This window comes from Pseudoflavitalea rhizosphaerae (genome assembly GCF_003991355.1).
GTDB lineage: Bacteria > Bacteroidota > Bacteroidia > Chitinophagales > Chitinophagaceae > Pseudobacter > Pseudobacter rhizosphaerae.
Window position 1 is genome coordinate 57672 of sequence record NZ_RCSU01000016.1, and the last position, 86589, is coordinate 144260.

Annotated in this window: 63 protein-coding genes (1 of these 63 cut by a window edge); 20 read left to right on the forward strand and 43 right to left on the reverse strand. The window is 47.2% G+C overall.

What is annotated here, in order from left to right; all coding sequences use genetic code 11:
* The 5 genes from D9Y29_RS22710 to D9Y29_RS22725 form a co-directional block, all read right to left on the reverse strand.
* On the reverse strand, positions 1-623 hold the 5' portion of the coding sequence (locus D9Y29_RS22710) for a hypothetical protein (RefSeq protein WP_127132531.1). The gene continues 493 nt to the left of window position 1, outside the view; only the first 623 of its 1116 coding nucleotides appear in the window; the start codon lies at positions 621-623; its stop codon lies off the left edge, out of view.
* Positions 624-1075: 452 nt separating this feature from the next.
* Entirely contained in the window at positions 1076-1240 is a 165-nt protein-coding gene (locus tag D9Y29_RS26575) for a hypothetical protein (RefSeq protein WP_158644154.1), read from the reverse strand.
* Between the two features lie 44 nt (positions 1241-1284).
* On the reverse strand, positions 1285-1863 hold the full coding sequence (locus D9Y29_RS22715; RefSeq protein WP_127132532.1) for a DUF6934 family protein: 579 nt from the start codon (positions 1861-1863) through the stop codon (positions 1285-1287).
* Positions 1864-1917: 54 nt separating this feature from the next.
* On the reverse strand, positions 1918-2292 hold the full coding sequence (locus D9Y29_RS22720) for a DUF1634 domain-containing protein (RefSeq protein WP_127132533.1): 375 nt from the start codon (positions 2290-2292) through the stop codon (positions 1918-1920).
* Position 2293: 1 nt separating this feature from the next.
* Complete coding sequence (locus tag D9Y29_RS22725; RefSeq protein ID WP_277601138.1) at positions 2294-3130, reverse strand: sulfite exporter TauE/SafE family protein; 837 nt, start codon at positions 3128-3130, stop codon at positions 2294-2296.
* On the opposite strand from D9Y29_RS22725, the gene D9Y29_RS26950 reads away from it, so the two are divergent.
* Complete coding sequence (locus D9Y29_RS26950; RefSeq protein WP_277601140.1) at positions 3108-3230, forward strand: hypothetical protein; 123 nt, start codon at positions 3108-3110, stop codon at positions 3228-3230. The two genes, D9Y29_RS22725 and D9Y29_RS26950, sit on opposite strands and share 23 nt — an antisense overlap.
* Before the next feature lie 23 nt (positions 3231-3253).
* Here D9Y29_RS26950 and D9Y29_RS22730 read toward each other — a convergent pair whose 3' ends face one another.
* From D9Y29_RS22730 to D9Y29_RS26955, 12 genes are all read right to left on the reverse strand, one after another.
* Positions 3254-5839, reverse strand: coding sequence for a sodium:solute symporter family protein (locus D9Y29_RS22730; RefSeq protein ID WP_127132535.1), 2586 nt, complete (start codon positions 5837-5839; stop codon positions 3254-3256).
* A 27-nt stretch (positions 5840-5866) separates the two neighbouring features.
* On the reverse strand, positions 5867-7351 hold the full coding sequence (locus tag D9Y29_RS22735) for a PKD domain-containing protein (RefSeq protein ID WP_127132536.1): 1485 nt from the start codon (positions 7349-7351) through the stop codon (positions 5867-5869).
* Between the two features lie 35 nt (positions 7352-7386).
* Entirely contained in the window at positions 7387-8325 is a 939-nt protein-coding gene (locus tag D9Y29_RS22740) for a dihydrodipicolinate synthase family protein (RefSeq protein WP_127132537.1), read from the reverse strand.
* 10 nt (positions 8326-8335) lie between these two features.
* Positions 8336-9505 carry a sialidase family protein gene (locus D9Y29_RS22745; protein WP_127132538.1) on the reverse strand — a complete coding sequence of 390 codons (1170 nt, stop codon included), beginning with the start codon at positions 9503-9505 and terminating at the stop codon, positions 8336-8338.
* Positions 9506-9507: 2 nt separating this feature from the next.
* Positions 9508-10692, reverse strand: a complete 1185-nt coding sequence (locus D9Y29_RS22750; protein ID WP_127132539.1) for a sialidase family protein — start codon at positions 10690-10692, stop codon at positions 9508-9510.
* A 22-nt stretch (positions 10693-10714) separates the two neighbouring features.
* Positions 10715-12151 (reverse strand): RagB/SusD family nutrient uptake outer membrane protein, encoded by a 1437-nt coding sequence (locus D9Y29_RS22755; RefSeq protein WP_127132540.1) that lies wholly within the window; start codon positions 12149-12151, stop codon positions 10715-10717.
* 30 nt (positions 12152-12181) lie between these two features.
* Complete coding sequence (locus tag D9Y29_RS22760; protein WP_127132541.1) at positions 12182-15421, reverse strand: SusC/RagA family TonB-linked outer membrane protein; 3240 nt, start codon at positions 15419-15421, stop codon at positions 12182-12184.
* A 337-nt stretch (positions 15422-15758) separates the two neighbouring features.
* Positions 15759-16454, reverse strand: coding sequence for a FadR/GntR family transcriptional regulator (locus D9Y29_RS22765; protein WP_127132542.1), 696 nt, complete (start codon positions 16452-16454; stop codon positions 15759-15761).
* A gap of 47 nt (positions 16455-16501) precedes the next feature.
* Positions 16502-17755, reverse strand: a complete 1254-nt coding sequence (locus D9Y29_RS22770; RefSeq protein ID WP_127132543.1) for a S41 family peptidase — start codon at positions 17753-17755, stop codon at positions 16502-16504.
* Between the two features lie 31 nt (positions 17756-17786).
* A complete protein-coding gene (locus D9Y29_RS22775; protein WP_127132544.1) occupies positions 17787-18419 on the reverse strand; it encodes a Rossmann-fold NAD(P)-binding domain-containing protein in 633 nt (210 codons plus the stop codon).
* Between the two features lie 161 nt (positions 18420-18580).
* On the reverse strand, positions 18581-19111 hold the full coding sequence (locus D9Y29_RS22780; protein WP_127132545.1) for a DUF4199 domain-containing protein: 531 nt from the start codon (positions 19109-19111) through the stop codon (positions 18581-18583).
* Between the two features lie 124 nt (positions 19112-19235).
* On the reverse strand, positions 19236-19706 hold the full coding sequence (locus D9Y29_RS26955) for a response regulator transcription factor (RefSeq protein ID WP_127132546.1): 471 nt from the start codon (positions 19704-19706) through the stop codon (positions 19236-19238).
* A gap of 246 nt (positions 19707-19952) precedes the next feature.
* Between D9Y29_RS26955 and D9Y29_RS22790 the strand changes: the two genes are divergently transcribed.
* Positions 19953-21788 (forward strand): ATP-binding response regulator, encoded by a 1836-nt coding sequence (locus D9Y29_RS22790; protein ID WP_127132547.1) that lies wholly within the window; start codon positions 19953-19955, stop codon positions 21786-21788.
* Here the strand turns inward: D9Y29_RS22790 and D9Y29_RS22795 are convergent.
* Positions 21775-22908 carry a terpene synthase family protein gene (locus D9Y29_RS22795; protein ID WP_127132548.1) on the reverse strand — a complete coding sequence of 378 codons (1134 nt, stop codon included), beginning with the start codon at positions 22906-22908 and terminating at the stop codon, positions 21775-21777. The genes D9Y29_RS22790 and D9Y29_RS22795 overlap by 14 nt on opposite strands.
* A gap of 388 nt (positions 22909-23296) precedes the next feature.
* Here D9Y29_RS22795 and D9Y29_RS22800 point away from each other — a divergent pair, with 388 nt between their 5' ends.
* Positions 23297-24829, forward strand: coding sequence for a S10 family peptidase (locus tag D9Y29_RS22800; RefSeq protein WP_127132549.1), 1533 nt, complete (start codon positions 23297-23299; stop codon positions 24827-24829).
* A gap of 57 nt (positions 24830-24886) precedes the next feature.
* Here D9Y29_RS22800 and D9Y29_RS22805 read toward each other — a convergent pair whose 3' ends face one another.
* Positions 24887-25717, reverse strand: coding sequence for a hypothetical protein (locus D9Y29_RS22805; RefSeq protein WP_127132550.1), 831 nt, complete (start codon positions 25715-25717; stop codon positions 24887-24889).
* A gap of 135 nt (positions 25718-25852) precedes the next feature.
* Here D9Y29_RS22805 and D9Y29_RS22810 point away from each other — a divergent pair, with 135 nt between their 5' ends.
* Positions 25853-26542 carry a hypothetical protein gene (locus D9Y29_RS22810; protein WP_127132551.1) on the forward strand — a complete coding sequence of 230 codons (690 nt, stop codon included), beginning with the start codon at positions 25853-25855 and terminating at the stop codon, positions 26540-26542.
* A gap of 74 nt (positions 26543-26616) precedes the next feature.
* Here the strand turns inward: D9Y29_RS22810 and D9Y29_RS22815 are convergent, their stop codons facing one another.
* Positions 26617-27318, reverse strand: coding sequence for a response regulator transcription factor (locus tag D9Y29_RS22815; RefSeq protein WP_127132552.1), 702 nt, complete (start codon positions 27316-27318; stop codon positions 26617-26619).
* Positions 27319-27699: 381 nt separating this feature from the next.
* Here D9Y29_RS22815 and D9Y29_RS22820 point away from each other — a divergent pair, with 381 nt between their 5' ends.
* Both D9Y29_RS22820 and D9Y29_RS22825 read left to right on the forward strand, forming a co-directional pair.
* Positions 27700-28584: a helix-turn-helix domain-containing protein gene (locus D9Y29_RS22820; protein ID WP_127132553.1), complete on the forward strand. Its 885-nt coding sequence runs from the start codon at positions 27700-27702 to the stop codon at positions 28582-28584.
* 55 nt (positions 28585-28639) lie between these two features.
* Positions 28640-29329 (forward strand): SIP domain-containing protein, encoded by a 690-nt coding sequence (locus tag D9Y29_RS22825; protein ID WP_127132554.1) that lies wholly within the window; start codon positions 28640-28642, stop codon positions 29327-29329.
* Positions 29330-29355: 26 nt separating this feature from the next.
* Here the strand turns inward: D9Y29_RS22825 and D9Y29_RS22830 are convergent, their stop codons facing one another.
* The 5 genes from D9Y29_RS22830 to D9Y29_RS22850 all read right to left on the reverse strand — a co-directional run bounded on the left by D9Y29_RS22830 (position 29356) and on the right by D9Y29_RS22850 (position 34623).
* Positions 29356-31386: a T9SS type B sorting domain-containing protein gene (locus D9Y29_RS22830; protein ID WP_127132555.1), complete on the reverse strand. Its 2031-nt coding sequence runs from the start codon at positions 31384-31386 to the stop codon at positions 29356-29358.
* A gap of 66 nt (positions 31387-31452) precedes the next feature.
* Positions 31453-32250: an aminoglycoside 6-adenylyltransferase gene (locus tag D9Y29_RS22835; protein WP_127132556.1), complete on the reverse strand. Its 798-nt coding sequence runs from the start codon at positions 32248-32250 to the stop codon at positions 31453-31455.
* Between the two features lie 117 nt (positions 32251-32367).
* Entirely contained in the window at positions 32368-33006 is a 639-nt protein-coding gene (locus tag D9Y29_RS22840) for a hypothetical protein (RefSeq protein ID WP_127132557.1), read from the reverse strand.
* A gap of 43 nt (positions 33007-33049) precedes the next feature.
* Positions 33050-33667: an alpha/beta hydrolase gene (locus tag D9Y29_RS22845; RefSeq protein WP_127132558.1), complete on the reverse strand. Its 618-nt coding sequence runs from the start codon at positions 33665-33667 to the stop codon at positions 33050-33052.
* 2 nt (positions 33668-33669) lie between these two features.
* Positions 33670-34623, reverse strand: coding sequence for a ring-cleaving dioxygenase (locus tag D9Y29_RS22850; protein WP_127132559.1), 954 nt, complete (start codon positions 34621-34623; stop codon positions 33670-33672).
* An 85-nt stretch (positions 34624-34708) separates the two neighbouring features.
* Between D9Y29_RS22850 and D9Y29_RS22855 the strand changes: the two genes are divergently transcribed.
* Positions 34709-36511 (forward strand): patatin-like phospholipase family protein, encoded by a 1803-nt coding sequence (locus D9Y29_RS22855; RefSeq protein ID WP_127132560.1) that lies wholly within the window; start codon positions 34709-34711, stop codon positions 36509-36511.
* Here the strand turns inward: D9Y29_RS22855 and D9Y29_RS22860 are convergent.
* The 7 genes from D9Y29_RS22860 to D9Y29_RS22890 all read right to left on the reverse strand — a co-directional run bounded on the left by D9Y29_RS22860 (position 36501) and on the right by D9Y29_RS22890 (position 51145).
* Entirely contained in the window at positions 36501-38804 is a 2304-nt protein-coding gene (locus D9Y29_RS22860; RefSeq protein WP_127132561.1) for an aminotransferase class III-fold pyridoxal phosphate-dependent enzyme, read from the reverse strand. The two genes, D9Y29_RS22855 and D9Y29_RS22860, sit on opposite strands and share 11 nt — an antisense overlap.
* A 3-nt stretch (positions 38805-38807) precedes the next feature.
* Positions 38808-40754 carry an MGH1-like glycoside hydrolase domain-containing protein gene (locus D9Y29_RS22865; protein ID WP_127132562.1) on the reverse strand — a complete coding sequence of 649 codons (1947 nt, stop codon included), beginning with the start codon at positions 40752-40754 and terminating at the stop codon, positions 38808-38810.
* On the reverse strand, positions 40754-43873 hold the full coding sequence (locus D9Y29_RS22870; RefSeq protein ID WP_127132563.1) for a glycoside hydrolase family 2 TIM barrel-domain containing protein: 3120 nt from the start codon (positions 43871-43873) through the stop codon (positions 40754-40756). The genes D9Y29_RS22865 and D9Y29_RS22870 overlap by 1 nt, the downstream gene beginning before the upstream one ends.
* An 84-nt stretch (positions 43874-43957) precedes the next feature.
* Positions 43958-45493 (reverse strand): RagB/SusD family nutrient uptake outer membrane protein, encoded by a 1536-nt coding sequence (locus D9Y29_RS22875; RefSeq protein WP_127132564.1) that lies wholly within the window; start codon positions 45491-45493, stop codon positions 43958-43960.
* Positions 45494-45517: 24 nt separating this feature from the next.
* Positions 45518-48604 carry a SusC/RagA family TonB-linked outer membrane protein gene (locus tag D9Y29_RS22880; RefSeq protein WP_127132565.1) on the reverse strand — a complete coding sequence of 1029 codons (3087 nt, stop codon included), beginning with the start codon at positions 48602-48604 and terminating at the stop codon, positions 45518-45520.
* A 174-nt stretch (positions 48605-48778) separates the two neighbouring features.
* Positions 48779-50518: a tetratricopeptide repeat protein gene (locus D9Y29_RS22885; RefSeq protein WP_127132566.1), complete on the reverse strand. Its 1740-nt coding sequence runs from the start codon at positions 50516-50518 to the stop codon at positions 48779-48781.
* Between the two features lie 351 nt (positions 50519-50869).
* Complete coding sequence (locus D9Y29_RS22890) at positions 50870-51145, reverse strand: hypothetical protein (RefSeq protein WP_127132567.1); 276 nt, start codon at positions 51143-51145, stop codon at positions 50870-50872.
* A gap of 372 nt (positions 51146-51517) precedes the next feature.
* Between D9Y29_RS22890 and D9Y29_RS22895 the strand changes: the two genes are divergently transcribed.
* The 3 genes from D9Y29_RS22895 (at position 51518) to D9Y29_RS22905 (ending at position 54296) form a co-directional block, all read left to right on the forward strand.
* Positions 51518-52006, forward strand: a complete 489-nt coding sequence (locus D9Y29_RS22895) for an asparaginase domain-containing protein (protein WP_127132568.1) — start codon at positions 51518-51520, stop codon at positions 52004-52006.
* Between the two features lie 375 nt (positions 52007-52381).
* Positions 52382-53890 (forward strand): FMN-binding glutamate synthase family protein, encoded by a 1509-nt coding sequence (locus D9Y29_RS22900; protein ID WP_241238020.1) that lies wholly within the window; start codon positions 52382-52384, stop codon positions 53888-53890.
* A gap of 13 nt (positions 53891-53903) precedes the next feature.
* Complete coding sequence (locus D9Y29_RS22905; RefSeq protein ID WP_127132570.1) at positions 53904-54296, forward strand: GreA/GreB family elongation factor; 393 nt, start codon at positions 53904-53906, stop codon at positions 54294-54296.
* A gap of 179 nt (positions 54297-54475) precedes the next feature.
* Here the strand turns inward: D9Y29_RS22905 and D9Y29_RS22910 are convergent, their stop codons facing one another.
* From D9Y29_RS22910 to D9Y29_RS22920, 3 genes are all read right to left on the reverse strand, one after another.
* On the reverse strand, positions 54476-57220 hold the full coding sequence (locus tag D9Y29_RS22910) for a CHAT domain-containing protein (protein WP_127132571.1): 2745 nt from the start codon (positions 57218-57220) through the stop codon (positions 54476-54478).
* Positions 57221-57256: 36 nt separating this feature from the next.
* Entirely contained in the window at positions 57257-59254 is a 1998-nt protein-coding gene (locus D9Y29_RS22915) for a PKD domain-containing protein (RefSeq protein ID WP_127132572.1), read from the reverse strand.
* 121 nt (positions 59255-59375) lie between these two features.
* Complete coding sequence (locus D9Y29_RS22920) at positions 59376-60323, reverse strand: hypothetical protein (RefSeq protein WP_127132573.1); 948 nt, start codon at positions 60321-60323, stop codon at positions 59376-59378.
* 117 nt (positions 60324-60440) lie between these two features.
* Here D9Y29_RS22920 and D9Y29_RS22925 point away from each other — a divergent pair, with 117 nt between their 5' ends.
* The 6 genes from D9Y29_RS22925 (at position 60441) to D9Y29_RS22950 (ending at position 64671) form a co-directional block, all read left to right on the forward strand.
* Positions 60441-61001: an RNA polymerase sigma factor gene (locus tag D9Y29_RS22925; protein ID WP_127132574.1), complete on the forward strand. Its 561-nt coding sequence runs from the start codon at positions 60441-60443 to the stop codon at positions 60999-61001.
* A gap of 1 nt (position 61002) precedes the next feature.
* A complete protein-coding gene (locus D9Y29_RS22930) occupies positions 61003-61761 on the forward strand; it encodes a tetratricopeptide repeat protein (RefSeq protein WP_127132575.1) in 759 nt (252 codons plus the stop codon).
* Positions 61762-61942: 181 nt separating this feature from the next.
* Positions 61943-62380: a CBS domain-containing protein gene (locus D9Y29_RS22935; RefSeq protein ID WP_127132576.1), complete on the forward strand. Its 438-nt coding sequence runs from the start codon at positions 61943-61945 to the stop codon at positions 62378-62380.
* Between the two features lie 97 nt (positions 62381-62477).
* Positions 62478-62717, forward strand: a complete 240-nt coding sequence (locus tag D9Y29_RS22940) for a hypothetical protein (RefSeq protein WP_127132577.1) — start codon at positions 62478-62480, stop codon at positions 62715-62717.
* Between the two features lie 72 nt (positions 62718-62789).
* Positions 62790-62918, forward strand: coding sequence for a hypothetical protein (locus tag D9Y29_RS26960; protein ID WP_277601139.1), 129 nt, complete (start codon positions 62790-62792; stop codon positions 62916-62918).
* Positions 62919-62946: 28 nt separating this feature from the next.
* Positions 62947-64671: an amidohydrolase gene (locus D9Y29_RS22950; protein WP_127132578.1), complete on the forward strand. Its 1725-nt coding sequence runs from the start codon at positions 62947-62949 to the stop codon at positions 64669-64671.
* A gap of 2 nt (positions 64672-64673) precedes the next feature.
* Here D9Y29_RS22950 and D9Y29_RS22955 read toward each other — a convergent pair whose 3' ends face one another.
* Both D9Y29_RS22955 and D9Y29_RS22960 read right to left on the reverse strand, forming a co-directional pair.
* A complete protein-coding gene (locus D9Y29_RS22955; RefSeq protein WP_127132579.1) occupies positions 64674-65780 on the reverse strand; it encodes a TlpA family protein disulfide reductase in 1107 nt (368 codons plus the stop codon).
* 163 nt (positions 65781-65943) lie between these two features.
* Positions 65944-68076 carry an endonuclease MutS2 gene (locus D9Y29_RS22960; protein WP_127132580.1) on the reverse strand — a complete coding sequence of 711 codons (2133 nt, stop codon included), beginning with the start codon at positions 68074-68076 and terminating at the stop codon, positions 65944-65946.
* Between the two features lie 436 nt (positions 68077-68512).
* Between D9Y29_RS22960 and msrA the strand changes: the two genes are divergently transcribed.
* Entirely contained in the window at positions 68513-69178 is a 666-nt protein-coding gene (gene msrA, locus D9Y29_RS22965) for a peptide-methionine (S)-S-oxide reductase MsrA (RefSeq protein ID WP_127132581.1), read from the forward strand.
* A 3-nt stretch (positions 69179-69181) separates the two neighbouring features.
* Here the strand turns inward: msrA and D9Y29_RS22970 are convergent, their stop codons facing one another.
* Both D9Y29_RS22970 and D9Y29_RS22975 read right to left on the reverse strand, forming a co-directional pair.
* On the reverse strand, positions 69182-69616 hold the full coding sequence (locus D9Y29_RS22970; RefSeq protein ID WP_127132582.1) for an FKBP-type peptidyl-prolyl cis-trans isomerase: 435 nt from the start codon (positions 69614-69616) through the stop codon (positions 69182-69184).
* Between the two features lie 33 nt (positions 69617-69649).
* Positions 69650-71275, reverse strand: coding sequence for an ABC transporter substrate-binding protein (locus D9Y29_RS22975; RefSeq protein ID WP_127132583.1), 1626 nt, complete (start codon positions 71273-71275; stop codon positions 69650-69652).
* A gap of 55 nt (positions 71276-71330) precedes the next feature.
* Between D9Y29_RS22975 and D9Y29_RS22980 the strand changes: the two genes are divergently transcribed.
* The 3 genes from D9Y29_RS22980 (at position 71331) to D9Y29_RS22990 (ending at position 78781) form a co-directional block, all read left to right on the forward strand.
* Positions 71331-73016: a M1 family metallopeptidase gene (locus D9Y29_RS22980; protein ID WP_127132584.1), complete on the forward strand. Its 1686-nt coding sequence runs from the start codon at positions 71331-71333 to the stop codon at positions 73014-73016.
* Positions 73017-73088: 72 nt separating this feature from the next.
* Positions 73089-74258: a DmpA family aminopeptidase gene (locus tag D9Y29_RS22985; RefSeq protein ID WP_127132585.1), complete on the forward strand. Its 1170-nt coding sequence runs from the start codon at positions 73089-73091 to the stop codon at positions 74256-74258.
* A 308-nt stretch (positions 74259-74566) separates the two neighbouring features.
* Positions 74567-78781, forward strand: coding sequence for a hypothetical protein (locus D9Y29_RS22990; RefSeq protein WP_164735520.1), 4215 nt, complete (start codon positions 74567-74569; stop codon positions 78779-78781).
* A 430-nt stretch (positions 78782-79211) separates the two neighbouring features.
* Here D9Y29_RS22990 and D9Y29_RS22995 read toward each other — a convergent pair whose 3' ends face one another.
* The 4 genes from D9Y29_RS22995 to D9Y29_RS23010 form a co-directional block, all read right to left on the reverse strand.
* Complete coding sequence (locus D9Y29_RS22995) at positions 79212-79658, reverse strand: hypothetical protein (protein WP_127132587.1); 447 nt, start codon at positions 79656-79658, stop codon at positions 79212-79214.
* Positions 79658-84196 carry a DUF6443 domain-containing protein gene (locus D9Y29_RS23000; protein WP_206513855.1) on the reverse strand — a complete coding sequence of 1513 codons (4539 nt, stop codon included), beginning with the start codon at positions 84194-84196 and terminating at the stop codon, positions 79658-79660. The genes D9Y29_RS22995 and D9Y29_RS23000 overlap by 1 nt, the downstream gene beginning before the upstream one ends.
* Before the next feature lie 52 nt (positions 84197-84248).
* Complete coding sequence (locus tag D9Y29_RS23005) at positions 84249-85487, reverse strand: discoidin domain-containing protein (RefSeq protein ID WP_164735521.1); 1239 nt, start codon at positions 85485-85487, stop codon at positions 84249-84251.
* Between the two features lie 328 nt (positions 85488-85815).
* Positions 85816-86487 (reverse strand): C40 family peptidase, encoded by a 672-nt coding sequence (locus tag D9Y29_RS23010; RefSeq protein ID WP_127132589.1) that lies wholly within the window; start codon positions 86485-86487, stop codon positions 85816-85818.
* Positions 86488-86589 lie beyond the last annotated feature (102 nt).

Sequence of the window (86589 nt, forward strand, 5' to 3'; positions counted from 1 at the left end):
AGAGGTATGTTTTGCTGCACTGCATCTGCCGGGCTTTGTGTAGGAAAAACTTCCACCAGCGTGAAATCAAATCGCAGGTTATTGAATAATTGATAAGGAGAAGGTGGCAACCAGGTGAACAAGGGCCTGGTGCTTTCTGCATGCTCGTTATTAGCCGGCATTACAAGCATTGGAGGGCTCAAAGGTTCTATCTCAAATGTTTCACATGCTTCTGCCAGCACTCCTTCCGGTACTCCTTTTATGCTGCCGATGAGCGTATAGCAAACATTGAAGATCCCGACAGGCAGAAATCCATCAGGATTAGGATCTACAGCAAACATGGCGGAACCTGAATTGTACGTAACAGGTAACACATCCTTCACCTGAACCTGTCTACCCCCTTCCGGCAGGATGAAAGTTCTGGTGGTACCTGTTAACACCTGCTGGTTACTGGCAACATCAGTCATTACCATTTCAATACGCACAGACAATGATTCCCTGGTACCATTCATCAACGCCAGGTTCCACAACTGTGGTTTAATAGTTAAACCTAAAGGCGGCACCTGCAATTGAATAACCACCTGGGAATAACTGCATAGTAATGCGAAGAACATTACATAGGTAAGGCAATAAAGTTTTTTCATGAGCCAAACAGAATTGGTCAGGTAATAATAGATGTGGGCTGGTCTTGTAAATAGTATTCAGTAGCAAGCATCATAACAAGAGATACACAATCCCTGTGTTATTGATACAGTACCTCATGACTTCTGAACAACAAATTGGAAAAAGCCGTAGCGGCCGTATAAAGCGAAGAATATATAGGATAATTTCGCCGTATTGCTCTCGAATTGGGCTGCAAGAACAATTAATAAGACTTTGTTGGTTTAAGGGTCACAAGTTTTCAAGTGCAAATAAAAGATATATTCTTACTATTCAGTACACTCGCAAAATATTTTTTCAAACATAGGGGTTTTTACCTATTCAGCGTAATTATGATTGGGTATATTCTTAATTCTATTCAAAGCATTTTAGTCAGCTATCCATAAAAAAGACCCGCCATGCGGCGGGCCTTCATCAAAATATTATGGAAAAGTTATCAGGCTTCTTTCAATAGCTTCATAAACAATGCAGCCTGCTCCTTGGTTTTAATTACCTGGTGGAGTGATGAATGCGCTACAACGGCTTTGGGCTCAGATTTCTTACCCTCCTGCTTCGCTTTTTTTGTCAGCGCGGCTACCTTACGGGCTATTGTTTGTTTCATACCAAAAAATATGTGGGTTGAATCAAATGTACGGCTTTTTTCAATTATTGTGTATTCCCGCCTCTTTGTTTCAGGTTAAAGATGAAGTAATTGTACATATGGTCCTGGCTCATCTGTTCACCTTTCCTGATCCGGAAGGGATAAGGCATAATATCCTCAAAATCAAAGGGATTATCATACTGAGTCTTGCCAAATCGAGTGATGCGGACATAATATTTTACACCAAACATCCTGAAATACTTGTCCAGAAAGTTAAAGTTCCTTTGCAGCGCCCTGAAATAGAAATACGCCCTGGCATTGTCTGAGCCATCGATGCCCAGGTAATGGTCGGGATTGTTCTTGAGGTATGCGTAAGCAGAAAATAGAATAGTGGAAAACACTTTCGAATAATCGGAATGGGAAAGCTCAGCTTTATCGTTGATCTTACCTTTTGCATTCAGCGGGCCGAAACTGATATTGTAAACGTTCGGCAGCAGTACATGACATTGGTTGCTGATCTTCACGCTGAGTGAAATATCCCTTCCATTATCCAGTTTGGAATTGAAATAACTGTATCGCAGGTCCTCAGAGATATTCTCTATTTCGTACAGCTCATCAAAATCAATCTTCGGTGAAACAGCCATTAGTTTTATCCTTTTCAGTAAAAATAAAAATAATCGGCGGACCTGTCTAATAACTTATAGCAGGCTTGCGATGATCACTCCTAACACAAACAGCGTAATCCCTGTATATAGTACATCTTTTTCTTTGATGAATCCGATAATGGAAAAAATGATCCGTGCAATGGGTGTTGCAATCAACACAAGTACGCCCACCTGGATGATGGCCCTGCCGCTTCCCATCCATGCATATTCGAATATCATGGTAAGATTGGTGAATTGCTCCGGCTCGCCGCTGAAGCTGCGGAACGCCGGCTGTTCATGACCGTGACGCGCCAGGTAAATAGCACCTCCCACTATCACGATGGCTGCACTGAGCAACACACCATAACGCAACAGGTTGCCCATAGCAGTTTCTATATTCCTGTCTGAATAACCAACTAATGCTTTCATATTACAGTCGATTGGTGATGCCATTGTAGATCATCTGGATGGCCAGGAAGAGCACTACAATTGCAAAGAAAATTTTCAACCATTTCGTTTTTGCTTTCACCAGGAGTTTCGATCCTGCAAATGCGCCTGCCAGCACACCGAGTAATACAGGCATGCTCAGGCCGGGATCGATATAACCCCTGCGCAGATAGATGCCGGCGCTGGCCGCTGCCGTTACGCCGATCATGAAATTACTGGTTGTGGTACTTACTTTGAAAGGTATCTTCATGATCCTGTCCATGGCAATGACCTTCAGCGCTCCGGAACCAATACCCAGCAGCCCCGAGATCATACCTGCAATATTCATCATGAAAAATCCGCCGGCCACATTGCGAACAGTATAAGGCTGCGGCCCTGCGGCAGTTGGAAAACTGTTGTTGAGCCTGAGGGCTGCTGCATATTTTCCTGAAGGAGCTGTGTCTATTTGTTCATCATGTTTCGAAAAAGATGTAATGGCGGAAAAGATGAGGATGGCGCCAAAAACGATCGCGATCCAATGAGTAGGCACATAAGTGGCGAGGAATGCGCCGATGATGGCCCCGATAGTAGTGGCTACTTCCAGGAACATACCCAGCCTGATATTGGTGATGCCTTCCTTCACATATGCCGCTGCTGCGCCGGAAGAAGTGGCAATCACACTCACCAGGGATGTACCGATCGCATAATGGATATCCACTTTGAAAACCAGTGTGAGCAGGGGAATCAATACCACACCACCTCCCAGGCCGGTAAGTGATCCTACCAGTCCGGCTGCCATAGAACAGGCAAATAGAATAATGGAAAAGAGTAAAATAGTCACAGGCTATCCGGAAAGGATCAAATATAGGGAATATATGATGGGCGGGAACCTATTTCATTTGTACATGCAGGTGATCATCATGACGGATGGCGCGGCATGATTTTTTCTTAAAGCGGTAATTCGCTATGCTGCCCGCATCGGTTGTTTTTTATCCGGCGCTATCAGGCTTACTATATATGCAGTGGTCACGCAAAGCAATACTGCTGCTGCAGGATACAGGAAGAAATTGATCACACCGGAATCCTGGATGAAATACAATGCTATCGCGCTTACTACAAAACCTGCCATTACTCCCCTGCTGTTGATCTTCGGAAAGAAAATACCAGCCAGGAACATCCCTGCCAGACAGCCGCCAAACAGCCCGATGATCTTCAGGTACTGGTCCCAGATACTGGTATTGTTCAGGAACACCATATAGATTGCGATCAGGCAGCCCAATGCACCCAACACAACTGTAATGTATCGGGCAAAAATGAACTGTTGCTTATCGGTGCTGGCTGGCTTGAAATGTTTATAGAAATCCGTAGTGACCACAGTGGCGATCGAGTTCATGCTGCTGCTGATGGTGCTCATCGTAGCCGCAAATAATCCGGCAATCACCAATCCGGCAAGTCCTGTAGGCAGCTCCTGCGAAATGTACCAGGGGAATACATCGTCCACTCTTCCATTTGGATTCAATGATGCAGGATTATGTCTGAAATATACCCAGAGCGCAGTGCCTACCATGAAGAAGATCAGTGATGCCGGGATCACCAGCACAGCATTGGTGTAGATCGATTTCCTTGCTTCCTTTTCCGATGAGGTAGTGAGATAGCGCTGCACTACCACCTGGTCTGAAGAATAAGTGACCAGTTGCGTGAGGAAACCGCCTACCAGCACCACCCAAAGTACAGGTTGCGTAATATCGGATTCCAGGATCGCCATGCGGAATTTGTTTTCGGAAGCGGCTTCGCTGAAGAGCTGTCCGAATCCACCATCGAGAGAATTGGCAATGAAGACAAGGCAGCAGAAGGCTCCGCCCAGCAATACGCCCACCTGCATCACTTCGGTCCAGACCACGGCTTCAATACCACCGGCCACACTGTAAGCAGTAGTGATGAGGCTCACGCCAATGATACAGGCGAAAATATTGATGCCCGTTACAGCACTCAAAACCAGCGCAGGCAGATAGATCACGATGCCGAGCCTGCTGATCTGGAAGATCACGAAAGTGAGACTACCGGTGATCTTCACTGCCGGACTGAAACGAACCTGCAGGTACTCGTAAACACTGGTAAGTTTCAGTTTTCTGAAATAGGGTAAATAGAAATATACAACGATGGGCGCTACTGCAACGATCATCAGGTTATTCAGCAGGTACACCCAATCGGTAGCGTACGCTTTTGCAGGGATGGCAATAAAGGTCAGCGCACTCAGTTTGGAACCGAAGATGCTGAGGCCGGCAGCCCACCAGGGGATCTTGCCTCCACCGAGAAAAAAATCGCTTGTATTGCTTTCCATTTTTCTCGATACAAAAACACTAATTCCGATCACCAGCATAAAGTAGATGGCTACTACGCCCCAATCGATCCAACTGAATTTTCCGGGCGGATGAACAGGCGTTCCCATCAGTACTTTAGGAGTACGCACTGCCGGCCTCACTTCTCCGGATGGCAGAACCAGGCTGCCATTCCAGACCACCGCCGGAGTGGTCACGGGCGCCCAGGTACTGCTGTTCGGATCTGCTGCAGCAGTGGGTCTTTTTTCCGTTAATACGGTATCTGCCTGCGCCCATGTATTGGTGATGGTATTATAACTCCAAACAATATCCGAAAAACCGGGATGATTGTCTTTCAGTTCTGCATTCTTATCTGCGAGTTTTCCATGATCGCCACCGGCAATGAGCAGGTGTGATTGACCGGATGCAAAAGCAGGACTCGGCGCGGCTACAGCAGGTTCGGGCAGATCGGCCAGTTGCTGCCACCCTTTATCCGGACTGTATTTCCAGGCATCCTTCAGGTAGGTACGTTTTACCTGCTGATCAGCATCGTCCCTGTACAAATGTGCGCCGCTGAATACAAAGAGCTCATTGTTGAGCGTGCCGGTTACCGCGAGAATCCGGGATGGTCCGGGAAATTCTTTTTCGGTTATCCATTTCTGTTGATCCTTCTGTTCGCTTAGATCAAGGCTCCAGCAAACATTTGATGCTTCAGCGGATTGAGGGTTCTCAGTTCCCCCGAATACATAAGCTTTATTACCGATGAGCACACCACTGCCGTTGGCCAGCGGATGTGGCAAAGACGGAAGTTTTTCCGTTTCTATTTTTCCATTAATGTATCTGACCAGGAAAGATTCCGCGTGATGCCCTGCGGCATCACTTCCGCCGATACAGACCATCGCATCCTTCCAGGTGAGCGATACGCCATAACCAAGTGGCATCGGCAGTTTGCCGGCTTCTTTCCATTGTCCTCCGGGTTTGTCAAGCGCAAACACTTTATCGTACCAGACTTTTACAGAACCTGTCCAGGGAGCGCCTCCATCGGGAAAATTGGCGCCACCGGCTACCAGCAGTACATTATTGCTCACTCCGGCAAAGGCACCGGCAAATCCAAAACCGTCGGGTAAGGATGGAAGCAGTTTCCAATCCATATATGATGCGCCCTGTTCCTGCGCTTTAGTAGTTTTCATCAGCATTCCTAACATCAATACAATTACAAGAAACTGTTTCATCCGCGTGAGGTTATTACCGGTCCGGGTTTATAAATTGAACAATGCCGATACTTCAGCATCCGTGAAAGCTCTTTTATATATGATCAGGTCATCGATCATTCCAGTATAATAATTGCTCATGCTCGTCAATCCTTCCTGTGCGCCGATCTTGAACAATTGTCCTGCACCGGTAACTGTTTTCACTGCACTGGTGGTCATTTCTTTTACTTTCACTCCATCAATATACACTTTTGTAAGCAGCCCATCGCGTACACAAACGATATGGTGCCATACATCGTCGTTCACTTTTCCTTCAGTGGCCATACTAATAATGGCTGAGCCGGGATTTTCAGTATTGAAACGAAGGAACTGCGTAGTGGCATTGTCGTTCATCCGCAACCAGCTCTGGTTATCGCCGGATCCATTCTTTCCACTCTCCTGCCAGATCATCATCCTGGCTGTTCCTCCTGATTTCATCCAGACACTGATGGAAAAATTATTGGCGCTGAGATCGAAATTGGAGCTGGGCGTACTCAGCCAGGCCGATCCGTTGAAATAACCGGCATTGCCTGCAACGCCTTTCCTGTCTGCATTTGCAAAGCCCACTGCGCCAGTCTGAGTAATGGCTGCATTGCCGGGCCCCACTTCAGCGTAACTGTTATTGAATGGGAAGAAACCGACCAGGTCTGTTCCGGGAACAACCAGGATGTATGCTTCTTTTTCTGCGGTGGAATTCTTGCTGGTATTGTTGGCCACCAGTTTCACCTTGTACCTGCCAGGTGTAGTGTATTTTATTTTCGGGTGTTGATCGGTTGAACTTGCAGGAGTTCCTCCTTCGAAGGTCCAGGTCCAACCGGTAACAGTACCCAGGCTCTCATCTTCAAATTGTATTTCTCCGCCAGCATAAGTAGCAGTGTTCACTGCTCCAAACTCAGCAGTAACAGCAGTGATATCGATGATAGTGATCATCTTCTCCACCGTTTTCTCACCACTGTATTCGGGATTGGTAGTTGCCAGTTTCACTGTGTAGATACCGGGCACATCAAATTTGATGGACGGGCTCTGTTCTGCGGATGTGATGGGTGTTCCTGTTTCCGGCGTGAAGGTCCAGCTCCAGGTAGAAGGAATGCCAGTGGTCTTATCTGTAAAAGTGATGGTCTCCCCTTGCAGTGCAGTGGTTTTACTGGCAGTGAAGTCCACTACCAGCTGGTTGTACCCCACTTTTATGAATCCGGTTTTTTTGGTAGTTGCGGAATTGGCAGCATTGCTGATCTCGAGCATTACCTCGTAGGTACCGGGCTGCATATATTTTACAGCAGGACCGCTGAGATCGGAGGTAGCAGGATCACCGCCCTGGAATGTCCATTTCCACCTGGAAGCAGGACCAGTGGAGAGATCGGAGAAATTGACCGTTTCCCCGGCCAGCACTTCCTGCTTGTCTGATGTGAAATCAGGTGTGATACCCATATCCTTGTCCTTTTTACAGGAACCGAGCACAGCAATGATGGCAATCAGTACCAAAATTCTTTTCATACAAGTAATCGTTTTGGTTTATTTGGCGGCAGTGATCAATGCACTGCCGGTTGCGGGTTGTTGGTTGTACATTTTTCGAGTGTATCGAAGAATCGGATTTCATTCAGCATTTCCTGCAGGTGTGCATATTCTTTTTCAGTGAGGGCCACTAATGGCAGTCTGCATGAACCCAGATCATATCCCATCATTTTTGTGATGGCGCGTTGCGCAGGAATAGGCGAATACTTTACAAAGCGGCGGATCATTTCAACCGACTGCAATTGCAGGTCCCTGGCCTCTTCCAGCTTCCCTGCCCTGAACGCTTCCATCATGCGGAGATAGAGCGGCGCGGCAAAAGTATAAGTGCTTCCGATGGCTCCTTTCGCACCTACCATCAGGGCGCCGAGCAGCATTTCATCATATCCGTACAGCACATCGAATTTTCCATTTTTGTAGTTCAGGCAAGCCTGGAATTCATGTTGTGTATGCGCAGTGTATTTGATGCCTGCGAGATTAGGAATAGCTTCTTCACCCAGGCGCAGGAATTCCACCATATCCATGGCCACACCGGTGAGAGCAGGCAAATGATAATAATAGAATGGAAGCGATGGCGCTGCAGCAGCGATAGCAGCCATACTGTTGACCAATTGCTGAACATTGCCAGGTTTGAAGTAAAATGCAGCAACGGATGAAATAGCATCTGCACCTGCCTGAGCCGCATGGGCAGCCAGTTTCCGGCATTCAGCAATAGAAGTATGGCCTACATGCACCCAAACTTTGATCCGCTTGTTGGCAGCCGCGATGTATGCTTCCGCCACCTGCATCCTTTCTTCCACGGTGAGGTTGGGTCCTTCTCCATTGGTGCCGCACACGAATACGCCACTGATACCTTCATGCACCAGTTTATCCACCAGCTCAGGAACGATCTGGAGATTCAATGATCCGTCTTCTCTGAATGTGCCGAATGTGGCTGCAATTAATCCCTCTGTTTTCATCGAGTGTATTTTATTTTTTTAACCTGTCTTTTCCGTTGCTGAGCCAATCGATATTGAAGCTCTGTAACACCAGGGTGTATTTGAAATCCTTGCCTGGTGAATTATTGGTTTCGTATAAACAGTAAATGGTTCCGTCTGGTCCTACAGCCAGATCCGAGTAACCGGACGCCCCGGGATTCAGCACACGTTCAACGGGAAATGTTTTTCCTTCGTCGTAGCTGAGTTTGGCAGTGAGATTCCGGCGCGGCGTTTTTTCGATATGTTCGCTATCGGGGTTCACAAACACGATCCTGTTTTTCCCTTTTCCATCTTTCACTTCCGACACACGCACGATGCTGGCCATGCAGGGTATCTCAAATAGGTCCTGATGGTAAACCGGTCTGCTCCAGTTGCTGCTCCCATTTTCGCTGTATGAAATAGACTTGCGATGAGGGTTTCCGGGATTGCGCATCATCAGCATCACAGCACCATCATTGAGCTGAACGGCCATGGATTCATTGGGATTCTTTACATCTTCTGAACTATCGGCTACCATCGAGCCACGCTTCCAGGTTACGCCATTGTCATCGCTGTACACGGTTACCACAGCGCTGGGATGGTGCACACGTTTGGGTGTGGTGGCGGATTTTGCCAGCCATACGGGCGCCAGTAATCTTCCATTTTTCAACTGGATACCATGACCGGGTCCCGGCGCCACTACATTCCAGTTGTAGGCAGGTCTGTATCCGTCAAATACATTGGTGATGTCTGTTGGATCGCTCCAGGTAAGGCCATCATCGATTGACTTTGTATAGTAAGCGCGCGCATAATCACGGGCAAACAGTAAGTGTACCGTTCCATCCTCCCCAACAATGGGCGTTGGATTATTGGTGGGCTGTCCTTTCTTTCTGGGAGCGATCACCTGGATGGGATGCCAGGTTTTGCCATTATCGGTACTACGACGCAGCAGCAGGTCCATATCCGCCCAGTCGCTGCTTGTGCCGATGCGTGCTTCTGTGAAAGCCATCAGGGTTCCTTTCTTACTCATCACCAGTGCGGGAATGCGCATGGATGCATACTCACCTCCAGGTTCGAATACGGGTACGGGTGGGTTATTTTCGGTTGCACCTATCTGTGATCCATGTTTACAACCGGCAAAAACAACTACCAGTAAAAAAGGAATAACGATCTTTTTCAACATGCTTATTGTTTTATGAATTCATCAAATGCCACCTGCCTGAATGCAATGCCCTGGTAGGGCGTGCTGGTTCCGCCTTCATACAAAATCCCGATATGCGAATCACTGAGCATCACCAGGTCTGAATAAGCACTGGGACCGGCATGCACGCGATAATATTTAGTCCAGGTAGCGCCATTATCGGCACTCCATTTAATGGTCATGTTCACACGGCTAGTGCTGGCGGGATTGGAAAAGAAAACGCTGAAAGCATTGTTCACTTTTCCAGAAGTGAGGCTGCCCTGACAAACGGGTTCTACCAGCGCATAATCTGTTTTCATATCTGTGAAGGATTCTCCTCCATCGCTTGAAACGGCCACCCAGCGGGCTGTTCCGCCCGAGGCGCGCATATTGAGCAGGAGCTTACCATCTGAAAGTTCGGTAATGGTGCTTTCATTGGCTTTGTCTTTCGGACTGATGCCGCCGATCCTCCAGGTAGCGCCTTTATCATCAGAGAGGAGAACATGGGAATACCCTCGTCCACCATTGGCCTTTTTCTCGATGTAATCGCAGGGAATCACCATCCTGCCGGCGTGGGCACCGGACTGGAGCTGGATACCATGACAAGGCCCCGTTGCATACCAGCCCCATTCAGGGCGTTTAACCGTACTGGTTATTTCCTGTGCCGTGGTCCAGTTAGCGCCGTTATCATCGGACTGAGTTACATAAACCCTGCGTGTATCTATAGATGTTCCATCGCCGATCTCACCGATATGATCATCGCCATGGTTCCAGGTCATGAGCATCACAATGCGTCCTGTTGCCTGGTCTACCACGGGAGCAGGATTGCCGCAGGTATTGCCGCCATCGTCCCATACTTTGATGAGCGGCCCCCAGGTTTTTCCCCCATCAGTGGAACGTTTCACCACCAGGTCTATATCACCCTCATCAGCACACGAATTCTTCCTGGCTTCTGCAAAGGCGAGCACCGTTCCATCTTTGGCTTTGATGATAGCGGGAATCCGGTAGCAGCGGTAACCATCGGAACGCTCTTTGAAAATGTATAGCGAATCTGTTGGTAAAGAGTTACCGGGTTTGGGAGCTGATACATCAGGGCCAAGGTTATTCTCTTTGGCGGTACAGCTCAGGATGCTGATCATAATGGTAACAATACCTTGCAATCGTAGTATGGAAGAGAATGTTTTTTTCATTCTTTCTGTTTTTGATGGAGGATCAGTTATTGTAACCCTCGGTTTGTTCGAGAAGGGGGTTCAGGTCGATCTGGGTTTTGCGGATCGGAAAGAAAAGTGGAATGGTTTTTCCAACAAGCTTGGGCACTTCCGTGTAGGCATCGATAGTTCCTCCATAATGGAAACGCACAATATCATGCCAGCGTTTCAACTCGAAGAACAATTCACGGAAACGTTCATTGAAGATCTCTTTTTCCACTGCATCTTTTCCTCTTCCTCCGGCATACACACCAGTTCCTGCGCGGTTCCTGATCTTTTCCAGTTCCGTAATAGCTTCTTCCGGTCGGTTCAGTGCGGCGAGTATTTCGGCTTTGGTGAGCAGGAGATCACCCAGACGGTACATGATTATATCATTATCATAATAGCGATCATCTGTATGCAAGGTGCCGCGGAATTTGTTATCGAATACACCTATGGTAGCTCCGCCATTGTCCAGCGCGCGGATCACAGACCATGCTTTTCTTTTATCGTTGGCAGCGTAGGCTGCTTCAATTTTAGGACTGGGAGAATAGACGCTCCTGGCGCCGTTCTTTGCAAAGGCCAGCAGGTCCTTGTTAGCCGCGCTGCTCACAAAAATATCGCGGGGTTTGAGGCGGCTGCCGTACTGATCGGAACGTTCATCGCGCTGGAAATGCAGCGCCCAGCTGATTTCTGGATTCTTCTTTTTATCTGTGGCGAATATATCCTGGAAATTCGTTTGCAGGGAAAGGCCGGTCATGGCAGCATCAACAGCACCGAGGGCAGCGTTCAGGTCGGCATCGCCACCATTGTACACTTTTGCCTTCCAGAGCAAAACATCTGCTTTGATGGCCTGCGCAACATTCTTTGAGATGCGGTTCTTGTTGGGGTAACTGGCATCCGGAAACAGAGCGATGGCTTTTTCGAGATCATCGAGGACCTGGCTCAGAACAGCTGCCTCTGCATCGCGCGCAGGAAAAGGAACATTATCAGATTCCGTGGGCTGCAATACGATGGGTACCTTGCCCCAGTTCTTCGTCAGTAAAAAATAGATATATGCACGCATCGTATAGGCTTCTGCGATAGTTCTGTCTTTTTTGGCCTGGTTGCCGAAAGGGATACCAGGACCATATTTCAACACCAGGTTGGTATGATGCACCAGGTTGTAATGATTGGTCCAGAGCGGTGCATTGAGGTTGGTGAGATTCTGTTCGTAAGCCTCGGAGGCGGACCCTTCCAGTCCGGGGATGAAAGCATCGCCGCGGTCTTCGAAGAAATAAGTACTGTTCATGAGACCACGGAAATCCGAGTAGATGCCCGTGAGGTAACCGGTTACATCACCTTCTGCCTTCCAGTAGACAGCATTGGTGATCTCAGAAACCGGTGTCACTTCCAGTTGTTTGGTACAACCCGTGATGAGCGATGAAGTGATGATGGCGGCAATCAGCAATTTTATTTTCATAATGAACCGATGATAAGTTTTGACAATCGATTAAAGTCCCAGTTTGGCTCCGAAGCTGAACTGCCTCGGTCTTGGGTAAGAACCCTGATCGGCTCCGATATAGATCTCAGGCATCAGGCCGGTATAAGTGGTGAGATAACCGATATTGTAAACACCTGCAAAGATGTCGATGCTGTTAATATAGGCCTTGCGCAACGCAGGCATTCTGAGTGAATAATTGAAACTCACTTCGCGGAAAGCGAGGAAATCGCCTTTCGAATAATACAATGAATTGTTGGTGGAGTAACCGGAGCCGGTGCCCAGGCTGTTTCCTCCACGCAGGTGGTTCCTGTAATTGTAGTCGGCGTCACTTTGTACAGTGTAACGGGGGATCTCAGCGATATCACCCTGGTTCTGCCAGACCTTACTGCCAAGCACATCCGATAATGCCATATTGTTGTTGCGTGCACTGGCCATCAGCCTGCCACGGAAAGAGTTGTCGATCACGTGTCCGATGGCAAAGTCCATCACAAAGCGCATGGTAAGTTTTTTGTACGTAAGCGTATTCACCATACCACCTGTTTTATCCGGACGGATATATCCCATGAACACCATATCGTTGTTATCGATCCTTCCGTTTCCATCAACATCCTGCCAGATGGCGTCTCCGCCAACTTTCAGCCTGCCTGCAGCTTCCACATCGTAAGGCGCGTTCTTGGCGTCTTCATCGGTGGCATACACACCAATGAGGTGGTAAGCCCAGCGACCGCCGAAACGCTCTCCTTCCGCCAGTCCGCCCACACGCACATACTGACCGGATACTGGATCGTAGATGGTATTGCCTCCGATCCTGTTCTTGTCTTCCGCTGTGGCTGGCAGTTTCAGCACGGTAGAGCGGATAAACGAATAGTTGGCATTGAGAGTCCAGCTGAAATTACGTGTACGGATGGGCGTTGCTTCGATCTCGATATCGATACCACGGTTGCGGATGGACCCGTAATTGCTCTTGATGGTAGCAAAGCCAGTGGAGCCGTCGAGTGGTTTATCGAAGATCCTGTCGCTGGTAACTTTGTTGTAGAAATCGATATTAATACCAAGCCGGTTATTGAAGAGTCCGATCTCAACGCCAGCATCGAAGGAAGTAGTGGTTTCCCACACCAGTGTATTGTTGGCAAGGACCGTATTGAGGATACCTACTTCACCTCCGTAAGTATAACCGGCCGCGTAGCCGCCCTGCGAATCCAGCGGATCGATCTCATTATTTCCTGTTTGTCCCCAGCTGCTGCGCAGTTTGAATTTCTGAACAAATGGTTCGATGGGCGCCCAGAATTTCTCGTTGTGCATATTCCATCCTGCAGACAAGCCGGGATAAAGGCCCCATTTATTTTCCTGTGAAAATTTGCTGCTGCCATCGCGGCGAAGGCTGGCGGCAACCATGTAACGTTTATTGTAATCATAGGTGGCCCTGCCGAAATAGCTCATCATGATGTCTGTTCTCTCACGGGACGTGATGCGCTGTGTTTCCGGTGCAGTGGCGTTCAATGTTTTGATATAGTCAGTGGGGGCGCCTCTACCGCTGCCGCTCATACGATATTCATATCGGTTGATATAACTGGCGCCGAATACGGCATTCAGGTTGTGCTTACCAAAGGATTTGTCGTAATTCAATAATCCATCCAGCTGGCTCTGACGGTCATAGTTATGCGCGGCAGTTACTTCCCTGTTCGGGTTCACTTCATTGAAAGCTTCGAATCTTCCTTCGATACCTTCTGTAGTGAACCAGTAGAAAGACGGCATGAAAGAAAGACCTGGTATGATATTCACGGTAGCTCCGAGATTATAGGTGGCGCGATTCACCTGGTTCTTATTGTATTGATCACGATAATACACTTCGTGGTTCCTGTTGCGGAAAGAGCCAACGCCCTCACCGGGAGCGGGTTTTCCGTCTTCATAGGTCAACCGGTAAGTGAAGGGCATGGTCACGGAACGGCTGAGCACATTCTGGTAATTGCCGATACCGCTTGACTGTCGGAGCTGGTAATTGAAATTGGCATTCAAAGTAACAGCTTCACTGAGCTTGTAGGTGCCATTGAAGAGCGCACTGTAGTTCTTGTACCAGGTACCGAGTACGATCCCTTTCTGATCGAGATGACCGAGACCAAGATAGTAAGTGGCTTTATCTGTACCACCCCCGATATTGAAATCGAAATCACGTCTGTAGGTATTCTGGAATGTTACGTCCTGGTAATTGGTTTCTTTGAAGATGAGTTTTTTTCCGGTAACGGGATCGTCCATTGTTTCCCATCCCTGGTTATCGATAAGGTCCGATACATAGTCTGCACCGTAGTTTTGGATGTATGTGTCCAGGAACTCAAGCGTGCCTTTCGAATTGCGTGCATTGCCGGTTGACATTCCGTAACGGCCGCCGGTGAGGAAGAATTCCGGGTTGGTCTTATTGAACTGCTGGATATTCCGGCGGGTTACATACACGTAATCACGTGCGCTGGTGAAATCATATTCTTTTCCCTGTGTTTCTATTCCATTAGTGTATTTGAAATTGATGATGGGTTTACCACGACGGCCGGATTTTGTTTTGATGATGATCACGCCGTTGGCGGCTCTTGCACCATAGATGGCTGTACTGGCCGCATCTTTTAGAACCTGCATTGATTCAATGTCATCAGGATTTATATCGCTGATATTCCGCATTTGTCCAACTATTCCATCTACAATGAAAAGAGGAGCATCGCCTTCAGGAGAAGTGGAGCTACCGCCGCGGATGAAGATCTGTGGATTGGAGCCGGGCTGTCCGTCGGAGATCTGCAAAGAGAGACCGGCCACTTTACCCTGTAATTGCAGCAGCGGGTTTTGCCCGGGCGCATTCTCGAATTCCTCCTTGCCCACCTTGGTAACGGAAGTGGTTACAGTAGCCCGGTTCTGACGGCCATAACCGATGATCACCACTTCATCCATACTGTTTTGTGAAGGTTCCATGGAAATCTGCACAATGGCATTTCCACCGAGCGAATACTCCATTTTCTTATAACCGGCGGAGCTGAGAAGCAGCGTGGCTTTGAGATCGGGAACTGAAATGGTGAACTGACCATTGGCATCGGTGCTGGTCATTTTATTGGAACCTTTCACGGTGATGGTTACGCCGGGAAGTGGTTCAACATCCTTAGAGGAGATGACCGTGCCTTTTACAACTGGTTGCTGGTTTTGGGCTAACAGCAACTTTGAAGTGCACAGGCTGCAAAGCAGCAGTACAAAGGAAAGGGAAAGCAGTTTCATATATGGCAACTTTCGTTTATTAGTAGTTATGTACTACATATTACTAAATCAAAGTAAGGGAAAATTTTTATGTAGGACAAATTAAATTTTGATGAACCGGGGAATTTTTATCGGGCTGGTTCTATAATGGTGAATTGCCTGCAGAGGGAGACCGGAAATCCCTGTACAAGAAGCTGGCGGCCGCCTATAACGTTTTCTGAAGCGGATGTGATTTGTGCAGTTGTGAGCTTCCTGTGTTTTGCGAGTGAGTTTTTTTTTCCAGGCATTGAAAGCGAGAACTGCCGGCAGGAGGGCCAATGCAGCAAAAAAAAATTTGGACCTCTGTTTTGTATTCTTATCATTCCAGCTCCTTTAACCTGTCGAAATGTGGCTTTAGGTGCTCATACATTCCTTTTTTGAAATCTTCTTTTGTGCCCTTTTTCAGGATCTGCACAAGGTCAAGGTGATTCACTTTCCCGGCGATCTTTTTCTTTTCTAACGTTACAACATAACCGAAAATAGGAAGCAGCATGCTCTGGAATCGTTTGAGGGTATTGTTTCCGGTCATTTCATAGAGCTTACCGTGGAATTCAATCTCGGATTTGATGCGGAATTGTTTGCCGGAATCGTATTTCTCGGATTTGGCGATGGCTTCCAGTTCTTCCACATCCTTTTCTGTTTTGCGCAGGAAAAGGAGGTCCGCCAGGCCCATTTCCAACACAAGACGTAGCTCGAAAATATCCTGCAATGTGTCTTTATCGATAATGAGCGGGTCCAGCACTTTCTCGAAGGCGCCAAGAATATCTGGCTTGGTGAGCACCATTCCCCGCTTCTTTTTGGATTCGATCATTCCCAGCATACGCAGGCGGCTCAAGGCTTCGCGAAGCACATTACGACTCACGCCCAATGCCTCTGCCAGTTCAGCTTCTGTAGGCAATGCATCACCGGGAAGAAATGGCTTGTTCTTCAAATACTCGCGCAATTTCACTTCCACTACATCAGCCATAGTTGCAGGAACGATCTTCTCTAATCCATTATGAACATTGGATGCCATTCAATAATTGTTTGGTGGCGAATTTAGTCTTTTTGTCCCACATAACATTATTGGCCTCCTATGATCTCCAATACCTGCTCCATCCAGTTTTGGTCCGCTTTCAACTTTATATCAGGTTGCAGACCTGCATCCTCGTAGGGTAAAAAATGTCCTTCGTCCTTCATATCTGTGGGATACAGCGCTGTTCCGGACCCATAGAGATATTTTGTATTGCCATAGTTATTACCGTAAGTAAGGGTCCCGTGAGTGTCCATTCCCACAGTTGTTACACTGCCTGCCCGCTTCAAAGTGATTGCAACGGCTTCCGCATTACTGTATGTGCCATTGTTGATAAGCAGGTAGATCTTTGCTCTGCGTGAGAATTTATTCAACAATTTCACATACTTCATGGAGTTTCTAAAACCTCCTCCCCCATTATTTCGCAAGTCTACTACAAGTATTTTGGCAGTTAATGAGTCCCTGATATGGTCATAAAAATCATCTGAAGCTTTGAGGGTTTTAGTGTTTGTGGCAAAAGAACCCAGACGCAGGTATTGAACACCGTTAGTCAGCCATTTCAGGCTGAATAGCGGTTCATTGGCAGGCAGATTGATATGATCTTTCTTTGCCGGGTCTTTTTTCCAGGGGACCTTAACTAGCCTGCCATCGATCATTTTCTCATTCCGGTAAAGCATAAAATTTTTAGTGAGCAGGTTTGCATGAATAGCCCGGAACATGGCCGGCCGGAACTCCGATAAAATAAAGGCAAGCTGCCCTGCTTCCCAATGAGGCATCTTTGAAAACAGAACTACAGCGAGGAGACTATCGGCCTTCGCTGTTCGGAAAACTCCAACTTTCATCAGTTTCTCATACCAGTAAATACCTTCCACGCTGTCAGCAGGCCTTGCTGCAAGCACCTCCTCCAGTGAATCCCGCGAAACATTGACGCGCGGAAAATCTTTGTACGCGGGCATTTCCAGGAGCTGCTGCAGAAAAACACTGTCCTGCAATTGAGCATACCTGAATTCCCTGACAGGCAACTGGTATAAGAAAAGATGATTGTCCTTCAACGGCAATACCAGCTTCGTCTGCAATAAAAAACAATCGAAGGGATTGGTGACGTTGGCTGCTTCTGTACGAAGCGCAGCCAGCATATCATAGTATTTCACTTTTTCATTTCCACTGATCTGCTGCCTGAAGGAAGGCGTCTGTTTCAGGAAATCATGGAGCGAGTCCAGTGAAGCACTGCAGCCGTTTACAACTTGTGCTTTTGCTACTGACAGTATCAGGCATCCGAATATAAGGGCCAGGAATTTTCTCATGTAAGGTTTGTTATTGCTTTAAAATAGCCAATTAATTCATTTTGAGAAAATCCAGCATTTGCCTGCTGCTTTCATCGATGGTCAATAAGACAGCTTCATGCTGTACCCTGGCGGAAGCCTGGGCATTGTCCAGTTCCGATTTAGTTTTTTTCGAAAGCTGGTCTTTCGTAACGATGGTGGAAAAAGGGACCATGCCGGTTCTTACATCCAACAGAATAAGCTGTGTGGTGGCAAAGGCCTTGAGGTCCGGGTTGGAAAACAGCTTATACCTGGAATAGATATCGCTGGCAATACTGTACACCACCACCAGGTCGGATTGAAGGCGTACGGCAGCTTCGCGGAGCTGCGTGAAGGAAGGGGATTTCGACACAACGATCTCCGGGACCACAGATACTTTTTGCACACGCGGGCTCTGGCGGAGTTTTGCTGTAAAACTGTCGAGGTAGCTTTGCTGGGTTTTCAGGTAATCCTCATCGTTCCAGAAATAGCGGCGGTTGACGTTGCTTTTATTATCCAGGCGGATAACTGCTACCCGCAATTGCTGCGGGAGTTTGTAATTACCATCAAGCAGGCGCTGAATATTCTCTTCAGAAATGGAAGCGCTTTTGTCGTTGAACAGGGATTGCGTGATGAGCGTATCAGCGGTACCGTAAGTATCTTCCATTCGGGAAGCATTATATCGGGCGGTTCCGCAGGAAAAAATAAAAAACAGGACGGGAAGAGTAAGAGTGAATTTCATGGTGGAAAAAGTTTAGCCCGCAATATATAAAGTGGTTGATATTATTGCGGGCCAGGAAATTCCCAATTAACAATCCTTTTTTAGGATCAGGTCACAGTTGGTTTTGATTTCCGTTTCAGGACCAGGGCGCTGATCAACGCCACCACCAGGCCAACAGGCACTATTTCGCTATAGGTGAGCAGTATCACAAAGAGGGGATTCTTGTACCATTCTGCATAACGGGCCATACTCTGAGCCTGCTCCTGCAATTGTGCCGGCGTGGCTCCACTGTCCGCAGCCCTTTTCATAGCACATTTTGTATATACCTCAATGAAATCGGGCACAAACAAATAGTATTCTACCAGCCATACGGCCACGTAAATAGAAGAAGCCACCAGGGTAATGTACAATCCCACTTTGAATGCCTTGGCAAAACTGATCAGGCCCCCGTTGTATTTATCGCGATAGCTTTTCACGCCCACGAAAATGAAAGCAAAGGCGATCAGCATAGTGGTGTAGCCCACAAGGTCGTTGCCTTTGAAATCCGGGTTGGAGTACATCATAGAGGTTGCCACTATCATCATGGCAGTAACGATAGCGCCGGCTATCAATCCGAAACTGAGCACAATTTTCTTCATGCGGAAGTCGATTTTTTGATTGTTGGAAATGTGAAACGAAATTGGAGGATTCCATTTTTCCATCGTTCATACTTTCGGGTGATTTTCAGTACAGACGCGGAATTAGTACCAAATAGTGAGAGCTTCAGGCTATCATCTGTAAGCGTTTTGCTTTTTCAACGGCTTGCGTTCTCCGTTTCACATCCAGTTTTTCAAACAGACGGGAATTATGTGTTTTGACAGTATTGAGCGAAACAAATAAACGATCTGCGATCTCCTGGTTGCTGAGCCCTTCGGCCATTCCCTGTAATACTTCCAGCTCACGCTTGCTTAAGCCGAGTGCATCGATCGCAGACTGGTTCAGGGGAGAAGCGGCAATCAGCGGCGACACCGCAGAAATTATTTCCGGCTCTTTTTTCCTGGGCGAGGATAGCTTTCCGGCCAGCCAGATTCCGAGCAGGGTGAACAAAATGGCAATGGCGCCAATATAGATTTCCAATGAATTGTTGAGTATAAGCAGTTTTAATTCAAGCCATTTCAACAGGAAAAGCAGGGCGGCCAGGGAGGCGCCATACAATAAGGTGAGTTTGTTTTGTTTCAGCAGACGAAGTAACATCCTGGTTTCAATTAGCCTCAAGGGGCAGGATAAAATTAAAGATTTTTCCTGCTGCAGCCACAGGATAGTATTGTTTCAGGAAATACCTATATTTGGTTGCTCAGAAAGTAAAGAATACCGTAGTGCCTGGCAAACCAAAATCCACCAGGTATAAAACTAAAGCAAAGGTGCCTCTGATTAAATAGCAACGCCAATATGCCTTCCCGGGGCATAAGTTTACTATTTATTAACCATTAACTTAACGGTATGCTTACATCTCTCATTAACCCTGTCATTTCCTTTTTCAATAAAGTAAGAATGGCTTTCGGCAATAGCTGGAGATGGTGGCTGCGTGTTTGCTCCAGTGGAAGCTCCCATATTATTGACGAACAGGAAAAAGAAAGATATACGAAAATCAACCAGTTTGGGATACTGATGACTGTTATACTCAGCTTTTTCATTCCGGTATTCCATTATTTCGCACTTCCCAAACCAGATTTCCGAATCACCATTGGTATCGCAGTTTATGCAGCGCTGAATTTTATTGCCTGGAGGCTCAATAGAAAATGGCAGAAGCCTCTCCATGCAGCCTGGTTATTGTATCTCACCACTTGTGTGGCCATTGGTTATTTCGGATTGATGATGGGGCATTATATCAATCTGCAATTCATGGTCTTCTTTATGCTGGCCATCGCCTTCCAGATCTTCCCGAACGGTAAATCACGCTACCTGGCCATTGGCCTTGCCGTTCTGGTACTGGCGGTTCTCCAATGGGGTTACTTGAACTTCCCTCCATTCGTTTACCTGGACCCGATCGCGGATGCAACCTATATCAAAGTCATCCACCTGCTGGCAATGTACAGTGTTCTCGTTGTTGTACTGCTTACTTCCTGGACCTACGTGGTGAGTAAAGACAAGAGCCATAAACTGCAAAAGTCCAACCGGCATATCAAGACTTATATGGCGCATGTTACGCATGAAGTGCGTTCACCCATCAACGCCATCGGCCTGCTCACCAAAAGGATGCACCGGGAGATCATGAACAACCCCAGGTATGCAGAGCTGGAAGCCTATGCACAGATGCTTAATATGGCCAGCCTCAACGCACAACAGGTGATCTCCAATGTACTTACCCTGTCTGAGATCGAGGCCGGCAAGCCAGAGCCCATCATTATAGAAACTTTCAACGTAAAACAATTCTTTACCAAACTGATCAGCGTCAGCAGTGTTCTTGGACAGAAAAAACAGATCCGCATCAACCTGCTCTTTGACCAGGTTCCATCGCTGATCTCTTCTGATCCGCATAAGATCAGTCATATCGTGAACAACCTGCTCTCCAATGCCATCAAGTTCGGCAACAGGAAAAGCACCGTCACTATTACTGTCAATTGCGATGAGCGTAACGGCAAATGGACTATCGATGTCAAGAACCAGGGCAAGCCCATCCCCCCTGAAAAAATGAATTCGCTGTACGACCCATTCGTGCGTGGCCTTAATGGCACACTGGTGCCTGAAAGCAGCGGACTGGGACTTTTCATCACACGTAACAAAGTGAATGCACTAGGTGGCGAAATCATTGCCGATTGCAAAGATGGATTCACCATTTTCACTGTTACGCTTCCGATGCAGCTGGGTAAGCTGCGTGAAGTAGACAATAAGGAAGAGGAAGAAATGATCCAGACCAATTTCAAAGGCGCGCGTGTTGTGGTTGCTGAAGATGACGCCCTCAATGCAAGGGCGCTCTCCATCAGTCTTGAAACATTAGGCTGCCGCGTGGAAATAGCAGAAAATGGAAAAGAGTTGCTAGAGAGGGCCCAGTCTATGCCAGACCTCATCATCATGGATTATCATATGCCGTTGATGAACGGCGAAACAGCTATCCGTTTACTTAAAGGCAATGAGCACCTGCGCACCATCCCGGTAGTGGTTACTACCGGTGATGTGTTCACAGATTCGCTGGACAAACTCATGGCTGCCGGCGCTGAAGATTTTATTCTCAAACCAATAGAAAGCCTGCCGCTGGCCAAAGTACTGAGCAGGTACCTCGGTGCGGCCAGGATCTTTTCCATCAATCCACCACAGGAAAATATCAACCTAGGCTAACAGGCTTATTAACTTCCTGCAAGCGGGTTTCGGTCCAGATAGACTGTTCCCGCTTGTATCTTTTTGTATAGACCTGCCACATCCAGGATGCCTGAACGATCTTTTCCAAAGTTCCCATATGGGTGGTAAGCGTGTCTGTTTCTTCCGATGCAGGCAGGCTTTGGATCTTGTTATGTATGCGGTCTTTTAACGCGAGGAAATCAGTCAGCACATTCTTTACTATGGAAGCTGCATAATGAATGATCTCCGTAAAGCTCATCTCGGGATTGTTCATTGCCACTGCCATCACCAGGTTGGGATCTGCATTGCGGTCGATCACTTCTTTCTCGAAAGAAAAAAGATCATTGGTGAGGCATCCGAATAAAGCAACCACCCTGTGGACCCTGCGCAGGTGCGCATCCAGCTTAACTTCCGCCAGCCAGTTCCAGTCAAGGAATTTGTTATCACTGTATTCTGCCAGGGAAATGATATGTGGCATACCGCTGGTATGCTTACGCATGCTGATATACTCTTCTACCGTTGGCATATAACCGAGAGCTGCTGCCGAATTATCACGATGTGTTACTTCAATATGATAGAGATAGAGTTTGAGGAATTCCATGAACCAGGACAGTGGGGAAATATCCCTTATTTCTGAAAGCATTTCAACATTGGCCAGTTCCACGCCAAGCGCTTCCGGTATTGTTAATAATTCTTCATCCAGCGAAGTAATACGGGCAATCAGTTCGCGGGCTTCGCGTTGCTGTTCCGTAGAGAGATACTTGTAGATCTCGCGCCCCATAGTGTCGTTGAGGTAATAATCTGTTGCGAGATTCTTCACCAGGGCGGTTGCGCGCTGAAAATCGGCATCGGGAAAAAGGAAAAGTGCGCTGGTAACATAGTGCCTGGCATTGGGCAGCCAGATACTGAAGCGTTCACCGAATTCCTTTACCACATCAACCAGCTTCTCCGTTTGTGGATGAGGGTTATACTGGCGGCAGTAATCTGCCAGATCGAAATCATCCGGATTGAAAAGTTCACGGAGTGAGAATGCTTCGGACTTCACCATCCCGGCATAGTCGCGCTGCACTCTGATCAGGGCAATACGGGTTGCTACCTGAACGGAATGTTCATGTTTCATAAAACAAGGTTTAATGATTAATAGTATGTATCAGTCAATACAATCCTTGCATCGCAATGCGAAGCAATATGCATACATAGGAAACATAGCTATTGATGGATCAGGAACTGTTCTACAGGGAATGGATTGCAAAAATTGCAGAGGGAGAGAGTAAGCTATCCTGACAAATTTCAATATAAAACGGGAAAAATGAACAGTATCCGCTGAGTTTATCTTTTTTTCTACAGAGTTGTCTTTTACCATAAACGAAGTGTCTCATATGAAATGGTCATATCGCTTTCAGCAACCGTAAATACCTGAATCAAACCGCTGAACGGTGCCCCTTTGTGATTTTTACCTTTATTCCTTAGATTGCCACATTCCAGAACCAACCAAACGGAGAATACATATGAAAAAATCTGCTCTGATCCTGATTTCCATTTTTGCCATTGTGCAGGGAAATGCACAAACCAAACCCACCTCCAAAGAAGTACCGGTGGTGAAAGAAGAAAAACCCGGCGCCTCAGCACGCATACTCAATCCCGATCATTTTGTTGTTACAGAAAATGCTGTAACGGTTAAGGGCACACGAATCCCATACCGAACCACCACAGGCACCATGCCTGTATGGGATGATGACGGCAAAGTGATCGCAGGCGTTTTCTATACTTATTATGAACGAAGCGATGTTAAGGATAAAACATCAAGACCGCTAGTGATCTCTTTCAACGGTGGCCCCGGCTCTGCTTCAGTATGGATGCATATTGCGTATACAGGTCCCCGTTTGCTCAATATCGATGATGAAGGATACCCCGTTCAGCCTTATGGTTACAAAGAGAACCCCTACTCCATCCTGGACGTTGCGGATATCGTGTATGTGGACCCGGTGAATACAGGATTTTCCAGAATAGTGGACAAGAATACGCCCACCACCAAATTCTTCGGCACCAGGGCAGACATCAAATACCTCGGTGAATGGATCAATACATTTGTAAATCGCAGTAACCGCTGGGCAAGCCCCAAATACCTGATCGGCGAAAGTTATGGCACCACAAGGGTATCCGGACTGGCCCTGGAACTGCAGAACGCGCACTGGATGTACCTCAACGGCGTGATCCTGGTATCCCCCACAGATCTGGATATCGAGCGTTCAGGCCCTGTCAGCGGCGCCAACAGGCTGCCCTATTTTGCCGCCACCGCCTGGTACCATAAAAAACTGGAACCAGCCCTTCAGCAGAAAGACCTTACAGACATGCTTCCGGAAGTGGAAGAATTTACTGTGAACGAACTGCTCCCCGCTCTCGCAAAAGGTGGATTCATAGAAGAAGCGAAAAAGAAAGAACTGGCCAAAAAGATCGCACGCTATTCCGGCATCCCGGAAAACGTGATCTACCGCAATAACCTGGTACTGTCTGTGAACCAGTTCTGGAAAGAACTGCTGCGCGATAAAGGCTACACTGTAGGGCGGCTGGACAGTCGCTATCTAGGCGTAGATCGCAGCGATGGCAATGAATCTCCCGACTTCAATGCAGAGCTCACCAGCTGGCTGCACTCCTTCACGCCTCCGATCAATATGTACCTGAGAGAAGAACTGAAATACAAGACAGACCTCAAATACAATATGTTCGGGCCGGTTCATCCCTGGGACAGAACGCAGGACCGTACCGGCGAAAACCTCCGCCAGGCAATGGCGCAGAACCCCTGGCTCAAAGTAATGATCCAGAGCGGTTATTACGACGGCGCCTGTGATTATTTCAATGCCAAATACAGTATGTGGAATATCGATCCCAGCGGTAAACTAAAGAACAGGCTCAGCTTTGTTGGGTATCGCAGCGGTCATATGATGTACCTGCGCAAAGCAGACCTGGAAACTTCGAATGAGGATATACGTAAGTTCATCAAAGCCTCACTTCCCAAACCCGGTGAACCGGCAAAATATTAAGGGCTCAGCGCATGGCCAGTCGCTCGCCATCCCGGCGGGTGACTGACTGCTCTTTGCCTAGTAATAAGTGTACAGGTAATCAGGTTCTGTGAAAACAGGAAAACCAAGCACTGTCATCAGGCTGCTCTCCGGGTAGCAGTTTGCATTATACTTGTATTTCAGTCCTGATGTGATGTCTGCTCCGGTACCTGTATGGTCCTGCCAGCGCTGGTCTGTATAATTATTGTTGCCCCAGTAACGGAAGATGCCGTAAGCATCATCCAGGTAGAACATGTAAGGAGCCAGATCTTTGAAAGGGTTCTTTCGATCGTCCCTTTTATAGGTGTAGGTGGATTCCTTTGTGAAAGCGCTGCCATCATACCAGTATTCTTCACCTCCTGTGATATTGTTATTGGCATCGGTTTGCAGGTCCCAGTAGAAAAAGATTTCCGCAGGCGTATTGTAGCGTTCCAGTTTCACGAGTTTATCATTATGATACCGGAGCCTGATGCCAAAGCCATCGTCGTTCTTCAGGTGCATGGAATCCACTCTTCCTGCAGCATCGTAACGGAAAATGACCGTATCATAAACATCTCCTGTTTCATTGAAGAGCAATTCCCCTTCGTTGATCTTTCCTCCCGAATAGAACAGGTTGATGGTCCTGTATTCCGTAAGCGGTTCGTTGACCTTGATGGAATTGATGGTGCCATCGGTATTCCAGGTGGCTTCCACGTAAGAATCTGCTTCGGCGGTGAACTGGACTCTTTTGATCTTCTGAACAATTTCATTGCAGTTGACGCTGCCGGATCCGGGATCACCGGTACCATCGGTGGTATCGATACTTTTTTCTTTCGAGCAGGAAGATAAGGCTACCAGGGCGGATAAGATCAATACTGAAAGGGATCGCATAATGATGGGGTTTATAATCGGGCCGTAAAATAGAGAAAAAATGGAAAAACGGACTCTTCTATTGTTAAGCAAGATGTAAAAAGGACTAACCCTTTCCGGGCTGCTCTTCCTCTTCTTACCTTTAAGATAAAAAATATGAAAGCCCTGATCTTATTCGCAATCATGCTTCCTGCCATTGGTTATGCACAGAGCAGGAGCCTTGCCCAGTTCGTGACCTGGCAGCCGAATCCAGGCATGGAAAAGCAATTCGAAGAAGGATACAAGCGGCACCTGGACTGGCATGCAAAAGCCGGTGACACCTGGAACTGGTACGGATGGTTCTTTATTTCCGGGCCACGCGCAGGACAGTTCATGGATGCCACTATCGATCATGCCTGGGGCGATTTCGATAATCCGGTGGATCCCGCCGGAGACCATGCAGACAATGAGCAGAACACCGTCCCCTATGCCAGTTTCATTGGAGCTGCCAAACTCAATGCTGTAACATCCCTCAGCCGTCCCGGCAAATATGGCCTTCGGTCGAAATACATGAAGATGATCACCCTTCAGGTGCTGAATGAATACTCAGCCACCTGGCGCATCCGCAACCTGCGCAACAGGGTGGAAGATAAAAAAGGGATCAATTTTTTCGTTACTTATAAAACGATCGATGGCGGCAGGATGGACCACTGGTATATCCTGATCGGGGCAGACAGCTGGGCCGACTTTGAAGCCTGTGTGGATGCAGGTGATAAGCTATTGGATTCCGGCGTTTTCAAATCAATGACCTCGGAAACCCTTCTCTACCGTCACGATCTCAGCCGCTTCCCTGAAGAAAAACGATAAATCAATTTCTGTACAAATGGAAAAAGCCTGTAAAGCGTAAGCTCTGCAGGCTTTATGCTGATGAAAGACATCTCTTAGTGGAAGGCGGAAGCCATATGGTGACTGGCATCCTCTTCAGGTGAATGAATACGGATGATCTTACGCGAAATAGCGTACTTCAACAATCCCACAGTTGTGCGAACGCCCAGTTTCTCCTTCATATCCTGACGGATCTTTTCAATACTTCGCACACTCAGGAAGAGATGGTCAGCAATTTCTTTATTGCTCTTTTCTTCCCATAGCAGTTGCAGTACTTCACGTTCACGATCGTTCAAAGGAATTTCTGCAGCCCCGCTTTTTTTGAAATTGTTCTGTTTGTTCCAGTACATCGCTTCGGTGAACAACCGGCTGCGGAAGATCCGCTGCTCTGAAAGGGCAACAATGGCCTGGATCAGTTCTTCGGGTTCATCTGTTTTACTGAGGATACCCGCAACGCCTGCATCCAGGAGACTACTCAGCAGCTCCATGTCTGTACACATACTCAGTACCAGTATCCTGATATCGGGATACTCGGACTGGATGATCTTGACAGCATCATTGCCGAAAAGTTTGGGCATGAACAAGTCCATGATGAGGATATCAACATGCTCCTGTTTCAGCTTTTCCAATAAATCCGGGATGTCTGGTGATTGTACTACTACCTGAACGTTTTCCTGGGAGGATAAAAAATTGTTGAGCGTTTTCCGGAATAAGGTGTGATCATCAACAATAGCAACATTTGTTAACTTGGATAGCATAAGGTTATAGTTATAAGGTTTTACAGCCGCAAAAACATTTCGGTTACACAAGGCAGTTTTAAAACCTGTCAGTAACGAAGAATAAATTTAAGGAAAATTTCTGCATGAAATTCAGGGGAAAAAGCCCTTCCAATGAGGTTTTTACACTGTTCGTTGTAAATAAACGCTTTAGTGCATGCGAGAATTTTTATTAAGTTAAAATCCTATTAATCTAACCTAAGTGTTCCTGCTTATTTTGGCAGGGGATTTTCCGTAACGCCCGCAAAGAAAGCACATCCTGCTGGAAATTACTGTTTGCGAAGACCTTGTTCCGCAATTCGCAATGCAATTACAGACGGACTGCTGAATTTTGCAGAACTTGCATCCGCCACAATTTATGTTATGGGACGAAGAAAGAAGAAACAGGAAAATATTCCCCTGCACACCGCCGAGCTTGCTGATTCTGCCGGGTTCCGGCTGGAATATTTCGATCTGAGTTCCGAGTTCGATTCCTCTGCTGCACTGGAAGCGCACCGGGACGATCACTATGTATTCTATGTGCAGACCCAGGGGCATACCGAAGTGATACTCGACTTTGAAACCCTGCAACTGGATGGCATCGTAGCGGGTTATATCAGGCCCGGGCAGATCCATCATTATGTTAGAAGATACAGCGCCGGTTATTTCCTGGCCGCCGACCCTTCCGTACTCGACCAGCATTCCCGCACTGTTCTCGAATACGAACCAGCCTGCCGCCAGATAGTGAACCTCCGGGAAAACGATCCCATCCTCCAGTGCATGCACCTGCTGCTCTCCACCTGCCGCGAACCTGTTCTTCACCCGGCTCAGTTGAATGCACAACTGTCTCTCGTAAAGGCTTTCACCAACCTGCTGGCTGCAGCACTAACGCAGCAGCATAGCCGCAATACTAAACCACAGAGCCGTGCAGATAATATTTTAGTGGAATTCAGGAAACTGGTGAAACAACATTTCCTCATGGCCAAAAGTGCCGGACAATACGCATTGATGCTGAACATTTCCACCTCTTATCTCAATGAAGTAGTGAAACAACAGACAGGTTTCACCGCCAGCTACTGGATCCAGCAGGAAGTTCTGCTGGAAGCCAAGCGCCTGCTGGTGCATACTGATCTCAGCGCAAAGGAGATTGCTTACAGAACTGGTTACGATGATCCCACTTATTTCAGCAGGCTCTTCAAAAAAGTATCCGGCTGCTCTCCGCTCTACTTCCGTGCAAAGCACCACGAATTGTCCAATCAAAACCCATGATCGTCTATTCCCCGGGCCTGCCATTGTTTGTTGCTTTGCATAAAACAAGAAACAAGTGGAACAAGCAACAGGAATAAAGTACAAGCTCACCGGACTGCTGGAATCTGCTCTGGCAAAGCGTGGCACTGTACTGTACATTTTGCGGCATTATGCAGGCATGTACGAAGTGAGAGTGCATCTTCCGGATACGAAGATGGAAAACTGGAATAAACCCCAACATATCAAATGCAAGGTGGCTGCGGGCCGCTACCGGGATTATACGCCGGCGGTCTGGGACCCCATCACCAAAAGCTGCTCACTCTTCATAGACACATCGCATGAAGGCCCGGGAAGCGAGTGGGCAAGATCATTGAGGTCAGGCGATCCGCTGACCTATCTCGGCATCGACTCCTATGGCAAAGCGCCGGTAGATACAGCAGAACAGGTCTACTTCGGGGATCCCAGCGCCATCGGGCATTTCTTTGCATTGATGCAACTCACCAACGGGCCTGGAAAGATATCCGGCAGTATCATCGTGCAACATGAGCAGCACCGGGAAGCATTCGAAGCATCTTTCCCCAGCCTGAGCATCGATACCGTTTGCAGTACAGAAGCGCTTGCAGCCAGCTCTCCGCTGATCTACGATGCGCCTGACAAACAGTTCTACCTGGCAGGCAATTCCATGATGGTGCACTCCCTCCGAAAACTGCTGAAGCAGCAGGGTGTTGCAGCACATAAGGTCCATGCACAGGGTTTCTGGAAATAATGGAAAAAAGAAAACAGGGATAATGCTTACCGGATAAGTACTGTGGAGCCTTTTTTGAAAACCTGCCGGCCGCTGTCTTTATCGGTATACTTCAACGTCCACACATAAGCTCCGGACGGCTGTGGTGTTCCGCGAAGTGTTCCGTCCCATTTCTTCGTCCAGTCCGTGGTACGGAATATCAACTGTCCATAACGGTTATAAACGCTGAATTCGAGATTGGTAGCTTTCCAGGCATTGAGCGGGTAGAGATAATCGTTATTGAAATCATTGTTCGGAGTGAAGGCATTGGGCACAGCGATATAACAGGTATACACAACCTGTAATTTTTTCGTCATCGTATCTTTACAGCCTAAATCGTTGGTGACTACAAGCTGCACGATATGGAATTTGGACCTGCCGATGGTTACCTTCGGATAGCGCTGTGGCAGCGGGTTGGGTGAATTGCTGCGGAAGCCATTATCGAAATCCCATTCCCAGCTCTGTATCTTTCCGATACTGGCATCTTTGAATTCAGCGGCATCTTCCGGACAGAGCACATCCGGCAAATTGAAGCGGGCGTCCAGTTCATTGTCCAGGTTAATAATGGTATCTTTCGCAGCCGTACAGAATCCATTAGACACCATGAGGTTGATCTTTTTCAGACCGAAGGTCTTGAAGATATACCTCGGATTTTGTTGATCGCTGATATCCCGGTCGTTGAAGTTCCATCGCCAGGCTTTCACATCATTTCTGGAAGTATAGGTAAAATCCACTGTATCTGCTTTGCAGCCCCAGCGAATGGCATAATTAAAATCGGCATTCACTGTATCCTTGAGGATAAAGTCTACGCGGGAGCCTGCAGGAGTGGCCTGCCGGCATTCATCTTCGAGCGTGTTTCCATCCGTACCCTGCACTAACTCCAACGTATAGGTGCCACCTGTCTGAATGGGGCCTGCAAATTCCACTTTGATGGTGGAACTTACGCCATTCACGCAATTGCCGGAGGCCCTGACCACATTCACTGCTGTGGGACCTGTGACGCGGAAGTCGCTGCCATTGGCGGCTATAGAGCCACACCACATCGGCTTCTGGAATACCAGCTCTACAAAGCCCGGAGCACAGGCAGAAGGCCGGATACTGTCCATCGGAGTATAAGGCACGGGCAATACGTTGAATGGAATATTGGCGCCTACAGGCACTGCCTTATTACATTCATCCAGGAGCGTATTATTATCTGTTCCCGTTTTCACATTCACGGTATAGTTACCAGGGGGCAGTGCTCCGCTCATGTTGAGCATTACGGTATCCATATCGAAACTGTTATTGCAGCGTGAGCTAACGGCGGAGAGTATCCGTAATCCAGGAGGCAAGGGAGAAATGGTGAAATCCGATCCGTCTCCTGCAAGGCTGCTGCACAATAATTTCTTATCGAGCCTGATGGTAACCGTTATACCGCCGCATCCGGCCCATGCTTTATCAGGCTGGGGAGGATTGGGATCTGTGATAACAGCCGTACCATTTTTGAATTCAAGATCATAACCACTTTGTGAATCGGTGAAATGGCTTACGAGCAGCAGGTATTGTCTGCCTGCCACCAGGTTGGGCATGGCGGTGAAAGTAGGCTTTCCGTCATTTCCCCGTGAACCACAAACCATAAAAGGTGCGCCGCCATTTCTGGTGCCGGTATTACCGCTGGTGCCGGACCAGTTACCGGCCACTACCAGGCTTTTGTCTGTATACACATCATTTGGATCGCGACCGGTGATATCGAACAATTGCCAGTCGTAATCATCTCCTGCATTATTTGGCCGGATCTCAAAGCCCAGCGTGCCGCTGACATAACAGGTGAACTTATACCAGAAAGGATTTTTATCGGAGTAGCCGAGGCCATCATTTTCACAATTGGGAACGGGGATCGAGCGGGTTTCGCAGATGGGAACAGTTGATTGTTTAAACACCATGCTTCCGCAGACAGGAAAAGCAGTGGAAGGGAGTTGTCCCCTCGTGGTACAGTTTTGTCCCTGCAGGTGGATGGTGGTTAGCAAAGTCAATACCAGCGCCAGTATTCTCATATGCATTGTTGCTTGACTTCCCGGGAAGTAAAATCGTTGCAGAAGCTGTCAACTTAAATTCTTCAAGAAGGATCAGTTATTGATCCTTTGCGGCAGTTCAGCAATTTCATCATAGTATTCAAGTACTTTATTCTCCGTTCCGGTCTGCAATTGAACGTTGCTGTCGTACAAGTTGCTGCGGAGATCGCGGTACATTTCAATACATGTATGGATGGCTTTGAGGATGGATACCCTGTCGTGCGTAGCCAGCGTGCATTTCAGTTGTTGCAGGGTGGATTCCGGCAGGTACTTTTCCAGTTTGCGCACACCGCGAGGTAATTGTCCCTGACTGATAAGGAGCAGTGGCCCCAGCACCATATTGCGGATAGCCGAAAGAAAATCGATGGCTTCAAAGTACTCTCCACGCCCCAGTTTGGTAAGGCCATAATGGACCCAAATCCAAAACCTGTCTTCAATCCATTGATAGCCGGGGCGGGGCCATTCAGCAATAGTCACCTGCAGGCTCTGGTCTAACTGTCCAAATACATCCGATAAGATCACGGGATCCTCCACCCGGAACGCAAATTCTTCCAGTGTGAGGAATTTTAGATCTACATGTAACAAGGGATCGTCATACAAACAGATCAACAGGCGGGGCTCTCCTACATGCTCCCCGGTAAAGGCAGACAGGAGATTCCCGAACTTCTTCGCCCAGGTCATCATGCGTTGTTCATCGCCACCCACTTTGTTTTTTGTGACCAGCACCAGGTCAAGGTCAGAAAACTCATCCAGCTCATTGCTCAGCCATGAACCGGCAGCCGCCAGGCCGATGGCTCCAGGGTCTTCTGCTACAATGGCCGCAGCACGTTCAGCAAACAGGCGTTGTATCATAACGGATGCAATTGGTCTGTATCTAAGATACCCAATTATAGCGGGATGAGAGTCAAAAATAAAAGAAGGAATTATCACCAGGTTTGGCCAGCGCCCTGGAAATTTTGATGTATGCTTTTATCTGAAAACAAAAAATAGAAAGATCAAAGTCCTCACCAGTCCGATATTGAACACGATCCATCCCTGGTTTACAGTCCAGTTATCATATAATGGCATTTTGGAACCATCTTTCATGGTACGTTTGGCGGTGATCATCAGCGCCCCCATCAGCATACCGACAATAGCGAAAATTATCGCCAGCAGATAGGTAATTACCAGGGTGTTTGTACTGATCCTTTCCTTACCATCGATCTCTTCTTTGTTGAAAACAGAAAGAACAGCCAGCCCGTCCGTTTTCACATTTCTTTGCTGTAGTAATCTTTTTGCCAATGTCTGGTCCAGATGATTCCAGTCTTCCGGCATTTGCAAAACCTCCAGCAACTCTTCATCAGAAAACTGGAAAAGATAATAATCCGAAGGAAGATCATCTATCTGTTTTTCCATTTCTTTATTCACCAGTGATTCCACTTTTCCAAAATCCTGCTGCCTCACTTTCACAACATACTTCGGTTCTGAATCTTCACCCAGATAGATATTGTCGAGTGGGGCTCTCAAGCGCTCCGCATCGAAAACAATATTGTTCGCATCCAGTAATGCTGCAAATTCCTCAGCTTCTTCTTTCGTGTAAAATTTGGACCAGGTAAGGAATGATGACATGGGATCGGTTTTTGGACTACCCTAATTTACATTTTCCCTTCGATTATTTGAACATGAGTTTTTTCACTTGTTCTATTTCATCTTCACTGATAGTATGTCCCATCCCCTTGTAGATCTTATCGGTTACAGCTGCATTCATGGAGCGCAGGATGGCCGCGGATGCCAGTACCCGGCTGGCAGGCACATGGGGATCAGGATCACTGCTGCCAATGAAAATCGGTGTCTGGTTGAAATCACCGCCATAATTACTGGTATCGATATCGGCTCCGATCAGTCCACCCGTAAAAGCGATCACTCCTCCGTAGCGGTTGGCGCGGCGTGCTGTATACTCCAGGGTAAGACAGGCGCCCTGCGAGAAACCGAGAAAATAAAGATTCTCTTTTTTGATGCCGGCGCTCACGATATCAATCACCACTTCATCCAATACCTGGATAGCGGAGCTGAGCCAGGGCTCATTCTCTTCCACGGGCGCCATGAACGAATAAGGATACCAGGTATGATTGGTAGCCTGCGGCGCCAATTGTGCAAATTCCTGTACCGGAAGATATTCAGCCATCGACAGTATGCCGGATGCATCCGCTCCCCTGCCATGGATCATGATAATAGCCGAAGCCGCTTCAGACAAAGGTTTGCCAGCGGTGACCACTTGTTTTGTATGCATAATTATTTATATTGATCGATATGAAGTGATACAGGTGGCAGTTCATTTTCCAGTTTGCTGCGACGCCCCTCATATTGCGGAGGCAGTTTCAGCATTTCACCGAGATGGGCAGGATCCTCGTCCACATCGAAGCCGGGACCTGAAGTGGCCACTTCAAACAACACACCGCCGGGCTCACGGAAATAGATACTCGTAAAATAATTTCGGTCAAGGATCGGCGTTGGATTAAGGGAACGGTCCATTATTTTTTTCTGAACGGCGGTTTGCGATTCCCTGTCGGGCGTTGCAAATGCGATATGGTGCACGGTACCGCTGCCGCCCAAACCACGAAGGCTGTCCGGTGTACAGAGGATGTCTACATAATTACCGGGAGCATTGCTGGCTGCAAAACGGAAACGGTTGCCTCTTTCAGCGATCAACTGATGGTCCATTTGCTCCGTGAGCAGTCCGGCTGTACGCTCATAGCCCTCTTCCCAGATCTCCACGCTGTAAAAGCCTTTGATGGCATGTTCCGGCGGAATCTGTCCATAGGAGAATCCTGGCCTCTTATCCGTATCATTGAACACCAGCTCCAGTCCCAGGCCATCACTGTCTTCAAAATAGATCACGGTCTCCATATTGAAGCGGTCTTCGGCAGGCTTGTAGTTCACGTTGAATTTCTTCAGTCTTTCTTCCCAGTAACCAATAGACGAAGCTGGAACAGAGAATGTAGTGGTATTGAGCATTCCCTTGCCATGACGGCCTCTCGCCAATCCTGTATAGGGAAAGAAAGTGAGGATACTGCCGGGGTTACCAGCCTCATCGCCATAATAGAAATGATACACATCAGGGGCATCGAAATTGATCGTTTTCTTTACCAGTCGCAGCCCAAGTATACCTGTATAGAAGTCCACATTTTTCTGGGAGTCGGAAGCGATAGCTGTTACGTGATGAATGCCTGTGATCAGTTGTGCCATATCGGTGAATTTGAGGTGATCAAATATCCTTGTTTTTAAGCAAATATTTTCTGTAACTTTTCGGGCTGAATCCAAACCATTTTCTATGAATCCCTCCACGAGTCAGCCCCTGGAGCTGAGGGTCATCGACGGATGCACAACCATTGAGCCTGAAACACCACTTCAATCCATTGCGCTCACCTTTTCTGGTGGCGGGTTCCGCGCAGCCAGCTTTTCACTGGGCGTACTCTCCTACCTTCACCGGATACCATTTCAAAACAAGTCTTTACTTCAAAAGGTTCGCTTCATCACCAGCACCTCCGGCGGATCCATTACCAATGCGGGATATGTAAGCAGCCTGTACACCAATCCACAGCACAGTTTTCCATCTTTCTACCAGGAGCTTCGTGAAAAAATGGAAGGCGAACAATTGCTGCAGGAAGCTTTCGGGATATTGCGGGACAAAAAAAACTGGACTGATTCCGGTGAATTCCTGGACGAAAAAGGCAGCAAAGTTATCATCAAAAAGAAGCGCAATCTCATCAATGCTTTCGCGAAAGCATACGACAAAATGCTTTTCCATCATGTAACACTGGGAGAGATAGCCGATGCCAACCATGAGAAAGTAAAACCACACCTGGAAAAAGTCTGTTTCAATACCACTGAGTTCAACAATGGGATCAATTTCTATTTCCAGATCAATGCGCACCGGCATCATGTACTTCGTAACGGTAACGGGTACCTGAAATTTTCCAATAATAATACAGCAGGCCGTCTCAAGCTGAGCGATGTAGTGGCTGCTTCCAGCTGCTTTCCCAGCGGTTTCGAGCCTATTCTCTACCCCAACGATTTTGTACATGCAGGAAATACCAATGTGAATGAAATGCTGCAAGGTCTGGAATACGAACACAATAATCCACTGGATATTGCGTCTGTTAAGAACAAAACCTTTGCATTGATGGATGGCGGCATCTGCGACAATATGGGATTACGGGCCGTTCAGATGGAAGACAGCCGTCGCCTCAACGGCAAGGCAGGAAACAGGAAAACAGAACATCACCCTTTCGACCTGATCCTCTCCTGCGATGTCAGCAGCTACTTCAATGATCCCTACCAGGAACCCAATGGTAGTTCCGGGAATGTATTGAGATTCCTCACTATCCAGCGACTGATCAATATCTGCAAATATTCCAATATCCTGCTGCTGGCCTGCATTGCTTCTATCCTGCTGAATATTGCCCCCATTGCAGGCTACCTGCTGCTGATACCTTCTTTTATTTTATCACTGCTCTACTGGACCGGTTACGCCAAACTGAAAAAAGCACAAAAGGAAAATAAAGGATCGATGGCAGTGGCATTCCGCTACCTGGATTATTTCCTGCGGCTGCCCCTGAACAAACTGTTGCCGATGGTGAACGAAAGATTGAAAAGCTCGCTGATGCTGGTGAGCGACCTCTTCCTGAAACAGATCAGGAGAGGACAATACGAGCATTTATTGTCCAAGCCCATTATGAAGAACCGGGCATTGGTCTGCCTGATCTATGAATTCAGCAGCGCGCATGAAGTCAGGAGATTGAAGAACCTGGAAGATGCAGACGCCGGCTGGTGGGATAGCATGAAGCCTGAACTGATGCCTTCGAAGGCCGTTCAGCAATTGGTGGATGAAGCCAGAATGATGGGCACCACTCTCTGGTTTGATGAAGAGCAAAAAGAGAAAAAAGATAAAGTGATCGCAGCCGGGCAACTCACGGCCTGCTACAACCTGATCAAACATATCTGCCGCCTGGAAAGCCTGCACGAACGTTACAAACTGGATACAGACCTGCAGGAACTAAAACAGGGGCTGCTGAACGACTGGAAACGCTTTCAGCAAAACCCCTGCTTTATGATCGATAACCTCAATGCATAGCCGATAATACAGCATCGAGCTGCTGCACCATCTGCAAGGCATTTTCACGGGTGAATACCAGTGGTGGTTTTATTTTCAGCACATTGTGCAAAGGACCATCGGTACTAAGAAGAAAACCTCTTGCTTTCATCGCCTGCACTACCTGGTCGATCTCGGGAACAGCCGGTTCCTTGGTTGTTCTGTCCTTCACCAACTCAGCCCCCACGAACAATCCATGTCCGCGCACATCCCCAATGACCTGGTGTTTAAGCATCAGGTCTTTCAGTAACTGCAACAGGTAATCGCCTGTATCCTTCGCCTGCTGTTGCATTGCTTCATCCTTTATTACATTTAGAACTGCAGAACCGGTGACCATGCTCACCGGATTGCCGCCGAAAGTATTGAAGTATTCCATTCCATTATCGAAAGCATTGGCAATCTCTTCCGTAACCACAACTGCCGCCAGCGGGTGCCCGTTACCGATAGGTTTGCCCAGCACCACGATATCCGGTTCCACTTCCTGCAACTGGAAACCCCAGAATTGCTCTCCTACCCTGCCGAATCCCACCTGTACTTCATCAGCAATACAAACGCCGCCCGCAGCTTTCACGTATGCGTATACGGATTGCAGGTAGTTATCAGGCAGGGGGATCTGTCCGCCTACACCCAGTAAGGTTTCGCAGATGAATGCAGCCGGGGCCTTATGTTGCTGTTTCAATTCAGCAATGATGCGCTGCACATCCGCTGCATATTTTTCACCTGCTTTGGGATCGCCGTACTGGTATTGCCCGCGGTAAAGATCCGGCGAGATGGCTTTGTGCACCCAGGGCTGCTGCCCGGCCCCACCTTTGCCATCGAATTTATAGGGGCTGATCTGGATAGCCACAGTGGAAGTACCATGGTAGGCATGGTCCAGCACTATCACATCTTCCTGTTTCGTAAAATGACGGCTCATGCGGATGGCCAGGTCATTGGCCTCACTGCCGGAGTTGGTGAAATAACAGACCTTCAGCCTGGAAGGCAATGTGGCGGTGAGCGCAGCGGCATATTCTTCCAGCCCATCGTGTAGGTAACGCGTATTGGTATTGAGCCTCGCGATCTGTTGCTGCATACGGCGCACAACCACAGGATGGCAGTGCCCTACGTGGCTTACATTGTTCACACAATCGATATAAGTTCCTCCTTTGTCGTCATACAGATATTGCAATGCGCCGCGTGTGATCTTCAGCGGTTGATCATAACTGATACAAAGATTGCGTCCGATATATTTTTTCCTTTCGGCCAGCAGTTCTGAATAATCATTTTCGGAAATAATGGACGCAAATCCACAGGCTTTTCTGAATGCTTCCTGCGCTTTTACAGGATTGCATTGGATCAGGTATTCGAGTAATTCCCAGGCGGACTTTTCCGTAACGAAATGATGTTCATTGGTGCTGCCATTGGCCGTATTCATGGCCGATTCAGCAACGCTGATGCACAACCGGGCAGCGATAAGCCAGTACAACAGGTCAGTTTCCTGTTCAGTAAGCGGGTAAGCTTTGTGGTAGCCGCCCACCACCAGTGATGCTGCATGCAATGGGTCCTTCGCATCAAACATGGCATAAGTGCAGGCTACAGCCAGGTTATTGATCAGGGCAGTATACACCATATCGCCAAAATCGATGAGGCCGGAAATCTTTCCATTGGTCACCAGGAGATTGTAATCATTGGCATCATTGTGCACATAAGCATGCCTCAGGGAACTCAGTACAGGTTGCACTTCTGTATCGAATTGCAGGAGAAAATAACCTGCAATCCGCTTTTGATGCGGGTCATTGATGTATTTCAATTTCCTGTTGGCATCGGGCGCCATGCTGATATCCCAGGTATAACGCCGGTGCATAGCCGGGTGTGAAAAGGTGCTGAGATGGCGGTCCATCGTTCCCAGGAAATTCCCGAGATCAGCATAAAGACTGCCCGGACGGACTGTTGATGCCGCCCAAAAATTTCCTTCCAGGAAGTTGAGCAGGCGGAGATAGTATCGTTTTCCATCGATCAGCACCGGCACCATTTTCAACTGTTCATCGATAGCCGGATAATGCTGCTGCAATCTCGACCCCACCGAGGTAAGCGCCAGGTGTTCCGTGATCTTTACCTGCGCCCGCAGGAATGCCGCACCATGCTGATCTGTTCCTACTTTGAAAACGTACCGTTTTCCATCATTGGCGGTGATGAGATAATTCCATTCATCATATCCACTCAGATCTGTTGCCTTACCGGCAATCCCGAAATACTGCTTTACGAGCAGGTTCACTGCGTCTGTAGAAAATCTCATGTGTTATCTGGACTTTAATAATAGTAAAAGATGTGCGGCCGACCAGCTGAAATTCTTTGCATTCAGCCCTTTCCCGGTCAGGGGGTGATAGTTCTCGCAAATGGGCGCGTCCGACAAAATACCTTCTCCGTTCTTCAATAATTTATATACCAGCTGAGCAGCAAGTTCATGATAGCCGTACTGCTTCAATCCATCGATCCCATAGTTGAACTGGTCAAGCCATACAGGTCCGCGCCAGTATCCATTCATCGGATCGAAAGCGGGATGGCTGGCGTTCAGCGTAGGTAATGGAACAAGTGTATTGAAGATTGTTTCGTTTTGCATTTTCTGTTTCACAGCAGCAGCCTGCTGTTTGCTGCTGATGCCCGCCCATAGCGGGATCCACCCTTCAGGGCCGTCTACGGAAATATAACCGGACTTGTCCATTCTTTGATCATAGTAGAAACCTCGGGTAGCATCATAGAATGCTTTATTGATCAGAGGTTTCAGCGCAGCCGCTTCCCGCTTCCATTGCTTTGCAGCAGTTTTGTTACCAAGTTCAAGGGCAATATCTGCGAGGTATAATTTTTCACGAAAGAGGTAGGCATTGAGATCAACACTTTCCTGGTTGAGGCTCCAGGCCGTTGTATTGTTTTGCAACATCACGGCGCTGTCGAAGCGCACAGCATTGTCCATTCCACTTTCCCAGGCTGCAGCAATGCGGGTTCCGTCAGTTGAACCGTATTCGCAAAGTCCGTTTTTATTGTGATCCCGATTGGCATACCACCAGCGATGATAACGGACCAGTTTATCATACATCTCCTGGAGAAAGGCTTTGTCGGGGGCCTGTTTGTACACTTCATATACGCCCCAGGCAGCGAGCGGCGGCTTGGTATCGCGGAGATTGTTTTCCGATTTGTTGCTGTAAATACAATCAGGCACCATTCCTTCATCATCCTGGTAATCGAACATGCAGCGGATATTATCCATTGCAATCCGAGGATCGATCAAAGACAGTCCCACTGCCTGCTTCCAGCTATCCCAGCTCCACACGCCATAGAAACCCTGGTAATTGACGGAGGGAAAAACACCATCGTGCAACAGGTCTTTTGAAGCGCTTCGCCAGTTGGTGATCAGGGTAACGATGGCTTTTACCGCCAGTCTTTTTTCCTGATCATTCAGACCAGGACTGCCAATAAAATAGTTGTTCAGATAAGTATTCCAGCGTTGTTTATTTTTTTGGAAAGCTGTGTCAAAATCAGGAAATGCAGATTCCGGTGTATGATTGACAGATGGATAGAATGCCTCTACCCTGTTCCAGGAAATTGTGGCGCCCTTTCCGATGGTTATCGGTTGTGCAATGGCGGTATAACTACTGTCCCGGCGAATAATATTGCATTGCAATGCTTCCGGTAAATGCAAGCGGAACATTTGTTGTGCTTTTGTAAAACTGACCTGCACAGTATTTCCTTCTCCCTTCAGTTCAATATCCTTACCAAATGCCAATCCTTCATACACAGGTGTGATGCTGCGTTGCTGATCAGACAGATTGGTGATGCTTGTATTGATCATTGCTTCGCGATTGGAAACAAAGATGAGCTGTATCCTTATTTTCAGATCTTCTTTTTCCAGTATTTGCTCCAGCATACCCGGGTAATAATGCAAACTGGCTTTTGCAGTGGAGAGGTCCAGTTGTTTGCCTTCTTCCAGTAATAGCAATCTGGCGAAACCATTACCCAGCCATTTACCATCCATATCCATCAGCAAGGGGCCGGTAAAGCCACCATAATCAGCTTTGTCAGCTGGCAATGCGTAAGCATGCCAGGCGCCGAGATCGCTGAATACGGAAGGTCCGATAGCCCGGGGCTTCAGCACGGTATTACGCAGATCAAGCACATCCGGGAACTGGTCCCGTTGTGCCTGAGCACTGATCGTTGTTATCAGTAAAAAGTATAATACACTTCTGTACATTATTTTGCTTTTTCATTCAGTTTATCAGAGGGCCGGATGGGTCGTAACGTAAAAGTGTATCCGTAATCCATATATGGCAACATATAAGCGGCATGTGTTCTGGCGCCCCAGCTGTTATCGCCGCCTACACCCATTTGTTTGTAATCGATATTCCACCAGATCAGCGGATCATTGCTCATACTGCCACCATGGTTGTTCTCTTTTGCATTTCTGTCGAATTCCAGTTTTTGCATATCGAAATGCAATACACCGGTACTGATAGTGGGCGCACCGATGGCCATGAGACCGAGTCCTTCCTTATTCTGCATTCCCATCCAGCGAACATCCGTTCTGTAGCCACTTTCCTGTGCACGGGGATATGGATGGAAGAGGGAATCTGCCGGCATGCTGTACAGATCGATACCCGCAGCGGTTTTGCGATCATCGTAATTATCAAAGGGTCCGCGTCCGAACCAGGTCACTTTGTTGAAACCGGGTTGCAACAGAACACGCATACCAAATCTCGGCATTTCCGGCAGATTATTGTTGCCGGCTTTCATTTGCACCTTCACTTGCACATCCCCGTCTGCACTCACCAGGTATTGCACTTTATAATTCGCATGTATCGCGGGAAAAAAGTGAACAGTAGTGATGATGGTTTCGTATTCATTTCGCTTTTCTACATTGAAAGAATCCAGTCTCGCACCCTGTAAAGGATCCTGCCATACCGCGCAACGGATCTGCATGCTATTACCGATATCAGTGTCTGTGGGAGCACGCCAGAAATGCGGTAAAAGTGCATCTTTCAGCATTTCCGTACCAGCAAACTGGTATTGTGTCAGCCAGCCTGTTCGCTGATCGAAGCCTGCTTTGAATATTCCATTACCGATCTCTAACAGCCCATTGGCCTCTTGCCGACCCAGTGCCTGTGTATACTTTTTTTCCTGTTTTGCAGCAACAAATTTGGGCAGTTTGAATTGTTCCCAGGCTGCAATATGTCCGGCAGGAAGCATTGCTGAAGCTCTATTTGTTCTTGCTTCCACAGTGAGGAAATATTCTGTATTGGGTTGACGGGTGAAGCCGGGAATTGCCAGTTCAATATCGCCTGAATGATGCGGCTTGATATCCTGAATTGGCGCTGAACCGGAAGCCACCACCTGCCCCTCAGCCTTGATGAACCAGAACAGCGTATAAGCATTCAGGTTGGTAAAATCTGTCCGGTTGGTAAGTTGAATGGAATTGGCGCTTAAACCAACAGTGCTGAAACTAACAGGCTGGTACACTTTTTTCAATTCATATGCCTGCGGATGCGGATGACGTGCTGCATCGAACAAACCATCGGCACAAAAGCTTGTATCGCTGGTGGCGCCTACATTTCCCATATCGCGGCCATATGCCCAGAAGGATCGACCAGCTGCATCCTTCTTTTCAAAAGTCTGATCGGAGAAATCCCAGATGAATCCTCCCTGTAATTGCTGGTTGCTATAGATCAGGTCCCAGTAGGCTTTCAGGTTCCCCCCACCATTGCCCATCATATGCGCATACTCACAGAGGATGAAGGGCCGGCTACGCCATTCTTTCACATATTCCTGCAACACATGGATACCGCGGTACATAGGGGTGATGATATCGGTGTAAGGATTGTCGCGGGCCTCATCGTATTCAACCGGACGGGTATCATCATTTGCTTTCAGGAACTGGTAGGTAGCGATGAAATTCTCGCCGAAGCGGCTTTCATTACCAAGGCTCCAGGTGATGATGCTGGTGAAATTTTTGTCGCGTTCAAACATGCGGCGGGTCCTGTCGAGATACGCGGCTTTCCATTCAGGTTTATCGGAGAGCGTTTTCAATTCGTGGAAGTCCATGCCATCGCATTCGATATTGGCTTCATCCACCAGGTAGATGCCGTATTGATCGCAGAGCTGGTACCATTCTTCACGATTGGGATAATGGCTGTTTCGGACTGCATTGATATTGAAAGCCTTCATCACTTTGATATCACGCAGCATGCTTTCCTTATTGATCACTTTGGCGGTGAACATATCGTGCTCATGGCGGTTCACTCCTTTGATCTTTACGGGAACGCCATTGATGAGGAAGAGCCCATGCTTCACTTCTGCAGTCCGGAAACCGATGCGGTGCGCGAAGCTCTCGGTCAGTTTTCCATTTTTATCGAAACTGTTCACCACCATGGTGTAAAGGGACGGCGTTTCGGCGGTCCATCTTTTTACATCTTTCAATGCTGTTCTGAACCGGTAGTTGCGCCCGGTATCGGAAAATTGTTTTTGCTGGAAAACCAGGTTGCCTTTTTCATCCAGGACCTTCACCTGTAAGGCAATTTGTTTTTGAGTAACAGGATTACGGTTGAGGGTAAGGGTACAATCAAAAACTCCATTTGTGTAACTGGCATCCAGTCCGGCTTTGGCAAAGAAATCATAGACTGCCAGTTTCGGCCTGGCGATCAGTTCAACGGAACGCTCGATTCCACTGAGTTTCCACATGTCCTGTCCCTCCAGGTAAGTACCGTCGCTGAAGCGGAACACCTGTACAGACACGGAGTTGGGACCTGACTTCAAATAAGGAGTAATATCAAATTCAGCAGGGGTTTTGCTGTCTTTACTGAATCCTACGTAGTGATCGTTGATCCAGCAATAGAAAAAAGAATTGACGGCGCCGAAACGGAGGAACACATCGCGTCCCTTCCATCCGGCAGGAAGCTGAAAACTGCGTTTGTAGGAACCTACAGGATTGAAGTCCTGAGGAACAAAAGGCGGGTTTACTTTAATAGGATATTCCACATCTGTAAAAATGTAACTGTCTTTTCCGACGGTCTGCCAGTTGGCTGGCACAGGGATCTCAGACCATTTACTTACATCGTAATTTTTTTTGTAGAAATCAGTGGGCCTGTCGGATGGTTTGCTGACGATATGGAATTTCCACATTCCATCCAGCGAAAGGATGCTGGTGGAGGGTTGCTGCTGAATGGCAGCGTGCTCATTATTGTAGGGAATGAACCAGGCGTGGGGAGTAACAGTATTGAGAGAAGGGACGGTGGGATTTTCCCAGTCATTGTTCGTTGATTGCGCAATGGCCATCCACGGCATTGCAGCCAGCAGGAGAGATAATACCTTTTTTTGCATGATCGTCTTAATCAGTTTTCACATGTAATGCGGGAAAAGAAGCGCGCGACCTGTTTGCCCGGCCACGCGCTTTCAGAAGACTGCCTAGTAACCAAAGTTCTGGTCCAGTAAAGGATTGGCGTTGCGCTCCGATTGAGGGATGGCAAAACGCACATGCTTCCTGTCATCAAAATTATTGGCGAAAGGCTTGTTATGATTGCTGAGTGTTGTTTTCACGGATTCTTTGGCAATATTGCCACGGCCCCAGCGAACGAGGTCGAACCAGCGGATACCCCATTCCATGCTGAGCTCTACGGGTCGCTCGTGGTGACGGATCTGCGTACGCAGCTGGTCTTTGGTGAAAGCGCCGGTGGGAAGTTCTTCAGCATGACTGCGTGTACGCACTTCATTGATCAGTCCGATCGCTTCATCTGTTTTGTTGTTCTCATTCATCGCTTCGGCTAACATCAGCAGTACATCAGCATAGCGGATCACGGAGATGTTGACGCCTGTGTAGTTCCCTCCCCTGTCTGTGGGATAAGTGTACTTGGTGAAATAATAAGGCATTCGGAGGTCAGCCTTCACTGCTGAATAAGGAACGAGGTTGGCAGGCACGCTGAGATCGTACATGGAAGAATTGGGATCATCAAAGAAGATGCTTCCGTATACACGGTCACTGTAGCCACCGCCAGGTTTCTGGTCTTTTTTGAATTCTTCGAAGAGCCAGTCGGATGGCGTCATTTCATCCCATCCATCGAGGGCTGCAGGGCGCAGTTCAAAATTGAAAGGGTGACGTTCATCAGTAACCGTACGGTCGCCGCTGAATTGAATTTCGAAAATGGATTCAGGTCCGTTCTCTGATTTGCCGTTGAAATTATCAACATAATTGGGCAGGAGGCTGAACTTATTGTACAGTTCGTTGAGCTTGGTTTCGGCATCGGCCCATTTTTCCTGGAAGAGATAAGCTTTACCCAGCAGGGCTTTGGCTGCATAACGGGTAGCGCGGCCCTGCATGTTGATATCATTATAATCCAGTGGCAGCACAGCTTCCGCTTCTTTCAGATCTTTTTCTATCTGGGCCCAGATCTCTGCTGGTTTTACCTGCGGAACGCGCAGTTTGGTGATATCCTTTTCGAAAGTGAGTACCAGGGGAATATTCTCGAATCCGTTCACGAGTGTGAAATAATTCAGGGCGCGCAGGAATTTTGCTTCACCGATCACCTGTGCTTTTTCTTCATCGGTCATGTCTCCGATGCGCGGAACATTCCCGATCACCTGGTTGGCGCGGCCGATACCCGCGTAGCAGGTTGCCCAGATATTCCAGGTGCTGCTTTCTTCCGGACCGTTGATGAAGGCTGCCAGTTCTTTTCCGTAGGGTTCATTTTTATTGTTGTCCACTTCATCGCTCTTGTATGTGAGGCCAACGTACACCTGTTCGAAGAAAGTCCACATGGAGCCATCATGTCCCTGAAGGGCGGCATAGGCAGCGGTGATGCCCCATCTGGCGTGGTCGCGCGTGGACCAGAAAGTATTTTCGTTGAGACTTTGTTTGTCCTGAAGGTCCAGGTATTTATCGGAGCAGGCATTGAGGCTCATAGCGCTGATGCCGATGCCCAGCAATACCATTTTATATTTTTTCATTTTTCTCTTTTTTGAAGGTTAGCGTTAGAATCCGAGGTTGATACCTGCCACAAAGGAGCGGCTGATGGGATAATAGCCCCTGTCTACCCCGCGGCTGAAAATGCCGGTGCTGGTAAGGTCCGGATCGAAGCCTGTGTAATTGGTGATGGTGAACAGGTTGTAGGCGCCCACATAGATGCGCAGTTTGCTGAGGTATGCTTTTTTCAGCAGGTCTGACGGCACTGTATAACCGATCTGGATATTGCGCAGGCGAAGGAAAGACGCATCTTCCAGGAAGTAGTTGCTCACACGCTGGTTGAGGTTCTCATCCGAATTGGAAGCGCGGAATACGCCTGTATTGGGATTCTCCGGCGTCCATGCATTGGTCAGATCGGCAGAACGGAAGAAACGGTAGAGGAACATCTTTGCACCGTTGTACATCTTCAGTCCTGTTTTTCCGTTGAAGAAAAGACTCAGGTCGAAATTCTTATAGGAAGCATTAAAGTTGATACCGAAGTCGAGATCAGGAAGTGAACTTCCCATCAGCACTTTGTCGCCATCATCCAGGTTGCCATCTCCGTTAACGTCTACAAATCTCAGGTCGCCGGGTTTGGCATTGGGCTGAAGCAGATCGCCATCCTTGTTCTTGTGCGCATCGATCTCTCCCTGGTTCTGGAAAATACCGGCAGTTTGATAAAGATAAAAGCTGCCAAGAGGAATTCCTTTTTTGGTCAGGGTGGTAGTGCGGTTGGTGTAATCAACAGCGCCATCCTGGATCACGCCTTCATCGTAGCCGAGACGGATGATCTTGTTCTGACTGTGTGATACGTTTCCAGTTACATCAAAAGAGAAGCCGGAAGCACTGGATTGACGGTAGGTGAGCGATAATTCCCAACCTTTATTCTCCATAGTGGCGATATTGGTGAGCGGGAACTGTGTAATACCGGATGAAGACGGGATGGGGGTTTCAGCCAGCATATCTTCCGTGCGTGATTTGAAATAATCGAAACTACCGCTCAGTCTGTTCCTCAGCAGGCTGAAGTTCAGACCGGCATTGAATGTTCCTGTTTGCTCCCATTTGATATTATTATTCGCGAAAGCATTGGAGATAGCGCCGATGTATACCTGCTGACTGGCTTTGGGACCGAAAGGATAATTCAGCACATTGCTGCTGCCCAGCAGGTAGATCCTGGCCAGGTACTGGAAATTGGAAATATTCTGATTACCCACAATGCCATAGCTCACACGTGGTTTCAGCTCATCGATCCAGGAAATATTGAACCAGTTTTCCCTGTGCATATTCCAGCCGGCGGATGCTGACCAGAAAGTTCCGTATCGATGTTCAGGAGCAAAGCGTGATGATCCGTCGCGGCGAACACTTCCCTGCAACAAATATTTATCGTTGTAGCTATAGTTAAGCCTGCCGAAGAAGGATTGCAGCGTATTGCTGAAATTCCATCCGTTGGCGCGGATGTAATCGCCCGAGCCCTCAATGATGAGGCCACTCAAGGCTTCAATCAGTGGGCTGCTCAGGTGATTGCCTGCCCCGCTTGTGCCGGTGCTCACTTTTTTCTCGCGTGAGAAACCATACATGGCTTTGAGGGTATGATCACCAAAGCTCTTTTCATAGTTGAGCAAATGTGTGAATACGGAATATTCGATCCGTCCCCTGGATTCGGAACGGCTGGGGAACTGGTTGAATGCCTGAGCCCCGAAATCATAAGCCTGTGTTTGCGAATACTCATACTGGTTAGTGAAGTTCTTACCAACGTTGAGGGTGTAAGACAATCCTTTCCACAATTTGAGATCTGCGCTCACATTGATCTGCAGGTAATCGTCGTTACTGCGGTTGTCAGAAAGCATGCGCTCTCCAACCGGGTTGCCGGAACCGAGTTCAGCTTCAGGTTTCGCATAACCATTTGGGGAAGCAGGATCGTAGATGCGGATATGTGGCAGGGCTTCGTAGAGATACATGATCTCGGAATAGCCCGCATTGCCATCGGTATTGGCATCACCAAAATTCTTGTTGTTGAATTTGGTATAGCTGAGGATCGGTGAGATTTTCAGGCGGTTGTTGAGCAATTTGATATCGCTGTTGAGGCGGATGTTATCGCGTTTAGCGCCGGAATTGATCACTGTGCCATTGTGTTCCCAGTGGCCATAACTCAGGCGGTAGCTGATCTTATCGGAACTACCGGAGACGTCCACATCATATTTCTGTTCAGTACCGGTTTTGAAGAACGCGTCCTGCCAGTTGGTATTTCCGTATTTGTTATCATCCATCACATATAAGGGAGGCGTTTCACTATCATTGGCGTACGCCTGCCTCACCACTTTGTTCATGGATACTTTGTCCAGCAGATCGATATTGTTATTGAGTTTGTGCTGCGCGAAGAAGCCGCTGAAGTTCACTCTTGGCTCGCCGCCTTTTCCTTTTTTGGTGGTGATGATGATCACACCGCCGGCAGCGCGGGCTCCATAGATAGTGGATGCGGAGGCATCTTTCAGGATATTAACACTTTCGATATCGTTTGGATTGAGATCATATGAATCATCCTGGGGAATTCCATCCACTACGTAAAGGGGTTTATCGTTATTGATACTGTTCATACCGCGGATAACGATAGAAGGGTTACCGGCAGGGTTACCCGAACCGGAGGATACGATCACACCGGCGGCCTGTCCCTGTAACATCGTACCCAGGTTGGCGGTAGGTTGTTTTTCCAGGTTTTTGGCGTTCACTGTGGAGATGGCGGCGGTAAGATCGCCTTTTTTCTGGGTGCCATAACCTACCACAACCACTTCGTTGAGGTTACTGGCGGATGGTTCGAGACTTACTTTGATCTCTTTTTCTTCGGTGATCTTTATTTCCGTGGAAGCATATCCAACGGCAGTGATCACCAGGGTTGCATTTTCAGGAACGCTGAGCTGGAATTTTCCGAGCGCATCCGTTTTCGTTCCGCGGGTGTCTCCTTTCACGGAAACGGAAGCCGCTTCTACGGGGTTACCATTTTTGTCGGTCACCACACCTTTGATGGTCCAGTCGCGGGGCATAGCGGAAGCGAATAGCCAGCCAGCCAGCAGAAGGCACATAAGCGTCAATTTCTGTAGCAATCGTTTTAGCATTTGCATGTTGCTTTTTTTGAAGTTTAATTGTCTCAAAAGAGAGCCCTTAGGGGATTTTGAATTGGTGCAATGAAAATACCCAGGACTGTTCTGAAACCCATCAAAACAGCATCTACAATAGCTTTCAGGCTACCTCTATTTGACCTCTACAAGGCGAAAAAACATTTGATAATCAGCTAGTTAAAATTGCTTCAGGAATTCATTGAGGTTATCACCATGTTCCAGGTTGAACTGTTTGCGCAGGCGGTAACGGGCCATTTCGGCTGATTTTACGGAGATATTATTGAGTGAAGCGATGTCTTTGATGGAAAGGTTCAGCCGGATCTGTGCACAAAGTCTTCTCTCATTTTCAGTGAGCTCTGGATATTTCTGCAGGAGGTTAAAGAAAAAGTCTTTATGGATCTCATCTACTGACAGGTTGAAATCCTGCGCGTCTTTGTTGATATCGAGGTCGTGCTGGAATTTCTGGATCATTTTATTGAACCTGATGAAGCTTTCTTTCTTCCCTTCTCCTTCCAGTTTCAGGTCAGAAAGATCTTCGATGAAGCTTCGGACCATTTCATTCCTTTGGGAAATGAACAGGGCATAATTCTTCAGTTCTGCATCCTTGTATTTAAGCTTATCCTGGAGGGAGGCTTTTTCCAGGAGAGTATTGTCGAGGTCCTTACGGATCAGCGCCTGTTTGATCTCCTCCAGCTCTTTTTCCTTTTTCTGTTTTTGCTTCAGTTTCGAATAGAAAAGTATACCGATGATGATGATGAGCACGATACAAAGGGCCAATACGTTCCGCTGAAAGGAACGCAATTGTTTTTCGGCGGCCAGTTCCCGGATCTCAGTTTCTTTTTCCTGTGTTTCTTTTTTTGTTTTTAGGGCAGCGATGGCGTCGCTCTTACTTCTCGTCAGGATCTGGTTGCGCACATTTGTGTATTCCTGCAGGTCAGTGAAAGCCTGCCTGTAATTGCCCAGGGCCCGGTAAAGTTGCGAGGAAATGCTGAGGTTATCGAGGATCTTTTCTTTTTTGGTATTGGAAGTGGCGCTCTCGATCATGTTTCGGGACCTCTTCAACATGGCTTCGGCCTCCTGATAGTTTTTCAGCATCAGCAGGGAGTAAGCCATTTGGTTGAGGGTTTCTGCCTGGCTGAGCGGTGTGTGGTTCCGGAGAGAATCGATCTCCAGCGCCTTCCGGAAGAAGTTGACGGCTTCTTTATATCGTCCCCTGGCATTTTCACAGATACCTATATTATTATATGCGGCGCTGATGGTGCCGGGAATATTTTCCGCACGGGCCATTTGAAGGCTCTGATCGAAATATTTGCGGGCGGAATCGTATTCGTTCTTCAATTGAAATACGAGGCCGATGGCATTGAGCGAAGTGGCTTCCCTGCTTCTATTGCCCAGTTTCCGATGAAGGGCCAGGGCATCGCGGTGGTATTGAAGGGCGAAGTTCCCGTTCTCGGTATCGTAGAAGATCCAGCCGAGATTGGTATAGGCGTTGGCGATATCGGGATCACTTTTGAGAGTCCTGCTGAGATCGAGGGCTGCGAAGCCGTATTCGAGGGCCTGTTCATAGCTGTCGTTGTACAGGTAACCTTCGGAGAGATTGAGCAGGGATGCGATCTGTGCAGGCTGGTTATTTGTTTTGAGCGAAAGCAGGTAGGCTTCATTGGAATAAACCAGGGCTTCATTGGTGGAATCGCGATTGAGCCAGAATGCGAGTTGATTGAGGTGAAGGATCTTTTGAGAGTCCGGGAGACCGGAGGTCTTTAGAATTTCGCGGAGGCTGTCCACCCGCCGGCCCTGGGAATATACAGTAATATGAAGGAGTGTCAGGCATCCGGTGATGAGAGCGGTGAAACAGCGGGCATAGCGCCGCATTTGCAGGGACCCGGGATCCGATATGGCAGTCAGACTTTTCAGCATTCAATTGAGAGGGTAAGTTGCACACAATGAATTATGCATGTCTACCGGCTGCAATATTAATGAATTCCCGGAACTGAATCAGGGTGCGGCCAGTCGCTCGCCTCCGGCGAGTGACTTTTATTTAGTCGCCTCCGGCGACGCAGTGTTCGCCGGAGGCGAACAATTAGAAGTCACTCGCCGGAGGCGAGCGACTGGCCGCACCCTGTAAAAATCAAAACAGGGGCCGGAAACCGACCCCTGTATCTTTTTTGTAAGGCTACTAATCGTTCGCGATTGCCAGCGCTTCCGGCCGCCGGAGGATTTGGTTAATGGTTAAGATTGGTGCGAATAGTTCTTTCTACTAACGGTGATCTATATGCTCTTTTGTTTTTTTTGCTGCAGGTACTGCTTGTACGCAAGTTCAAAGATCTTGCGCTCATCAAGCTCAAAGAACCTGCCCAGCAGGAACAGGTCCTTCAGTGTAAACCTTTCAATACGGTTCATGAGCATGGTGAAGCGGATGTTCTGCTTTCCTAAATCCGCTGCCACTACACTTTTTGGGATGATACGGAACATTTCATTGAATAAAGTTATCTGTCCGCTTTCCACCATCAGTTTAACTGCTTTGTACCTTGGATCTCTTTCCATAGTCTGTTGAGAAATGTAAAGAAAGCCATTAGTATGAAAAAGCAGCTGCATTATGACCTTTAGTACTTTATTTCAGTACCGATCAAACCTGTGTATGTTCATTTTTGTACTTTTTTTGAGATAAAAAAGTGTAAATACTGACTCTCTCCCCATTTCGTATTTGAGAACCCGGCGCTGACTGCTTTCGATTTATCAGCCCCCTTTCCTGAATTTTCTTCGGTAACAACCCCGGTTTATTACAGTTTTTCAAACGAAGGGGCCTTTTGGTTATACAGAGAGCCTAACTCCATGGATATCAGCAGGGAGCTATCAAATTCGACTGGACTTTTTTATTCCAGTACTTTAATTTTGCCCACCACAAACACCTTGCTCATGTCTATCAGAATCTTCATTACCGGCGGAACCTTCGACAAGGAATACAATGAATTGAACGGAGAATTGTTTTTCAAGGAAACCCATCTTCCTGAAATGTTGCAACGTGCACGCAGCACGCTGGACACAACGGTACGCACGCTGATGATGATAGACAGTTTGTTGATGACGGATGAAGACCGTGAACTTATTGCCCACCAGGTGCGCAATTCTCCTGAAGAGAAGATCGTGATCACGCATGGCACAGATACCATGACCGTTACTGCCAAAGTGCTGGCCGAAAAAGTGAAAGACAAAACCATTGTGATCACCGGCGCCATGATCCCTTATAAATTCGGTTCATCCGATGGGTTCTTCAATCTCGGCGGCGCCATGGCCTTTGCACAAACATTGCCTCACGGTGTTTATATCTGCATGAACGGAAGATATTTCAACTGGGATAATGTGCGCAAGAACAAACGCACTGGCGTATTCGAAGAATTGCAGTGACCTTTCCATACAGAAGGTTAAAATCTCCTTAGTAAAGTGCTGTTCATTTGGAAGAATGGCTTTAAAAGTTATATTTGTACTACTTGAACAATTCATTCACCATATCATGCAGGCATTCTGTAGCAGTGCGCGTATCCAGAAGTACGCAGGCGCATCACTATTGCATTCATGCAAGTGTGAAGAGTCCACGATTTGCACAGAAACTGTATTATTTCTCCTCGTTTAAAGACTTTAATACTTATCCCCCGGCCTGATCTGTTGCAGACCAGCAGACCCGGGGAGCTTTCCTGTACACAAATTTACTTCAGTTAAAATGGTATTGCTATGTCGCGAAATCAATCTGGGATTTCGGCGAGCGGCGGTATTATTGCGCTATTGGCAATTGCAAATGTGGTCCTGCTGCAGGAGGTTTACCTCAGCGGTGAATCCTGGCTCGTATTGCTGGTAGCCCTTCCTTTATTGTTGCTTGCCATTTATAATCGAATTCAAAAGAAGCACGCCGTGCTTCGCAATTACCCGGTGATCGGGTATTTCCGTTATCTCTCCGAAAAAGTGAGACCAGAACTGAGACAATATTTTTTTGAATCGGACCTGGACGGAAGGCCTTTCAACCGGCGTCAGCGTTCAATCGTATACCAGCGCGCCAAAAATGAAAAGCAAACCGTGGCCTTTGGAATGCAGGCAGATCCCGGTCAGCCCGGATTCGAATGGCTGGCGCATTCACTCTACCCCACTACGGTACAGGACAAGGATCTCCGTGTTTGGATCGGTAATCACCAATGCTCACAACCTTATCATGCCAGTATCCTCAATATCGGCGCCATGAGCTATGGCGCGCTGAGTAAGACGGCTGTGGAATCCCTCAACGAAGGTGCCCGTATCGGCGGATTTGCCCATAACACCGGCGAAGGCGGAATCAGTAATTATCACCTGATGGGCGGCGACCTCATCTGGCAGATCGGAACCGGTTATTTCGGCTGCCGCGACCTGGCAGGCAATTTTTCGGATGAACTTTTCCGTGAGAATGCACTGAAGCCACAGGTTAAGATGATCGAATTGAAACTGAGCCAGGGCGCTAAGCCAGGTCATGGAGGTCTCCTGCCCGCCTCCAAGAACACGGAAGAGATCGCTGCTATCAGGAATGTACAACCGAATACTACGGTAGCGTCCCCTCCTGCCCACAGCGCATTCAACAATCCACAGGAATTGCTGTGGTTCATTGCAAGGCTGCGAAAGCTATCAGAGGGTAAACCTGTAGGCTTCAAACTCTGTATCGGCAATACGAAAGAATTCAGGGAGATCTGCCGCGCTATGATCACCACCGGCATCCTGCCTGACTTCATCACTATTGACGGGGCCGAAGGCGGCACAGGCGCAGCGCCACTGGAATTCACGGACCACCTCGGTATGCCCCTGCATGATGCACTGGCTTTTGCCAGCCGTACACTTGAGGAATTCGATCTGAAAGATGGGATCCGGTTGCTGGCATCAGGAAGACTGATCACCGGCTTCGATATCCTCAAATCATTATCGCTGGGTGCAGATGCCGTGTATAGCGCCAGGGGCATGATGTTCGCATTGGGCTGTGTGCAGGCCCTTCAATGCGACAGCGGCAAATGCCCGGCTGGCGTTGCCACACAAGATCCGAAACTGTACAAAGGCATCGATATAACGGATAAGAAACAACGAGTAGCCAACTTCCATGGCAACACCATCAAGGCGGTAGTAGAACTGATGGAAGCCTGCGGTTTCAAAACCATCAGCGAAGTAACGGCAGACAAGTTCTTCCGGAGAACCGACGCGCTCACCACACGCAGTTTTGCCGATATCTACAAACTGCATAAAACAGCCATCGCCAACAGCAAACATTCATTATTGAACTAAAAATATTACAGCAATGAAAGAATTGATCTTACTGAAAGAAGACGTGCAGTTGCTGAGCTCCTATATCAAGGGTAGCGGGCACCTGAATCTCTTCGATCAAAAAAACGCAGACAAACTGAAAGAGGAACTTAACAAAGGAACAGTATTGAATAAAGATGAGTTCCCAACAGATGTAATTCGTTTAAACTCCACCGTTACCATACAGGACAACCGAACCGGCAAAGTAATAGAGCTGATGCTGGTATTGCCCGAGAAAGCCGCCATCAATGATGGAAAGGTTTCTATTCTCGCACCTATTGGCACAGCATTACTGGGTTATCGAAAAGGACAGCTCGTAACCTGGAAAATGCCCGCAGGTGAAAAACTGTACAAGGTGATGGATGTGGTGAACGAAGGTTTCGCATGACAGGTGTATTGTTCATTGTCCGGGGCTGACTAAAAAGGTCAGAGAGTTGTCGCTCGCCTCCCGGCGAGTGACTTGTATTTGTTCGCCTCCGGCGAACACCGCGTCGCCAGAGGCGACTGAATAAAGCTCACTCGCCGGGNACCGAAATTCTAAGAGGGTAGCTTTTTAGTCAGTCCCATTTATTTGTAAATCTTTTTGAAAAATATCCAGAAGAAAATGAGCAGTGTAAGCAGGCATATCCCAGCCATCAACCAGGCGAAGGCCGGCATTTCAGATGGCAGCGCAACAGGCTGCAAATGCCCGCTGTACGTAAATCCTGCCCAGTAGTAAGGCAGTTGCAATACCTGCTTGCTGCGATGATTGTGCAGGTACTCTTCTTTTGCATTGTGCAATGCAGTGGCGGCATTTTCGCCGTTGGCCAGTTGTGTGTAAAACAACTGCATGATCTCGGCAGAAGCATTATCGTTCATATTCCACATACCGGCCACCACACCACCTGCGCCGGCAGCAGCAAAAGCACGGCTCAGGCTGTTCATCCCCTCTCCTTCCACCAGGTTGCCATCACCTGTTCTACAAGCACCTAACCATACCAGTGAGGGTGCAAAATGTTTATACCGCAGATCGAAGAGATAAAAAGGCTGATCGTATAGTTGTAAATAAGGAAATGGATCACCGGGCGCAGCCACGGCATGTGCCCCGATATGCAATATGGAAGCGCTGTCCACCTCCTGCTGAAAAGCAGTCCAGGTAGCACTTTCATTGGAGTAATATTTTCCCGGGATCTGGTCCTTTAACCATTGTAATTCTTTTTCAACAGACAGCGCCGGCAATGCCTGGTTATTGCTTTTTCCCACAAACCAGCCTGCGAAATTACCGGCAGGATATTTTGTTTGCTGCTGATCGTACCAGGTTTGCAGGCTCCAGGCCTGCGACAAAATGGTTTGCTTGAAGAAAAATGGCCAGTTGCCGGCAGATTTCCCTGTGCAGGCCCCTGTTAGCATCGCATCAAATGGCAGGTAGCTGAAAATACCATCTGGCAGTAGTATGCAACGATCGATATCATTCATCTTCCATTTTCCGAAAATGGTCTGGTATAACAGAAAGCTTTCTTTGCAATACTGATCAGGCTGGTTGATCATTTCGTTGGGGCCATTGCCAAACCATTTCGAAACAAAATGCAGAACAGGCGCCCGGAGACTGTCTGATCCTGCAACACGAAGTATATCTTTTACACCTTCCTTATCGAAACGGATCAGGTAACTGTTTTGCCTGCCATTGAAAAAACTAATCATCGTCAATCCATCAGGTAGGGACTTGCATAACTGATGCATTGCAGGAACGGTGAGTATTTCAGCGGACTGCGAATTTTTTCTGCCAGTACGTTTTCCCAGCAGGGCCAGTTCGTATTCGGCAGTTTGTAACAGTGATTTGATATTGGCCTTATCATCTTTCCCCGCATCCATCAGTTCATGCTGATAGTAGATCACCGCTTCCTGCAATCTTTTCTGTTGCAGCATAAGGGAATCATTTGATTTGATATTACTACGCATTTGCCATCGCATCATTCTTTCATCCTGTAATACCTGTGCTTTACTCAATTCTGTGATCAGTAACAACCGGTCTTTGTACAGGGAGGATGCGTTCGTTCCCAAATGTAGTTCCCAGGCAATAGCCATTGCCGCTTCGGAGCGTTCGCGCAGAATTTGCATGTCCCTGATGCGGGAACTGGTGTAGGAAAAGGCTTCGCGTAATTTCCGGGCTGCACGGAACACGGCGAAATAATGTTCCAGTGCAATGTCTTTGTATTTCATGGCAGCCATCACAGCGGCTTTACCGGCGAGAGCGTCAGTGAATGTATTTTCGGAGTAGAGTAATGAGTCCGGAGGAAGCTGATCGGGGCTGGCAGGATCCCAGGCAGGCAATAACAACTGAAGCGCCTGTTGATAGCTGTCCAGCGCGGGTTGCAGCTGATTATCCTGAAAGAAGATATCACCAGACAGCACAGCCAGTTTCGCTTTTTCTCGTTGTTTTGTATCAGGAAAATAACGGTTCTGTAAATCCGTCGCTTCCTTGCATCGAAGCAGGGCTTCGCCTGGATGATGCGTGGCTAGCAGCAATCTTGCATTGAGTTGCAGGGCAGCGGCATACCAGCCGGGCGCCTGAGAGTTATGCTTGTATAATTTGTTCCAGTTTTTCAGGTGGTGAATTGCCCGTTCACTGAAATGCAGTGCGCTGTCTGTTTTACTTTCCTGCAACATGATATCTGCATAGGTATTCAGGAGCAAACCATAAAGCGCCGTTTGATCATCGGCGTTATCCAGTCCAAGCCTGCAATACGCAGAGGCTTCCGTAAGTTCATTTTTCCATCTTGCGCAGGTGGCGAGATTGGCATATACACCGGCCATTTCAGCTTCGTTCCCTTCCTTCTTCACAATTTGTAAAGTTTTCAGGTGGATGAAAGTAGCGGCATCATAATCTGCCAGTCTTGTATAATTATTACCCAGTGGTTTGAGCACGTACTCAACATATTCATCTGTGTCTGCAATGGGATAGGCGTCATAGAACTGCATCGCCTTTTCATAAGCCTTGATGCTGGCCAGCATATTACCGGTTTGAAGAAGATTGTAGCCTTGCAGGATGAGCAAATTGAACCAGGCCTGCCTTTCCGGTAAATTTCGATAGCTGCGCCAGGCTTCTTTCTGCGTGTTCATCAGGAAGCTGATCCGCGCTGCGGGAGCGGCTTCTGCGTAATCGATACGCGCATACAACCAGGAAGTGAGATCATCTTTTTGCCTGCTGAGATCTAATTCTCTTTGCACATTCCCAGGTAGTGATGTACTGTCTGCCGTTGCAGCAGTCCTTCCCTGAACGGAAAGGCAAAAGAGCAATAATATGAAAGGCAATACGCTCTGGCAGCGGAGCATCAGCGGTGTTTGTCTAAAGATAGGGAGAAAAGCCCATCAGAGCCGCCAGGTGGCAAAAAAGTAAAGCCGTTGCTGACTGGGGTTTATATAATGCAGGAAACGTATGCCCAGCGCCGGACCTACGCGAACCATCCCTAATTGCAGGTCTGCAAACAGGGCTCCCCGCCATTGCGAAAAAGATTCTGTTTTACTGTTTTTTTCTCCGGAAATCAGGAAGCTGCTTTGTCCGTTCGGCGGAAACAATGATGCTTCTTCATAATCGGAGGTTTTGCGACTCAGTTCTCCCGCCACCAGTAATCCGGCGCCGGTGCCGATCCAGGATTTCCAGTTATATCTGACTTGTACGGGCACAGCTTCGATGCCAAACACCTGTACTTTTTTGTAAAGGTCCTTGTAATCCACCTTATACCCTACTCCGTTGTACATCGTGTCCCTGCCGGCGCTTCTTGAAATGAAAGTCTGTTGCTTTCGCGAAGGTTGCAGGTACAGTTCCCATTGCAGGTAAGGCTTCCAGGGTGAATATTCGGAGAGTGTGAAACCTATTGTGTAGTTCTCTTTGGGGATATCTGAAATATTATCTCCCAATGCCATATTGTATCCGACCATGATCCCCGGCGACAACCCTTTACGGAACCTGCCGACAGAGCGATTGGTAATGATGGGCTCGTTCTTATCAAACACGATGGAAGCACGGCTTACAAAGGGTAGCTTCTTCATGCCTTTATTGAAATTGAGTACATATTTCACATAGCCCATGGTGGAATCAGGGTCGTTTACACCTTCCTGTTGGGTGCCGGGCAGGTAAATATTTTTGAAGATGAACCGGATGCTATCCTTCGTTACCACTGTGTCGATACAACTCTGGTTGGGATAGGCAGTGGCGCACCAGACACAGGCGGGCTTCATATCCACCACCTGGAGCGTGGCGGCATTGAGCATGCCGGGCAATGTAACGGTAACGGCTATTCGCTTTGCAGGACCTTTACCTGTGTTCTGGAAACGGACATTATAAGTGTTATCGCGGTTGCGGGTGGTGAAGCGGTAATTCAGTCTTCTTTTCTTCAATTGCAGTTTATTGGGATCATGCGAGGCTACAATCTGCAATTCCAGGTTGAAACGTTCAGGTTCCATTGAAGGATCGTCGGGAATGAAGAGCCCTGCGATGGTGACCACTGCATTGGTGTCTTTGATCATCTCCGGGAGTGTGTTGATGGTCACGAACATGAATTTCTCTTCTCCCGGTTTTACATCCTGGATGCGCCAGATCTTGTTTTGGCGGAATTCTGCGGACTCCTGTTTCAGCCAGGCGATCAGTTCTTTTTTTCCTGCCAACGGGTCATGTGCTTCTCCGCTGACGCTGAAAAGTCCTGTCCCGTCTGCTTCTCCGGCCATAAAAGTGGAAGGGTCTGCAGACGCCATAGCGATAAGGGAATCGAAGCCAATGGTGGATTCATTGTGATAAGAACGTGTATCGGCAATATCGAATCCGTTTTGTGAAAATTGTTTTTCGTTATAGAGCAACATCACTGAGCCGCTGACGGAACTTACCGGCGCGCCGGGTTTGTTGCGGTAACCGAGGAGAAGCACCATATCCTCCCCGGGTTTCGGTTGTTGATTGGCGCGGATCTCGAGGGAACCATTGCCGGAGAAGAAGGATGGCAGGTTGTTCATCGCCAGCATCGATTTCTTCTTTTCCACTTTTACACGACGAAGTCTTGTGGGCGGTTTCTTACCATCGTCATAATTGTTGGTGGCAAAGAGCCGGATGGCATAATCACCAGTGTCTTTATAATGATGTACTGGATTCTTTTCAAATGAATAGGTACCATCTCCAAATTCCCAGAAATAAGTGTAAAAGGCTTCGGGTGCGCCCGCGATCTGGCGGAGCGGACGAAGTACAGCATTCAGTTTTACCTGGTTGCTGTCTATAACCGGTTCAATTTCCGGGGGGATTGTATCGCTCACCTGCGCAGTCAGTCCTTTCACTATACAGAGCAATACGATCAATACTTTTAAGGGTTTGAATAAGATCATATAGTGAATGATTGTAAATGTAATGAAAGAATTGGTATTGCTGTTACAAAGTATCCCGGGCCTGCAGAAGCGGGCCCGGGAAATTTGCGATTGGTGTAGGTGATTTCAGAGTAAGTTTTGCCTAGTCGACAGTGGCCAGGAAGGCGTCCACTTCAGATTGTGTTGCACGATGAATGCTTGCATTGATGTGCTGGTTGGCGCTGATGGTGATCAGTTGTGTTCCGAACTGGAGGTAACCGTCGCTGTCTTTTCCGATGATCACCAGGTCTGCTTCCAGGCCCACCGGCAGACTGTTATGATAGCTTTCAAATTTGTTGAGGTAAGTGCTGAAGGGCAAGGTGATCACCGTTTGAATATCCCTGAACACGAGCATCACCTGGAGGTCGTTCACCTGGTTGTTATCCGCAAACACTGGAGAAACGGTGATGGTTGTTTTTGGGTTCGGATCGCTGTAGAAACGGTCGCAGTTCACCCAGGTAAAACCGGGCAGGTTGAAAGAGTAACTGTTGGGACCGTTGCCGAAAGGTGCATAGGGTGCGGGTAACCAGGTGTTGGGGTTCTGGATCGGTTGCTGGTCGCCGCCGTTTTGATCGCGCTTTCTTTCACCAAGAACAAACAGTCCCATATCCTGATCATTCATCACTTTTGGTACTTCCACTTTGATAAGACTGTCAGGCATGATCCCCAGATCTTTTCCGTCTTTTTGCGCTTTCACCAGCAACTCGCCTCCAGACTCCAGTATTTGGCCGTTGGATTCCGTCATAACACCCGAAAACATGACGTCCTTCTTGCTCAATACTTCTTTCAATGTAATGGTTACTGTTCCTGTAACCGGTTGTCCATCGCCGCCCTGTAAGGCTTTGGGAGGAAATACTATTTTAGTTCCCTTTTCACCTATAATGGTAAAGCCCGCTGTGGCATCACCAGTGAAGGTTTGTTCAGGGATGGCATTTTTTGCGAGGATCTCTTCTGCTCTAACGAAAGCAGGTTTATCATTGTTCTTCTTGCAGGCTGAAAGGGCAATAAGCGCTGCAACTACGATTGCTGCTGGTTTCAAGGAAGTTTTCATACAATTGATGTTTGATTCACAGGTATATCACCAGGCTGATCTTTTTGTTACCCCCTTTCCCGCAGATTTTTTTATTTTTATTCCCGCATACCATTAATTCATTCGTTTTCATAGCAAATGACCCATCCAGACCAGCGCTATGTGGAAGCGTTACTCCATAATGATACACTTATTGTAAAGGAGATCTATCAGAAATTCTCCGGCAATATCCGCCGCTATATTATTGCCAACAGCGGCTCGGAAGACGATGCTGCCGATATCATGCAGGAAGCCATGATCGATATCTACAAACAGGCCAGTACACAGGAGCTTACACTCACCTGCCCCTTCGAGCCCTATCTCTTATTGATCTGTAAACGGAAATGGCTCAATCAGCTGAAAAAATCCGGCCGTAACCCGGTAACAAAAGAGCTGGACGATGTATCTATGGGTGAAGATGTTTTTGCATTGGCGGAGCAAATGAAAATGCAGGACAGCCGGATGCAGGTATTCCTGGACTGTTTCAAAACCCTGGGTGACAGCTGCCGGGAGATCCTGCGCAGGTGCCTTGGTGGTGGCGACCAGGAGACGATAGCAGCAGAACTGAAAATAAGTTATGGCTACCTACGTAAGAAAAAGACAGAATGCATGAGCACCCTCACCAAAAACATCCAATCACAATTATCCAAATGGCATTGACATGAAGAGTAAGTACACAATTGAAGATATAGCCCGTTATGCCGAAGGGCTGATGGAGGCAGCAGACCTGCCGGACTTTGAAGCAGCGCTGGCAGGCGATGCTGAACTGCAGCAGCAATACCAGTTATACCTGGAAGCTGAAAGCAAACTGCAAAAACATTTCGCGTCACAGGAAGGTGAAGAAAAGCTGAAGCTAACGCTACAAAATATGCGAAATGAATTCTTCTCAGGAGAAACGCCGGTGAAAACCATCTCTCCTGTGCGGAGCAAAGTAGTGAAAATGATGTGGCGGAAAGTAGCGGTAGTGGCAGCGGCAGCTGTGCTGGTAGCAGTATTCCTCTGGCAGCCCTGGAACAGGGACCTGTACACGAAATATGCAGATACCGAAATGGTCAGCTCTGTTGAAAGAGGAACGCATACAGACAGCCTCCTGGCAAAAGCAACTGCGGCTTTCAATGCCAAAGAATTCTCTTCCGCAGCAGTCTATTTGTTTGAAATTGTTCAGACGGACCCCACCAACAGTTTTGCACAATTCTATTATGGTGTAAGCTTATTGCAATCCGGTAAAACAGAGATCGCACGCGAAACGCTCACGAAACTCGCAGCAGGAAGTTCTGCATTCAAATACGAAGCCATGTTCTACATGGGCCTCAGTTTCCTGAAAGAAAAGGACGAAATGAATTGTAAAAAATGGTTGCAGCAGATCCCCGCCGATTCGGGCAATTATGGAAAGGCAAAGGAACTGTTGCAGGCCCTGTGAGAAAGATAATGATGAAAAGCTGGGTGGCGGCAGCAATGCCGCCGCTTCGTTTTTTTTGACTTGCAACTAACTGAACCACAAATGGTTCCAGGGGCCGCAATTTGCGGCCTTTTCATTTGTCCATTAGTCGCCTTTTTTGTAAATTACGAGTAACCATTCTTCACCAAAACATCAATGCTGTATGAACAAAAAAGTAGCCGACATCTTACTCAGGAAGGGCAGTAATATCACAACCGTTAACCCCGGCACCTCTGTATTGGAAGCATTGCAGATCATGGCAGATCAGAATATCGGTTCTGTGCTGGTCATGGATAATGGACAATATCTTGGCATCATGACGGAGCGTGACTATTCCCGGAAGATCATTCTAAAAGGAAAATCCTCCACCGATACCACTGTGAAAGATATTATGTCATCCGATTTTCCCAGGGTGACCGCTACTGATTCCATCGATTATTGCATGCAGCTGATGTCAGACAAAAATATCCGGTACCTGCCTGTATTCGAACTGGAACAGGTGATCGGTATTATTTCCATCAATGATGTGGTGAAAGAAACCATCCTCTCGCATGAGGAAACCATCACACAACTGAAAGATTACCTGCACAGCAGCCGGTAAAGATATTATCCACTGCCGCACCCGGGCAGGGAGCCCTCTTGCTACAAGAGGGCTTTTTTATCTCCTTAAACCTTATTCCTAACATAAACAGTTCTTAATGGAACAGTATCTGAACAAAAGTGGCAATTCTCCGATCACGGGGTTCCTGATCGAAGAAGAAAAAGTGACGGTTTGGTACAACGACAACACATCTTACGCCTACTCTTACGCACGGGCCGGACAGCCTGTTGTAGACAAGATCAAAGAACTTGCAGTACAGGGAGAAGGATTAGCTACCTTCATCTCGCAACAGGCGAAATTCCTGTACGATCATAAGATAGAAAAACCCGGAATTTAGCCTTCTCTTCAGGTCCCCATCATAAAACTCCTTTCTCCTTTACCGGATAGATCACTTTAAAACTATCCGATTATGTCAATTCAAAACCTGTTCAATCTCTCAGGTAAAACAGCCATCGTTACTGGTGTTGGGAATGGTATTGGAAAAGCTTGCTGCGAAATACTCTTCGTCAATGGCGGAGGCATTCAAACACTGGATTGAATCAGATTCATCAATAAATCATCAACTCATGCGTACTTCTCTGACTTTGTTGTTGTCGATCGCTTGTTTATGCGCCTGCAAAAACAAAGGCGATCGTCCGGAAACACCGGCAGATACCATTTATACCAATGGAAAAATCATCACCATGAAAAATGATAGTCCGCGATATGTTTCTGCACTGGCGGTATCCAATGGCATCATCAGTTTTGCAGGCGATGAAAAAGAAGCCATGGCATTGCAGGGCGACTCCACCAGGATAATAGACCTCGCAGGAAAAACACTGCTGCCCGGATTCATAGACGCACATGGTCACTTTGATGGATATGCGAACTTCTCCTCATTCGCCAATCTCATGCCGGAACCCTACGGTACTGTTATGTCGATCCCACTGTTGCAAGAGGCGCTTCGCAACTATATCAAAGAAAAAAATGTACCTCCGGGCACGCCGGTTGTTGGTTCGGGTTATGATGAATCTGTAATGACGGAACACAGGCACCCAACAAGAACGGAACTGGATGCAGTATCCACTGAACATCCTATCTATATCATTCATGTATCCGGACATATGGGCATTGCCAATTCCCAGCTCCTGCAAAAAGCCGGAATCAGCTACAATACGCCCAACCCGGCGGGCGGCACCATCGGCAAAGACCTTTCAACGCATTCACTTACGGGAAAGATGATCGAGAATGCCAATATCAATATGCTGTTTACCTTAACAGGCCTCATGCCAGCCAATACCAGCACATCTCCCTTCAAAGCCCTGCAGGCAGCGGAAAAAGAATGGCTCGCGAATGGGCAAACCACTATTTGCGAAGGAAGATGCACCATGGCTACTGTAAGACTGTTGCAGAAAGCAACAGAGAACGGATCGCTTTCTGCAGACATCATTGCGCTGCCTGATTATGACGCCTGCAAAGACAGTTTAAATACCCTGAAAGAATTATCCGGGCTAAAAGGACAGTTCAGGATCGGCGCCATCAAAATGACCTTCGATGGTTCTCCTCAAGGGAAATCAGCCTGGCTGACCGAACCTTACCTGGTGCCACCGGATGGTGAAAAACCCGGATTCCGCGGACATCCCATTTATCAGCGTGAAGCGGCTTATAATGCACTCAAAAATATCTTTGCTCATCATATGCCCGTTCATATCCATTGCAACGGCGATGCAGCCATCGATGAAGCGTTCCTGCTGATGGATTCATTACAGCAACAGCAATTGCAGCCCAAAGAGCTTCGTAACGTTCTTGTACATGCGCAGGTCTGCAGGCCGGACCAGGTCAGGACCTTTAAAAAGCTGAATATCATTCCCAGCTGGTTCCCTACTCACGCGTATTTATGGGGAGACTGGCATCTGACCAGCGTTCTTGGCCTTCCCCGCGCTGCACATATCAGTCCGTTAAAAGGTGGACTTGATAATGGAATCCTGTTCACCATACATCACGATTCTCCTGTTACACCTCCTGATCTCATCACGGCTGTATATGCTGCCGTCAACAGAACATCGCGAAGTGGAAAAATCCTGGGGGCAGACCAACGGATATCCCCATACGAAGCGCTGAAAGCCATCACCATCAACGCAGCCTATCAATATGGCGAAGAGGCCTCTAAGGGGAGTCTGGTAAAAGGAAAGCGGGCCGACCTGGTGATCCTGGATCAGGACCCGCTGCAGATCAACCCGCAATCAATAAGAGATATCAAAGTGATGGAAACCATCAAGGATGGCATCAGCGTATATAAAAAATCGCCATAATATTACTTCAACAGTTCTTCCAGTGTTGTGATCAATCCTTTCTGCCAGATTGGTGGACCGAATGGCTCCGAAGCTTTCGATCCGTTGGCGATGAAGGCAATCACTTTCCCTTCCTGGTCAATCAATGTATAAGCGGGGATGCTGTTCAACCTGAAAACCTTTCCCCTGGCATCATCCACTTCATCTGCGCCGTGCTGCCAGTTGATCCCGTGATTATCGATGGCTTTGCGCCAGCCCTGCTCCTGCTCATTCTGAGTGATGCCCAGGATACTGAATCCTTTATCTTTGAATTGCGCATATACCTGCTTGAGAAAAGGGAACTCACCCACACAAGGTCCGCACCATGTTCCCCAGTAATCGATCAGTGTCAGTTTGTTCTTTTTTGCAATTTCCCTGATGGAAACAGTATCGCCGTCCAGCATCCTCAACCTGAATTCAGGGATCAAAGCCCCTTCACGCAAAGGTTCGGAAAGTTTGTTATTGTAAATGGCGCTGGACAGGAGCTGGCCATAATAACTGTCACGTGCAACCGGAGAAAGTTTTTCGAATGCAGCTTTCTTCTCCTCACTTGTCATGCTGGCGCTTTGCAACATGATCAGCGGAAGGTAAAGATTATCAGGATTTGCCTTGGCATATTTGGCAATTCCGGTGCTGATGGCAGCACCTTTCTGATTCATGATTTTGTTGGAAAGATAGCTTTGGAAATCTGTCATCTGCGCAGTGCCTTTAGAGCCGCTCACTTTTACTTTGGGCCATTCTTTCATGGTGCCACGGACACTGATCTTTTCCTTGTTGCTGATCAACAGAGAGGCTGTGCTTTTTTGTCCTTCGATGGATACAACGAATAATTTTCCTTTATTAACGATCGCTTCACTGAAGCTTGCTTTTTCACCGCTGGCGGTTGTTACGGCAACAGTATCCCTGTATTTTGATCCGGGCTTTCCCAGGTCTGCATCTTTTTTAGCCAGCAGGTATAATTTAGTTCCATCCGGAAGGCCTTTCAGGTTGATCGAAACAGTGAACCCTTCCGCTTGCGCAGATGGAAGAGTATTTGCGGATGCTGCATTCACCAGGAAAGGAATGCAAAAGGCCAAATGAAATGCTTTCATGACTCTTGATTGATTGGAAATAATAAATGGTTACATCAGTAATTTGCTGTAATGATCAAGAGAAGCGGGGAAAGAAAAAAAAGAATTTCGATTCACCCTGTCAAAAAAATGCCCTCCGGGATCCGGAGGGCAACGTTATACCGAATTAATTTTTAATTCTTTATCACTTTTTTGTTTTCAATTCTTCACTACCTTCTTTTTCTGCAACAACAACCAGATCACTCAGGTCTACCGTGATCGGCATCAATCCCAATTGTACCACGGCTTTCTTTCCGCGGATCTCTTTCACTTCACCTACCTGGTGGTTCTTCTTCATCAGCACTTTATTGCCAACAACAATTTCGCCTCCTACCTGATCGTATTTGGAACCGATCTTCTTTTTCACTTTTTCATTGGCATGTTGCTGGTTCTGTTTGAAGAGCAGGATCTGCAATTGTTTGATCAGTTCTTTCCTGTCTTCAGTCACTTCTGTTTTGCGCCAGTCCAGCACGATCTGTTTGAGCTTGCGCTCCATATCTTTGAGATAAGCGAGCCTGTCTTCCGTGATCTTGTTCTGATGCTTCAGTAATTCCACCTGCTGATGGTGGCGTTCTTTGTTCATCAGGGCTTCCATCTCCCTGCGCATGCGTTCATTTTCTCTCAGCGCCTTGTTAAGTTCTTTCTCTTTCTTTTCCACTTCGCGAAGGTCCTGCTCCGTTCTGTTGAGCAGTTTATCGAGCCTGAAATGATCTTCGTCCACCAGTTTGCGCGCCCTGGCGATCAGTTCGGGTGATAGCCCGATCCGTTCTGCAATGGAGAAAGTATAGGAACTACCGGGTTTACCGATAATGAGTTTATACAAAGGCAGGAGGTTCACTTCATCGAAGGCCATAGCGCCATTGACGATGCCGGGCGTTTTATTGCCCATTACCTTCAGGTTGAGATAGTGCGTGGTTACAATACCTAGTGCATGTTTCTTCACCAATTCTTCCATGATCACTTCTGCAAAGGAGCCGCCGAGATTGGGATCGGAGCCGCTTCCAAGTTCATCGATGAAGAACAGGGTCCTTCCGTTCGCATTCTCGATCATATGCTTCATATGTTTGAGATGCGAGCTATATGTACTCAATTCAAATTCCAGGCTCTGTGTATCCCCGATATGGATCATCATCTGTTTGAAAATGCCGAACTCTGAAGTGGGATGTACGGGCACCAGCAGACCTGCCTGTATCATGATCTGCAGCAGCCCTGCAGTTTTCATGGTAACTGTTTTACCACCGGCATTGGGGCCTGAGATCACCAGGATCCTGTCTTTTTCATTGAGGTGAATATTGGTGGGAATGGTAGGCTTCTGTGCGCGGAGATTGTATAGGTAGAGCAAAGGGTGATAAGCGTCTACCAGTTTGATCACGCTCTTGTCTGAAAGCAGCGGGAAATTCCCATTCACGTCCACAGCCAGCCTGGCTTTGGCGCGGATGAAATCGTATTCACCGAGGATATCGTGATAAGTGCGTAACAGTGCAGCATATACGCTTACACGTGCGGTGAGATCGCGTAGGATCCGATATACTTCACGACTTTCCTCGTTCTCGAGTGCGAAAATATCATTGTTGAGCTCGATCGTTTCTTCCGGCTCGATAAAAGCTGTTTTGCGGGTATCGCTTTCTCCGTGAAGGATACCTTTCACCTGTCTTTTTTGCTCTGCAAAAACCGCCACTACCCTTCTTCCGTTGAGGAAAGCCTCTTCGATATCGGCTACATATCCCTGTTTGCCAAGGTTTTTAACGATACGATCGAACATACGGCGCAGTTCATTGCGGCGCCTGTAGAGGCTGAGACGGATATTTGCGAGTTCTTCGGAGGCATCGTCCTTCACCACGCCGGATTCGTCCAGCACTTCATCGATCATGGTGAGGATTGTCTTCTCGAAATAAGTCTCGGCAATCACTTTACTGAGGGCCGGATAAGCCAGCCGGCGGTCGTTATCAAACCAGCGGAAAATGGATTGCATGCTGTCTGCCAGCTTGCGTACCTGTATAAATTGATCACCCGTGAGCACAGCACCGGGAATACCCAGCAATTTGAGATCGCGGTTCAGGTTCAGTACATGATCGTTGGGAAAATATTGTCCGTGTTGAACAATGAGTTTGTATTCATGACTCTGCCGGAGTTCCAGCTCGATAAATTCTTTTCGGGTATGAATGCGGAGTTCCTCTGCTTTCTCTTTGGCATACACACTCTTGCAATGTTCTACCAGCAAAGCCTTCACTTTATCGAACTCAAGCTGCACCAGGGCGGACCCGGGGAAAAACTTCATAATGCTAATATAATTCTTTTACGGTCTGCAAAGGTAACACAAGTTTGGGGGAAATGCGGACCCGGAGGGCTGACTAAAAAGGTTATTACATTTCATTTCGCTGTGCCCAGTCGCTCGCCTCCCGGCGAGTGAGTTTTGTTTAGTCGCCTCCGGCGACGCAGTGTTCGCCGGAGGCGAACAAATATAAGTCACTCGCCAGAGGCGAGCGACTGCCAGCTCTCCGCCTTTTTAGTCAGTGCCCGTGAACCATTCATTTGCTCAAATTGTTTTTACTACGTATTATTGAGGTTCAGCGCAACATTGTACATCCACCCTTTAAAAGCAATGCATGCAATTTTGTTAACCTAATGGTAATTGGCATTACATAGCCTGAAACCAGGGGTAACTTGCACTTAATTTTGATTTTGGCATGAATGTTCTATTAAACCAAAGTGGTATGAAACTGATGTTTACGCAGGCTCTCGTGTCTATTACGCTCTGGTCCTGTGCTTTAAGAGAAAATCCACAAAAGAATATGAGTAATGATCTCGCAGGCAATTCCCTGACCAGCACTTCCACTGCGATGCGGGATACTGACACCGCCACCCTCGGCACGGGTTGTTTCTGGTGCACCGAGGCTATTTTCCAACAGCTCAAGGGTGTGTTGAAAGTTACTTCAGGCTACAGTGGAGGCAACGAGATCAACCCCACTTATAAAGATGTGTCTACCGGTACTACCGGTCATGCAGAAGTGATCCAGATCGTTTACGATCCGGCGGAGATCACTTTCGATGAGCTCCTGGAAGTTTTCTGGCAAACGCATGATCCCACAACGTTGAACCGCCAGGGCAACGATGTTGGCCCGCAGTACCGAAGCGCGATCTTCTATCACAATAATGAACAGAAATCAAAAGCGGAGAAATACAAGAAAGAGCTGGATGAAAGCGGTGCATTCGAAAAACCGATCGTAACCGAGATCTCGCCCTACACCGCTTTCTATAAAGCGGAAGATTATCACCAGGATTATTACAATAACAATGGCTCACAGCCTTATTGCTATTATGTGATCCGTCCGAAACTGGAAAAATTCCAGAAAGTGTTCAAGAACAAGATCAGACACTGATCCTTATTTGATCCCCAGTAATTCCACTTCGAAGATCAGGGTGCTGTTTGGCCCGATCTGTGCGCTCACTTGCCTGTCCCCATATCCAAGATGCGGCGGAATGAAGAAGCGCCATTTGCTGCCAAGCGGCATCAGGGCCACGCCTTCCGTCCAGCCCTTGATCACTGCGCTGAGGGGGAAAGATGCGGGCTGACCGCGTTTCACAGAACTATCGAAAACAGTTCCGTCGATCAGTGTGCCATGATAATGGCAGGTAACGGTATTGGCGGCAGTGGGTTTGGCGCCATCGCCTTCAGTGATCACTTCATATTGTAATCCGCTGGCCAGTTCTACCACACCGGGTTTTGATTTGTTGGCGGCCAGGAATTCCTGTCCGGCTTTCAGGTTTGCCTCAGATTTTTCTTTCTTCATCTGGAATAATTTATCTGCAATGCCCATAGCTAATAATTTGTTGCGAAATTAAGGATTTGCTCATTGCTGGATATAAGTACGCCGCAACTCCAGCAGGTTGAGCCCATTGGCGATGAATTCTTTCACCTTCAACTGCTCCAGGTGGATCACTTCATCGTACCAGAGCGGCACTACTGGCGCGTCTTCCACAATCAGCCTGTCCATTTGCTGGTACAATCCGTATCTGATGGAATCATTCTCTGTGATCAATGCTTTTTCATACAACCGATCGAAAGCAGGGTTCTTGTATTGTGTGTAATTGGGAGGTGCGGGATTCTTTCCGTAAAAAACGCTGAGGTAGTTTTCAGCTTCGGGATAATCGGCTATCCAGCTGCCACGGAAGAACAGGGCCTCCGATTTGGCGGTCTGTTCCAGCAGCAGGGCTTTCTGCACCACTTCTACCTGTATCTTGACGCCCAATTCTTCCAGTTGACGCGCAATGAAACTGCCCAGGTCTGCATAAATAGGAACGGTGAGCAGTTTGATCACCGGCAACCCTCTCCCATTGGGGAAACCTGCATCAGTTAACAGTTTGCGCGCTTTCACCGGGTCATAGCTGTACCCTTTTACAATAGTTGGATCGAAACTGGGAAATCCCGCCGGTATGAAGCCGCTCTCAGCGGGTGTACCGATGGAATTGCGCAGGTACATCATCATCTTCCTTCTGTCGAAACCATAATTGATGGCCTGACGGATGGCTTTGAGCCGAAGGGGGCTCTGTTTCACGATGGCCTTGCTGCTGTCTACCAGTATGCCGAGATATTCTGTATTGAGATAAGGATGTTTGCTCAGGCGGATCTTTCCCTCCCAGTCTTTGCGCAGCACGCCTTTCTTGGTGAGTACTTCGTCTTTGAAACTGGGATCGATATCATTGATGAAATCCAGTTTTCCCTGGCGGAAAAGCAGGAACTCCGTGGCGCGGCTATCGTAGAAGGAAATTTTGATGCCATCCAGGCGGGGTAAAGGTTTGCCGGCGCTGTCCTTTTCAAAATAGCGGGTATTACGGCGAAGGATAAGCGCTTGTCCTTCTTCCCAGGCTTTGAACACGAACGGGCCAGTGCCTACCGGATGATTGCGGAAGTCCTGTCCATATTTTTCCACTGCTTCGCGGGGCACAACGGAACAGTATTTCATGCTGAGCAGTCCGAGTACAGGTGTGAACGGACGAATCAGTGTGAGTTGAAAAGTGGAATCGTCCAGGACTCTGAAACTATTGTTGGGATCTATGCGGTCATTGAAGATCCAGGCGCCGCTGCTGGCTGTGGCCGGATCGATGATGCGGTGAAAACTGTACACCACATCATGAGCCGTCATCTTTCTTCCCTTCCCTCCCGGGAAGACTTCGTTATCATGGAAGAAAACATCCTGGCGGAGATGGAAAATGTATTGTTTTCTATCTTCTGAAACATCCCATCTGTACGCCAGTGATGGCACTATCCGAAGTGCATCATCGGTTTCCACCAATGTATTGTACAGCTGGTGTATTGGCCAGATAACGGACTGGTTCTTGGCAAATGCCGGGTCCAGCGAGGCGATACCTGTGGCCTCATTGTAATGGAATACCTGGTCACTACTGTTGCGTCCGCCGGAGCAGGCAGCCAGTAATAAAATAATGGAACAGGAAAAGAAGAAAACGGGAATACGCATATCTGGACCTAATTTAATGAAACAACCTATATTAGAGCTTTAAAATTTTTACCTGATGGTTCCTCAACCTCGCTTACGCAGTTTTACTGCGGCCCTGGGCCTTATCTGTACCGGATTGCTGGCCACTTCCACCAGTTGCACCGCGCAACCGCTAAGCTCAAAGAAAGTATTCACACACCAGGATACGCTCCGCGGCAGCATCACGCCCGAACGCGCCTGGTGGAATGTGCTGAAATATGCCATCACGGTAGAACCTGATTACAATGCAAAGTCCATCAAAGGGACCAATACCATCAGCTTTGCCGTATTGCAAAGCAACAGCAAAATGCAGATAGATCTTCAGCAACCCATGGAATTGATCTCCGCGAAATGGAACAATACCGATATTCCCTTTAAACGGAATGGCAATGTTTTTTACTTGAGCTTTCCCAATGCACTTCCTACCGGTACAACCCAGCAGATAACACTTGAATTTGGTGGCAAGCCCCGCGAAGCAGTGCGTCCACCCTGGGATGGCGGCTGGATCTGGCGTAAAGACGCCAAAGGCAATCCATGGATGAGTGTGGCCTGTCAGGGTCTCGGCGCCAGCGTCTGGTATCCCTGCAAAGACCATCAGAGCGATGAACCCGACCAGGGCGCTGCCTTGTCAATAATTGTACCGGATGACCTGGTGGCTATCGGCAATGGAAAGCTGGCTTCCAAAGAAGCTACCGGTAATGCTAAAACGAAATATGACTGGGTGGTCATCAATCCCATCAATAGCTACAATATCGTTCCCTATATCGGTAAGTATGCTTATTTCGGAGAAGTATATGAAGGAGAGAAAGGCAGGCTGCAATGCGATTACTGGGTGATCGATGCCAATCTCGAAAAAGCCAAGGAGCAGTTCAAACAGGTGCCTCAAATGATGAAATGCTTTGAGCATTGGTTTGGCCCTTATCCATTTTATGAGGATAGCTACAAATTAGTAGAGTCGCCACATTTAGGTATGGAGCACCAGAGTGCCGTGGCATATGGGAACAAATACCAGAACGGGTATCTCGGAAATGATCTGTCCGGTTCCGGCTGGGGCAAAAAATGGGATTTCATCCTCATTCATGAAAGTGGCCACGAATGGTTCGCGAATAATATCACCACCAACGATATTGCGGATATGTGGGTGCATGAAGGCTTCACCAATTATTCGGAGTCATTGTTTACAGAATGCGAATACGGCAAACAAGCCGGCAGTGAATATGTGATCGGATTGAGAAAGAACATCTCGAATGATATTCCGGTAGAAGGCCCTTACGGCGTGAACCAGGAAGGCAGTGGCGATATGTATTACAAGGGAGCGAACATGATCCATACCATTCGTCAGATCATCGATAACGATGAACTGTTCAGGGATATCTTACGCGGATTGAATAAGGAATTCTATCACAAGACCGTTACTGCCAGACAGGTGGAGGAATACATCAACAAAAGATCAGGTAAGGATTTCAGCAAAGTATATGAGCAATATTTGCGAACAACAAAGATCCCTGTGCTGGAATATAAAAGCAAAAAAGGAAATATAGAATACAAGTGGACCAACGTGGTGGATGGTTTCGATATGCCGGTGAAAGTTGATCTTGGTGGAAGAACGCAGTTCATTCAACCTACTACCAAATGGGAATCATTAAAACTGGCCGACTGGTATACAGGGGAAACATTCAAAGTGGACAGTAATTTCTATGTGACTGCTAAAAGAGTGAAATAGTGGAATTGCGACTGTAGAGGCCGCGCTGAGTGCGGCATCCATGGAATCAGCAACCTATAACGAAACATATCCATGAGAAAGATCTATTCCGCCGCTGGCTTCTGCTGCCTGCTGCTTAGCAGCATTTCAGTATCTGCACAACAACCTGCCCCGCTCAATAGGGCCAGGGATTATGGATTGATCAACGGCATCCTCTCCACCGGCCAATGGAATGCCATCACAGATGTTTCCGGCGTCAAAGTGGGTCATGCTACTGTACTGAAAGGCGACAGTGTTCGTACAGGCGTTACAGTTATCATGCCGCATACCGGCAATATCTTCCAGGAAAAAGTTCCCGCTGCCGTTTTCGTGGGCAATGGTTTTGGCAAGTGCATGGGCACTACACAGATTGTGGAACTGGGCAATATCGAAACGCCTATCGCACTCACCAATACATTGAACGCACCCATCGTTGCTAATGCCATTATCGATTATACGCTTCAGCAAAAAGGCAATGAAGAAGTGAGATCTGTGAATGCTGTTGTGGGAGAAACCAATGATGGCTACCTCAATGATATCCGTGGCAGGCATGTAACGGAAGCGGATGTTCGAAAAGCGATTGATAGCGCTGCTGCCGGTCCGGTTGTAGAAGGCTGTATCGGGGCAGGAACCGGTACCATCTGCATGGGTTTCAAAGGAGGTATCGGTACATCCTCGCGCAAACTCGGACCTCAGCAGGGAGCTTATACTGTTGGCGTATTGGTACAAACGAATTTCGGAGGCATACTCACTATTAACGGTGCGCCCATCGGCAGAGAACTCAATAATTATTACATGCAGAAAACGAAACGCTATGAGGCCGATGGTTCCTGCATGATCATCATTGCTACCGATGCGCCGCTGAGCGTGCGTAACCTTGAGAGACTGGCCAGAAGATCTTTTCTTGCTTTCGGCAAAGTAGGTTCCTTCTCCTCGAATGGCAGCGGTGATTACTCCATTGCCTTTTCAACGCATCCGCAATTGCGAATTCCATATTCTAAAAAAGCTAAAACGGTAAGGGAAATCCCAGACCTGGAAAATGATGAGATGTCTCCGCTTTTTCTTGCTGTTGTGGAATCCACGGAAGAAGCGATTTACAATTCACTTTTTATGGCCACTGATACGAAAGGGTATCGCGGACATACTGTGAAAGCGATGCCGGTTGAGAAAGTGGTGGCATTGTTGAAAAAGTATGGAGCGTTGGTGCAGGATGAGTTGCCGTGAGCAATGTAGAAATCAGTTTTTGAAATCCTTAAATACAATTTCCTGTAATTCTACTATCTGGAGCTAATAGTTTACTTTAAATTTTCTATATAATTTTGCTAAAAAGATTATTAAAAAGTCGGATTGCGTATTTTGCATTAAACTCTAACCATTAAACCATTTGTTGTAAAGATGTGCTCTAACCTTTGTTCCACTTATAATTAGCCTGATTAATAATTAGTCAAATATTTTCGCCAGCCCGCTTAAATTGTTTTTGAAATAATCAGTAGTCCCAGCTGTCATTTCCTCTTAATTCCCTAAATCATTGGATGATGCCTTTCCTACAACGTATACTATTTTTCTTCTTAACGATTTCCACAGGCACTGTAACCGCGCAAAATGGATTCACCAAACCTGAACTTTATCAGATCACACATGTACCACCGAATGCTGCCTCTTTAGGTAAATATGGTTTTTTCCCAGTAGGCTTGTATACCGGAATACCCAATATCCAGGTTCCTGTATATGAAATAAAATCCGGCAGAATTAGTGTACCTGTGGAGCTTAGTTATCACGCTGGAGGTATCAGGGTTGAAGAATTGGCTTCACTTGTAGGTCTTGGTTGGTCTTTAAATGCCGGAGGAGTGATTACCCGATCGGTAAGGGGTATGCCAGACGAACAGCCATATCTGGATGGCTATACTTTCTTTGACGATCCGGTTCCTGCTTCAACCAAGGCCCCAACAACTGATCCGGAAAATCATCAGGAATGGGTGTCGGAAATGAGGACTTTCATCATGGCAAGAAAAGATGGCCAGCCGGATCTATATAGTTTCAATACTGGTGGTTTATCAGGTAAATTCATGTATGATCAGGTAACAGATAAATTCATTGGATTTCCTGCAAATAATCTGAAAATTGAATATAGCCAGGAAGCATTCATTCTTACTGATGCAAATGGACTCAGATATATATTCTCAATAGCCGAAACATCCACGAGAGAGGCGGTCGGCAGTGAAGTGTTTACTACTGCTACGAATTGGCTTCTAACTCAAATTTATGATCCTGTTACAGAAAAAACCGTTTCCTTTACTTATGAGCCATATAATGTCACTTATCCAATGATGAGTGGCCAATTCCATTATTTTGCATATGGCTTTACTTCAGATGAGTGGATGAGCCCAAAGCAAAATCCAAATTTCTCCCTGCTAAGGCTAAAAGAAATTTCATTTGATAATGGGAAGATTGTCTTTTCGCATGAACTGAATCGTTGCGATATTGTGGGCGACAAGGCCCTTACCAATATTCGTGTTTTCAACAACGCAAATACACTTATAAAGGATTTGGATCTACATTACGATTATTTCTACTCTAATTTTATTGACGCGCAAACTCCTTGTAATCCGGAACAATCAGTTAACAGAAGGCTTAAACTGATCAGAGTGGAAAATAAGCCGGTAAAAGCCTCAAATTCTCCTTCTCAAGTCCACTCATTTGAATATAGAGATGGGTTGCCTTCCCGTATGTCATACTCCCAAGATCATTGGGGCTACTTTAATGGAAAAAATAATGACTATCTATATCCTAAAAGAAGAGTTACGTTGATGGGACAAAATGTCGTATTGCCCGGAGCAAACCGAGATGTAGATCCACATTATTCCGGGGTTGGTATGCTAAACAGAATTAATTTTCCAACAGGGGGATATACAATTTTTGAGTTCGAAAACAATCTGGTGGGAGCAGCAGAAGGAACACCCGGTATTGGTCAGGACGCTATGATCAACGCAAGTGCAGATGCAGTTCCAGTAGAAGTTCAATTTACTGTAAATAGTGGCCCATGTATGGTGGATGGATGGCCGCAAGAAAACGGGGTACACGTAACTTACGAATTATTCGGTGTCAATTTGGATCTGTTAGGAGGGTTTCCCGGTGAGGCGTTGAAGGTTTATATTGTAAATAGAAATAACACCCAGCAAGTCTATGAACTAACCTTGATCAGCGGCCCGAAAACATATATGGATTCTCCTATCGATTTCTTTCTTCCTAATGGTGACTATACATTGATAGTAGACGCCAATCCTTCAGTTCCGGTTGGAGGAGTCAGTGAGGCTCATGTTAAATTATCCTGGATCCATTGCGAACTACCACCATCAGGAATCGGAGGAATTAATTTGCCTTCAGGAGGACAAAGAGTTAAATCTATCAAATCCTATGATTCAGAAGGAAAGGTTGCTTTTGTAAAAAACTATAAATATGGACAAGAAAATTTCCCACTTTTATCAAGCGGCCAATGTCAATTCATTCCATCCTATTCTTTTGATGTTTATAAAACGCGCAAGCATATAAATGGCGTACCTACTTCAACCCGATATCTTAAGCGAAGTGCATATTCGAATTATCCGATGGTAAGTGATAACGGTAGAGCGGTTGGATATAGCAACGTAATAGAAATGGATGGGGAAAGCGGAGAAAACGGATATACACAATATAAGTACACGAACTACATTTCTACTGAAGGAGCATTTCTGGATATTCCTGGCAGTTTAGAAATAGGTGGTTCCCCACCTTTCCATAATAGCTACCTAAGAGGGCTGGAAAGAGAAAAAACAGTATTCAAGAAACTGGGGCAACAATTTATCGAAGTTGAAAAGAAAATAACCGAATATGAATTTTCGATGTTCAATCAAAATGCCAAAACAGTATCTGGCTTGTCCACCTATTTTACTTTCATGGGAGACCAATGCGAATTTGGTGATTTTGACCCTATTTCAGTAGGCATGGATGCCGTGGCATACTCGTTTACTTTTTCTTCTGACATACCATATATTAAGCGGACTATCGAAAAATCACATTCAAACGGTCAAACGCTTGAAAAAATTACAAACCTCACAAATAATGATAAAAACTTACTTCCTTATCTCACCGAGACTGTCAACAGCAAAGGGGAAAAGGAATTCCTGACAACCCGGTATCCTGTAGATTATACAGTTACCAATGCGCAAGGCCAAAAGGGCCAAAGTATAAGCAACCTGCAATACCTGAACATGGTGTCAGTACCGGTAGAGCAATTCACAGAAATAGAAAAAGGCGGAGTAAAAAAATTAAAAAATGCCATTTACACTTCATATATGCCGTCGAAACCGCTAACGGATACGCTTTTTTATTTAACTGACAAAGATTTGTCTATATCAGACTATGCTGGCATTGGAATCACTGAAGACGGATTCTCCCGTGAATCTATTTATCAACCTGAAATAATAGCCTGCAAATATGGAATATCTAATGAACTCTTGCAACAACAAAAGTATAATCACCATCCGCTATCTTACATTTACAATCTTCATAAGACACATCACGTTGCAATAGCTACCAATGCATCGCATGATCAAATTGCTTACAGCTCGTTTGAAGAAGACGACAATGGCAGTTTCAATTTACACAATGATGCCAAAAGCAGCGCGGATGCTATTACAGGTAAAATGTCATACATTTTAAATGTTGGCAAGAATATTACAAAAACTGAGCTTCCTCAATTACCGGCAGGCTCGCAGTACGTAATTACCTATTGGGCAAAAAATGGTTCCGTTTCAGTGAATGCAACAACGGGCACACCTATAATCACAAAATTTGGCTGGACACTAAATGAGCACAGATTACCTTATAATACGAACTCAATTACAATTTCCGGATCCAATGTAAACATTGATGAATTGCGTCTGCTGCCATCCTCCTCCCAAATGAGCACCACAACCTTCGAGTCACTTATAGGAATAACCAGCCAATGTGATATAAATAATAATATCACTTATTATGAGTATGATGAATTTGTACGGCTCCTGCGAATACGAGACATAGACCGGAACATCGTAAAGCAGTTTGAGTATCGCTTTCAGATTCCAACACATAATAATCCAATATGGGTAAGAACCGGCGTAACGCGCTGCAAACCTTGCCTGCAGAATGCTCAGTATAATTCCAATATCCTTCAAAAACAAGAAAGGGATGATAATCCTGGGAGTCCTACATATAATCAGATGCGGTGGATTGATGATGGTGTATCTTCCTCCTGCGTGATCGAAGCAGCATGGGAACCGACAGGTTTATTGACTTGCGATCAACAAAATGGAGCCAATACGGGCTTGCAGTTGAAACAAATGAAAGATATGAACCCCTGCAGCCCAACCTATAACCAGTTAACCTACCAAAGCAATGGTCAAAATCCAACAGCTTGTCCTATACCCACCTTTTATGCAAGTCTTTCACTGACAGATCCAGGTTCCTGGTTTTCGGATGTAGTGGTGAACTTTTATTTGAATCCCTCCCGTACAATTCCTTATAACATGCAAACGATGGAATTGACTATCCGTGTAACAGTCTATAACGATCTTACTGAAGAAACAATTGTTTCCGATATTGTGGTGAATTATAGCGGAGGAACTCAAAATGTAGTGATGCCAGCAGCACTGCTATATGAACCTGGCGACAAAGGTAATACCTGGTATTCTTATGAGCTTTTACCTGGACCGGGATTCCAGGTTATTTAATTATACTTTGATTTATTAAAGAGGCCAACGCCATAGACAGCCAGTTTTCTAATATTTAAAACAGCCATGCAGTAAGTAAATCATCGGAAGCCAAAAATACAAATAGGAGTCTATGCAAAAAACTTTAGGCATTAATCAGTCTGCACATTCATACTGTAAACAGTAGTATTCTGCCTAACCACATACTCAACACCTCTTTATAACCATCCTTACGCAGACCTACAGATAGGTTCTTACTTAAATCGATCCTTAAAAAGGACTTTTATTTGTTGATTACAACACAATGAAAAATAAGAATTCTTACAAAATTAATGATTACTGAACTGTCGGTGCTAATATGACTTACCGGAATTATCCGTTTAAAAAGTTTACAGTGCTTTTTACATTTTCAGGAATGACATTTAATATTATACTTCACGCATAAAAGAAGTTAAAATGTTGGATTCATTCGCTTTACTTTCCAATTACTCATTTCATTCTTTTCCGCTTTAATATAGTACCCGTTTTGATTAATATATGCTCTATCATTAATATTCAGGATGTCGGTTGCAAATAGAACCGGCAAAGCCAGCTTTTTGCTCAGTGGGATATGCCTGTTTGTGTTCTTTACCAATTTCTCCAAATTACGATCGCCGGTTGCAAATTGGCTGATATAAATATCCAGATACCCATTACAGTTTTCAACTATGACATATAAATTTAGCTTTCTTATTTCTGTCTCTCCAACCCGCATCTTATACCAATCCACAACGTACTTCAAACTGTCCGAAACATCAGAATCATTTCCGAAATTATATGTTATCTTTTGTGCCTGCACCCGAATAGTAGCAACAAGCAACAAGATCAATAATGCTAATATTTGTTTTGTCTTTTTCATTATTTTCCTCCAAATATTTCTAATGCTGTTCGTAAAATACTAAATGATCCATTGTAAAGATTACCAGTAGGGGCAATGTCATTTCGGGGCTGAATATTAGTCCCCATCATTCCTTTCTTTGGTACCAACACATCCACATTTCGAGAATCGATTGTAAATAAGGCTCGTCCTGTGGAGCGCGCAGCAGCGTTATCGCCCGGCTGTATTCCTATATCTCTGTTGCGAGGATCATCCATCCCTGGAAGGTCAGCAATCTGATGAGTATGAGCATCTCCTAATATTATAGAAGTTCCATTTGCCACACCGGGAACCTCATTGTCGGGCGGAACTATTGAGAATTGAGGGCCATTTTTGGTACTTGGGTTTGTACTGACTGTCAAGGTCGCTTCTTCTGGATTTAAAAGTAGCGTGGCACTCATTTCTTTGTAACTATTATAGTTCTTTCCATCTCCATTCCCACTATTAAATAAATTCTGAAAATATTGGCCTTCTGTCATTGTTCCATCTCCGATCTTTACCTGAAGCACTTTACTGTTCTCTTGTAAAGAGGCTGTAGCGGCCTCTGAGGTGGTTGCATTATTATTTGCCCTTGAAATCTCATAAAACTTGTCCGCACTGATAATCCTTTGATTATTCGTTTTTGCGCCATCACTTCCTAAGTATAGACCTTTCTTACTATAATAGTCATCCAATGGCGCCATTCCATCAGGATCTATAAACCTTATTGGATTATTAAAGGCATAATTATAAGGAGAGTGCCTGCGCATTTGATCTGCCAGCGGATCAATATGGTTCCATCTCCCAATCTGCGCATCATACATCCTCGCCCCATAGTCATACCAATCCAACCCACAGCCATCACTGAATTCATTTTCTTGCTTCTCCTTCCCATTGTATTCATATTTATTATCCAGTCTGCCTATGGCTTTCGAACTGATCCCCACCATTGTCAACCCAAACGGATAATAATGCGTTTCTTCCAACAGCTTCCCTGTAAAATGCTCCACAATCAGATCATTGAACAAGACCTCCCAATGCGGCGTCTCATTACTCGTATAAATATACAAATATCCATTCGCAGCGATATCCACTGTCCCGGGTGCGTGCGGATACAACTGTCCTGGTGCGCCTACGGCACTGGCGCCGCTGGAGCCGGCCACATAGTTGAACCGTTCGTCCAACAGGATCCAGTTCAGGTAAGCCTTTGGCTTAGCCGGCAGATCAGGTGTATGATTTTGACGGAACAATCCTACCCCACCGGTGATCGGGCCACTGGCATCGGTCAACTCCAGCAGGCTACCTTTGCCGCCACCCACCGTGTTCAAGAAGCTATTGGCCAGGCTGGCTACGATCTCTTCGGTGGGTAAACCATTCGGGCTGCCGGTGCCTGCCTGGTAAAAGGATTTCACAAACAGGTTCACTTTGTCGCCACTCATCACCCGCAGGATGATGGAAGGACCAATCTTCTTGCCTGCCGTACCATCCAGCCGTGCTACCTGGTCATTGGGATCGGTTACACTCACATCGCTGGGATAATACCCCGGCGTTGGATAGGCTGTGGTAGTGATATTGCTGAACAAGGCTTCTTCCTTTGCGCGGAAGGCAGTCTCCATTGTAGCCGCGTATTTAGCCGTATCCTTTTGCTCCGTCAGCACCATCCGTACATTGCCCAGGTGGTCTTTAAGAAAATAATCATACTGGTATTGCCAGGCGCTGTCGCCATTGGCAAAATATTTTTTAGCGTAACGCAAACGCCCTTCCTCATGACCAAAAAATTGCAGGGTATCGTTCTCATATACGGCGCCGCCGAGGTACAGGGTGGTCTTTGCCGGGCGGCCGGTCTCTGCTACGATCTTGCTGTGCTTGACGCCGGCAGCATCATAGAGGTAGCTGATGGTGCCCTTCTCCCCGCCCGATTGCTGCACCCGGATGGCCTGTGGCAGGTTCAGTAAATTGTATTCGATCCCTTCCACCGTGGCAGAACCAATGTCTTTGTTCAGGTCTTTGGTCAGGTTGCCATTGGCATCGTAGGTATAATCGGTGGCAGTGTTGTCCTTCGTGCCAACCTGTGATGTATATAATGCGGAACTGCGGAAGTCGCCCAGTGTGGTAGTGGGATTATTGACCGCGTCAACTACATTTTTCAGTTTGTTGGATTTATCGTAGTAGGTATAGCTCAGGTTATCGATCAGCGCGCCGGGTTGCGACAAGGTCCAGCCATGCTGTTGCATGCTCAGGATATTGCCATTGGCATCGTAGGATAAATTGCTCACGCTGAAGTTCAGGCCACCGGGTTTGGTGAAGGCACTGCCCTCATACTGGTTGAAGTCGGCAGCGGTCAGGCGGTTGGCAGCATCGTAGCTGTAGTCGAAGCGGCGCTTCGCCTGGTCACCGGCACTCTTCCAGGTGGAACCGCTGATATTGCCATTGTACTGCGCGGTGGCATATTGGGTACCGCTGATCACGGAGGCTGGTTTGTCGTAGCCCAGTTCAAAACCAAAATAGCGCTGGCCCTGGTCTTTGAGGTAATCGCGGTTCATTCCCAGCAGCCAGCCACGGATATTGTACTGGTAGTCCAGGGTCTCCATATCCTGACCGATCACTTTTTGTTGCAACTGGCCCAGGGCATCGTACTGGTGGCGCAGAAGTTGTTGGGTGGGTTGGGTGACGGCCTGTCCACCGATGGTGGAGTGAACGGTCTTTTCCAAATCCAGTAAGCGGCCCAGGTCATCATAATTGGAAGTAGTGACCAGCGTATGTGCCTGTGCGTTATTGCCTTGCTTGTCCTGCTGCTGCACCACTACCAGCGGCTGCCCGGCCCAGTTGTACTGGGTGGTGAGGGCATCGAAGCCTTCGGTGCTGTTTTGGGTGCGGGCCTGTACCAGGCGGCCATCTTCATCATAGAAGTTCACAGTGGTAAGGTAGCGGGCAGGCTGACTGCCCAGCAGCCGCACCTTGCTGCCGGTGGGCAACCCTTTGACGTTTTGTGAGGCGATCACCGCCTGCGCATAGGGATAATTGTTATCAGATTGCGTTTGCAGGTAGCTGCTGATGGCGCTCGTGGAAAAGGTGTTGAGTCCGGCAGGAAGGCTGGCGGCCCACTGGTAATCATCGTACCAGTTGAAGGTGAGCGGATCTACTGTAATGCCAGTGGGCAATGGGTTGCGGTTGATGGCCATGCCTTCGATGAGTACGGGTGTATCATCGTCACTACCGGCCCCGTTGATTAACCCGAAGGTCTGTTCGGCATTATCAGCACTCTCGAAGTCAGGGTCCAGCACAATGCTGCTGGTGGCATAGAAGCTTCCCGATGGCGTCAGGCTGTTCAGGACCAGGTTGGCCTGCAGGCCGGAACTTCCTCCAATGCTGCCGCTGCCACCGGTCTGCAAAGTCACCAGGGTTTGCAGGTCCTGGCGGCTACCGCTGTAGGCGATGGTGCCGGTCAGCACAGGCCGGTTGAGCACATCGTATAAAGTAGCCAGCCACTGGCTGTTTTCTCTCATATTGGCATCCTGGGTAAACACCAGCCGGTCGCGCACATCATAGACCATGTATACCGCCCCGGCACCGGGTACTTTTTTGGTGATCATCCGGCGGCGACCATCGTACTCGTAGCGGAAACATTGTTCGTCCAGCAAAACAGGGTCTGTCAGTGTCCAGCCTGAGCCGTTAAGCAGTTCCACTCCTTTGGGTTGAACCACGGCACGCAGGTTGCCCAGGTCATCGTATACATAATAGGTATTCAGGAAGCCCACATAGCCTTTGCCGGTACCGTCATCGGCAGTAGCATCAAGTTGTACTTTTTTCAGGATCACTTTGCCTTCCTTGTCTTTGAACCCGATCACCTGGTGACCGGCTTCATCCACCACCACATTCTTGTACAGGGAACCGGCAGCGTACACGCCGCTGACAACATAGGAACCCAATCCGCCGGGCTGTTCGGCCACGGTCCATATCTTCACATCATCGATGGCGGTATTGATCCAGTATTTGCTGGCCACGCCGCGTTCCGCTCCTACCCAGTTGTTGCCGGCAGCAAAGGCCTTTTCTACCCGGTTCAGCGGCGATGCTTCAAACTGCGTATGCGCATAATAGTAAGTCTCACCGGGATATTGGGTGGCGCCAAAGGCGGCTTGTTGCTGGAAGGGATTGAGCTTGAACAGCCCATCAGAGAGGGAACTGTTCCCACCGGTAGCATTGGCGGCAAATGGAAGGTATTGATTGGATTCCCGGCCAAAGGCATCGTACACCACGGCACTGACCAGGTCTACCGGTGTTCCGTTGGTAATGAGGGAACCTTGTTTGACAACGGTCTGAATCGGTCTGCCCAGACCATCGAAATAGGCGGTGCTTTGTTTGACGTCTTTCAAGGGCCGGTTGATCAGTAGGGCCGGATCAACCTCCGGGGCCGTGGCAGTCCAGGTACGGATATAGTTCACTTTTACAGTGGCAGGATATGGATCAGGTTGCTCCTGACACAAACCAGCAAATTGAAATAACAGGAAGACAACAATCAATAGCATGCGGGTCGCCAACATAAGATGAGGTTTAGGTAACAGTCAGTAAAGTAAATAAAAAAAGACAGAGACGCTAATTCTTCCTTTTTATTTCGTTGGTCAATTCCGATATTTTCCTCTGCTGTTCTTCAATCTTTTTATTCTGCCCGATGATATACAAAGTCAGTTCTTCAATTTTCTTCAATAACAACGCCTGTATCTCTGCTACATCAGTTCCATTCTTTTCCACTTCAGCAGTTGTGGGTACACCTGGTAAATGTTTGTGGGATTTGATATATTTTTCTACTTCACTTAATGCAGGCAAACGATAATCATCATTGAACACATAGTCAGCCCAACCGGTCTGCGTTATTTTCAGTTTTTTCGCATATACCGCTCCGTTAACTGCGAACTTCGTCTCTGCATTCGGTTTTGTGGATGTACCAATACCAATAAATCCATCTGACAAGATCGTCATACGCTCAGTATTGTTGGTTTTAAAAACCAGTCGCTTGTTATCTGTTGTGCCAAGGAATACACTATCGGGATTGGTTCCCTGGTTCCCCAGCAAAGACCAACGGGTTGAAGGATTTACTGTTATATTAACCGGCATAGACAGGCTATCTGCATTTTGGTTATCGTATGCTTTGGCTCTTAAACTATAAGCGCCGGCCTGTACATTAGCCCAGGTGAAAGTATAAGGTGCTTGCAGCACTTCCCCCAATTTCTCGGATCCCTGGTAAAATTCCACTTTGGAAATGGACCCATTAGGATCATTCGCTACTGCTGTCAGTTTGATATTGAAGCCAGAATAGAAAATGGCGTCATTTGCCGGCAAGGTCAGGCTTACTGAAGGTTTTGTATTCCCTTCCAGTGAATTATAAATTTCTAGTTCGGACATCTCGATGCTCGCCCAATTATTGACCCGCGTGGCGATGAAAATCCTTACATACCGGCCGGTCCCGTTCACTGCAAAAGAATCAGTACTGGCATTGTTATTGGTTCGGGAGAATATATCGGTCCAGTTGGTAGCGTCTGTGGATACCTGCGCTGTGTAATCCTTCCCTCTTCCATCTGTTTGCCAGATAATTTTTATTTTACAGATATTGTAGGATTGACCAAGGTCTACATAGATATAATTATTGTCTCCTGGTGCAAACCAGCCTGAAGACAGGTTTCCATCCACAGCATCTGCTCCAACATGATACTGTTGTTCGGCAGAAACAGTTACTGGTTTTCCCAATGCGATATTATTACTACCGCAGGTTTGAGCTTTTACTAAAAATGGAAGAAATACGATAAGAATTACTACAAAGAGGGGTTTACAAGACATGATTACTGAAATTCGGTTAGGAGAATAGGTTATATAAGGTGTTTTTATACACGTATATGCAGAGTAAAACATACCCACAAGGCTTCATGTACTGAAGGCAATCAATTGTAGCTCATACTAGATTGAATAATCCTGCAATCGCAGGTTGTGCAGGTAATGTCGGCAAGAAAATGTTTAGAGAAAAAGGAAATAAAATATGAAATCGGAATAAGGTTAAACATGACTTAGGGGATTAAACTTAATGCGGGCTAAGTTAGATTAATTCACCCAATTCATCTTCTCCTAAGAATCAATCTTTTTTCAGAAATACATGATTCTATGTATCATACTATCTTACCCTCCCACATCCCGCAAACGTTCTCACATAATAAACATCATTCAGGTCGTTGATAACAACACCTGATGAAGTACTCGCATGAACAAACTTATTATTACGCAAATAAACACCCACATGCGAGATCGCTTTTTTCCTTGAAGTCTTGAAGAAAACCAGATCCCCTTCCTGTAATTCACTTTTGCTGATGCGTTTGCTGTTTTCGTATTGTGAAGCTGAAGTGCGGGGAACACCCACATTATAGAGAGATGAAATGAAGTTCTGTGAAAAAGCTGAACAATCGATGCCGCTGCGATCATTACCCCCGTACCGGTATTTGGTGCCGTACCAGCTTTCGATGAAGTCGAACAATTTACCGTCAGTAATGCTTTCAACGGGAACATCCAGCAGGATAGCGTATTTGAAAGCCATTGGCGCCACTCCTTCCATATTCGAAGCCGGTGCGATCAATGTAGGCATATAGCCGCTCTCACCGTGCCTTCCCTTGAAATCATTGCTATTGATGGAAATATTCTCTATGAACTTAGGCGGATGGGCTGTTTTGGCATTCGCCGCCGTTGATCCGCCTGCCGGGGAACTGGAAGTGGATCGCTTGAAAGTGTTGCAACTGGTGGCTCCCAGCGCGATCGTCGCCACCAATAAAGCATTCTTCACAATGTAGGACATCGTTCAAACCGGGTTAGTAATCCAGCAAATATAACAAATACATTGCCAAATGCAATCTCAGAATGCCGCAGTCGCTCGCCTCCCGGCGAGTGACCTGTATTT

What these genes read in the sequence shown, in the direction of transcription:
- D9Y29_RS22975 (WP_127132583.1), bottom strand. Translation starts at nt 71,275, where the DNA reads ATGCGTATTCCCGTTTTCTTCTTTTCCTGTTCCATTATTTTATTACTG.
- D9Y29_RS23000 (WP_206513855.1), bottom strand. Translation starts at nt 84,196, where the DNA reads ATGTTGGCGACCCGCATGCTATTGATTGTTGTCTTCCTGTTATTTCAA.
- D9Y29_RS22800 (WP_127132549.1), top strand. Translation starts at nt 23,297, where the DNA reads ATGAAAAAATCTGCTCTGATCCTGATTTCCATTTTTGCCATTGTGCAG.
- D9Y29_RS22905 (WP_127132570.1), top strand. Translation starts at nt 53,904, where the DNA reads ATGAAAGAATTGATCTTACTGAAAGAAGACGTGCAGTTGCTGAGCTCC.
- D9Y29_RS22795 (WP_127132548.1), bottom strand. Translation starts at nt 22,908, where the DNA reads ATGAAACATGAACATTCCGTTCAGGTAGCAACCCGTATTGCCCTGATC.
- D9Y29_RS22860 (WP_127132561.1), bottom strand. Translation starts at nt 38,804, where the DNA reads ATGAGATTTTCTACAGACGCAGTGAACCTGCTCGTAAAGCAGTATTTC.
- D9Y29_RS22730 (WP_127132535.1), bottom strand. Translation starts at nt 5,839, where the DNA reads ATGAAACAGTTTCTTGTAATTGTATTGATGTTAGGAATGCTGATGAAA.
- D9Y29_RS23005 (WP_164735521.1), bottom strand. Translation starts at nt 85,487, where the DNA reads ATGTCTTGTAAACCCCTCTTTGTAGTAATTCTTATCGTATTTCTTCCA.
- D9Y29_RS22865 (WP_127132562.1), bottom strand. Translation starts at nt 40,754, where the DNA reads ATGTACAGAAGTGTATTATACTTTTTACTGATAACAACGATCAGTGCT.
- D9Y29_RS22930 (WP_127132575.1), top strand. Translation starts at nt 61,003, where the DNA reads ATGAAGAGTAAGTACACAATTGAAGATATAGCCCGTTATGCCGAAGGG.
- D9Y29_RS22870 (WP_127132563.1), bottom strand. Translation starts at nt 43,873, where the DNA reads ATGCAAAAAAAGGTATTATCTCTCCTGCTGGCTGCAATGCCGTGGATG.
- D9Y29_RS22760 (WP_127132541.1), bottom strand. Translation starts at nt 15,421, where the DNA reads ATGAAACTGCTTTCCCTTTCCTTTGTACTGCTGCTTTGCAGCCTGTGC.
- D9Y29_RS22985 (WP_127132585.1), top strand. Translation starts at nt 73,089, where the DNA reads ATGAGAAAGATCTATTCCGCCGCTGGCTTCTGCTGCCTGCTGCTTAGC.
- D9Y29_RS22715 (WP_127132532.1), bottom strand. Translation starts at nt 1,863, where the DNA reads ATGGCTGTTTCACCGAAGATTGATTTTGATGAGCTGTACGAAATAGAG.
- D9Y29_RS22915 (WP_127132572.1), bottom strand. Translation starts at nt 59,254, where the DNA reads ATGATCTTATTCAAACCCTTAAAAGTATTGATCGTATTGCTCTGTATA.
- D9Y29_RS22790 (WP_127132547.1), top strand. Translation starts at nt 19,953, where the DNA reads ATGCTTACATCTCTCATTAACCCTGTCATTTCCTTTTTCAATAAAGTA.
- D9Y29_RS22920 (WP_127132573.1), bottom strand. Translation starts at nt 60,323, where the DNA reads ATGAAAACTTCCTTGAAACCAGCAGCAATCGTAGTTGCAGCGCTTATT.
- D9Y29_RS22780 (WP_127132545.1), bottom strand. Translation starts at nt 19,111, where the DNA reads ATGAAGAAAATTGTGCTCAGTTTCGGATTGATAGCCGGCGCTATCGTT.
- D9Y29_RS26960 (WP_277601139.1), top strand. Translation starts at nt 62,790, where the DNA reads ATGTCAATTCAAAACCTGTTCAATCTCTCAGGTAAAACAGCCATCGTT.
- msrA (WP_127132581.1), top strand. Translation starts at nt 68,513, where the DNA reads ATGAAACTGATGTTTACGCAGGCTCTCGTGTCTATTACGCTCTGGTCC.
- D9Y29_RS22815 (WP_127132552.1), bottom strand. Translation starts at nt 27,318, where the DNA reads ATGCTATCCAAGTTAACAAATGTTGCTATTGTTGATGATCACACCTTA.
- D9Y29_RS22720 (WP_127132533.1), bottom strand. Translation starts at nt 2,292, where the DNA reads ATGAAAGCATTAGTTGGTTATTCAGACAGGAATATAGAAACTGCTATG.
- D9Y29_RS22820 (WP_127132553.1), top strand. Translation starts at nt 27,700, where the DNA reads ATGGGACGAAGAAAGAAGAAACAGGAAAATATTCCCCTGCACACCGCC.
- D9Y29_RS22840 (WP_127132557.1), bottom strand. Translation starts at nt 33,006, where the DNA reads ATGTCATCATTCCTTACCTGGTCCAAATTTTACACGAAAGAAGAAGCT.
- D9Y29_RS22770 (WP_127132543.1), bottom strand. Translation starts at nt 17,755, where the DNA reads ATGAGAAAATTCCTGGCCCTTATATTCGGATGCCTGATACTGTCAGTA.
- D9Y29_RS22895 (WP_127132568.1), top strand. Translation starts at nt 51,518, where the DNA reads ATGTCTATCAGAATCTTCATTACCGGCGGAACCTTCGACAAGGAATAC.
- D9Y29_RS22855 (WP_127132560.1), top strand. Translation starts at nt 34,709, where the DNA reads ATGAATCCCTCCACGAGTCAGCCCCTGGAGCTGAGGGTCATCGACGGA.
- D9Y29_RS22765 (WP_127132542.1), bottom strand. Translation starts at nt 16,454, where the DNA reads ATGGCATCCAATGTTCATAATGGATTAGAGAAGATCGTTCCTGCAACT.
- D9Y29_RS22755 (WP_127132540.1), bottom strand. Translation starts at nt 12,151, where the DNA reads ATGAAAATAAAATTGCTGATTGCCGCCATCATCACTTCATCGCTCATC.
- D9Y29_RS22850 (WP_127132559.1), bottom strand. Translation starts at nt 34,623, where the DNA reads ATGGCACAACTGATCACAGGCATTCATCACGTAACAGCTATCGCTTCC.
- D9Y29_RS22775 (WP_127132544.1), bottom strand. Translation starts at nt 18,419, where the DNA reads ATGGAAGATACTTACGGTACCGCTGATACGCTCATCACGCAATCCCTG.
- D9Y29_RS22750 (WP_127132539.1), bottom strand. Translation starts at nt 10,692, where the DNA reads ATGAAAAAAACATTCTCTTCCATACTACGATTGCAAGGTATTGTTACC.
- D9Y29_RS26950 (WP_277601140.1), top strand. Translation starts at nt 3,108, where the DNA reads ATGGAAAAGAGTAAAATAGTCACAGGCTATCCGGAAAGGATCAAATAT.
- D9Y29_RS23010 (WP_127132589.1), bottom strand. Translation starts at nt 86,487, where the DNA reads ATGTCCTACATTGTGAAGAATGCTTTATTGGTGGCGACGATCGCGCTG.
- D9Y29_RS22745 (WP_127132538.1), bottom strand. Translation starts at nt 9,505, where the DNA reads ATGTTGAAAAAGATCGTTATTCCTTTTTTACTGGTAGTTGTTTTTGCC.
- D9Y29_RS22845 (WP_127132558.1), bottom strand. Translation starts at nt 33,667, where the DNA reads ATGCATACAAAACAAGTGGTCACCGCTGGCAAACCTTTGTCTGAAGCG.
- D9Y29_RS22955 (WP_127132579.1), bottom strand. Translation starts at nt 65,780, where the DNA reads ATGAAAGCATTTCATTTGGCCTTTTGCATTCCTTTCCTGGTGAATGCA.
- D9Y29_RS22990 (WP_164735520.1), top strand. Translation starts at nt 74,567, where the DNA reads ATGATGCCTTTCCTACAACGTATACTATTTTTCTTCTTAACGATTTCC.
- D9Y29_RS22925 (WP_127132574.1), top strand. Translation starts at nt 60,441, where the DNA reads ATGACCCATCCAGACCAGCGCTATGTGGAAGCGTTACTCCATAATGAT.
- D9Y29_RS22835 (WP_127132556.1), bottom strand. Translation starts at nt 32,250, where the DNA reads ATGATACAACGCCTGTTTGCTGAACGTGCTGCGGCCATTGTAGCAGAA.
- D9Y29_RS22810 (WP_127132551.1), top strand. Translation starts at nt 25,853, where the DNA reads ATGAAAGCCCTGATCTTATTCGCAATCATGCTTCCTGCCATTGGTTAT.
- D9Y29_RS26575 (WP_158644154.1), bottom strand. Translation starts at nt 1,240, where the DNA reads ATGAAACAAACAATAGCCCGTAAGGTAGCCGCGCTGACAAAAAAAGCG.
- D9Y29_RS22995 (WP_127132587.1), bottom strand. Translation starts at nt 79,658, where the DNA reads ATGAAAAAGACAAAACAAATATTAGCATTATTGATCTTGTTGCTTGTT.
- D9Y29_RS22910 (WP_127132571.1), bottom strand. Translation starts at nt 57,220, where the DNA reads ATGCTCCGCTGCCAGAGCGTATTGCCTTTCATATTATTGCTCTTTTGC.
- D9Y29_RS22980 (WP_127132584.1), top strand. Translation starts at nt 71,331, where the DNA reads ATGGTTCCTCAACCTCGCTTACGCAGTTTTACTGCGGCCCTGGGCCTT.
- D9Y29_RS22805 (WP_127132550.1), bottom strand. Translation starts at nt 25,717, where the DNA reads ATGCGATCCCTTTCAGTATTGATCTTATCCGCCCTGGTAGCCTTATCT.
- D9Y29_RS22830 (WP_127132555.1), bottom strand. Translation starts at nt 31,386, where the DNA reads ATGCATATGAGAATACTGGCGCTGGTATTGACTTTGCTAACCACCATC.
- D9Y29_RS22950 (WP_127132578.1), top strand. Translation starts at nt 62,947, where the DNA reads ATGCGTACTTCTCTGACTTTGTTGTTGTCGATCGCTTGTTTATGCGCC.
- D9Y29_RS22735 (WP_127132536.1), bottom strand. Translation starts at nt 7,351, where the DNA reads ATGAAAAGAATTTTGGTACTGATTGCCATCATTGCTGTGCTCGGTTCC.
- D9Y29_RS22940 (WP_127132577.1), top strand. Translation starts at nt 62,478, where the DNA reads ATGGAACAGTATCTGAACAAAAGTGGCAATTCTCCGATCACGGGGTTC.
- D9Y29_RS26955 (WP_127132546.1), bottom strand. Translation starts at nt 19,706, where the DNA reads ATGTTACTTCGTCTGCTGAAACAAAACAAACTCACCTTATTGTATGGC.
- D9Y29_RS22740 (WP_127132537.1), bottom strand. Translation starts at nt 8,325, where the DNA reads ATGAAAACAGAGGGATTAATTGCAGCCACATTCGGCACATTCAGAGAA.
- D9Y29_RS22960 (WP_127132580.1), bottom strand. Translation starts at nt 68,076, where the DNA reads ATGAAGTTTTTCCCCGGGTCCGCCCTGGTGCAGCTTGAGTTCGATAAA.
- D9Y29_RS22890 (WP_127132567.1), bottom strand. Translation starts at nt 51,145, where the DNA reads ATGGAAAGAGATCCAAGGTACAAAGCAGTTAAACTGATGGTGGAAAGC.
- D9Y29_RS22885 (WP_127132566.1), bottom strand. Translation starts at nt 50,518, where the DNA reads ATGCTGAAAAGTCTGACTGCCATATCGGATCCCGGGTCCCTGCAAATG.
- D9Y29_RS22875 (WP_127132564.1), bottom strand. Translation starts at nt 45,493, where the DNA reads ATGAAAAAATATAAAATGGTATTGCTGGGCATCGGCATCAGCGCTATG.
- D9Y29_RS22880 (WP_127132565.1), bottom strand. Translation starts at nt 48,604, where the DNA reads ATGCAAATGCTAAAACGATTGCTACAGAAATTGACGCTTATGTGCCTT.
- D9Y29_RS22970 (WP_127132582.1), bottom strand. Translation starts at nt 69,616, where the DNA reads ATGGGCATTGCAGATAAATTATTCCAGATGAAGAAAGAAAAATCTGAG.
- D9Y29_RS22935 (WP_127132576.1), top strand. Translation starts at nt 61,943, where the DNA reads ATGAACAAAAAAGTAGCCGACATCTTACTCAGGAAGGGCAGTAATATC.